Origin of the sequence: Bacillus sp. RSS_NA_20 (genome assembly GCF_020165915.1) — a bacterium.
GTDB classification, from domain to species: Bacteria; Bacillota; Bacilli; order Bacillales; family Bacillaceae; genus Bacillus; species Bacillus altitudinis.
On the sequence record NZ_JAIUKW010000005.1, the window covers coordinates 1035496 to 1149019 of the forward strand.

Sequence of the window (113524 nt, forward strand, 5' to 3'; positions counted from 1 at the left end):
ATTATGACCTTAGAACGAGAATGCTGTTCGAGCCGTGAGGCCGTCTATATGACCATTAAAAAAATGCAAGAAGAGGAAAAACACATTCTAGGCGCTTCTGCTATGATGCAAATCATGGAGAAAATCAACCAGGTAGAACAAAATTCTAAAGCACTTGAAGTCGTTAAACTCATTCAGCAATTAAATGAAAAAGTCATTATATTCACTGAATACCGTGCGACACAAATTTATTTACAATGGTTTCTCCAGCAAAACGGCATCAGTTCGGTTCCTTTTCGAGGCGGGTTTAAACGGAGTAAAAAAGACTGGATGAAAGATTTATTTAGAGAGCGGGCGCAAGTGCTCATCGCGACAGAAGCAGGCGGCGAGGGGATCAACCTTCAGTTTTGCAACCAAATCATCAACTACGACCTTCCGTGGAACCCAATGCGCTTGGAACAAAGAATTGGACGTATTCACCGGCTCGGTCAAGAGCGGGATGTCCACATTTACAATATGGCAACCAGCGGGACAGTCGAAGAACATATTTTAAAACTTTTATATGAAAAAATTCAGCTGTTTGAAAACGTCATTGGCGATCTAGATGATATTTTAACCCGAATTGATATCCAAGATGCTGAAACAGAATTGCATCAAATTCTCTTCCAGCACGAGTCTGACGTAGACATGAAAAAGAAATTAACCCAATTTGCTTCCTATTTAACAGAAGCACAAACACCGCTTTTAGAAGAAAGACAGCAAGGTTCATAAAGGAGAGTTGACCAATGGAGCAGCGCGAGATTCACACATTTCTTCTCCGTTTCTTTCAGGCAAATCAATGCGACATACTTGAAGAAAGTGCAGGGCACCTGACCGTACAGCTGACAATCGAAATGGATAAATTGATCATGAACCGTCCTTTTTATTGGCATTGGCTTGAAAAAACGGGAGGCGTACCTGAGCCGCGGCAATTGACTTTGATCACCGATCAAAAAAAAGCTGATGACTCGGTCGAAGGAGAATTTGTCCACTTCGGCTCCCCTCGTTTATTCCAAATATTCGAGGCTGTGAAACAGCAAGGCCGTTTTATTCGGCTGTACGAAAAAGTCAGACCGCTCACAAACAGCCAGATCGCACTGGAGCCGTGGCTTGGTCTCAATGTCAAAATATCCTATCTGGCAGACCGTAAAAAAGATAAACTGCTGTCTCTTGGACTTCATCTAATACGCGGAGAAGTCATCGAACAATTTCAAGAGAAGCTAGAAGCACGTGAGCTGTCGTCTCAAATTCCTGATTATTGCTTCACAATGAGTACGATGATTAAGCCAGAGAGCGGCGTCAAACGGCTTTACAGCCTGATGGAACGTTATGCCAATGAAGAGCCGGATGATTGGGCAGTAAGAGCTGTTCAAAAGTGGAAAGAAGACTCGGAACTTTTAAACCAATTTTATGAAGGGACTTCAGACACATCTGTAGAATATGAAATAGAAAGACAAGCACTTAAAACTTTATACGAACCAAAAATCAGTCTTACGATTGAAAATGGCGGACTTTTTTACTTACAGCAAAAAAGAGGAGGCTGACTTAGCGAGTCTCCCTCCCTTTCAAGTGATATCAAATTTTCGATCAATCAAAAGCAACGTTTGTCTGTTTGTATTGGGCGGAAACATGACGCAAGCAATCTATGAGGTCTTATCACCTGTGTTTTTCCATTTCATGCGTTAAGTGCCTGAAATACACGATTCAGTATTTTAGGAGGGTATTTGTATGGAAAAGAAAACGAAGTTATTAGACAGTGAATGGGTTCAATTATTACGCGAAGCGCGCAAAGCAGGACTAACAGTAGAAGAAGTCCGTCATTTTCTCAAATCACGCGAAAAGTCCTCTGAGTCTCCCCCTATGGCAAGAAGTCATTCTATCAAACCTTTCTGAATGTGCTATAATATCGAAAGGAAGGTGATGACATTGATTGGCCAGCGTATTAAACAATACCGCAATGAAAAAGGCTACTCACTATCAGAACTGGCCGAAAAGGCTGGGGTAGCGAAGTCTTATTTAAGTTCAATAGAAAGAAACTTGCAAACAAACCCCTCCATTCAATTTCTTGAAAAAGTCTCCGCTGTTCTGGACGTCTCGGTTCATACACTGTTAAACGAAAATGATGAAACCGAATACGATGGTCAATTAGATAGTGAATGGGAAAAACTAGTTCGAGATGCAATGACATCAGGGGTTTCGAAAAAGCAATTTCGTGAATTTTTAGATTATCAAATCTGGAAAAAAAAGCAAGAAGAGGAGTAATGCGCATATTTTAGCGCATACTCCTCCAATTGCTATGCAGATCTTGTTATCAGTCTAAAGACTGACTTTATTTTTTATCTTCGCTGTGTGCTTTTTCGTTTTCTTTCACGTAGCCTTTTTCATCCGTATGCTTTTTTGGATTGATCGTTAAACCATTCCACTGAGTCGCTTCGAAGGAAAGATCAACTTGAATCGCATCGCCTTGGTATTTATTTTGGATATAGTTACCCGCTTTATCCTTCGTCTGGTCATTGACAAATTCAATGATCATTTCCATTTTATCGTAATCAAACGGATTCTTTGGAATGCCGTCATACTCTGGAGCTGTTGATCCATCAACGGTGGCAACATTAATTTTACCACTTTCATGTAAAAACTTCTCATCGACGGCATGACGAAGCTTTTCAAATGCGGTCTGATCCTGCTTTGACGTTAATAGATGCAGGTCAAGCAGGTTTGCATGGTCTAAAATAATATTTTTCGGGTATCCATTCCCACCTTCGGCTCCAACCGTTAGAACACTCACCTGAAATTGGCTGAGGAATTCTTCAGCTGTATTCTTCCCGCCATTTTTCGCTGATGTTCCATCTTGAAACTGGCTATAATCAAGACTCATCAGGACTTGATTAATTGCAAGAGACCCTTTATTTTCAAAATTAAATTCCTTCTTTATACGGTCACCGGGTTTTATGTTCGCAAGGTTGATGGCGCCGGAATTCTCTTTTGCAGATAGATTCAGCTCTCCTGTAGAGTAGACCGCGTTTGCCGTCTCGACATCATTAAATGCAGCCCACGTTCCCCCTCCAATTAAAGCAAGACCTAATGCTCCTGATAAAACACCTAAACGAATTGATTTTTTCATTGCCATGATTGAACCCCCTAATAAATTGTTTTATTGAAACCTGATTTAGGTTACAAACGAAAATTTATGCTTGTTCCTCTGACATATGTAACTCAGCCGTATGTCTTCTATGTTTGGCAACACCAACAAAATGAATGGTTGAATAAACAAGCAGCATCACCCCTGGAATAATGAGCAAAAGAGCGGTCCCAGCAGAAGTTCCTGCATACGAAAGAAGCTTTCCTGCATAAGGAATGTTCACGCCCGTATACTGCGCAGTCACTTGATTCGCTTTGACGAGCGTGCCGTCTTGATACATATTGTGGTCTCCTTTTGTCTCAAAGGCTTTATTTACTCCTTTTCCTTTCACCCCAACAATGCGGTGAGTCACAAAGGATTGGTCTTGCTTCGTTTGAAACGTAATAATATCCCCTTTTTTGAGTGTTTCAGGTGAGGTGACATGTTTCACGACAATCAATGAACCAGTCGAAAATTCAGGTTCCATTGATCCAGATAATACTTGCTTGAACTCATAACCAAAAATCTGAGGATCTCCTCCTGTTGTTCTTGATGACAACACGACAATAATACACACAATCATCATCGTGAAGACCAGCGCGTAAAGAATACTCCCAGACATTTTCATCCACTTTTTCATACCTTTCTCCCCTTTGCATATCATGTTTCATTCAAAAGCCTAGTCCCCTTTAGGACACCTTTTCTTGACAATTCGAAAGCTGCATATGTTGAGACGTAAAGAATGGCTTTTCAGAACCACCAAACCCTTTAGGATAATAGATTTTAAACAAATAGATTCCATTTGTTTTTGCTTTAACTGACGTGACAGTCGTCGTTTCTTCTGATGAGAGGGACTGTATAGCACCTTTTTCAATAACATGGCCATCTTGTAATGGCACCTGAACACTCTCTACTTTATGTAGTTCCCACTTCCATTCAGAGTGTGCGATGGGTTGTCCAATATTTTTTAGTGACATGCTCAGCTTTTGAGGCGCACAGACTGTCCCCTCAATAATCTTTTGATCGATCAGTTTCAAATGGCTTCTATCCCATTTCTTCGGCTGGCAATGCTGATCTGTCTCTTCGAAATTTTCACATGTTTTCATGACAAAATTCGAATGCTCAACATCGTTAAAAGAAGCGTTAGTAGACGTAATAAAAAAAGAAGTGAAAATCAAACAAATAGCACAAAATAGTACAAAGAGCGGCTGTTTCATTGAATCTTTCAACTCCTTGAACAATTGTTCTTTAAAAAGAACGATTACACTCAGTATAAGGAATTACCTATAAAATCCAAAACGTCAAATTAGTCCATTTTGTTCTTAAACAAGAACATTACCGAGAAAATTCTTCCATTTTCTCATTCTTTCGCCATATTCAATATTTTTTTCTGTGACATTTGTACTTCTTAAAAATTTACATAAAAGTGCAGGATTTGGTCAGGATAATAATTGGTGAGGTGATGTTAGTTGAAATATGGAAGAATCATGATCATGCTCAGTTTACTGTTAAGCCCTTTGATCCAAAGCGCCCATCTAGCTGAGGCAAAAGGAATCATTGCTGCCGCAGATCAATGGGAAACAAGGGCAGTCAAAGAAGCAAAAAAACGGTATCCGTTAGCACATGTTTTATTCAAACAAAAAGTGTGGGATCGGCACCGGGAGAAAGAATCTGTGAAGCAATATCATATTACGTTGAAAGATCAGGCCAAAGAATTTGGGGTATATGTCACCATTTCCTATAACCCTTACTCGAACAAGGTCAATAAAGTCATTGTTGTGGAAGAATACAGCTAAAATGGCATGAAAAAAACCGCCTGCTGGCGGCTTTTTACTTTTGTCGATGACGTTGACGTTTTTTTAGCATCATTGAGAAGCCAAAAGGCAGAACACCAAATAAACGCTGAGAAAATGGTGGTTTTGTCTCCATTTTTTCCTGTTTATGTTCTTTCCGCTCGTCACGTGGTGTATTCATATATTTAATAATTTCCTGCGTCATATATTTTACATAATCATTTGTCTTCATCGAACACTCACCTCTTCTTCCTTAAAGTGTTACCAAGAAGAGTACCGTTTTATACGCTCGCTAATAAGTGCTGATCCATTGATTGATTTCTCCTGTCTCCTTATTCATCTCTAGTTCCCGCTCATCAGTTACACCACCCTTTGTCTCGATGTTAACCAAGAGGCGGACTAGCTTTTTTCTGTCATCGCACCCAATTCGCTTCAACGTCACTCGGCCTTCTTCTGTGACAATTGGGCTCAATGGCTGATCACAAATACGATTTAATTTGTTTGCAGCTTCATTTAGTCCCATTCGAAATAACTGCTGTTTTTGATAAAAAGAAATCGTGAGCTCTGCACTTTTCAACTCTTTTTGAAACCCAATGGTCATCGAGCCTAGAATCAATAAAAATAAAAGTATGACAGCAAGTACGTGGGGATAAATAAACCCGTCTTCTCTTTTCACGTTTTAGGAATCACTCCTTTGTAAGTGAAAAAAACAGCTTCATGTACTTGACCAAATACATCTGTGACTTGGAGAGTGGTGGTTTGCTCTTTTGTTCCTACATAGAATTGTTTCACCTTTTGTAATAAAGGGAGATGACCTGCCTGATCCGTTCGTTTACGAAGCATCTCTTGATACGGCTCAATCGTCACCACTCGCCCTTGACTTGAAGTATACTCCAGAGCTGTTCCATTTTTCACCGCTCTTACAGCGACAGCACAATTTAGATCCTCCTCTAATTGCAGGACCGTTTGTTTCCACTCCATTTCCGAAAATTTGTTGATTTCTGCAAACGGATGAGCTTTTTCAACAATTGATAAAAGCAGCATGCAGCCAAAAGAAAGCAGCAAAAATAGCTGCAATTGCCATATTGCTTGAGCGAGTGTAAAGCCTTGTTCATCGCTCCAAATGTCGAAAGCAAATCGTCTTCTTTTTTTGTACTTTGTATGAAACACATCCCTTCTCCTGACCCCAAATGAATTCATATGTGATCTCGCCTCGTTTCTTTGTACTTGATTCATTTTGACCTTCTATAAAAGCTTTATTCATATACTCATGTAAGATTTGATAAGCTTCAAGTTTAGCCCTTAATTCTTCTTTCCCAATTGTCAGTTTTTCAAAGGATGGCACGAGCACAAGAGCAGCAAATAGAAAGAGGTGGCAAGAAAAGAGCATCTCAAACGTACTAAATCCTTTATTGTTGCTGAACATGAATCCGCCCGCTCCCTAAGTAAATCGTGAGTTTATATATTTGACTGCCAAATTGAACAATGAGAGAACCGCCGCTATTTGGATGTCCGTTTTTATTAAAGTGAAGGCCTTTTTGAAATGTGGATTGCTTGATGGTGCCTTTTTTATGTGGATTAGAAGCAATGATCTGCTCACTATTCTGCTCGATGACTTGATAAGATACATTGGGCGGGTGAAACTCAACAGTTACTCGTGTTTTTTTAATAAATGCAGTATAAGATGCCAATTGAAGATCTTGTTTTAGCAAGTTCACTTGCTTTTTTGCTTCAGCACTTTCTAATACATTGGGCACTTTTCCACCTATTATCGATAATAAGATAGAGAAAATCATGACGATCAAGAGCTGCTCAATGAGTGTAAATCCTTTCTCCTGGAAAAGCGATTTATTCATTTTTCACATCGCCGTTTTGAATGAAAATTGCTTTTCCATTTGGACAAGTTAATCCTTTTTTGACATAGCCTTCTTTTTCTAATTCAGCTAAAGATGGCGTCTTGCCGTCATGCTCTAATTCATATGCCATTACCTGTGTACTCACCATTGATTTCAGCCCTTCACAGCCCTTTGCTTGAATGCTTTGATGATGCCGAGTGATATTTGGAATGGTGATCAATAAAAGAATGGAGATCACAAGCATAACAATTAACATTTCTAACAGTGTAAATCCTTTATCATTCATGCTTTAGTCCTCCTTTTCACACTTGTTCCATTAGTTGATACATTGGTAAAAGAATAGATAAATACACAATGAGTATAAGAAATGCTGTTAAGCCATAGATGACAGGCTGCAGCCATGAAACCCATTTTTCAATTTTCAATTCTGCATTCTCTAAAAGAAATTGACTATATGTGTACATTTCTCTTGCTAGCATCCCACTTGCTTCCCCATGCTTAATGACAGCCGCAAAATGCCTTTCGAAAAAAGGAGACCGGCTTATTTGATGTTCCATACTCTCACCTTTTCTTAACTCTCCTATCATTTGTTCAGACATTTCTTGAAGGAAGGGTAAATAGGTCTGCTGTTTAAAAGCTTGCAAACTTTCGTAAATCGATAACCCAGCTTGAAGAAGTCCGCTTAGTTGAAGGGAAAAAAGATACGTATGCGTCAGCTGCACCCCTTTAAATACCACCGGCAGCCTGCTGATGACTTTTAGTTTCTCAAGGGTCGATTTTTTCTTAAAAAAGAGCTCATAATATCCAAAAAGACAGATACATATACAACCGATCATGAGCAGCAAAGCGTGTAGGAATTGGAAGAGGCCAAACATTCCTTGAATCAGCCATGACATGCTTGTATTCATAGATGAATATAATAAAGAAAATTGAGGGACGATCATTTGCTGAACAATGATGAGCACAACAAAAACCGTAAACATAAGAAAAATCGGATATCGTAACATACGCTTGAATGTGTCTACCTGCATGATTTTTTTCTCTAAAAACCGGGCGCTTTGTTCAAGAGCTCGCGCTAGGCTGCCATGTTTCTCTGAAAAACAAAGAATAGCGACGGCTTCCCGCTGAAAATGAAGTCGCTCAAGTACAACGTAAAAAGGCTCCCCTTCAAGCAGCCACTGAATGCCTGGCGTTAATCGCTGTTGCTGTTTTTTTGATAATTGAATATTCACCATCGTTAATGCCTCAACCAATGTATATCCGGCTTGAATCAATTGAGCCAGTTTCGATAAGAATTCAGCTTGTTCTTTTTTAGACCAGGCTTTAGAGGTTCGCTTCTTCATAAACCCAGCGATGATATGTGCTTTTTGATAAATAGCCGAGTGCCACTCCTTTCCGAATTAATCTTTGCAGTGTTTCGTATGACGAATGAGCGTACTCTCCTTTTGCCTCTTTGATACACTCACCAAGCTCCTTTCCGTAAAGCAATTCAAATACATTTGTTCGTCTGACTGACCGATTTAGTTTGCAATAAAGCTCACACGTTTCGCCGCAAAATGGACATGCGAGTTCGATTAACCGCTGAGCAGCAATGGCAACCATTGTTTGTTCGAGTTCATTCATCGTCACACCAAATTCGAGCATTCGATAAAGAGCTCCTTTTGCATTCTTTGCGTGCAGTGTGCTCATGACTAAATGACCTGTCAAAGCTGCTCTAATAGCTGTTCTCGCTGTTTCCGCATCTCTTATTTCTCCAAGCACAATCATATCTGGATCATGTCTTAAAATAGCGCGTAAACCTGCCGCATACGTGATACCAGCTTTTTCATTTACTTGAACCTGCAGCACTTCTTCATTTCTTGTTTCCACAGGATCTTCAAGGGTAATAATATTTCGATTAAAATGTTTTTTGGCAAACTGGATCAATGAATAAAGTGTTGTCGTTTTCCCTGAATTTGTTGGTCCTGTAAATAAAATGAGCCCATGCGAATGATTCAGAAACGATAATAATCTCGTTGAAGCTTTCGGGAACAGTGACAAATACTTTGTTTTAGGCACATGATCCTGCGGTAAAATCCGAATCACTAGACTTTCATCATTTACAGTTGGTAGTGTAGAGAGCCGAACAAACACTTGACCACGTCTTAGCATCACAGCCAATGATCCATTTTGTGGTCTCCTTCTTTCACCAATATCCATAGAAGATAAAAATTTGAAATGAGCAATGAGCCGCTCTCCGCTCTTTTTGTCAATGATCCGCTGCTGAATGAGGTCAGCGTCTACACGAAAAGAGACTGAAGCTTCCTTTTCTCTCGGAACAATATGCACATCAGATGCTCTCATTCGGCACGCCTCTTCTAACAGCTCTTGCCCCAAATATTCAATACCATACAAGTGGTTCACTCCTTTCAGTGACCATATTGTATGATGGCGTAACGTGCCTGACAAAAGCGTATTTCATGATTTTCATGACTGAAAAAGGTTAAAAATGTTCAATTTGAGGTGTATTTCATCTATAAATAACAGAAGGACATATCAAAAAATTTGACTTTTACAACAACGGGTTCTGTTCAGAGGAAAAAATAAAAAAGAAGTGCTATCGGCACCTCTTTTTGATGATTATTTCATTTGGTTCTTTCATTCTGGATGATCTGTTACAAGGTGTCTCCAAATTTAATCCTCCTTAATAGATTACTGATTTGAAGATAAAGAATATCATTTCGTGTCTGATTTATGGGTAAAAAAAGAGACCAAATCTGTATGCGAATTGGTCATCTCATTCATATGCTCATTATATTGTTTCTCCTTGTCAATGGACCCGTTACTTTTACTAGTAACATTTTTTGGTTCACGTTGCTTCTTGCTGCTGCTCTTCAAAGATACGAAATCCTCTTTTTTCTAAAGCTTTTGCAAGGCTGTGTTCAGTATTTACTTTTGAGAAATCAATACCGAGTTTCACTACAGTTTGAGCGATTTCTGGGCGAATGCCTGATATAATCGTCTCAATTCCAAGCAGCTTCGCACTATCGACCACTTTAAACAACTGATAAGCAACCATCGTATCAACAACGGGAACGCCAGATATATCAATAAATAAATGGGTTAGACGCAGTCTAGATGCCTGTTCTAGTACTGATTCCAAAATGATTTTCGCCCGGTACGTATCAATTTCACCAATCAGCGGCAAAATACCGATCTCTTTTGAAACTGGAATAACAGGCGCACTAAGCTCTTGAATCATTTCTCTTTGTGCATTAAGCTGATTGATTGTCACGCGGTCATACTCTTCTGATAAACGTGCAATCATGTCATCAAATGTGGCGTGAAAATGCTGATTCCAATCGCACACATCTTTGAGTGTCACTTCAAGCTCCGTTTGTTGTGTAAAGGTCTCAATTCTGGAACAAAAAATGTGGCGGAACACCTTAAATTGTCCGATGATTTCATATAAAGGTACTTCATGAACAGCTCGATCGCGGGCAATATCAACTGACCACTTTTTTAGATGGTCTTCTACTTTATCTGATAGCGTGACTAACGTTGCTGCAATCGTTTGAATAAATGCTGTGTTTTGTTCTTTCAGCTTCTTTTCTGTCTCCTCTGAAGCATGTTTGGAATATAATGAGCCTTCTTCTGTTCTTGTTTTCAGCCATTCTTCGGTCATGACAGGGGCTTCTTTAAGAATAAATTCATATAATTGCTCAGATTTTTCATTTTTCATTTCTGTCGTTCGCTCCTTTTTCACTTACAACTAGTGACAACCAACTTTTTATGTATAAATGACCGCAGATGGTGAACAATAGCATTACACGTTTCATATTGGGCTATAGCCAAGTGGTAAGGCAATGGACTTTGACTCCGTGATCGTTGGTTCGAACCCAGCTAGCCCAGTTCAGCACAAAAACGAAGACGGCTGAAACATCATTCAGCTGATCTTCGTTTTTGATTAGGAAACCGATTGATGAATCGCTTTCTTTTTTGAAATTTTCATGAGTTCCCCTGGATTATAGCCGACCACTAATTTATTTCCATCAATGATAATAGGTCTCCGGAGCAGCTTTGGTTTTTCAATGAGAAGCTGAAGTACCTCATTTACTTTTAAATCATTAATATTTAAATTTAAGCTTTTAAAAGCTTGGCTTCGAGTAGCTAAAATTTCATCCATTCCTTCTGTTGTTAAGGACAGGATTTTTTTCAATTCGTCTAGTGTTGGCGTTTCTCTGAAAAGGTGACGCTCTTTAAAATCAATTTGATTCGCCTTTAACCAATGTTTTGTTTTGCGGCAAGACGTGCAGCTTGGGTATGAATAAAAAGTAATGTCACTCATTAGTCTTCCTCCTTAGGTCGTTAACCTTTTCTCTTATGGACTAAGTACCCTCATGCATTTAGGCATAAACACTTTTTCATCACTTTTTCAAAAAAATTTTTTCTAACGAAAGAATGAATGTTCACACGTTGTCAAAAATGTAAATGTTTACATAACAAGTGATCATCAGCTATAATATGAATCAAAGGGGTTTTTTAAGGGGAGGGAAAGAAATGAATCGCATGTTCCGCGTTCTTGGGTTTTGGACGGGTATTTTTGCTGTCATGTTCTATTTAGGACATATGAAAGATGCATCCTTGCTGTTCTTCGGTCAAACCGTTCTTTTTGTATTTTTATCCTACTTGAATTTATCCGAAAGAATGTATATTTACATTTTCGGAGCGTACTTGACGATTTTCTTTGCCGGATTTACATATTATTCGATTTTCATCATGGTTCCCGGTACCGGACATTAATAGAAAAAAGCATCTCTTTTGAAAGAGATGCTTTTTTCGTGCGTGCTATTATAAAGAAAACCCATTGATAAACGGATTTTGCTCCTGTTCTGTAAGCACAGTTGTTTCCTCGCCATGTCCACTTAACACAAGAGTTGATTCTGGCAATGACAACAATTTGTCATGTATCGATTGAAGCAACACGTCTTGATTACCGCCCGTTAAATCAGTTCTCCCGATACCGCCTTGGAATAAAGTATCACCAGAAATGACAAATCCCTCTTCCGCTGAATAGTAAGACACACTGCCAGGTGAATGACCTGGTGTGTGGAACATTTCTAATGTAAACGATCCAATTTGAAGAGGTCCTTCTGACGTAATCAATTGTTCAGCTTCTTTGACCGTAATTCCGTTACCAATTAGTCGAGCTGAACCGTTTAGCTGAGCATTTGTCAGCCATTCTTTTTCCTTTTCATGGACATAAAGCGGAATTCCCCATTCTTGACGCACCTCATCTGCTGCACCAATATGATCAAAATGGGCATGTGTCAATAAGACAGCAAGTGGTTTCAGCTGTTTTTCTTTCACATAAGAAATTAGCTTTTGCGCTTCGCCGCCTGGATCAAAAATTAAACATTCTCCCTGTTCATTTTTCCAAATATATGCGTTCGCTTGCACATAGCCTAGCGGCATTCTTCTCCAATTCATTTTCATCACCTACTACTTTTTTCATTCTTTTTTATTATGAAGGCTATTCAATAAAAATTCAAACAATCGTCAACTTGAATGTACTCGACAAGCTTTATGAAAACGGTTAAAATGAAAAGAAAGGAAATCAAGGGGATTGATGACAAAGGGGGACTTTCATATGATGCTCGTCATTATTTTTGGTCTAGTCACGATTTTAGCCGCTCTCGGCATCTATCGCTCACTCAAAAAAGTGAACGTACTGGCCATTGCTTTCGCTGGCGCCACATTTTTGGTTTTTGGATGGTTTACCGTCATGACCATCATCTATAGCGGTTATCCAACTGCACATTAAAAGCCTGCAATAAGCAGGCTTTCAGATTGTTGACAAAGGGCTAAAATGAACTTGATTTTAACCCTTTGTCTTCTTTTTAGCGTGATAGAAAACCTTTGCAGTCTAGGAAGGACGAGTACTGGCGCGGAGCGAATTTGATATTCGTGAGCACCAGCACGCAGGACTGACAAAGAATGCGAGGGTTTGTCTACACGCTAAAAGCCTGCAATAAGCAGGCTTTTTCTATTGATTCAAATGTTTATTCACGCTTTCTAATTTGCTTGAAAGGGTGGTCGTTTGATCTCTTCTGTCATCTATGCGGATATTGGTTGCTACTCGGTGTAAACCCTTTTCAAATGGAGCTTCATGAATACGCTGAATGACCTCAAATAAAACGGATAGCTCCCCTTCAATTAAAGTATTCATTGGTGTGAGCTGATATTTGATTTTCCCTTCTTGTTGAAAGCCCTCTAACAGTCTTTGTACGTCTGCTACATATGCACTCACGCTTGGTGTCTCAGTGCCTATTGGAATGATGGTGACATCTGCTATCGCCATGGTTCTTGCTCCTTTCAATGACATACTATTTCTTTCTCGTTCTCATTGTAACCCATCGTGATTCAAAAATGCCATGATCATGTGGCGTTTAAGCTTGGTTTGTCCCGTTCTATCGTCAAATCTGCTCTCTCTACCTTCCCAATATTTGTGAAAAGGAGCAAGCATATACCTGAAATAGCCTCTATCAGTCCTCCTGCTGCAATGACATAACCTGAACCGAATAACGTCGCCATATAACCACCAATGAGAGCGCCTAACGGTATCATTAAATACGAGATCATGTTAATAATCGCATACACTTGCGGCTGATCCTCCGCTTTTACTGACAATTGAATCATCGTATGTTCAGGTACATTGACTGCACTGATGGCTGCACCTAAGGCAAATGCAGATATAAACACAAGTGGTAATAAAGCATTCATCCCTGTAATGAAAAATGCAATTCCATCAACGATCCCTGCCCCGATAAACAACAGACCGTATCGATTCACTTTCACCTTTGTTAAAACGAATCCCATCAAAAATGCACCTAATGCCGTGGTCACTTTGATGAATGAATATACTACTGGTCCACTATGTAAATCTTCTGTTAAATAAATAACCGACAATGCCTCCCACGGTGCCGCAGCAAAATTGGAGCAGACACAAAAAATGGCTAATGGAAACAAAATATGATGACTTTTCACAAGTGAAAATCCTCTTATTAATCGTTTTCCGTATGATAATCCTTTTTTTCCTTTATCCATGATCGCTTCCGTTTTATATGTAATCAGCAAAACCAGCAAAGCAGACATGAGGTAAAGAGGAATAATGACAAGCATTGTATATCCTACCCCTACAAATGCAATCATGACACCACAAATCGTCACAGTCACAAGCCTGACCACATGACTGGCTGATTGAATGGTTGCATTCGCCTTTTGTATCACATCTTCATGCACAAGCTTTGGAATAATGGACACCGAAGCTGGTTCATAGGAACCACCAGTCGCTGAATGCAGCAACATACCGCCAATGATGAGTGCCAAAGGAGAAAAATCATAAAAGTAACTCACCACAATCACAAGTATAATCGCCGCCCGAGTTAAATCAGCAAAGCACATCCAAAATTTCAATTGATGCGGCTTCATCATTGGGGTAATAAACGGCCCAATAATGGCTTGAGGGACAAAACTAACGGCAATAAAAAATGCTGTTCCAATTGCTCCTTTTCCCCCTAGCACTAAAAGCCACAAAATGGTGTTAAAAGATAAACTATCAGCAGTAATTTTACACATTTTAGAAACAAATAGATAAGTAAAATTCCGTTTCCACAGGCTTTGAGCATTCAATCATCGACATCTCCCTAATTCATATCCTTTTTTTTACAACCACTCTTTCACAATAGCTTACAGGGATGCTCTCGTCAATCACATCAGCACGGTTTTTATTGACCATAAGAAATTGATTGGTTTGAACGTATTAAAAGATTGTTGACAAAGGGCGAAAATGAACTTAATTTTAGCCCTTTGTCTTCTTTTCAGCGTGATAGAAAACCTTTGCAGCCCTAGGAAGGACGAGTACTGGTGCGGAGAGACTTTTACCTTCGTGAGCACCGGCACGCAGGACTGACAAAGAATGCGAGGGTTTGTCTACACGCTGAAAGCACCAATTAGGTGCTTTTAATACTTACATGCTTCCCACAATAACCGCTTTGTTTTTTCATAGATCGAATCAAATTGACTCATAGAAAGCGGGTTCTTTCCTCGCCCAAGTTCCACCGTATAGCCCTCACTTTTACATTGATAAATAAACCAATCTCGATAACCTGCATAGCTATCAAGATATTGAATCGCTTTGTAACCGCTCACCCGTTCTAACCGTTCGACCGTCTCTTTTGAAATGGCCGGTTCGTGGCCAAGAAACCCCCAGTATATCTCTTCTCCTTGTGTATGAAGGGCAATTAGCCGGTCAAAGCGTTTTCGTAAGGCGAGATGTGCCATTGCTTTCGCTTCTGGTTCTGTTAACGGCTGATGCCCTGGGAAATCCCTATAAGACGGTGCCTTCGGCTTATTACGATAATATTCGATTTCCCAATAGGCAGGAAATTGATTGTTTAAATCAATTCCTCGAATATTCGCCTTCCATTCTCGATAATCGGAAAATCCACCATTTAGCGGTGCGAACTCCTCACGGCGCAGCCCTAAAGATTCTGGACCATTGCGAACCAAATCAACACCGTCTGGATTTACCATCGGGACAATAGACAAAGCAGTGGTCTGCAATATACGAACCGCTTCGTGATGTCTTGCTTGCACTGGGTCCGAGGCCGCTAAACAAAGTGATTTAAGCCATTTTAATAAAACGGAGGTCGTGATCCATTCATTTGCATGAAAAGAGGCATTAACATGTATGGAATGTAAATGTTGTACAGGCTCCGTACGGATTTCATAAATGGGCGTATCAAGCACTGATTGACCAATCACACTCAACTGAAGAAAAGGAAAAACAGCTTTCAAATATTGAAGCTCTCGTTCTAAGTGAGCGCTATCATATTCAAATGTTCCGCTGATCCAATCATCTGATTGCTGGAGCCGATAAGGCGCAATGAAGCTTTGCACATCACCTACCGATTGAAATGAATGGCTCCCCTCTGGAAGTCTATACCCCGGTAAAAGGAGGTGCTCCGTATTTGACTGATTGGACAAACGGAAAGCTTCTTTCCCTATACCAAGCTGCTTTGCCACATCCTCCTTCCTTGCCTCATCCAGATGCCATTCAATTGTGCCAAACGACTTTTTCATTTACATCCCTCCCCTCTCACACTATATGAACCAGTAAGTAAAAAAAGAAAACCTCTGCATGTAAATAGCAGAGGTTTTCTTTTAAATTAAGACGCCTTTTTTAGCTCAGTGTCATCTTCTTTTTTAGATGGTGAATGGTCCGAGTTGTTTCGGTCATAAAATCTAAGGAGATCTCCATAGATAATTTGATCAGAGAATTGAAGCTCTTGTTTTGCCTTTTCTTCATAAGACTGACAACCAGACTCATCTTCTCTCGGCTCACCCGTTTCTTTGTTGTAGCACACACCAGCTGTGAAAACACTGTCCTTCGTAATAAAACTTCCATCTCGAAGCACTGTGAAGTCATTTGTATCTTTTGATAATAGGTCATGACCAAATTGAATTTGCTTACTTGTATCGATTCCTAGAAGGTTCATGACTGTTGGACGGATATCCACTTGGCCGCCAACTGTATCAATCTCTTTTGGATGTTTATCCGTGATACCAGGAATGTGTACAACAAATGGTACTTTTTGAAGCTGAACTTCTTCAAAAGGTGTAATGTCTTTGTTTAAGAATTGTCCCATTGCTTCGTTATGGTTTTCAGAAATTCCGTAGTGATCACCATATAACACAAAAATGGAGTTATCGTATAACCCTGCTTCCTTCATTTTTTTAAAGAAAAGCTTTAGTGCCTCATCTTGATAACGCACTGTAGGGAAGTATTTGTTCAACGTTTTGCTCTTTGAGTCATATTCATCAATGAGCTTATCTTCTTCATCTAAGTCAAATGGAAAATGGTTCGTTAATGTAATCAATCTCGTATAAAACGGTTGCGGGATCGTTTTCATTAAATCCACTGACTGCTCAAAAAACGGACCATCTTTTAGTCCCCAGCCAACTGAATTTTCTTCATTTACATCGAATGATTTAATATCAAAAAATTTGTCGTAGCCAAAGCTGTCATAGATCAGATCACGGTTCCAGAAACTTTTGTTATTCGCATGAATAACAGAAGAATGATAGCCTTCCTCTTTTAACAACTCAGGTGCGGCTTTGAACTCGTTGCTTGGATTTGTGAAAAATACAGCTCCTCTTCCAAGCGGATAGAGTGAATTATCAACAATAAACTCGGAGTCGGATGTTTTCCCTTGACCCGTTTGATGATAGAAATTACTGAAATTGTAGCTTTTCTTGATCAATTTGTTTAAGAACGGCGTGATCTCTTTCCCATTCAATTTTTCATTGATCACAAAGCTCTGGGTAGACTCAAGCGATACTAGAATGACATTTCGTCCTTTTGCTTGACCAAACGTCTTTTCATTACGGTCTGTTTGATTTGCGCTTACATAGTTTTCAATTTCAGTTAAGCTATTGCTGTCGGCAAGTGCTCGCTGAGCGGATTGCTTCGATTGCAGAACCCCATCATAAATATGGAAGTTATATAAGCTGATGTTTTTCACTAGCATCTCTCGGTCAAATGAACGAGTTAACAGCTCTGGTCTTTCTGTTTCAGCCAAACCAAGGTTAAAAAAGAAAGTGGCTGCCACAAATAAATAATAAGCTGCACGTCCCTTACGTGAAATCGTTACATCTGTTCTAAAGGAAGGCTGTTTTTTATAGAGCCAAATTAAAATGATGATATCAACAAACATCAGAAAATCAACTGGTTCAATTAAAGAGGTAATACTTGACCCGAGGTCACCCATATTGTTTGTTTGAAATAGGACGGGGATGGTTAGAAAATCACTGTAGAATCGATAAAATACAATGTTAGCTAACAAAATAAATGTCAGAACAAAACTCGTCACAATGATATATCGATTGCGATTTTTTTCTTTAAAGAATAAACCGATACCGAAGATAAACAAGAGAAAGCTAAGCGGATTAATAAACAGGATAAATTCCTGCATGAAATTTTCAATTTTGATATTAAAACTAGATTTATAGATAACATAGGTTTTCACCCACATTAACAAAGTCGCAATCAGTAAAAATGAAATCGCCTTTAATCTTTTCTTTCGCATTGTAACCTCCTTATGCTAAAAACGCACTCAGGTTAGGGACATCCCCAATTATTGGTGCTTCTTCAAAAATAACTAAAGTATATCTTATCCTGTCTATGATGGAAAATCAATGTCTTTTTCCCCATGACAAACTTATGAATATGCTAATCATTCAATTTCATGCCTATCTATCGCTGATTTTAATAAAAATGACATCATTATGACATTTTTGTTCAAGACAGCCACTTGTTTTTTGCCATCCATGCACCGCCGATCACGCCTGCATCGTTTCCTAGTGAGGCAATTACCACTTCAACATCCTCAGCACATGGCGGGAAGGCATGATGTTTGACGACACGCTCTACTTTACTGCGAAGAAGCTCGCCCGCTTTAGATACACCCCCGCCAATGACGATTTTTGTTGGGTTTAAGGCACTAGCCAGATTCGCAAGGACAAGACCAAGATGGGTTGTCACTTCATCTACGACACGCATCCCCAGTTCGTCTCCGTTTTCTGCTGCCTCAAATACATCCTTTGCAGACAGCGAAGTAAGTGAGCCAAGTGATGATGTATGGCTCTTTGTTTGTAATGAATCCTTTGCGATTCGGACGATACCTGTGGCAGACGCAATGGTTTCAATACAGCCTGTTCTCCCGCAGTTACATGGTGCTCCTTGAAATGGAACGGCACAAATATGACCAATTTCTCCACCAGCACCTGTTTCGCCTTGAACCACTTCTCCATTGACAATAATACCGCCGCCAACCCCTGTGCCCAGTGTAACCATCAGGATGTTTTTGGCGCCATCACCTGCACCCTTCCACATTTCACCGAGTGCAGCAATGTTCGCATCATTTTCGATGACAGATGGAAGTCCTGTCTCTGCCTCTAAATGGTCTTTTAAGGGATAGTTTGTCCAGCCCAGATTCGTTGTTTTATAGACAATTCCGGATACTTTACCCACTGGTCCCGGTGCCCCCATACCAATCCCAATTAGGGCTGATTTCGGCATGCTGATCTCAACTAGTTTATGGTCAATTGACTTGGCAATGTCGACTGTAATTGTCTGCCCAGATTTATCCGTAGGAATCTCCCACTTATGCTGAATTTCACCATAAAGATTAATAAACGCAAGCTTAATTGTCGTACCGCCAAGATCAACTCCTACAAACCAATCCCCTGTCATATGTCCTCCACCTTCACATTGTTTTTCGATTTAATTTGGCTAGTTCCATTTGAAGGATGGTCATTGCGTTTGACCATTCAGTTCGATCGATGATGCCCGATGTGTACATTTCCTTCAATTCATCTGCCATAAATTCTAATTCCACTTCACGATCTCCGAAATACACGTAATTTCCAAATCTCATGAGCAGCTGCTGTACATCATATAACGTTTTCATTATTTTCACCATTTCTCTAAATCAACAGATAGGATAAGCGTATTCATAAATGCGCTTTCAGTCAAGTCATTCAACGTGTTTGAGTGTTTTCAATATATTGTTTCAACTTTAAAAATCGGTCATTTTGCGGATCTTGTTTTAATGCTTTTTCGATGAAGTCGTCTGCTTCCGCTGTCTCGCCTTTTTCTACATACAACAACGATAAGTGATACAATTTATTCGGCTCATTTGGATCTTTTTCAAGCGACTTTTGCAAATACTCAATGGCCTTGTCAAGATGTCCAAGCTGCGCTTCGGAAAGCGCATATATATGAAGTGCTTCAGCTGAGGCATCCTTTTGCTTTACAAATTCCTCTAGACGCTGACTTGCTTCGCTATAGTTCTTTTCATCAAATAAACTCGCTGCCTCGCTAGTTGCCGCAGCTTCTTTTTGATCGTCTGAATGAAACCCTGTATACAATCCAAAGCCGCCAATAAGGAGGAGAAGAAAACTAGCAAGAAGCATTTTGACAGGCTGAAACTGTTTAGGAAGACGGACCGCTAAAGCGGCTAAAAATCCCCCAGCGAGCCCCCCAAGATGCCCTGCATTATCAATCCCTGATACAGTGAAACCTATCCCTAAATTGATGAGGATAATCACGATAATATTTGTCCCCATCGTACGAAAGAAGAGCTTCCGGTTAGAGATCGCTAAATATAGCAATGCGCCTAAACAGCCAAAGATCGCACCTGATGCTCCTGCTGCGATGGCTGTATTAAACACAAAGCTCGCTATGGAGCCAAAGATGCCGGAAATCAAATAAATCAGCAAAAATCTTCCTGAACCATAAATTCTCTCAACAGCCGCCCCAACGGACCAAAGAGCAAATGTATTAAAGAGTAAATGCGTCAAACCAATGTGTAAAAACATAGGTGTCACAAAACGCCACCATTCACCCTCTAGTATCAGCACATTATTCTTCGCACCAAATGCTGTTAAAGTGGCTGTATTGGTACTTCCACCAGATAATTCGAGTAAAAGAAACATCACCACTTGAACTGCGATTAACAAGTAGGTAAAAATCGGTCTGCCATTTTGAAAAACAGCCCGTTCTCGTTCACGCTGCTTTTCCTGATCTTGAAATGCCTGAAGCACGTTCATTTTAAGCTGCATCACATCTTCGGCTGTATCTGCCTTCGCCTCTTCTACATCAATCGAGAGTGATGTATTCAGCCATTTTTGCAGCTCGTGTCCATCGTTTTGAAGGGTTTCTTCATTCAGTAAAACAGGTGTCACCGTCACCTTTTGCTGTTTTTGCGGTTGACCGTTTATGTCTTCCCAATCATCTACTGGATGATCAGCTGTAAATTGTAGCTGCAGGAGATGAAGAGAACGTTTACGCATGGCTTCTCTTAATTGATTCATCCGAAAGGCCTGCTCTTCCATATCTCGAACGATCTCCTGTCTAAAATTCACATCTCTTCTATATAGACGGATGAGATCATATCCTGAGTTTCGTGGTGCTTCAAAAAAGATTTCATCTTCTGGGTACGGACTTTGAATCATCTCGTATCCTTTTTGTCTTAGTTCATCAACAACTCGCCAAAATAGACTATCTATGACATTCATTCATTCGCGCTCCATTTTTTACATTATTATAGCAAGAATCGTACTTATCCGCATTTCTAAACAAAAAAAATCCCGGCGTTTGCGGGATTAGAATGCTTGGCGAATAAATTTCGTCCGAAAATATGGGATTTTCATCAGCCATTTAATAAAAAGGTGACGCACTTGATTTTGACCTAAAATCAAATTCATCAGCCGATAACGGTTTTGCACGAGTACGAATGCAAACAGTGTGAACACAATGCTCCAAATCATTTTATTCATCATATTCCCTCCTATGTTGGTATCGTGGCTTAAATAGGATTTGTTTATGCATGAACCATCGTTTTTATCACTTTGAATGGTTCCTTTCATTAGCCAGCCTTCACAATCTAATCCCCTGTTCTTTTGATTGAATATAAAAAACCTCTTCACCCTCTGATTGATAACAGGAAACATCAAATTGATGAAGATCCACTAAATCCTTGAACGTATGAGGTAGCTTACAATTCGCCTCTAACTTTTCCATCTTATGAGGGAAGTAATTGTCGTTCGGATTTGGCGTATGAACATATACGGCGTCTAAACCAGGGTCATGTTCGTGAATACAAATCCATGTTTGGTATGGCTTTTTAAATGCTTCAAGCTGCTTTAGCAGCCTATTGTATAAAGCGATATGAGCTTTTATATGCTCTCTTCTTATTTTTAAGCTATTTTCCCCAACTCCAGAAAAATCAAGGTGCGTATGCCAAAAATAAAACCATGAATCATGATCGAGTATTAGGTCACAAGTATTCACTTCCTCCCACACATTGCGGAAGTATCTTTTCTTTCCACGAAATTTTTTCAAAACGAACCTCCTATCAGCTAAAATGCCATGACTCTAATGAAACGCCAAAAAGCCCGTTCAATGGGCAAGCAGCGGACTTTTACTTTTGATATAACAGACCTTTTTCACTGACAATCATAGACACCGATATGTCATGCGCTTCAGCCGGCACATACTCGATTTGCTGTAATGACAGACAAAGGGCAATGGTTACACCGTGATAGTCCGCTAAGTAGCGGTCATAATAGCCGCCCCCAAATCCAATACGGTAGCCTTGTTGATCGAAGCATACCCCAGGAACAATGATCAAATCGATTTCTTCTTTATGTACAGCAGCCGACACCTGAGGGTCTGGCTCTGTTAGCCCAAAGTAGCGGGATATCATCTTCGTTTCCGGTGTATATTCATAAAACGTCATCTCTTTTGTTTCCGGGAAACAGGTCGGTACACATACTGTTTTCCCCTCCTGCCATGCTTTTTCAATCAGAGGCATTGTCGGTATCTCTTTTCCTCTAGACATAGTGAGCGCAATCGTATTTGCATGTTTCCATGCTGGCAGCTGAAACAAGTGCTCATGAAGGAAAGCGGTGCTTCGCTCGAATTCCTTAGCACTCATCTGATCAAGCTTAGCTAATGTTTGAAGACGAAGCTCTTTTTTCACACAGATCATCTCCCATCATAAAAAAACAGCAGGAAAATTCCCTGCTGCTTACTTTGTTTCACGATGTAAAGTTTGTTTTTTATCACGTGAGCAATACTTTTTGAATTCAACGCGATCTGGATTGTTTCGCTTATTCTTTTTAGTAATATAGTTACGCTCACCGCATTCAGTGCAAGCTAGAGTAATATTTACGCGCATGTTTTTCCCTCCAAACTAAAATCAATTCACATTCAGACCTAACTATAATACCACTTCTAGCTAAGGAATGCTAGAATGTTTTTTCACCAATTTCATTTTTCAATGCATTCCCCCCGCATCCTGATCCATATTGTCTGGTCATGTGATGAAAAATCGCCTTCTCCCCTATAAAAACACGTTCTTTGTCGTACTGTATACATGAGAACCCCCTCTTTGTTCCACAGCTTTTTTTCATCTGATCCGTCTTCTTTTATTTTAACAGCGGGTAAGGTTTTCATACTTGGTTTCCCTATAAAAAGAAAAATGATGAAAAAAAGGTGATTTTTTCAGCAATTCCTTTTGAAACTAGCTTTTTTATGGTATAAAAAAGAAGGGTCGAAAACTGTCTGAAACAATCATGAGAGCCTTTTTTGGCTTTCAGCATTAAAATATGAATAAAAGGTGATGAAACATGGAAATTGCAATTATCGGATTGCTTGTTGTCAGTATTGTACTGATCGCATTCTCATATTTTCAAAGAGAGCCGATTAAAGAAGTCGAACAGGAACTTGAAACACTTCAACTATCTGCAATGCAAGAAATCTATAAACTGAAAAAGAAAATGAAGGTTCTTGAAGAAGAATTGCTTGAAACAAACATCGTTGTCCGCAAGCATTCAGAAATTGATCCATCTATTGCAAGACAAATCATTTCAAAGCATCAAAATGGCATGTCTCCTGAGGCGATTGCGCGCGCTGAGCATGTATCTGTAGAAGATGTGAACATGATCATTAAAGACAACGAGAGGGTGCTTGTATGACGAAAAAAAGCATCCAAACGTTTGCAGCAGGTATGATTCTTGCAACTGGTGTTCTGGCGATCGTCTTTTTCCTTACTGGAAAAGATGAAGCGGCAGCTGATTCTACAACAAAAGAAACCCTCGCAGCAAAAGTGACAGACACTGACGTGAAAAATTACTTAGACTCTAAAAAAGAAGTCTCCGTCAGCCGTGAAACATATCAACAACTTCTTGATTATAAAGAAAAAGCGCTGAAAGCAAATGAAGACGGCGATTCTCAGAACGATAAACAAACAACGGACAAGCCAAAAGGCAAAACGGTTAAATTCGTGATTAAAAACGGTATGAGCACAAGTGATGTTTCAGACATGCTTGAAAAGGACGGAATCATCAACTCGTCTAAAGATTTTAATGATTACGTGATAGACGCAGGCTACCATAAAGAAATTCGTGCCGGCAAATTCAATTTAAAAACAGGTATGACATTCAAACAAATTGTCAAAGCCTTAACAAAATAACATCAAAAAACCCCCTGGCGGCATTGACCTCCAGGGGGTTTTTGATTATCCAAATCGTCCTGATATATAATCATTTGTTCTTTGATCATTTGGCTCTGAAAACATCACATTCGTATCATTGACCTCAACAAGCTCGCCCATCAAAAAGAACGCTGTTCGGTCTGATACCCTTGCCGCTTGCTGCATATTATGCGTCACAATGGCAATCGTATATTTCTCTTTTAGTTTCATGATTAATTCTTCAATCTTTAATGTTGAAACAGGATCAAGCGCAGATGTTGGTTCATCCATTAATAGAATATCCGGGCTTGTGGCAATGGCTCTTGCGATACAAAGACGCTGCTGCTGACCACCAGAAAGACCTAATGCAGGCGCACTTAATCGATCTTTCACTTCATCCCAAAGGGCAACATCACGAAGCGCTTTTTCAGCGATTTCTTTCAATTGCTGCTTGCTCTTCACCCCGTGAATTCTTGGCCCGTAGACGACATTATCAAAGATAGATTGAGGGAATGGGTTTCCTTTTTGAAAGACCATCCCGACGTTTTTACGCAGTTCCACTAGATCGACACGGCCTTTTAAAATATTGTCACCGTTATACATCATATCCCCCGTGATTTTCACACCTGGCACTGTTTTGACCATGAGATTTAAGGTCTTTATAAATGTTGACTTTCCGCAGCCGGACGGACCGATAATCGCTGTGACCTCATGCTCTTTAATGTCTAAATCAATATGCTTCAGTGCGTGATGTTGTCCGTACCAAAGGTTCATATCATTCACACGAAACACTTCTTTTTTGGCTGTTTCAGTTGCTACTGCATTCATCAAAATCCACCCGCCTTATCCGAATCGACCATTAATATAGTCTTCTGTTTTTTGCTGCGCAGGACGTGTAAAGATACGTTCAGTCGCATCGTATTCCACTAGATCACCGTTCAGGAAAAAGGCTGTATGATCAGATACACGTAACGCTTGCTGCATATTGTGTGTGACAATGACAATCGAATAATCATGTTTTAATTCCGATAATAGCTCTTCAATTTTTGCATTTGAGATCGGGTCTAAGGCAGAAGCCGGTTCATCTAATAAAAGCACGCTAGGTTTCATCGCAAGGGTACGTGCAATACAGAGACGCTGCTGCTGGCCACCTGATAATGATAAAGCAGAGCGGTGCAAGCGATCTTTGACCTCATCCCATAGCGCTGCCTTTGTTAAGCTTTCTTCTACCGCATCATCAAGCACTGATTTCCTTTTTTCACCCGCATATTTTAGCGCATGCGTAATGTTGTTGTAGATGGATTTAGGAAATGGATTTGGCTTTTGGAAGACCATCCCGATTTCTCTTCTTAAATTCACCACATTAATACGGTCATCCAAAATATTTAACCCTTCGTACATGATCGCCCCTTCACTTCGTGCACTTGGAATTAGGTCGTTCATGCGGTTAATGCTGCGTAAAAAAGTCGATTTTCCGCACCCTGATGGGCCGATTAATGCAGTAATTGCATTTTTTTCAATTTCAAATGAAATTTGATTGACTGCTCTTTTTTCACCATAATAAATACTTAAATCCTGCACCTGTAGAATCTGTTCCGCTTGAAGTGGAGCCTTTTTTGCTGCAATCTCTTTTTTTTCTGCTAGCATTTGAACCATTTCCCCTTCACACCTCTCACTATTTATTTTGACGTAAGCTTCTTATGAATAAATGAACCAAGCCATCTAGCTGCTAAGTTGAATACTAATACAGAGAGCACAAGTACGGCTGATGCACCATTTGCAATGGCCTCTGCATCTGGAATAATCCCCTGTGTATTGACGTTCCATATATGAACGGCTAATGTTTCTGCCGGTCTAAAAATATTCAGTGGTGACGTATCGGAGAAAGGACTCCAGTTTGTAAAATCAAGACGCGGTGTTGAAAGACCTGCTGTGAAAAGAAGAGCAGCCGCCTCACCGAAAACTCTTCCCGATGCTAAAATCGCTCCGGTAATAATGGATGGAATCGCACCTGGGATCAGAACCGTCTTCACTGTATGCCACTTTGTCACACCGAGCGCAAGCGATGCTTCCTTTTGATCCTTCGGTACAGATCGAAGTGCATCTTCTGTCACCCTGACCATCACTGGCAGGTTAAAGACAGTCAGCGCAAGGGCTCCTCCGATGATCGTATAGCCCCATCCTGTTAAATTAACAAACATCAGCAAACCAAACATACCGATGACGATCGATGGCAGAGACGATAACACTTCAATACATGTACGAATAAAATCAGTCACTTTGTTTTGAGGTGCATATTCTGCCATGTACACCCCGCCGCCCACGCCAAGAGGCACGGTAAACAGCATTGTAATAAATAGAATGTAAAACGAGTTAAACAGCTGATCCCTAATACCGCCGCCAGAGCCAATCGCACTTGAGCGTGTAGTCAAAAAGTCAAAATTTAATTCTTTGGCACCGTTGAAGATGATATAAGAAAACAAGCCAACAAGTATCGCCGTAATAATGGCGGCACATAATCCAAAAACAATTGTGGCAAAACGATCGGTCATTTTGCTATTCATTAAATCTTCCTCCTAGATGACAAGTATCTGATAATGAGTATGAACATAAATGATACAACTAGAAGGACAAGTCCCATTGACCAAAGTGTATTGTTTTCAACACTTCCATACGTTGTATGTCCCATGTTTAACGTAATAATGGTTGTTAATGTACCAGCTGTGTCCATAATACTTTCTGGTAGATTACGCGTGTTTCCAATGACCATCTGAACGGCAAGGGCTTCTCCAAATGCTCTTGCCATTCCAAGCACGACCGCTGTCATTAATGTCGGAAGCGCTGCCGGTACAAGAACACGTCTGATCGTTTGCCATCTTGTTGCGCCTAATGCATACGATCCCTCACGTAAACTTTTTGGAAGTGAAGCCATTGCATCAGTTGCAATGGATGTAACAGTCGGCAAAATCATAATAGATAGGACAATCGTTCCTGCTAGAACACTGTGCCCTGAACCGCTTGACTTAAAGTGTCCAATAAACGGCACCAATACTGTAAGACCTATGAATCCGTAAACAACGGATGGAATCCCTACAAGCAATTCAATCACTGGCTGGAGAATTTTCCGTCCCCATGCAGGTGCAATTTCTGTCATGAAGATCGCTCCTGCGATGCCTAGCGGTGCTGCTATGAGTGCTGATAGAAGCGTGACAGCGATTGAACCAAAGATAAACGGAAATGCGCCGTATTGCGGATTTTCCGCTGTAGGGTTCCAATTGATACTGGTTAAGAACTCAATTGGGCTTACACCATTTACGATGAAAGATTGTAAACCCTTAATGCCAAGGAAGATTGTGATGGCAATTGATACAGCAATCATTAAGAATGCGCAAAATTTCACCAAAATACTTCCTCTTACTTCATCCATTTGCCTATTTTTTTTCGAGCTGATCAGTCGATCGCTCGCTTCTGTATGTTCTATCTGTTTCATCTTTTTCTACACTCCTATGAATGTCATAAAAGGAAAAGTGAAAAGCTCCACTTTTCCTTCATCATCAATTCAAGACCTTTTACTTATCTGTTTGTTTGCCTGTTGCGTCTCTTTCTACTTTCATATTAGAGACTGAGATGTAGCCTTGGTCTTTAACGATTTCTTTTTGTACTTCGTCACTCATCAAGTAATCTAAAAATTGTTTTGCTAAACCGTCTGGCTCACCTTTTGTATAAGAGTGCTCGTATGCCCAAATTGTATATTTACCGCTTTCTACATTGCTTTCTTCTGGTTTCACACCATCAATGCTAAGCGGTGTAATTTTGTCATCTGTTAAATAAGAGAATGCTAGGTACCCAATCGCACCTGGTGTTTCTGCAATCAACTTTTTCACTGTGTTTGAAGAATCCTCTGTGATTCCTTCTGCAGGTGTCGCGCCGTCAAGTGCATATTTCACAAATGTTGCACGAGTTCCTGATGAGTCTGGTCTGTTCACAAGTGTGATTTTTTGGTCTTTCCCGCCAAGCTCTTTCCAGTTTTTGATTTTACCAGTGAAGATTTTTTTCAATTCGTCCTTTGTGATGTCTTTGACACCAACTTCAGGGTTAACAGCTGCCGCCATTCCAACAACTGCTACTTTGTGGTCTTTTAAAGCTTTTGCGTCGATTCCGTCTTTCTCTTCTGCGAATACATCTGAGTTCCCAATTTGTACAGATCCTTCTGATACTTGAGAAAGTCCTGTTCCTGAACCGCCGGCTTGTACTTGAATATCGGCTTTTGGATGTTTATCCATGAATTTTTCTGCTGCCGCAAGAACTAAAGGCTGCATCGCAGATGATCCTGAGATGGTAATGGAACCTGATGCCTCATCTTTGTTTGAAGCATTTCCTTTACTGTCTTTTGAATCTCCGCTTGAGCTGCTGTTTCCGCATGCTGTGACGAATGCTAACAATGCGATAGTAAGGAAAGTAAGCAGCCATAATTTGTTCTTTTTCATTTCAAGAATACCCCCTGAATAATTTGTCCTACGAGTAATACATTAAAGGTTCTTTATTAATTTCGTTTAAATGGAATGTTAAGGTTTTGTAAATGTCGAAGATTTGTAGAGAAATTGCGGGGTTTTTTATGATTTTTGTCAATTTATATCGAAAAGTTTGAAGAAAATATAAAAAAACGCCCACAAAAAGTGAGCGTTTTTACCTAGAATAGGTCTAGTTATTTGTTTCTGCTTCATTTTCAATTTTGTTTTTGTTCTTCGCTTGTGTATCATTGCTTTCCTGTTTTGATTTCAGTTCAAAGTACTTGTCTAATACTTGTTCACCAATATCATTTGTAATCGGATAGCGCTGGTTGTAATCTTGATACACCCAAGGCACGACAACTGAAATCGCTACTTCTGGATTATCAGCAGGCGCATACGCAACAAGTGTTGTGTTATACGTCGGTGTGCCGCGTTTGCTTTTAATCGGGCCGTCATAGAATGATTGAGCGGTCCCTGTTTTGCCAGCTGGATTGTATTTTTTGTTGCCAAAGTTCGAATATGCTGTCCCTCTTGGGTTCTGCATCACAAGCTTGAATCCTTGCTGTACGCGTTTGATCTCATCACTTGTCATATCGAGCTTATTCAGTACATCCGGCTTGACGGACTCTGTTACAGCCCCAATGCCTCTTTGCGGATCTGGCTCTCTCACTTCTTTTACGAGCTGAGGACGTAAACGATAGCCGCCATTGGCAATCGTTGAAACGTATTGCGCCATTTGCAGCGGTGTAAACGTGTCATATTGTCCAATCGCATAGTCAAGTAAAAGACCGGATTGTGTAGACGTTCCACGATAGCCAGTTGCTTCGTTTGGCAGGTCAATACCTGTCTCCACTCCAAGACCAAATTTACTAAAATTGTAACGGAACGTATCAAACGCCTTTGTATCAATTGGGAGCGGCTGATTCTTACGATATTCCCCTTTCCCAATTGCAATCGCTGTTTTAAACATATACACGTTTGATGAACGTTCTAGTGCGGTTAAATCATTAATGAGTCCCATATTTTGATAGGATTTTTTCGGCGGTGACTGAGCGATATAGAGCGGTTCATCGTATTGGGTGCTTCCAATGTGAAGGACGCCTGTTTTATAACCTGTCAGTACCGTTGCCCCTTTTACTGCTGATCCCATCGCATATGATGATGTCATCGTTCCTAGTGCATAGTCATCAAATTTGTATGTCCCATTCTTATTGGTAATCTGTTTACCCGCAATCGAGAGCACTTCCCCATTTCTCGGGTCCATCATGACAACAAACGCACGATCAAGAAGTTCTGTGCCGCCTCTTTGCTTCGCACTTTTCAAGTTCTTTTCGATGATTTTTTCCACCGCTTTTTGCAGCTGAATATCAATCGTCAGCACAAGGTCTTTTCCGCTCTTTCCTTCTGTTAACACTTTAGAGCTTGTGACATTGCCTTCTTTATCCGTTGTACTTTGTTCTTTTTCTTTTTGACCTTGCAGGACATCTTCATATTGATATTCAAGATAGCTTTTTCCTACACGATCATTTCGGCTGTAGCCGAGTGATAGATAATGTTCAAGCAGTGACGACGGAAGACCTTCATCACTTGAAGACACACTGCCGAGCATACTGCGGAGCAGTCCTTTATAAGGATAGCTGCGTGACCAGTCTGTTGTGACATCTACACCTGGCAGCTCGTCCAAATGCTCAGAGACGTAAGCAATTTCACTTGGTTTAACATCTTCGTTTTTAATGAATTGAGGCGTAAGTGCATAGCCTGCATCCATTTGTCTTTTAATCGCAAGCACTTGCAAATCTTTTTTCGTCAGTTGATTTAATTCCTTGTCTGTGATGCGTTTTAGCTGGAGCTCGTATAGTTTATCATCAGAGACCTTTTCGTCACCCTTTAAATCGGCTTCTTTTTGAACAAGCTTTTTCGCTTCATTCGGATGGGTTAAGATCCAGAAATCTTTTTTATCACGATCTGTGATTTTCTTCGTACTTACATGAATCATATCTGCTAATTTTGTTGCCACTTTGAGCCGCTCTTCTTGTGAAGTCGTCGAGGTTCTCGTATATGTAATGGCATTTAGCGCTTTATTGCTGACAATCGTGTTATAGTTTCGATCATAAATTTTTCCGCGCGGAGCAGATGAGCTGACATTTACGTCTTCTTGTTTTTCTGCCTGCTTTTTATAATCTTCTCCATTCACAATCTGCACAAAACCGAGTCTGACCACAACACCGGTAAAAATAATAAACGCAGCTAAAAATAATAAATTCAGCCGGATCGGAAGTGTTTTGCGCCCTTCCTTCGCGTCTTTTTTGTTTTTCTTGTTTCTCATCACATCACCTTTTCTATCAAGAAAGAAATGGCACCCCTTTTTGTGTATAAAAGGTGCCATCATCATTTTAGCGGTTTTTCTATCATTTATCTAGAAATTTGATGTTCCATTGGTAAGAAATTTTACCTTTCTCCCTTCATAAGGTTCGTTTGAGAAACAGGCTTTTGACCGTCAGCCTCTTCTATATCAGCTGTTTTCTCTTTTAAATGAATGTCCTTTACAAAATAATAAATAAGGGTGTGCCCCGCTCCGAGTACGACAAGTGAAGCAGGAATCCCAAGCCGATCGCCCAGTAAGGTGACAGATAAAAGAAAAAAGACAATCGAACAAATACGCCCGGCATTTAAAAATAGTTCTCTGACGACAATATATTCAATTCGGGCTTTCCTTGCATATCTGGCATGACCGATGACATCGTAAGTTAAAGAGACATACGGAACAAGCAGAAGCGGGTAGCCGATCGCAATGGCTACAGCGTACATAAGCAGTGATACATAGGACAAGTGAAAGACGATTAAAAATAAAGCGCCGTATAAAATAAGCCCGCCAAACATAATCGCTTTTTTACGCCATTTTTTCTTAATCAAACGGGTAGCAAAAAAATAGGCGAAAAAGGCAACACCTGAATTGACTAGACCAAATGTGCCTAAAGCAAGCTCACTGTTTGTTGCAATAAACACAAAGACACTGATTAAAAAGACAAACACGCCTTCACGGAGCCCCTGAAAAAAGTGAGCAGTTGTGATCTTACGCCAATTCTCGTCCGCATGGCGCTCTTTCCAAATTTGCTTAATGATAAATTTTCCTTTTGATTGTCTCCTCTTGAGGAAAAAACTCATCACAACCGCTAGTGAAAACAAAAAAAGCGATAAAGTGAAAATCACTGTATAGCCTGTATCATCCGTTAATTGAGAAATCACAATTCCTGCAATGAGCGGCCCAATCATACCAGCTGTAGAGGTAAGCACTCCTAAAAATCCATTAAAGAAATCCCTTGTTTCAGGTTCAGTGATCTCAAAAGTGAGCACGTTAAAGGCAAGCCAGTAAAAACCATAGCCGATTCCAAGCACACTGCCTAATAACACGAGCCGAGCTGCCGCTTGCTCTCCTGCCATGAGAACAATTAAGTAAAAAGCGGCTAAGAAGATGACACCGAAACGAAGGACAAATGCACGATCTATTTTTTTAGCGAGCCGACCAGCAAATAAAAAGGTAATGGGCTGAAGGACAACGATCGCCAAGTTATAAATCGCAAGGTCTGTAAATCGCCCAGACTGTTTCCATAAATACACGTTCACAAACGTATTCGAAAGCGCAATCGCAAGTGCGTATAATCCGCCAATCGTGAGGAGGAGCAATAAATCTCTTGTGACATCCATGTCCCCGAACATTTTCTTTAATCTGCTCATATCATTCATTCTCCTTTTCTACACAATAGTCTGTCTCATCAAAAGGCAGATATGTAAAAAAAGGAGGGAAAATATAAAAAGACCCGCTCTCAGAGAGAAGCAGGTCTTTTCAAATCAAATCATTTATTTAGCTTCGCTGTAAAGGCGAGCCACTTCATCCCAGTTCACAACATTCCAGAATGCTGAAATGTAATCAGGACGACGGTTTTGGTAGTTTAGGTAGTAAGCATGCTCCCAAACGTCTAGTCCTAGGATTGGTGTTTTTCCTTCAGTTAAAGGAGAATCTTGGTTTGGTGTGCTTGTGATTTCAAGTTTGCCATTGTTCACAACAAGCCATGCCCAACCAGAACCAAAGCGTCCTGCAGCTGCTGCAGCGAAATCAGATTTGAATTTTTCAAATCCGCCTAATTCTTTTTCGATCGCATCTGCAAGTTCACCAGTTGGTGCGCCGCCACCGTTTGGTGAAAGAAGCGTCCAGAATAATGAGTGGTTCGCATGTCCTCCGCCATTGTTACGTACAGCTGTACGAATGTTTTCAGGCACAGAGTTCAAGTTAGCCACTAGCTCTTCAATTGATTGATCTTCAAGAGCTGATACACCTTCGATTGCTTTGTTTAAGTTTGTTACATAAGTGTTGTGGTGTTTTGTGTGGTGAATCGTCATTGTTTCCTTGTCGATATGTGGTTCTAATGCATCGTAAGCATATGGTAATTCTGGAAGTTTAAAAGCCATGGTTAAATTCCTCCTTAGAAATGTATGTACTGAAATGCTTCCTTAGTAAGCAAGCAATTCACCCTAATCAAAGAGTATCAAAAGAAACGGCTTGTTTCAACGTTATTGCTCATGATCTGAAACATTTCAGTGTTTATTTTGTATTTAACCCTTCAGAAAGAGTGTTAAACACCGATTTTCCATTTAGCGAAGCACATAAAACAAAAAGAGTCCCAGCATCAGTGCTTGAATCAACCCTTTTGCAAATACGCCTGACACAAAACCAATTAATGAGCCAAGCCCAACTTTCACACTTGTCTTCAGATCTTTTTGATGAACGAGCAGCTCTGCGATGACACTGCCGATAAATGGACCAATGATAATTCCAGCAATCGGAATCACAAAAGGACCGGCTAAAAGCCCAATGGTACTTCCCCAAATGGCCGCCCGGCTGCCGCCAAAGCGTTTCACCCCAATCAGATTGGAGACATAATCTGCGGCAAATAACACAGCTGTAAACATGGCTTGAATGAGCCAAAAGGTGAGCGTCAATTTCTCAAAGCTAAAAAAGAGCCCATATAAAATAAACCCAAGAACCATGAAAACCACACTAGGAATGATTGGATAGACAAGTCCCACAAACGCAATGATAAATGCACAGCCGATCAAAATCCAATACAGCACGTCCAATCCGCTGCCGCCTCCTTTTTATATGCTGTATACATTATGCCTCATTCCTTCTATCTTAACCAGTAATGAAGGCCGTACTTGTACTGGATGGATAGACATTGATACAATGTGAGAAATAGAAAAGAATGTAGGAAGTGAATCGGTTGAACGTATTTAGTTTATTGTTAAAAGGAATTTATTCACCAAAAGATATTGCCAGAGCACGTTTTACTGGGATTGGAAAGGCCATTTTATTCATCTTTATCCTTTCGATCATCGCAGCTGTCCCCCAGGGCTATCATATGAGCCAAGAGATTTCAAATGCGATGTCAGGATTTCAACATGTGATTAAAAAAGATTTACCCGACTTTTCCATTGAAAAAGGAACGCTTCAAGCGGATCAAAGCACACCGATCGAAAAAGAAGAAAATGGCATCACGATTATCTTTGATCCCGCTGAAAAAATAAAATCAAGTGAGCTTGAATCAAAACAAACAGCCATTGCGTTATTGAAAGAAAAAGCAGTGATTGCCATTGACGGACAAATGACAGATATTCCATACCAGCTGCTTGGCGGAACACTCACAAAAGATGAACTTGCCAGCGTCACAAACCAGAATCAAGCGATCATTATCCCTGTCATTTGTGTCCTGCTGTACCTATCTACTGCTGCTCTCATGTTCATCAGCGCAACATTCCTAGCCATGCTTGGCACATTTATTAAACGAATGCAGCAAAAAGAGCTGTCCTTTCAAATGCTTTGGAAGCTCTCTTCCTATTCACTCACATTAACAACCGTCTTTTTCGCCATCATGAGTGCATTAAACACGCCGGTTGCGAACTCATTTTTATTAAATTGGGTGATTAACTTTATTTTCTTATATCTTGTCGTTAAAGAAATACCTGCAAAAAAATAAGCTCCCTCATTTTGAGGAGCTTTCAGATTGTTGACAAAGGGCTAAAATATTGTTGATTTTAGCCCTTTGTCTTCTTTTCAGCGTGATAGAAAACCTTTGCAGTCTAGGAAGGACAGCTACTTTTACGGAGCGAATTTGTCATTCGTGAGTACCAGCGCACAGGACTGACAAAGAATGCGTGGGTTTGTCTACACGCTGTAAGCTCCCTCATTTCGGGGAGCTTTTTTATTTGTTTTGACCCTATGACTCATCTGGATGGATGATCGCAAACAAATAGTGATCCTCCCACTTATCATTGATCTTTACTTTTTTACGATGAAGTCCCTCATTTTCAAACCCTGTCTTCTCAAGCACACGAATGGAACCAATGTTAGATGGTTTTACGCCAGCTTCAATACGGTGAAGGTACAGTTCATAAAAGGCATAATCGATAATCAAACGAATCGCCTCTGTCACATACCCCTTCCCGCCTTGCTTTTCATCAAGTACATATCCAAGCAAAGCCCCTTGAATCGGTCCTCTTTCAACAGAATGGAGTGAGATCGTTCCAATTAATGCATCTGTTTCATTTAAGAAAATACCGTGCATATAGGCTTCATCTTTTGCACGCCTTTGCATACTACGGTTAATCCGTTCCTTTTGACGAGGTACAGTAAAAAAATCATCCTGAACCAAAGGTGTAAATTGCTGAAAATAGGTGCGATTCTCTCGTTCAAGTGTTAATAGAGCTTCTGCATCACTTTCTGTTAGTGTTCTTACATATATATTCTGACTGATTTTCTTCATATACTCTCCCCCTTTTTTTATTTTATCATAATAAAGAAAGCGCTTTGGCTTATCAAAAATTTTTCCGATTACAAGTCATAATAGAACTCACTAGAACCACCCTTCCTAGCTTTCTCACTCTTTTTGTTCTATCAACTCAGGGACAAACATACACTGAAGTAAACTCTTAAAAGCGGTGAGTAAAATGCGGCGAATTATTTTTTTACTAGTCAGTTTGTTTGTCCTCTTTATTATCTTTTTTGATTTAAAAAATGGAACGATCCCCGTTCAGGAAGGCCCTGCTGTTCCCGCCAGCGCCTTTCAAACAGCTGAAAAACAGGCATATAAAACTGTCACTGTTAAACAAGGACAAACCGTCGTCTCTATCGTACATACAAGTAAACCATTAGATGAAGTGATCGAAGACTTTGAAGCACTGAATCAAGGCGTCAAAGCGAACGAAATTCGGGCAGGCAGCACATACAAGTTTCCGGTCTATAAGAGATAAAACGTTAATTCCTTGTCATTCATACGAAGAGACTGTTACAATATGAGATGTAAAACACGTCGTACACTGCAAACGAATTGCATGTACACTAAGGAGCGATTGACAAGTGAGTGAAGTCACACATCGTACAAAAACGCGTCCCGTCAAAGTGGGACCTTTAACTATAGGTGGAAACAATGAAGTCGTCATTCAAAGTATGGCGACAACCAAAACACATGATGTCGAAGCGACAGTAGCTGAAATTAAACGTTTAGAAGAAGCTGGCTGTCAAATCGTGCGTGTCGCATGCCCAGATGAGCGTGCAGCAAATGCGATTGCGGACATTAAAAAACAAATCAACATTCCCCTTGTTGTCGACATTCATTTTGACTACAAGCTTGCACTGAAAGCCATTGAAGCAGGTGCAGACAAAATTCGTATCAACCCAGGAAACATCGGAAGAAGAGAAAAAGTCGAAGCTGTTGTGAAAGCGGCAAAAGAAAAAGGTATTCCAATTCGTATTGGGGTAAACGCCGGTTCACTCGAGAAAAAGATTCTTGATAAATACGGCTATCCAACAGCAGATGGTATGGTTGAAAGTGCACTGCATCACATTAAAATTTTAGAAGACCTAGACTTTCATGACATCATTGTCAGTATGAAAGCATCTGATGTAAACCTTGCGATTGAGGCATACGAAAAAGCAGCAAAAGCCTTTGATTATCCTCTTCATCTTGGGATTACAGAATCAGGTACGTTATTTGCAGGTACGGTCAAAAGTGCTGCTGGTCTTGGCGCAATCTTGAATATGGGGATTGGTAACACACTCCGTATTTCATTAAGTGCTGACCCGGTCGAAGAGGTCAAAGTGGCACGTGAATTATTAAAATCATTTGGCCTTGCATCAAATGCAGCCACACTCATCTCTTGTCCAACTTGTGGACGAATTGAAATTGACCTCATTAGCATTGCAAATGAAGTCGAAGAATATATTTCTAAAATTAAAGCACCAATTAAAGTAGCTGTTCTCGGATGTGCTGTAAACGGTCCGGGTGAAGCGCGTGAAGCTGATATCGGCATCGCTGGTGCTAGAGGTGAAGGCCTCTTATTCCGCAAAGGTGAAATTGTTCGGAAAGTACCAGAAGAAACAATGGTCGAAGAACTGAAAAAAGAAATCGATAAAATCGCTGAAGAACATTATGCAAAAATGGAAGCTGAAAAAGCAAAACAAGCGAACGCATAACAAAGAACGCCTGACATCACTGTCAGGCGTTTTTCTGTTCCTGTCCTGTTAAAAGAACGGGGTGATAAAGATGCCGAGGATGACGGAAACGATTCCGATCCCGATTGACCATGCGCCAAGCGCATGTGCTCCTTTTCTTCTTGCAATATAACCAACGACGATTGCCGCTACGCCTAATAGCACCGGCAAGACAAATAGTGAGATAATCGCAATCGCGAGTGCTGTATAGCCTATCCCCTTACTGCCTGAATCGTCACCTACATGGTCACGTTCTCTTCTGTCTTCACGATCTCTTGATGCTTGATATGGCTCTGCAATTTCAGCAGCTGTTTCCTCTAAATAGCCATCATCATTACTAAAGTGTGTGTCGATTTCACGATCATTTCTTCTGAAATCTTCGTCTCTTTCCATGATCAATTCCCCCTTTTGGTTAATAGAAAGGAGCTTTTTTAGTATGAGCAAAAATGTCTGTTTCATGTTTGCTAAAACTTGCTGGAATTGTGAATTGATTATGTTACACTTTAAGAGGATAAATATGAGGAGTGTGGGCATGTTACGTTTAGGAATTGATATCGATGGCACAGTCACGGCGCAGGACACCTTTGTCCCCTACTTAAATGAGTCGTTTCAATGTGACATCACACTAGATGATATGACGGAATATGATTTGACGAAGCTTTTAAAGATTTCAAATGAAGAATTTTGGGGCTGGATGAATGAGTATGAGCCTCTTATTTATAAACAGGCAAAGCCTGCCGAGGGTGCAAAAGAAATCCTCAATCAAATGAAACATCATCATCAATTGATTTATATCACAGCCAGAAGGCAGCATCACTCAGACATCACCTACAAATGGTTTGAGGAGAATCATGTCCATTATGACGATATCGAGCTTGTTGGCGGACATCATAAGGTGGCAGCTGTTCAAAAACATAAGATCGATGTGTTTTTTGAAGATCACCATGGTAATGCCACAATGATTGCAAAAGAAGCTGACATTCCAGTGATTCTGTTTAACTCACCGTATAATCAAATGCCAATTGATGAACGGATCATTCGCGTGAATAACTGGCAAGAAGCATCCCAATGGATCAAACAGTATGAAAAGCGTCTGCAAACTGCTTACTAAAACAGATCAAAAGCCGATACGTTTTTAATGTATCGGCTTTTTGATTGTACGATGATGTCCTTCTTTTATTAAAAAATGATAAAGTGCACCCATCATACCTGCCTGATTGAAGTAATAGCACGTTTCCAGTGTCACCTGTATGTTTTTCCATGCATGCAAAGTATGTAAATGTTTCTCAATGTTTGGAATCAAATCGGGCCTTGCACTCACGCCCCCGCCAATGAGGATTTTCTCTGGATTGAGAACTGTTGCCACATTGTAAATGCCAATTGCGATTCGCTTGTACCACTGATCGATCATCTTCTCAATGGCCGGATCTTGCTTGGCTTTTTCAAAGATTTCTTGACCGTCGATTTGCTGACTTTGTGGAATTCCTTGCTGCTCTTTGTAGCTTCGTATCAATCCAGCTGTCGAAGCACTGCTGTTGAGTGTCGTAAACTGACCGTTTTCTGTTTCTGTCAGCATCATGCCAAATTCACCGCCGCGAAAAGAGGCACCGCGAACAAGCTCTCCGCCAGCAAAAATACCGCCGCCGACACCAGTCCCAAGCGTCATACATATAAAGCTGTCACACTCTTTCGCATGACCACTAAATTTTTCAGCCAGAGCTGCACAGTTCGCATCATTTTCTACTTCTACACGAAGTGATGTTTTTTCTTCCAAAAGCGTTTTGACATTTTGGCCATTTAAAGCAATAATCGCTCCTGCAAATTCCGTATAACCCGTTTGACTGTCAACAAACCCCGGAAGACTCATCGCAATCCCTTTGATATCCCAAGTCCTTTGATACTCTTTCACCACGTTCTCCATGTCCTCTAAAAACGGCTCAAGCTGCCTGCAGTTTGTTTCGTAGTCGCCGCTCGTGATCAGCTCACCATGTCGATCCATGACCCCATGCTTTGTTTTTGTCCCGCCTACATCGAATACGATATAATACGCCACTTTTGACCCTCCCCCTATTTCTAAAGACTCAAATCTGCTTCTATAGATGATCTGTTGTTCTCATTTTAATGAAACAGCTATCCTTTGTAAAACGTTTTCAACATGACAAAACAAAAAGCCAGCCCATCGGCTGGCTTCTTTCATGAATGAACTTCCTTCGGTTCGCAAGAAGGACACGTTCCGTAAATTTCAAATTTATGTCCGCTAATGTGATAATCCTCTAGATCAGCATCAAGCTTGTCCATAGGGCAAGCGTCGATTTCCTTTGTTTTACCGCATGTCAAACAAATAAAGTGGTGATGATGATGGGAAAACGAACATTTAAAACGAAACAGTTTCTCCCCTGATAATTCCGTTGTCTCTAATATCCCAAGATCTTCATATAAAGACAGGTTTCGATAAATCGTATCAAAACTAAGCCCTGGGTAATCTTCACTTAATGCTGTTAATACATTTTTAGCGGTCAAGTATTTATCAGAATCAGAAAACAATTGAAGCATATCTTCACGTTTGCTTGTATATTTATAGCCTTTTTCCTTTAATAAATCAAGCGCTTCTTGTACGTTCATGATGATTCCCCCTTCTGAATTTCCCAATACTAATACACCCGATTAAAATCAAAATAGACAGCATCACAATGGTTCCACCCGGCGCTAAATCAAGATAATAACTTAAAATCAAGCCGACCATAACAGACAATTCCCCAAATAAGATGGAAAGGAAAATCGCCTGTTTAAACCCTTTGGCAATCCGAATACTTGCCGCAACAGGCAGTGTCATGAGTGCGGACACTAGGAGTGTACCAACAATACGCATCGATGCTGCGATGACAAGTGCAACAACTAAAATAAAAATAAAATGAATCCACTTAGCTGAAATACCAGAAGCCTTCGCATGTTCTTCATCAAAAGAAAGCAAAAACAATTCTTTATACAAGAGCACAACCACTAATACAACGACAAGTGAGATCCCAACAATAATCCAAAGATCGAGCCTTGAAACCGCACTGACACTTCCGAACAAATAGCTGAACAAATCTGTATTAAAACCATTTGCAAGTGAAATGAAAATAACAGAGATCCCAATACCACCCGATAAAATAATGGGAATTGCCAGCTCCTGATAATGTTTATACACAGAGCGCAGACGTTCAATAAACAACGAGCCAGCCACAGAAAAAGCCATTCCTAAGTAAAGCGGGCTAACCCCTGTCAAAAGTCCAAACTTTTTATCAAGGAATAAACTTGCCGCTATCCCAGCAAGTGATACGTGACTAAGCGCATCTGCGATGAGAGAGAGCCTTCTCACGACAATAAATACACCAAGTAAGGGCGCAATAAAGCCGATCAGCATACCTGCGATAAACGCATTTTGTAAAAATTCATAATGAAAAAATGGAAATAGCATTATTCATGTCCCCCATGATGGTGATGATCGTGATGAATCACTTGAATGTCATGCCCGTAAAACTGAGAAAGCGCCTGATCATCCATCGAATCAAACGTTTCCGCATCTCCATGAAAATGAAGTGTCTGATTTAAACAAGCCACATGCGTGACTTTGTCAGAAACGGTTCCTACATCATGTGTAACGAGAATTAAAGACATTCCTTTTTCTTTGTTCAATGTTTCTAACAGCTGATAAAAGCCTTCTACTGTTCTTTGGTCTACACCCACAGTCGGCTCATCTAAAATAAGCAGCTTCGGCTGACTGACGAGTGCACGGGCAATAAATGTACGCTGCTGCTGCCCGCCTGAAAGCTCACCAATGTTTTGGTGTTTTAAGTCCTGTATGCCAACTGAGCGGATGGCCTCATCTACTTGAAGCTTATCCTGCTTACTCATGCGTTTGAATAAACCAATCTTCGCCGTTAAACCACTTGCCACGACCTCGTATACAGAAGCAGGAAAACCTGTATTAAAGCTATTCGCCTTTTGAGAAACAAATCCAATTTGATCCCAGTCTTTAAATTTTTGAGCAGGTGTGCCAAAGAGCTTCAATTCTCCCTGCTGTGGTTTAATCAAGCCAAGCAGGCATTTTAATAAGGTTGTTTTACCAGATCCATTCGGTCCAACAAGTGCTAGAAAGTTTCCTTCCTCTACTGTTAAATGAATGTGATCGATGACATTTCGCTGTCCATATGAATACGAAATGTCCTTCATTTCAATAATTGGCTTTGCCATAAATCTTTCCACCTTTAATCCAATATAAAAAGAATGATTACGATTTATACAACAAAAAGAAAATGGCTTTTGCCATTTTCTTTGTCCATACATACATTTCATTATATAAAAGAAAGATAAAAAAGTAAAATAAAAGCTAATGAATGGCTGTTTTGAATTTACCGCCTTTTGTTTCATGCGTATCCATAATCGTAATAAAGGCTTGACCATCAATTTCAAACACAATAGATTTCAGCTTCGTAATTTCAAGTCTTGTCACGACGGCGTAAATGACATCTTTTTCTTCATCGGTATAACCGCCTTTTCCTCTAAGCTTGGTCGTTCCCCTGCCGAGACGATGAAGAATCGCATCTGAAATTTCATCATAATAATCCGAAACGATAATGACAGCTTTTGTTTCATCTAGTCCTTGAATGACAGCATCAATTGTTTTCATTGCCAAATAATATGTCATGACAGAATACATAGCTTGCTCCGGTCCGAAGACAAAGCCCGCCCAAATAAAAATGAACACATTGACGATCATGACAAACTCACCGACGGAGAAAGGAATTTTTTTCGTCAGAAGAATTCCTAAGATTTCCGTTCCGTCCATTGAGCCTCCATTCCGTATCACAAGCCCAACGCCAAACCCGAGTAACAGCCCCCCAAATACAGTAGCTAAAATCGGCTGCGTCGTAAATGCCTCTACATGATGAAGTGAAGATTCAATCACGGCCAAGCTGACAATCCCAATCACAGTGGAAACCAAAAAGGTTTTCCCAATATGTTTGTATCCTGATATCATAAATGGAATATTTAAAATGACAACAATCGTCGCGAAATTAATGAATGGGTTATCCGTAAAAAGATAATCCAAAATAAGCGAAATACCGATGATGCCTCCATCAATAATATTGTTTGGCACTAAAAATAATTCAATGCTGACTGCTGCACATGCAGCTCCTACTAGAATCAGAAAAATTCTCAAAATAAAATGAGGCACTGATTCCTTTTTATGCTGTTTACTATTTGCCATACGTTCTCCCTTCTACACATGTTTAGTTTTCAATGAACATTTTATTCACTTTACTATTTTATCATTTCACAGAGTAAAATAAAATTTTTTGCACATTTTCCGTTTTCGCCCATACATTGATACAGAGGGGAGGAATGGAATTGATTTTAATTCAAAAAATTGTGTTACAGCGTCTGAATCAGATCACAGCAAATGACTTGTTAAGGTATGCGAAACAGTACGGGGTCAGTTTAACATCCAATCAGGCTGCTGAGGTCGCCAAACTCATGAATGGGAAAAACGTCAATATTTTTAATGATGCAGAGCGCAACCGGCTGCTTAAGCAAGTGGAAGCGATTACGTCTAAACAGACAGCACAGACCGTCAATGATCTGTTTAATCAATTCACAAATTAGGCAAAAAAGGGCCGCATTTAGCGGCACCTCATCACATTGCATGCACTTTTTATTGACCCGTAATCTTATCTAGTAAACCTTCATCAAATTGCTTTTCTTTCAGCATCGCAATTTCGAATTTGTAAGGTGGTTTCTTGTTCTTTTTATCTTCACCTACATAAGGCGTTTCTAGAATCTTCGGCACATCTTGAAGCTGTGGATGATGAACGATATAGCTCAGGGCATCAAAACCAATTTCTCCAAAACCGATATTTTCATGTCGGTCTTTTCTTGCGCCTTGTACATTTTTACTATCATTAATATGAAGAACTTTGATTCGGTCGATCCCGACAATTCGATCAAATTCTTCTAATACTCCATCAAAATCACTCACAATGGGATAACCTGCATCGTGCGTGTGACACGTATCAAAGCAAACAGAAAGTGCTTCGTTATGTGTCACACCGTCAATAATTTGGGCAAGCTCTTCAAAGCTTCTTCCGCACTCTGATCCTTTTCCCGCCATTGTTTCCAGCGCAATTTGAACCTCCTGCCCCTTCACAATGACTTCATTGAGACCTTCAATGATTTTTTGAATTCCAGCATCTGCACCTGCTCCGACATGCGCACCTGGATGAAGAACAATTTGTCTTGCACCTAGCGCTTCTGTACGCTCTATCTCAGAGCGAAGGAAGTCCACTCCAAGCTCAAATGTCGCTGGATTCACTGTGTTCCCAATATTGATAATATACGGTGCATGAACGACGATATCTGTCATACCATGCTCTTTCATATGCGCTTGTCCAGCTTCAATATTGAGATCTTCAATTTTTTTACGGCGCGTATTTTGCGGTGCACCTGTATAAATCATAAAAGTATTTGAACCATAAGAGGCAGCTTCCTCACTCGCTGCAAGAAGCATATGTTTTCCGCTCATGGATACATGTGATCCAATCTTCAACAATGTGTCCCCCTACTTTCCGTTACGCTTTGACTTTCTACGTTCTTGTCTTTTGATCTTATCCATCTCACGTGTCATTTTCTTTTTATATCCAGGTTTGACGGCTTTCGGTTTTCTGACAAGGCGTTTTGCTTTTTCTTCAATTTCATTTGGTGCTTTTTTACGTCTTTGACGCTTCAAACGATCATCTGCATCTCGCCATTCGCCATGAACAATTGTTTTGTTTTCAAACACAACACCCATTTTTTCAATTTGAACGAGTGCATCCTCATCAGCGAGATCATAAATGGTCATTGCAATGCCAGATGAACCAGCGCGAGCCGTTCTTCCCACACGGTGAACATAAAAATCAAGATCGGATGGGAGCTCATAGTTAATCACGTGGCTGACGCCCTTAATATCAATCCCGCGGGCAGCAAGATCAGATGCCACAATATATGTGAACTCCAAATCTTCAATTTGTTTCATCACTTTTTTACGTTCACGAGGCGTTAAACCGCCATGAAGCACCCCAATTTTCATTCCTTTTTCCTGTAGGAATGAGGCAATTTCATCAACAGTTGATTTTGTATTGGCAAAGATGATCCCTAAATAAGGCTGTACATTCGTCACCATTTCATGAAGTAATTTTAATTTATCACGTTGTTTAGATGGAACTAAAATATGCTGAATGTTTTCAGCCGTAATTCGTTTCGGTTCAACATGTGCATATTTCGGATTATCCATATATTTTTTGAGGAAAGGTTTTAATTTTTCTGGAATAGTTGCTGAGAACACGAGCATTTGCAACTGTTCTGGCATTTGTGAACCAATACGATCCACATCTTCTAAAAAGCCCATATCTAGCATAAGGTCTGCTTCATCAATGACAAGAGATGTTGCTTTGTACACATTCAGCGCTTGCTCATGAATAAGATCAGCAATACGTCCAGGAGTGCCGACCACTAAGTGCGGCTGATTCTTTAGCTTTTGAATGGATTTCTGCTTGTCCGTTCCGCCAATGTAAAGCTTTGCCTTGATTTCTTCTTCTGGAGGCGTATTTTTTAAGATCGTTTGTGCTTCTTTAAAAATTTGATTCGCTAATTCTCGTGTTGGTGCAGTAATGACCACTTGTACTTGCTCTTTGCTTGGATCAATTGAATGAATAAGCGGCAATAAATACGCATGGGTTTTCCCTGTCCCTGTTTGTGACTGTCCAATCACGCTTTCACCTTTTAAAACAGCAGGGATAATTCTTTTTTGAATATCAGTCGGCTCATAAAAGCCCAGTTCATGAATAGCATCTATAATAAAAGACTTTAATTCATATGTCGTAAATTTCGTTTCTTTCATGTTTTCACTCCTTAAGGCAATGCCTTTTTGCTCATCTCCTCATTATAGCTGATTTTCAGCAAAAAAACCATGTCCGCTTTTCTCACAGGAAACCAAATGATACTTCCCTGCATAACCTATGAAGAGAAAGAGAATGCAGTAAGGGAGGTACAAGTATGTTAGGGCAAAGGCCTATGGGCGATTTTCAGCCGCATCGTCCCTCACGCCGGCACCTTGGAAATGGCGGTCAGCCCGGGATTTTTCAACGGAGACAGCAGGCTCCGATCGAACAGCCTTTTCAAGGGCAAGGCAACCAATTTCAACAAATGATGCCTCGCTCTCCGTCTGTACAAGGCGGCGGTCTACGCGGGATGGGTAGCATTCCTGGAGGCGAAAGCCGAGCACTAGGCGGCGGCGCCGGAATTAAGGGCATGCTGGCAAAATTTCTTCCTGGAGCTGGAGGAGCAGGGATCTCTGGAGCTGGAGGTGGTGCGGGATTACAAGGAATCCAGAGCTTCGCAAACCCTGCGAACCTTTCAAGCATGTTAGGAAATGTTCAAAAAGTACTCGGAATGGCGCAGCAATTCACGCCTATGATTCAGCAATACGGTCCTTTAGTCAGAAATTTGCCTGCCATGATTAAACTCTATAGCCAGCTTGGCAGTGCGGATGATGATGAAACAAATACGAATGATGCAGACGAAGAACCAAAAGAAATCACTGCAGAAACAGACGTTCCGCACGAACAAGCAGCACCGGTTGATGATGAAATAGAAGAAGGAAAAGAAGAAGAACCAGAGGACATCCTTGTCAAAAAAACCACTGTACACACATCAGCTGCTCCTGAAGCAAAACCGAAAAAAAGATCGGGCAGTTCCATTCCGAAACTATATGTCTAGTGATCTTTTAAAGGCGAAGTGTTTCCCATGTATAACAATCTTTGATATATGCGCTTACTTTGGCTATAATGAAGGAAGAGAATGATCAAAAGCCGTTTTTCACGGCTTTTTATATTGTTCTTCTCTAGCAGCACTTCCCTACAGGAGGACGAATAAATGAATGTAATTAAAATTTCGCCGCGTGGCTATTGCTATGGCGTTGTAGATGCAATGGTCATTGCTAAAAATGCCGCACTTGATAAAAACTTGCCACGCCCAATTTATATATTAGGTATGATTGTGCACAACAAACATGTCACAGATGCCTTCGAAGAAGATGGAATTTACACACTGGACGGACCAAACCGTCTAGATATTTTAAAACAGGTTGAAAGTGGAACAGTGATTTTCACCGCTCACGGCGTATCTCCTGAAGTCCGTCAAATTGCAGAAGAAAAAGGCCTTGTCGCCATTGATGCGACCTGTCCAGATGTCACGAAAACACATGAACTCATTTCAGAAAAAACAGCTGATGGATATGACATTATTTATATCGGGAAAAAGGGGCACCCTGAGCCAGAAGGAGCCGTCGGTGTTGCACCTGACAAAGTGCACCTTGTCGAAACAGAAGCTGATATTAAAGCGCTCGATCTAACGTCAGATAAACTACTCATCACCAATCAGACGACAATGTCTCAGTGGGATGTTCATGATCTGATGGAGCTCATTAAAGAAAGATATCCTCACGTCGAGTACCATCAAGAAATCTGCCTTGCGACACAGGTACGTCAGGAAGCTGTGTCACAGCAAGCAGGCCAAGCCGATCTGACCATTGTGGTCGGCGATCCAAAAAGCAATAACTCAAATCGTCTGGCGCAAGTGTCAATGGAGATTGCAGGAACGCAGGCTTACCGAATTGGTGATCTCAGTGAACTAAAGCTTGAATGGCTCCAAGGGGTTAAAACAGTTGCCGTTACTGCAGGTGCTTCCACACCAACACCTATTACAAAAGAAGTCATTCGTTTCTTAGAAAACTACGAACCTGATGATGAATCAACATGGAAAATTGAACGGACGGTTCCTCTTTCTAAGATATTACCTCGCGTGAAAACAAAGAAATAAAAAAACGTCAGAGCTGCTATGCTCTGACGTTTTTGTTTACACAAATTGAAACGGGTTTGTGTTTGATTCTGATACAAAGAATTGCACATCATATTTTTTATCTGTACATAGCGATTCTAGCTTTGTCTTTACGCCCTCTTTCATGATCTTTTCTGCGTAATGACCCGGGTCCACTACATTCAGTCCGAGCATCATGGCATCGTGAGCGACATGGAAATAAAGGTCGCCAGTCACGTACACATCTGCACCCATTCTTTTCGCTTGATGGATATATTTATTTCCGTCTCCTCCAAGCACAGCTACTTTTTTCACGACCGCTTCCTGATTTCCTACAAAACGCGCTCCATTCACATCTAACTTCGTTTTCACAAATTGAGTGAAGTCTTTAAGTGTCATAGGTTCTTTTAATTCACCAATACGCCCAAGGCCTTTTTGAATAGGAGGAAGATCTGTCGTGTGTACACTGTAAGCCACTTCTTCATAAGGGTGTGCTTTGATCATTTCACGAATCACTTGTTTTTCAATACTTGCTGGGAAAATGGTTTCGATTCGTACTTCTTTCACAAATTCCAATTTACCCGTCTCACCAATAAATGGCACAGCTTCTTCTGATGGCAGAAAACTGCCTGTCCCTTCATTTGAAAAAGCGCAATGACTGTAGTTGCCAATATGGCCAGCTCCCGCATTTCCTAAAGCCGTCCTGATGGCCTCTTCAAATTCCACTGGGACATACAAAGCTAGCTGCTTAATTGGATCTTCGTATGTTGGAACTAGCACTTTTGTTTCCCCGAGCTCTAAAGCATCTGCAAGCAAGTCATTGACTCCTCCATCAGCCACATCCAGGTTTGTATGTGCTACATACACCGCAATATCATGTTTGATGCATTTCTCAATGATCCGTCCTGCCGGCTGATCTGTCGCCACATGTTTTAATGGACGGAAAATTGGCGGATGGTGGGCAATAATGAGATCCACCTTCCGCTCAATTGCCTCATCTACCACATTTTCTAATACATCTAAGGTGATCATGACATTGGTCACTTTTTTATTTAGCGTTCCAATCTGGAGCCCAATTTTATCACCTTCCACCGCATATGCCTTTGGTGAAAATTGCTCAAATAATTGGATGATTTCATGCCCGTTCACTGTTTTAGCCAACAGTCAAAACCTCCTTTAGCATTTTTATTTTCGCATTCAGCTCTTTCAGACGTTCTTTGTTCTCTTCCGTCGGCGCTGCTTGTTGAATCTGGCCTTCTATATGCTCCATGTGCTGAAGCTCGTTCATCCATTTGCGCCGGAAGACATCTTTTTGCTCTTTGGCAAGAAACGGACCAACGAGCATGCCTGTTTCAATCGACATGCCTTCATAAGCTTTATCTTTGTCTCCTGTTTCGGCAATGATGATTTCGTATATTTTGCCATCCTCTTCTAAAATCACTTCATCCATCAGTTCATACCCCTCTTGATAGAGCCATAAACGAATATGGTGAGCATGAATATTAGGCTGAAGAATAAGCCGCTCCTGCCCTGTGAGCTTGTGTTTACCTTCATTTAGAATGCTTGCAATAAGTGCTCCGCCCATCCCTGCAATCGTGACAGCATTTACCTCGCCTTTTTCAATCACTTCAAGGCCATTTCCTTTTCTGACTGAAATTTGCTCATCTAATTCAAGCCTATGTACTTGCTGCTTCGCAGATTGAAGCGGTCCATCAGTAATTTCACCAGCAATGGCTTTCAATGCTTTATGATGTAATATCGCATAACATGGCAAATAGGCATGATCTGAGCCGATATCAGCAAAGACCGCCTCTTTTGGTAAAAAGTCTGCGACTCTTTTTAATCGTTTTGACAAATTCATTTCATTCATCCATATCACTACTTTTCTTTAATGTTCATACTTGTCTATCTTATATAAATTATGGACTTTTTAAAAGTCGTTTTCAAATGAAAAAAGCTCTTCTGATGAAAAAGAGCTTTTTGCGCTTTATTATTTAATTTTGGATACCCATTCTGACATTTCATCGAGCTTTTCATTCGGAATTAGCCCGCCCGGCATCCCATTTCCGCCTTCTTGAATTTTCTTCTTGATGTCTGCTACTTCAAGCTTGTCGCCAACACCTTTTAATGCAGGACCTGCGCCACCTTCGTAGTTTTCCCCATGACAGCTAATACAGTTCTGCTTATACAATTCTTCCGGCGTTGCATTTGCGGTCTCTTCTTGCTTTTGCTCTTTGCCCCCAGAGGCAATTTTGTCTTCATCTTTCAGCCCCTTCATTGATAAGAAAAAAGTGAGTCCAATACCTAAAATGGCAATCAATAAGAATGGTATAAGTGGATTCCGTTTCATTTCTTTCATCCTCCCCTTTGTGAAAAACCCCTTTGAGACTATGCAAACAATTCTAATTCTACTTTAATTTTACAAAAAGTAAACGAATTATGATACAAAACTTTGGTCAAGTTCACAGATTAGACAAAAATGATTCAAAATGAGAAAAGAAGCCTTCAGCACATTTAGATGTATTTTTTATACATCTTTTCTCTAAGAACGTTGCAAATTCATTTGTTATTCAGTAAAATATAATCAGATCAAAAAAGCGTTTTCATTTTGATGAAGAAAGAACGGATCTCTCTCAAGATCCGTCCGGTTTCTATTCTAAGAAGTCTTTTAATCGTTTACTTCTGCTTGGGTGTCTTAATTTACGAAGAGCTTTCGCTTCAATTTGGCGAATACGCTCTCTTGTTACGCCAAACACCTTTCCTACCTCTTCTAATGTGCGTGTTCTTCCGTCATCTAGTCCGAAACGCAGTCTCAGCACATTTTCTTCACGGTCCGTTAGCGTATCTAATACATCTTCAAGCTGCTCTTTTAAGAGCTCATAGGCAGCATGGTCTGATGGAGAAGTCGCCTCTTGGTCTTCGATAAAATCACCAAGATGCGAGTCATCTTCCTCACCAATAGGTGTTTCTAAAGATACTGGCTCTTGCGCAATTTTAAGAATTTCTCTTACTTTCTCTGGTGTTAAATCCATGTCTTCCGCAATTTCTTCTGGCGTTGGTTCTCTACCTAGATCTTGTAGAAGCTGTCTTTGAACACGGATTAATTTATTAATGGTTTCCACCATATGAACCGGGATCCGGATTGTTCTCGCCTGATCGGCAATCGCACGTGTGATCGCCTGTCTAATCCACCATGTCGCATATGTTGAGAATTTGTATCCTTTGCGGTAATCAAACTTCTCAACCGCCTTCATGAGCCCCATGTTTCCTTCTTGAATCAAGTCAAGGAACAGCATACCACGACCAACATAACGTTTCGCAATGCTGACAACGAGACGAAGGTTCGCTTCCGCTAATCTTCTTTTTGATTCCTCATCGCCTTCTTCAATCTTTTGAGCATACGTAATCTCTTCTTTAGCAGATAGCAAATTGACGCGCCCGATCTCTTTTAAGTACATACGAACAGGATCATTAATTTTGACACCTGGTGGTACGCTTAAATCATTCAGGTCAAATTCCTCTTCTGCCTTAGCCAGCTGCTGAACATTTGGGTCTTCAGTCTCTTCATTTTCACTGATGAGTTCTACACCCTGTTCGCCTAAGTATTCATAGTATTCATCCATCTGGTCTGATTCAATTTCAAAGCTAGACATACGCTCTGCAATTTCTTCGTATGTTAAAACGCCCCGTTTTTTACCCGTTTCAGTGAGCTTATCTCTCACCTGTTCAAAGGTTAATTCAGTTTCAGTTTCGTGGGCTTGTTTATCAGCCATTATGGATCCCTCCTTCCAAAGCTTGCAACGAATTCTAAAGTAACTTGCGATTTGCTTCTGCTCTGCCTTTCTCTCTCTATCAAACAGAATGAGCAAATAGGAATAAAATAAATAATGATGAAGGCAAGATGCTTGCGGTCTTATGCTCCTCCCATTAAAGGATTCATTGCCAGCCGTAAGTCTTGTCATAAATAGTAGACGTATTACTTCAGCGAACGGTTCAACTGAATAATTTCTTTTGCAAGTGTTGCCGCTTTGAAGAAATCTTTTTGCCTCTCCGCCTCTGCACGTTCTAGTTCTTTTTCCTTTATCATTGACAAATTCCGATGATTCAACACTTTTTTTACATAATCACTTAATTCAGCTTCACTTAGTTCGTCTCCAACTTGAATCATGAATATATCCGTCAGGAGCTGATTGATCACATCATCTTCTATACGGTTCATCAGATGCTGCGGGGTCGGCTCCTTGCCTTCTTCATACAATGCATAAATGTATGTTGCCAGCGCTCTGTGCGAATCTATATTAAATTCAAACCCTATCCTATCAAGCACTTTTCGGATCACGTCATCATTTTTCAACATATGTGCAAGGAGCATTCGCTCTGCGTTTTCATATGCCGGCCTTAGACGTTTTCGTCTTACCTGTGTTGACAGATGTGCACGCCGCTTTTCAAGCCCATTTTCTTCTTGCGAGCTCTTGGCCTCTTGGCGCTGCTGCTTTTCAAAAAGCTCCAATTGCTCCTTTAATGAGTCAAGTGAAATGGAGAACTCCCCGGCCAGCTGCTTCATGTAAATCTCTTGTTCCAAGGAACCGTTTAATCGGCTGATTTCTCGGAGAACCTGCTTCATGTAAGTCAGGCGGTCTCCTTCGTCAGACAAATTCTTTCCTCTTCGGAAAAAATTCATCTTAAATGTCATTAATGTCACACTTGCATCTATGATGTCATTCCTAAATTTCTCGCCGCCATATTTACGAATGTAATCATCTGGATCAAGTCCATCTGGTATCATGGCAACGCGAACTTTACATCCTCTTTTTCCAAGCAAATCTGATGCTTTCATGGTCGCTTCATACCCGGCCGTGTCAGAGTCATAACATAAAATGATCTCTTCTACGTTCCGCCTAAGAAGCTTTACGTGCTCTTCTGTTAAAGACGTACCCATTGTTGCAACACTTTCGCCAACACCACTTGTGACAGCCGAGATGACGTCAGCAAATCCTTCGAAAAGGACTGCACGTTCGCGTTTTCTAATATGCATACGAGCGTCATGAAAGTGATAAAGCAGCTTACTTTTATGAAAAAGTGGCGTTTCAGGACTATTCATATACTTTGGCTGCTGATCACCAAGTGATCTTCCAGAAAAAGCGACAACCGTCCCGTGATGATCATGAATCGGAAACATGACACGATCTCTAAAGCGGTCAAAAAAACCTGTGCCGTTTTCTCGTTGAATCAAAAGACCAGCCTTCTCCATCATCGCAGGATCAAACCCTCGTTTTTCTAAAAACTTGGTCACGAAATCCCACGAGTCGAGAGCATATCCGATCTCAAACTTGGCAATTGTTTCATCCGTAAAGCCCCTGGACCTTAAATAATCGAGTGCGTTTTGACCTTCCTTTGTATTTACCAGCAAATGGTGGTAAAATTTCTTAAGAAGCTCATGCGCCTCAATCATTTTATGATCTGCTGTATCCTCTTGCTGTGAGGAACTGATCTGCGCATTCGCTACATGATCCGGCAAATCAATATGGTACTTATCAGCAACATGTGAAACGGCTTCAATAAATGAGTAGCCTTCCATTTGTCTGAGGAACGAAAATACATTACCTCCTGCACCACAGCCAAAACAATGGAAGATTTGCTTATCTGCTGAAACAGAGAATGAAGGAGTATTTTCACCATGGAATGGACAAAGACCGAAGTAATTCCGACCTTGTTTTCTAAGCTGTACGTATTCTCCAATCACTTCGACAATGTCTGCGTTTTTTTGGATTTGCTCCAAAAGTTCATCTGGTATACGTTTGCTCATCCTAATAACACTCCGTCGTACATTATTCGCCTTTTAATTCAAAAATCCTTCATGATTCGACAGGATTTTTTGTAGTTGGGCAATAAATCGCTTTTTATCCTCTTCTAAAAGCTTTTTGGGACCTTTTCCGTATACACCTTTTCTTCGCTGTTTACTGGAAACATGCCTGCGTTCCAAATCAAAATCAATTGTTTCGTTTGTGTACATTCGTCCTCTTTCAGACAGAACAATGACTTGTCTTGGAAGCAGTAAGGAGGCCAGACCAATATCCTGGGTGACGACAACATCGTGCTTGACAGCTAAGTTCGCAATGACTAAATCTGCTGCTTCCTTATGTGTATCAACAAACCGCCAATCTTCAAGTGGTGATCGTTTGGTTTGAAAATGCTCATATGAAGCAATGAAAGTCACAGGTACTTGAAATTGAGATGCGACAGAAAGGATTTCGTCTTTTACAGGACAAGCATCTGCATCGACATAAATCGTCCTTTCTTTTTTACGTTCATTCAGGTGACTAATTCTCCATCCCTCCACCTTATTCCTGCTTTAGAGAAGCAAAAAGACCATACTTTTCCCCCATAAAGCGATCAACAGTAAAACTCATTTTGTCGAAAAGTTATGTTCAGAATCACTTGACTTCTGCCAATATTAGTTTATTCGTTCTTGACTTAACTTAAACCTAAAATCAATCATTTTATCACAATTTTTTATTATAATACAAATGCAGCAAATATGCTATTGTTTTTGTTTACCCGTTTCCCACCATAGGAAAAACCCAGGAGGAGCATCCTGAGTTTATTCGGAACCTCTTTTGGTCAGCATTTGATGAATGACATTTGCTGTCTCCTCAACTGCTTTATTCGATACATCAACAACTTGACAGTTAATTCGGTCAACCACTTTTTCAAAATATTCTAGTTCCTCTTTAATCCGCTCGATATTCGCATAAATGGCACGGTCATTTAAACCGAGTGATTTTAAACGTTCTTTACGGATATGATTTAGTTTGTCTGGACTAATTTTCAGGCCGATGCATTTTTTTGGATCAACTGAGAATAACTCCTCTGGCGGATCAACTTCAGGAACAATCGGAACGTTTGCTACCTTCAAGCGTTTATGTGCTAAGTATTGAGAAAGTGGTGTCTTAGACGTACGTGATACACCAATCAGCACAATATCAGCCTTTAGAATACCTCTTGGGTCCCGGCCATCATCATATTTCACAGCGAACTCAATGGCTTCTACCTTTTTAAAATAGTCCTCATCTAATTGACGTACACGACCTGGCTCATGTTTCGCTTCATTTCCATATGCCGTCTCCATTTTATCAATAAGTGGACCGATAATGTCATAGTACACGACGCCATTGGCTTCTGCTTCTTCTATTAAGAATTGGCGCATTTCTGGCACAACAAGAGTAAAGCAGACGATCCCATTATCTGCTTTCGCCAGTGAAATGACTTCTTTAATCGTACCAACATCCTCTACATATGGGATTCTTCTAATATTTGAATGGTCGGATGAGCCGCCATCAAATTGGCTAAGTGCCGCTTTGACCACGAGCTCTGCCGTTTCTCCTACTGAATCTGATACAACAAAAATTACGCGATTACTCATAACATCCCCTCGCAGTCTTCTGTAATTAGATAATTTCGTTCTCTGATAAGCTAACAAGTATTTTCGTCATGTTTGTTTTCGTAATTCTGCCGACCACTTCAAAGCCTTTATCCGTATCTTTTATAACAGGAAGTGCATCTATTTGCTTTTCAATCAAGTGCTTGGCCACATCCATAATAAAATCTTCTTTGCGGCAAACGGTAATGTTCGGCATTCTTGTCATAATAATATGGACAGGTATAGATGGAAGCTCTTGTTTCCCAATACTTGCTCGAAGGAGGTCTTTTCTTGATAACACGCCTGTTAAAATAGAGTGATCGTCCACAACGAATAATGTGCCCACATCCTCTAAAAACATCGTACAAATCGCATCATAAACCGAAACATTCTCGTGTATCACGACCGGAATGGACTGAAAATCTTTCACTTGAAGTTTTTTCAGCTTATCTGCCAGAAGCTGCGTGCCTGTTTTGCCTGTAAAAAAGTAGCCGACCCTTGGCCTTGCTTCTAAAAAGCCAGACATCGTTAAAATGGCTAAATCCGGTCTGAGGGTAGCCCTTGTTAAGTTCAGCCGATCGGCGATATGCTCTCCAGTGATCGGACCATTCTCTTTGACAATCTGTAAAATCTGCTCTTGCCGTTTATTTAACTCGATTGTACTCACCACCTTTAAATAGAGAGAGCGAATCCTTACTTTATGTATATCAATTTCATAACTCATCATATTATAGCGCATCTTCGTCCGAATGAAACAAAAATCCACTCAAAAACCGTGAATTAAATGAGTAAAAAACGATTGCCCTTCGAAAAAGGCAACCGTTCTTAGGTATTTATTTTACAATTAAATTGTTCATATTCGCAAATGATTGAATGACTTTTGCAAGTTTGACCATTTGTGCCAAACGATTTTGTTTCAGTTTTTCATCATCGGCATGAACCATGGTATGGTCGAAATAATGAACAATTGGTGCCTTTAACGTATCTAACGCTTCAAGTGCTGAATGGTACTGTCCACTTGCCATATGCTCGTTGACGGCTTTTTCCGCTTGCTGATACGCTTCAAATAGCTTTTGTTCGTGTTCATTTTCAAACAGTTCAGGCTGAATCTGTGCGTCTTCCCCTTTTTTACTGATTGAAATGACGCGGCCTAGTGCCTCAGCCGTTTCTTTGAAACTTTCCTGTTTCACGCTCTCCTCAAGAACAGCCGCTTTTTTCACAACCGCATATGGTTCAATATTTTCAACATCAAGGACTGCTTCCACCACGTCATGACGGATATGTTCTGCTTGGAGAACATATTTCAAACGGTGTGTTAAAAATTCAATGAGAGCCGCTTCATGTTTTGTCTCTACTTGAGCTAGTGCTAAAAGCTCTTTAAATGAAAGATTCCATTGGCGGTCAAGCAGGATTTGAACGATACCGCTCGCTTGTCTTCTTAATCCATAAGGATCTTGAGAGCCCGTTGGAATGACATCAATTGAGAAGAATGAACAAATAGAATCTAGCTTATCCGCCACTGCAACAATCGCCCCAATAAGTGTTGACGGCGCATCGTCACCAGCAAAGCGCGGCATGTAGTGCTCGTTGATACTCTTTGCCACTTCTTCATGCTCGCCAAGTGCTCTAGCATATTTTTCACCCATGATTCCTTGCAGTTCTGGGAATTCATAGACCATCTGAGTCACAAGGTCAAATTTAGAAATACTGGCTGCTCTTGCAGCGCGTTTAGACGTTTCTTCATCTGCACCCACATGACTAGCAAGGCGAACGGCAATGTCTGTTACTCTTTTCAGCTTGTCGCCAATCGTGCCAAGTTTCTCATGGAATACGACTTTATCAAGCTTTTGAATGTTGTCTTCAATGACGAGTTTTTCGTCTTCTTTATAGAAAAATGCCGCATCTGATAAACGTGCACGAAGGACCTTTTCGTTCCCTCTTGCCACATTTTCAAGTGCCTCACTGTTTCCATTTCTGACCGTAATAAAGTGCGGCAGTAATTCCCCTTGTTCATTTTTCACAGGGAAATAACGCTGATGCTCTTTCATTGTCGTAACAAGCACTTCTTCCGGTAGCGCAAGAAATTCTTCTTCAAAAGAACCAAATAGAACGGTTGGATATTCAACGAGATCGTTCACTTCTTCTAGAAGCTCGGGATCAACTGGAATGACCCAGCCTTTTTCGGAAGAAAGGGCATGTAATTGCTCAGTAATTAATTGTTTTCTTTTATCTGAATCTACAATGACAAATTGATCTCTTAATGTTTGCTCATAAGAAGCTGGTGTGTCAATGCTGGCTGTTGTCCCTAGGAAACGATGTCCTCTAGTCTCCCGTCCGCTTTTCACTCCTGCAATTTCGACAGGAATGATCTCTTGACCAAATAAACAAACAATCCATTTAATTGGACGGATATAGCGTAAATCCTCGCTTCCCCATCTCATGTTCTTTGGAAAACTCAATGAAGCGGCAATGTCCCTCAATGCTGGAAGAAGGTCTTTGACTTGCTTACCTTCTTGAAACTTTTGGACATGGACATAATCCACACCTTTGATGTCTTTGAAATACAGATCATCAGTTGAAGCGCCTTGTCCGCGGGCAAAACCTTCGGCAGCTTTTGTCCAATTGCCTTCAGGATCTTGAGCAATCTTTTTAGCCGGTCCTTTTGCTTCTTCTTTGATGTCCTCTTGTTTTTCTGCAACACCTTTGACGAGTACAGCTAGACGTCTTGGTGAATTAAATAAAGCAACGTCTTCGAATGAAATATTTTGCGCTACGAACCAAGCTTTTACTTTGTCACCTAGTTGCTTTGTGCTTTCTGGCATGAAACGAGCCGGCATCTCTTCTAAGCCGATTTCAAGTAATACATCTTGTTTATTCATGAGAAGCCGCCTCCTCTTTTAGCATAGGGAATCCTAGTTTTTCTCGTTCTTCGTAATATGTTTTGGCTACTTTTCTCGCTAACTGACGTACTCTTCCGATATAACCTGTTCGCTCAGTCACAGAAATCGCGCCTTTGGCATCAAGCAGGTTAAATGTGTGAGAACATTTGAGTACATAATCATATGCCGGGTGAACAAGCCCTTTGTCCATTTGGCTATGTGCTTCTTTTTCATATGTTGTAAATAAATCGAACAGCATATCCGTATTAGATGTTTCAAACGTATACACAGAATGCTCGTATTCAGCCATTAAGAATAAATCTCTTACAGTAAAGCCATCTGTCCATTCAAGGTCAAATACATTTTCTTTGTCCTGGATGTAAGAAGCAAGACGCTCAATTCCGTATGTGATTTCAACAGAAACTGGCTTACATTCTAAACCGCCGACTTGCTGGAAATACGTAAATTGCGTAATTTCCATTCCATCAAGCCAAACTTCCCAGCCAAGTCCTGCGCAGCCAAGAGATGGGTTTTCCCAGTTGTCTTCAACAAAACGAATATCATGTTTCAGCGGGTCAATGCCAAGCGCCTTCAATGATTCTAGATACAGTTCTTGAATATTGTCAGGTGATGGCTTAATGATCACTTGAAATTGATGATGTTGATACAATCTGTTTGGGTTTTCTCCATATCTGCCGTCAGCCGGGCGTCTTGAAGGTTCTACATAAGCTACCTTCCATGGCTCTGGCCCAATGCTTCTGAGGAACGTGTATGGACTCATCGTTCCAGCACCTTTTTCTGTGTCATATGCCTGCATTAATACGCAGCCTTCATTTGACCAATGCTTTTGCAGTGTCAAAATCATGTCTTGAATATTCAATGATCGCACCTCCATCTTTTTTACACCATCCGCTATGTATGGCGGTGGGGCCTAGAACCTTTTTGCAAAACACAAAAACTCCCGTCTCTATGCTCACAAGGTTCCTTGCAAACATAGGGACGAGAGTTTTTCCCGCGGTTCCACCCTATTTGCTGGTGTCGTAGCACCCAGCCGCTTTGTTTTACGTTGCTCAAGAATGCCTTTCGTTACGTGTCCATCCTTAGCTCACACCGTCCTAAGGTCGCTTTTATGGCTGATACGTAAGTACTTCTTTCTGTCAATGCAACATATTTGATCTTAGATGATCTTACAAAAAGTCACGAGAGATGTCAACTTTTGTTTTCACCGTCCATTAGCTTTTTCATGGATTCCATTTGATTCATGAATTTTTTTGATTTTAAATAAAGACCTGAATACTCTTCATAATAATGATCGAGCACTTGACGAATTTCTTGTTTCGTTTGTGGTTTCACGTCAACCTGACCAAGCCTTGATAAATCAAAATAATGAAACAAACGGAGCAGTCTTGCTGCTGCTGGGGATAAGGGCAGTTTATATGGATCTTTAGAAAAGCATTGCCTACAGATGAATCCGTTATCTCTAATTGAGAAATGGAACTGCCCTTCTTTTTGACCGCAGTGTACACATTGGTCCAGTTCAGGCTTCAACCCCATCACTGACAGCATTTTGACCTCTACGATAAATAAAATAATATCAGCATCTGTGCCTTCATTGAGATGGCGTAAAGATTGAAGAAGAAGTTCAAACAAGTAAGGGTTTGGCTTCTTTTCTTCTGTTCCTTTATCAAGTAATTCTGTCATATATGCGGCATATGCGGTCAGAAATAAATCTTCCCGAATGGTTCGCATGCTTTCCATCATTTCACCTTGCTGGAGCGTTCCAAGTCCTGTTGATGATTGGATCAGGAAGGTTCCGTATAAAAACGGCTGGCTTATGGCTGACAGGCGGCTGTTCGATTTCTTAGCGCCTCTTGCCATCACACCAATTTTCCCATGTTCTCTAGTGAGCAGCGTGACAATTTTGTTTGTTTCGCCATAATCTGTTGTTCTAAGGACGATTCCTTCACTTTTAATGAGCATTTGTCTACACTCCGAGCATTGGAGGGGGTCAAGAATTATAAGATTGGAAAATCAAGTCGTGCTATTTCTTCTTCAAGTACATCGGGTCTTTCCAGGTTCTCCTTTTCTAACTCTTTGAAAAGCAGATACGTGTCAACGCTTCCTGTTTGTGAAAATACGTTCCATGTAAAATTCAACATAAAAACCCCACCTTTCTTTATTAGAAGCAGCAACGCTACATCCAACATATTAATTTTATCTTGACCAGGCTACCTCCATTTCATGATAAACAATTTTTACTAATCGAACCGCACCATTGTCAGATCTACTAACAACTGTATCGGTTTTTAATATTCGTCTTCTCTAAATCCGAAATCACGAAGATGTGTGGATTTATTACGCCAGTCCTTCTGCACTTTTACCCAAAGCTCTAAATACACCTTTGAGCCTAAAAGTGATTCAATGTCTCTGCGCGCTTTTTGTCCCACTTCTTTTAATAAGCTGCCGCGCTTACCAATCACAATCCCTTTTTGTGAATCACGTTCTACGACGATGGTCGCTGCAACATGAATCTTGCCGTTTTCATCTGGCTTGATCGATTCAATCGCAACCGCAATACTGTGAGGGATCTCTTCTCTCGTTAAATGCAGCACTTTTTCACGAATTAATTCAGAAATAATAAATCGCTCTGGGTGATCTGTTACTTGATCTGCCGGATAAAATTGAGGGCCTTCTGGAAGATAACCTTCAATTTGCTGAAGAAGCGTATCAATGTTGTTGCCTTCAAGTGCTGAAATTGGCACAATTTCCTTAAATGGGTAACGTGTACGGTATTCATCAATTAAAAGGAACAGTTCATCCGGATGAATTTGGTCAATTTTATTGACGACAAGGAACACCGGTGTCGATGTTTGCTTTAGTCGTTCAATGATGAATTCATCACCTTTTCCATAGCCTTCCTGTGCGTTGATCATAAACAAGATCAGGTCGACTTCCTTGAGTGTATTTTGAGCCACCCTCATCATAAAATCGCCAAGTTTGTGCTTCGGTTTATGAATTCCTGGTGTATCGATAAAAATCGTTTGTGACGTGTTCGTTGTCAGAACACCTTGCACTTTGTTTCGAGTCGTTTGGGGCTTATCACTCATAATCGCAATCTTTTGTCCAATTACACGATTAAGAAAGGTCGATTTCCCTACATTTGGTCTTCCAATAATTGATACAAATCCTGATTTGAAGCTTTCGTTAGTCATTTAAATCCTCCGGTGAAAATGCGCCTGGCAATAGTTCGTTTACTGTCGTTTCGTATATATGACCTTTTAAGTTCGTTAGAATCACTGGCATATCAGGTGCACATAGCTCTGAAATGACCTGTCTGCATGCGCCGCATGGTGAAACAGGCCGATCTGTATCAGCCACTACTGCAAGCATTTGAAAAGATGTGATGCCCTCTGAGTACGCTTTAAAAAGTGCTGTTCTTTCCGCACAATTACACATACCATATGCTGCATTTTCAATATTGCAGCCGCCATACACTTTTCCGTCATGCGATAATAATGCTGCACCGACTTTGAATTTAGAATAGGGTACATATGCAAAATCTCTTGCTTTGACTGCTTCTGAAATCAACTCTTGTTTGTTCATTCTAGTTCCCACTTTCAGAAGAAATGGTACCACTGTCACATTTATATTTTACATAATTCACGTGACATTTTCACGCCCATTTCTAAAAATGTTAATAAATAGTAATATTGTTCTATTGCATGATCTTCGGTAAGAAGATGATCAACCCAATCATAACCGAAATGGCGGCGTAAACGCAAACAGCGCCTGCTGCCGCGTCCTTCGCTCTCTCAGCAAGAGGATGCTTCTCTTCTGTGAAAAGATCTACTGTATGTTCAATCGCTGTATTCACAAGTTCTAACGCAAACATCCCGCCACATAAAAGCAGAATGATCATCCATTCAACCGGATGAATGTGAAACCAAAAGCCGCAAATCACCACGATGATGGCTGCGACTGTGTGAAACCGAAAATTCCGTTCATTCAAGAAAGTTCGCCATATTCCTCTAAATGCATAATAAAAACTCCGAAAAAAACGGACAAGCGGCGTTCGCTTCTTACGATGATCTCGAAAGGCCATAATCATCCAAAATTTTTGTCTGTTTGGCGAACATTTCTTTTTCATCTTCTTCTGTCATATGATCATAACCAAGCAAATGAAGAAAACCATGAATCGTTAAAAATCCTAGCTCTCTCATGAAGGAATGTCCATATTCCTCTGCTTGCTCTTTCGTACGATCAACACTAATGATAATGTCACCAAGTACAGGCGGAATGTCATCAGCTCCAATGATTTCAATTTCCCCTTCGCCTTCTTCCTCAAGGGCAAATGAAATTACATCTGTTGGTGCATCTTTTCCTCGGTATTCTTTATTAATTTGATGAATTTCTTCATTTGAAACGATCGACACTGATACTTCCGCTTGATCTTTTACCTCAAGGGCATCCGCAGCAAATTGAAGAAGCTTTTCCACTTCTTCAAGCTGCTCTTTCGTTACTTGTCCTGTTTCATCTATTAAATCGATTAACAATGTCATTTACTTCACCTTCTGCTTCGGGGCATCTGGATATTCAATCCGAGAATGGAAAATCCCCTTTAATGTTGTACAAATTGTTTGGCTAATAATATTTAATTCTTTAAATGTCAGATCACATTCACTAAATTGTCCATCCTGCATCTTATCTGAAATAATGCCTTTCACAAGCTTTTCAATCCGCTCAGGGTTTGGATTATGCATCGAACGAACCGCCGCTTCCACGCTGTCAGCTACAGAAATAATGGCCGCTTCTTTCGATTGTGGTTTTGGACCAGGATAACGAAATTCTTCTTCTGTCACCTGATCATCCCGTTCTTTTGCCTTATAGTAAAAGAACTTCAGAAGGGACTTTCCGTGATGCTGTTCTGCAATATCCACAAGTTCCTCTGGAAACTTCTTTTCTCTCAGCATTTCAGCACCATCTGTCGTATGGGCAATAATAATATTCTTGCTCAGCTGAGGAGAAAGCTTGTCGTGTGGATTATCAATGTTCATTTGGTTTTCGATAAAGTATTGTGGTCTTTTCGTTTTTCCAATGTCATGATAATAAGCTCCAACCCTTGCTAACAATCCATTTGCACCAACTGCTTCACATGCAGCATCCGCTAAATTCGCCACCATGACACTATGATGATATGTACCTGGTGTCTCTGTTAAGATCTTTTTCAGCAGCGGATGATTCGGGTTCGATAATTCAATAAGCTTCATGGTCGAAAGAATGCCAAACATGCTCTCAAAGACTGGCATTAACCCAATAACCAAAATAGCCGATGCAAACCCTGACACAATCGCCATGATGAGGTTCACACCTATTTCAAGCCCTGATGGAGAAGAATTTTGAATCAGCGTAATGGAAAGCACAACAAGTACATTCACCAAAGCTACCCAAAGCCCCGCCTGCAAAATTTTCGATCTCGCATTATGTTTTCTCAAAAATAAAATTCCCGCCATCCCGCTTATTAGATAATAAGCACAGATGACATAGTTAAAGACGCCTGTTACTCCTTGATTAAACATCATACTGCCGCAAAGGGCAAATACAAGGCCGGAGAAGATCGCCAGCCGCTCATTGATCAGCAGCTTAATCAGCATCGTGCCAAGTGCCACAGGCACGACGTAGCCGATGGTTGTATATTTGGTTTCCTGGAAGAGACTGAATACTTCCATGATGATTAAAATAATGGTGAAAATAAGCGAGTACAGCAGTAACGATTTATTCTTATGGACGAGCGACTTTTTCCTCGATTCCAGTGAGTGGACAATCGCCGCTAAGAAGAGACCAATTAAGATGATAAGACCGCTTACAGGCTTAAACAAATTGGAGCTGTTTAAAAGGCCGGTCAGTTCTAATTTGCGATACACTTCGCGGTCAATGAGCTCTCCTTCTTCCACTAAAATTTGCCCTTGCTTAATTTGAACCGGCTGGATATTATCAGCTGCTTCTTGTCTTTTCTTCTCTGTTGCAACCGGGTCAAATACATAGTTTGGAATAATCGCAAATTCACCAATTTCTTTCGCTGCATTTAAATATTTTGACGGAATCGAATTGTTTTCAAGCTCTGCTTTCACTTGTTTCTTTTCATCTTGCAGCTTAGAAGCTGTGATTTCTTTACCCATGAGCGAATTGACCACTGTGATGATGGAGTCCTTTGTAAAAGAAAGGTTTTCGTCGCTTGCTTGGAGCAGTGCTTTAATCGATTGATCCGAAACAGCTTCCTGCATATCGGTTGTGAGTTTCTCTTTTACACGCTTCACCATCTCTTGATCTGTTGGCGGGTTCTCTTTGTCATCAGCTGCTGCTTTCTTCTCTTCTTTAATGGCTTCAAAGAGGGATGAAATGAGGTCAACACGATTATCAGAATACGCTTTTTTGAGTGTATATTGGTCTTCCACTTGATCCGTTGCTTCTTGTTTCTTTTCTTCTGTTGCTTCTTGGTCATCAACGGTAGACGGAGAATAGATGGTCTGTTCGCTCACTGAAAACAAATCTAGGTCGAGCGATTCAGGCTTTACATGGAAGAAGAGCACCACAAACAGGATGGCCGCTAAACCAGCGTATAGCAGTACGTTTAAATAGCGTGAGCGCTCCATTTTCTGAGGTTCTTTTTTAGACAGCAGCCTTTTGCGCTTACTGCCTTTCTGATTCTTTCTCAAGGAAAGTACCTCCTTTTTTACTTTAAACCACGATCGAAACAAAATGACCCGATTAAGGCGATCGGGTCACTCAGTTCATTTTTGCTTTTCGTATGCTCCAATGATCTTCGCCACAAGCGGGTGTCTGACCACATCTGTCTGGTCTAATTCAATGAATGAGATACCCTTGATCTCTGCAAGCATGTCCTTTGCAGCCGCAAGACCTGACTGCATACCTTTAGGCAGATCAATTTGTGTAATATCTCCTGTAATGACCATTTTAGAACCAAAGCCTAGTCTCGTCAAAAACATTTTCATTTGAGCTGGCGTTGTATTCTGCGCTTCATCTAAAATCACAAATGCATCATCAAGCGTCCGCCCTCTCATATAGGCAAGAGGGGCAATTTCAATCACTCCGCGCTCAATTAAACGTTCCGTATGATCACTACCAAGCACATCGTGCAAAGCATCATATAGCGGTCTTAAATAAGGATCGACTTTTTCTTTTAAATCTCCTGGCAAAAAGCCAAGACTTTCTCCTGCTTCAACAGCTGGCCTTGTCAGGATAATACGTTTGACATGTCCATTTTTCAGGGCATGTACGGCGTTGACCACTGCCAAATACGTTTTACCTGTACCAGCAGGTCCAATCCCAAAGACCAGATCATCTTTTTTCATTGCCGCAGCATATTCACGCTGGCCGATCGTTTTGACTCTGATCGACTTGCCTTTGGCATTTTTCGTAATTTCATCTTCATACATATTTTCAAAATAATTGAGCTTGTCTTTTTGCGCCATTTTAATGGCATAGACGACATCCCGCTCAGAAATCTCAATTCCTTTACGAATGAGATGTAAGAGAGATGTAATCAAACGGCTCACAGTATCTCTTGATGCTTCCTGACCAGAAACATACACTTTCTCTCCACGTGTGATAATGGAGACATTCAGCTCGTTTTCCATCAGTTTCAGATAAGCATCTTGATTGCCAAATAAAGCAATGGCTTCGTTTGGGCTATCCAATTTTTGTTGAATCTCAAGTAAATGTTCTGTCATTCTCTAGTCTCCCTGAACAATAGGTGTTGGTTGAACAATATCTTCTATTACTTGGTAAAGGATGATTAACTTAACTTTACCATTCCCTGTTGTCTCGTGCAAAACTTTTTCACTTTTCACCTCACCTGTTTGACCTAGCTTTTCTTCTAATTCTTTTTTACCCATTTTAATCCCTGCTTGAACCGCTTCTTTATTTGTGTATTCTCGATTTATTTTTTCACTTTCTCGTGTGATTTCCTTTTCATAGGAGAACGGCAGCTGCATATTCAAAAAATGAAGCGGGTGAACTTCTGTTTCTGTTTTCGGCTGCTGAAAATCATCTTTTTTAAAGGAAAATCCCCAAAATGGGATGGAGCCTCCAAATAAGGAGAGCTTGTGCTTTGTCTTCATTTTACCCGTAAAGACATCAAAAGATGTTCGGAGAGGGACAGAAACTTCAGATCGGTACCATGTTTCACCATAGATTTTCGCTTTGGCTCCGACCGTTTTTTTCTGATCTTCACTCCCAATTAAACCTGAGACGAGCATCTGCCCTTTTTTCACATGTTCATCGACCTGGGCAAGCGGTTCCCCCTTTTCTACATACATTCTCGTGATGACCGCCTTTTTCTTGGCAACGATGTGCTGAGGACTCGTATATTTCTCCTTTTCAGGTTCATTTTTTTCGACCACTTTCATTTGAAACGTCGTTCCGTTCAGTTCAACTCCGACCCATGTAATGCTCTGAATATTGGTCGTCAATGACTTTTGTATTTTTTCAGGTGTCCCCATGAGAAACTGAAAACGCCCTTTTTGTACCCCTATTTCGTCCAGATGCTTTCTCATTTGGTGTTCTGTTTCTGGATTCGCACCTTTAATCTCAATTTTCCACACCATATTTGAAAGAGCCAATATCGTCACTAGGAAAAAAGCCATCCCGAGGGTGAATCCAATATTTCTTCTCGACCAAAGAAGAAGAAACGGGAACCCTTTCTTTTGATGAAACGAACATTTCACCTCATGATGTCTGCGCACTTTTCTAAAGGCATGTACATCTGAGAGGCGAATAAATAAGCGCACGCTGTCTTGACGGCGGCTCACTTGAAAAATTGTGATCCCCTGTCTCGTGCACTCATTGATTAGCCGCTCAATACCGCTTCCTCTTATCTCCACTTCCACTCTGCCAATAAAATAGGAAAACCATTTGTTTTTCACGTTTCTCCCCTCCGTCAGTTAAGAATCAATATAACGGACCTCATCGATTTTCCCCTCTAATAAGATCTCTTCTGGCAAAATCGTTTTAATCACAAAGTCTTTTCCTGAAATAATGCACTGTCCTTGCTTGAGCATCAGCCTTACCTCTTGATCACTGAAAAGTAAAAGCCCTTTATGGTTCTCTATGTAAATATGGAGTCTGCCAACCATCGTAATACGGGGAAGATCCATCATCACGTCCGGAGGGATTTCAAGTGTTCTTGTCAGCCATGCTTTAAGTTGATTTTTTCTTTTTCCCATTCAATAAGAACCCCTTCCCACCTCATGTGTATGAGATCAAACTGAAAGATGGTGAGACTGATGAGAAAGCCTCTATATCATCCTATTCCTCAGCGGTTCATATCATGCTAATGAATCCCGTAAAACAGCCGTTTCATCATTTTGACTAAGAAAAATCTCCATTACGCAACAAAAAAGCCCCCTTAAGGATGAGGGGGCTTACTTCTTTATCTTTTATATGGTCGTTTCATCGTTCGATGTGGCTTTTTCGCACGAGGCTCTCCAAATACTTCACCAAGGATCATCCCTTGAACGACCGTATCTTGGTTGAGCTTCTCAATCATTTTCGGCTTCATTCCAGCAGATGCTGCCTTTGGCCTTGTAAGTTCTCTTTCAAGCGATTGAAACTCTTTATTCAGCTCGCTTTTTCTTTCTTCCATTTCGGCAAGTGTAGCTGTATAACGATCCTGTAAGGACTGTGAACCTTGTTTCTTCATCCCGCCATGATCATGTACATCGCCAAAATCGTCGAGCTGGTCCGTCACGACTGGATCTGGACTTGTTTGTTTTGTTTGCTTTTGCGGCACTGGTTTACGTTGAGGAGCCGGTTTGCTTTGCTGGTTCTTTTGTTCGTTCTCCTCTTGTTTGCCGATTTTCCCAAAGACCGCAGAGATAATACCGATGATAATCGCTATTAGTAACGGATTTTCAAATAGAATGTCCAATGGGCTCCCTCCTTAAAGCGTGAGAGGATGCTTATTTGTTTTCATTATCAGATGGACCTTTTGTCATTTTGCCAAATGAATCTCTCATATCCGTATCAGCATCGATATTCTTAATGTTCATGTAGTCCATAACTCCAATATTACCTTCACGTAGTGCTTCGGCCATTGCAAGTGGTACTTCAGCCTCTGCTTCTACTACTTTCGCGCGCATTTCTTCAACTCTCGCACGCATTTCTTGTTCTTGTGCAACAGCCATCGCGCGGCGTTCTTCTGCTTTCGCCTGTGCAATGTTTTTGTCGGCTTCTGCTTGGTCTGTCTGCAGGATCGCCCCGATATTCTTACCGATATCAACATCTGCGATATCAATCGAGAGAATTTCAAATGCTGTACCTGAATCTAATCCTTTACCAAGAACCGTTTGAGAAATCATATCAGGATTTTCAAGAACCTTTTTATGATTATCTGATGAACCGATTGTCGAAACAATCCCTTCACCTACACGAGCAATGATCGTTTCTTCCCCTGCACCACCGACAAGTCTGTCAATGTTTGCACGAACTGTAATACGTGCTTTTGCTTTTACTTCAATCCCGTCCATCGCAACACCTGAGATAAATGGTGTTTCAATGACTTTAGGGTTTACACTCATTTGGACAGCTTCAAGTACGTCACGGCCTGCTAGGTCGATTGCCGCACAGCGAGCAAAGTTCAATTCGATATTCGCACGCTGAGCTGCGATCAGTGCGTTGACCACTCGGTCTACGTTACCACCTGCAAGATAGTGGCTTTCTAATTGGTTAATTGTCGCATCAAGACCTGCTTTATGCGCTTTGATGAGCGGGTTGACCACTCGGTTTGGAATCACTCGGCGAAGCCTCATTCCTACAAGTGTAAAAATGCTCACTCTTACGCCAGCCGCTAGGGCAGAAATCCACAGCATCACCGGTACAAAGGTGAAGAAGATCGATAGAACGATCAAACCTGCTGCGATAATCACAAATAATAGTAAAGTAGATGGATCCATTTTATTCCTCCTATAAAATCAGTATATCTATACTTTCCTCACGACAATGCGTGAGCCTTCCGCTTTCACAATTTTTACTTGTTCATCCTTATCGATAAAAGCACCTTCTGACACAACATCAATGCGCTCGTCTCCGAATACAATCGTACCAGATGGACGAAGTGCTGTTGCTGTCACTGCGATTTGTCCTACAAGATCATCTCTTGTTTCATTTGAGACATAACCACTTTCTTTATTGGTTGAATCGGTTAAAATGAACTTTTTAAAAAATTTCATACGTTTCCCCAACACCTTTGTCAATAAAATAACTGCTATGATTGAAACAGCAGTGGCAATCAAGATGGAAATCGCCATTTCTGTAAAGCTTCCAGCTGCTAAAAATAAGCTGACAACAACACAGATTAGTCCAATGACACCCACGATTCCCCCTGGCAAAAATAATTCCAGAATGATCAACACAATCCCTGCCAAAAACAGGAACAATGTCTCATATCCTGCAAAACCTGCCACGAGATGACCATAAAAGAATAGAAGAAGCGCTGTGACTCCCATGGTGCCTGGGACCCCAAACCCGGGAGAATATAATTCAACAATTAACCCTAAGCTCGCGATGGATAAAAGGATAGGAATGACGATCGGATGCGTGAGAAAACGCGCAACCTTTTCAGCAAAGCTCACTTCATCGTATTGAACAGAAGCATCTGCTAAGTTCAGCTTCTGAAGCAAGTCATCCATATTTTTCGCTTCTCCTTCTGCATAACCGAACTGAAGTGCCCGATCTGTGTTAAAGGTCAGCAATTCTCCTTTTGGTGCACCAGCTTCTTTTGCGTCTATATCTACATCTGCCATCGCAAGAGCATATTTTGGATCACGCCCCTGCTTTTCAGCAGCGTCACTCATTTCAGCAAGCCATAGAGATTCAGATTTTTGATCGGCAGCGTTGCCTTCACCATCAATGATCGCAGCAGCCCCCATCTTTCCGTTTGGGGTCATATAAATTTGATCGGCATTTAAGGCAATGAATGCCCCGGCTGAAAGCGCTCTATGATTCACAAACGCTGTCACTGGGATATCGGATGCACGAATGGTATCGGCTATTTCAAGCGCCGCATCGACTGCACCACCTGGTGTATTGATGTCGAGAATGATGTGCTTCGCACGTTCCGACTTTGCCTGCTCAAATGATCGTTCAATGAATTTAGAAAGTCCTTTTTCTACTGTATCTTCAATTGGGATAACATGAACTTTCTGATCTGCTGATTTCGCGGTCAATTGAACCCCTAATAACAAGCATATTATAAAACAACTGAAGAGAGCAATAGAAATTTTCATTTTTTTCATCTATTTGGTGATCCCCCCTCTCTTTCTTTCATTTTACCGTTCCTTTACATACGTTACAAATGTATCATAGGTTTCATTTTTATATGACAGGTTTATGGAGGCATAAAAAAAGTACCCTTCTAACATGAGAAGGATACTTTTTTATTGAGACAGTTGCTCGCTGACAAGTCTGTTAATCACAGCACCATCAGCTTTACCTTTTACTTTTGGCATAATAGCGCTCATCACTTTACCCATATCAGCTTTCGATGAAGCACCGGTTTCGGCGATTGTTTCTTTCACAACCGCCTGCAGTTCTTCTTCAGAAAGCTGTTCAGGTAAATAAACGTCTAAAATGTCAATCTCTTTTTGAACTTTATCTACTAAATCTAAGCGATTAGCTTTCGAAAATTCATGGAGGGAGTCTTTACGTTGCTTAATCTCGCGGGAAAGGACGGTTAGTTCCTCATCTCCGGTCAAACTGTCTTTCTTAAGCTTTATTGCTTCATTTTGCAGTGAAGCCTTTACCATACGAATGACAATAAGCTTGTCTTTCTCTCGGTTTTTCATAAAAAGCTTCATATCAGAATTTAATTGCTCAAGAAGACTCATAAAATCCACCCTCTTTAGAATTTACGTTTTCTAGCAGCTTCAGACTTTTTCTTACGCTTTACGCTAGGCTTTTCATAAAATTCACGCTTTCTTGCTTCTTGCAATGTTCCAGTTTTGGATACACTGCGTTTAAAGCGACGAAGAGCATCTTCAAGCGATTCGTTTTTTCTAACGACCGTTTTTGACATTCTCTTTCCCTCCCTCCGAATACACCAATCGACTGCATTAAAAAAAGATATACATGCAAAACATGTACCTAGACATTATAATATAAGCCTAGGTTGAGGTCAACTAAGTGATTTGGAAATATATTTTCGTCATGAGCAGGTAGACAAGTCCATATATTCATTGGTAAGAGGAGGACTTTTCTATGATGGCGATCATTTATTTTTGTGCACTTATTTTCATTTTTTTATGGGCAATGGGTTTGCTTAGGAAAGGATTAATGGCGCTCACGTCGTCTCGTATTGAGAAATCACTTCTTCTCTTTACAGATCATCCAGTCAAAGCATTCTTGGTCAGTATTGTGTTTACAGGGGTTCTTCAAAGCAGTTCGGCGTTTATGGTCATCGTTATCGGCTTTGTGAGTACAGGCATTCTCACGTTTAAAAAATCCATACCCATGATTCTTGGAACGAATATCGGCTCAACATTTACGACAGAATTTATTGCCATTAAGATGGACGTGTTTATGTGGGTTCTGATTGCAGCTGGTCTTTTATGTATCATTTTGGGCAGGAAGTCTTTTCGATATGCAGGAAAAAGTTTATTTGGGCTTGGCATGATCTTTTTTTGTATTCAAGGTTTTTCAAAAATTGCAGGTATGATGACCAGTCAGCCAGAGACACTGCGTTTCCTTGAAATGATGCAGCACTCCGATTGGACAGCTCTTCTCTCTGGTACGGTGCTCACGGCGATTGTTCATTCAAGTTCTGTATGTATCGGTATTTTGATGGGATTTATGAATGAAGGGACTGTCGCTCTAAAAGAAGGCATCAGCTTTGTTTTAGGATCCAATATCGGAACATGTATTACTGCCGTGATGGCTGCTATCTCTGGCGGTTATGCAGCCCGCCAAACCGCGTATGCACACGTCGTGTTTAATGTTCTAGGTGTTCTTTTATGTCTTCCTTTTCTCGCCTTTATCACAGAGTTTGTTGCGCTTTTAGCAAGCTCTCCTGCCCAGCAGATTGCGCACTTTAGTCTGCTGTTTAATGTTGCAAGTTCTCTCCTCTTTTTCCCGTTCATCCGCCCTTTTCACGCCTTGATTTTGTTCCTTCTTCCGAATCGGTCAACATAAAAGAAACCGGCTTGCCTAATGGCTGCCGGTTTTTCATTCATTATGAGGTCATTCTCACTTGATCCGTCTGCACGTCATCACTTATACGGACGAATTGTCCTTCGTTATATGGATAACCTGCTTTCGTAATCTTCACTTTTACCAAACGGCCGATCATGTCTTCTGTTCCTTCAAATACAACCTTCATGTAGTTATCAGTATATCCTACATACAGATTGTGCGTTCCGTCTTGTTCTTTGAAGGATTCTTCTGGAATAATCTCTAAGACATCGCCTTCATATGCCGATGCATATTCTTTCGCAAGCTGATCAGAAAGAGCGATTAGACGGTGAACGCGTTCGTTTTTCACATTCTCATCTACTTGATCTTCCATTCTTGCAGCAGGCGTACCTGTCCGTTTGCTGTAAGGGAACACATGGAGCTCAGAGAATTGATGGTCTTTGACAAAATTGTATGTTTCCATAAATTCTTCTTCTGTTTCTCCAGGGAATCCAACGATCACATCTGAAGTGACAGCAAGACCTGGCAATGCTTTTTTGAGCTTCGTTAAACGCTCTGCAAAGAATTCCATTGTGTATTTACGGCGCATTCTTTTCAGTACAGTATTAGAGCCAGATTGAAGCGGAATGTGCAAGTGTCTCACAATTTTATCTGACTGATCGAGCACTTCAATCACTTCGTCTGTAATTTGACTTGCTTCAATGGATGAAATGCGGATTCGTTTTAATCCCGCCACACGTTCATCTAATTCTTTCAGAAGCTTAGCAAAGTTATAATCCTTTAAATCTTCACCGTATCCACCTGTATGAATACCTGTTAATACAATTTCTTTGTAGCCGGCATCGACAAGCTGCTGCGCTTGATTGATGACTTCTTCTGGATCGCGAGAACGCAGTAATCCGCGAGCCCAAGGGATAATGCAGAATGTACAGAAATTGTTACAGCCTTCTTGGATTTTTAATGAAGCACGTGTTCTGTCAGTAAACGCAGGAACATCTAGTTCTTCAAAGACCCGTGCTTTCATGATATTGCCAACTCCGTTGATCGGCTGTCTTTCTCTTCTGTATTCTTCAATATAACCAAGCAGTTTATGTCTGTCTTGTGTGCCAACCACAATATCAACACCAGGAATCGCCATGATTTCTGCCGGAGATGTTTGTGCGTAACAGCCTGTTACACAAATGACACCATCCGGATTATGACGAATGGCTCTTCTAATGACTTGGCGGCTTTTTTTATCGCCTGTATTGGTGACGGTACATGTATTAATGACATATACGTCTGCTTTTGATTCATAATCTTTTCTTTCATAGCCAGCTTCTTTAAACAGCTGCCAGATGGCTTCTGTTTCGTAGTGATTGACCTTACAGCCAAGTGTATGGAACGCTACTGTTCCCATCATGATTCACCTCTTAATAACTCTGTTTGATAAGATATAGCAGAAAGCGCGTAAAGAGGAGCTGTTTCTGTTCTTAAAATGCGTGGTCCAAGCCCGCAAATGACTGCACCATGCGCTTCAAGTTCTTCAATTTCCTTTTCTGCTAAACCGCCTTCTGGACCAAAAACCACTAATAAGGTTTGTCCGCCCTTCATCTGTTGGAGCACCGTTTGAAACCGGCTTTGCTCGCCTTCTTTCGATGATTCTTCGTATGCAACGACACATTTATCGAATTCACCGGCCAGTTGAATCAGCTCTTTAAATGTTGATACTGGATGAACATGCGGAATGATATTCCGGTAAGACTGCTCGGCAGCTTCTTTCGCAATTTTTTCCCAGCGATCTCGTTTTTTCAATGACTTTTTTTGGTCAAGTTTTGTAATCGAACGAGCCGCTTGAAACGGAATAAAAGCACTTGCGCCAAGCTCGGTGCCTTTTTGAATAATCCATTCAAGCTTATCCCCTTTTGGCAGACCGCTTGCAATCGTCACCTTGATCGGAAGTTCTCGATTCTGATTCGTCCAGCCTTCCAAGTGACAAATCACTTCTTCCTTTGTTATTGTATCAATTTTACTGAGCGCTTCAAAGCCGTCTGTCGTTAAGCAAAGAATGTCCTCTCCTGCTTTCATCCGCATGACGTTTGCAAGGTGATGAACATCTTCACCCTTTATGACGATGTTTCCCTTTTCCGTCACTTCTTCTTTTGTGAGGTCGATAAAATATCGTTGCATACGTGTCCTGACACCTACTCGCTTTATTTTTTCGCTATTATGCTGACCCAATCTTCCATTGACAGCACTTCAACAATCTCAAAACCGGCTTCTTCTAAAGCCGTTTTGACTTGTAATTTCTTTTGTCCGATAATGCCTGATGTAATAAAGTAACCGTCTTTCTTCAATAGATCATACGCTTGATCTGTAAAGCGCATGATGACCTCTGCAAGGATATTGGCCACAATCACATCGCGTTCACCTGAAATCCCATCAAGTAAATTATTTTGTTTTACCGTTACTTGCTCGCTCACACCATTTAATTCGATGTTCTGCTTTGCACTTTCCACTGCAACGGTGTCGAGATCAAATGCATGAATGTCTTTTGCACCGAGCATTGCAGCGGCAACACTTAAAATGCCAGATCCTGTTCCAACGTCAATCACCGTGTCGTTTTCCTTCACATAGCGCTCAAGCGCCTGAATGCAAAGAACCGTTGTTGGATGTGTACCGGTTCCAAATGCCATTCCAGGGTCCATTTCGATGATCAATTCATCAGAATGAACAGGTGTGTACTCTTCCCATGTTGGGACGATGGTAAATTTCTCAGAGATTTTCACAGGATGATAATATTTCTTCCATGCAGTAGCCCATTCTTCTTCGTTTACTTCACAAATTGACAGTGTATTTCGTCCAAGGTCAATATCATATAGAAGAAGATTGTTGATGGCTTCTTTGATCTCATCTACCGTTTCCATCAAAAAGCTATTCATCGGAAGGTAGGCTTTGACGATAACCCCTTCCTCAGGATAATCATTCGGATCGAGCTGGTAGATCTCACCGTATACATTTTCACGTTCCTTGACTAAATCAAGCGGGTCCTCAATCACGACACCACTTGCACCTGCTTCATGCAAAATATTGGTGATCGGTTCCACCGCTTCATTTGTTGTATGGACGCTAATTTCTGACCACTTCAATACTACCAACTCCTTATCCGTCTTACTCGCCTTTAAATGCGCGTTTCACCTTATCGAAAAAGCTCATTTCTTGTTCGTCCGGTTTATTTCCGCTCACTTCAGCAAATTTTCTAATGATATCTTTTTGATTTTCAGTTAAATTCGTCGGTGTTACGACGCGTACAACGATATGCTGATCGCCTTGACCATAACCGCGTACATTTTTTACACCTTTTCCTTTGAGTCTAAACTTCGTACCCGTTTGTGTGCCCGCAGGAACTTTTAATTTGACTTTCCCATGTAATGTCGGCACTTCAATTTCATCACCTAGTGCAGCCTGCGCAAAGGTAAGCGGCATTTCGCAGTAGATGTCGTCTCCATCTCGTTCGAAGAATTCATGCGCCCTCACATGGAAAACAACAAATAAATCGCCTGGAGGTCCTCCATTTACACCTGGTTCACCTTGACCAGATACTCTAAGCTGCTGACCATCGTCCACACCTGCTGGGATCGTCACATTGATTTTCTTACGCTTACGCACTTTACCAGATCCACCACATGTTGAACACTTATGCTCAATTTGTTTACCAGTTCCGCTACAGTAGTTACATACTCTGCGGTTGACTACTTTACCAAATGGCGTGGATTGCTCGACATTTAGTTGACCTGATCCGCCGCAATGTGAGCATGTCTTTGCCTGTGTTCCAGGTTTTGCACCTGATCCATGACACGTTTCACATGATTCCTCGCGGGGAATCTCGATCGTTGCTTCTTTCCCAAATGCCGCTTCTTCAAATGAAAGGGTCATTGTATATTGAAGGTCCGCTCCTTGACGTGGTGCATTTGGATCTCTTCTTCTGGCTCCGCCGCCAAAAATACTAGAGAAGATGTCATCAAAGCCGCCGAAGCCGCCAAAGTCTCCTCCACCGCCAAATCCGCCGCCACCAAATCCTTGGTTTGGATCGGTGTGACCGAACTGGTCATAATGTGAACGTTTTTGATCGTCAGAAAGGGTTTCATAGGCTTCTTTTACTTCTTTGAATTTATCATCTGAGCCAGCTTCTTTATTAATATCAGGGTGATACTTTTTTGAAAGCTTGCGGTATGCCTTTTTGATTTCGTCCTTTGAGGCGCTCTTACTCACGCCAAGCACTTCATAGTAATCACGCTTACTCATCTCTTCACACTCCCGATTTTCTCACATAAATACGATTGTATCATTTTAAATTGATCTTTTTCAATTCCTTTTCATCGTTGAAAAGAAAAAAGTCAAAGCCAAGAGATCCTGACTTTGACTTTCTGACGAGTACGTTTCAGCAGTCTTTTTCAAAAGTAAAGGTGATTATTTTTTCTCTTGATCGTCGTTTACTTCTTCGTATTCTGCATCCACTACATTGTCATCTGCTTTTTGAGCACCTTCAGCGCCGCCTTCTTGCTGAGCTTGTGCTTGTTTTGCAGCTTCTTCATAGAGCTTTGTCGTTAATTCTTGAACGATTGTTTGTAGCTCATCTTTTTTCGCTTTGATGTCTTCAAGCTCGCCTTTTTCGATCGCAGCTTTTAGCGCATCTTTTGCATCATTCGCTTTTTTCACTTGCTCTTCATCGATTTTGCCTTCAAGATCTTTTAATGTTTTTTCTGTTGTAAACACTAATTGATCTGCTTCATTGCGCACTTCGATTTCTTCTTTTTTCTTTGCATCTGCTTCAGCATTTTCTTCTGCTTCTTTGACCATTTTTTCGATCTCATCATCAGAAAGACCTGAAGAAGATTTGATTGTGATATTTTGCTCTTTGCCTGTACCCATATCTTTCGCACGTACGTTGACAATACCGTTTTTATCGATATCAAAAGATACTTCGATTTGTGGTACGCCGCGTGGTGCTGGCGGGATATCAGTCAATTGGAAACGACCTAATGTTTTGTTGTCTGCTGCCATTGGACGCTCACCTTGTAAGACGTGAATGTCTACAGCAGTTTGGTTGTCAGCAGCCGTTGAGAATACTTGAGATTTACTTGTTGGAATGGTTGTATTACGTTCAATCAGCTTTGTGAATACGCCGCCCATTGTTTCAATTCCTAAAGAAAGTGGTGTGACGTCAAGAAGAACAACGTCTTTGACATCTCCTGTGATAACTCCACCTTGAATTGCCGCACCAAGTGCAACCACTTCATCAGGGTTTACGCCTTTATGAGGCTCTTTACCTGTTTCTTTTTTGATTGCTTCTTGTACTGCAGGAATACGAGTTGATCCACCAACAAGGATAACTTTATCAATCTCGCTAGCAGATAGACCAGCATCTTTCAGTGATTGACGTACAGGTGTCATTGTACGCTCTACAAGGTCTGCAGAAAGCTCTTCGAATTTAGCACGCGTTAGCGTTAATTCTAGGTGAAGAGGACCTGCATCTCCAGCTGTGATAAATGGCAGTGAGATTTGTGTAGAAGATACACCAGAAAGATCTTTTTTCGCTTTTTCAGCAGCATCTTTTAAACGCTGAAGCGCCATTTTATCTTTAGAAAGATCAATGCCGTTTTCTTTTTTGAACTCAGCCACTAGATGATCGATGATGACTTGGTCAAAATCGTCTCCACCTAGACGGTTGTCCCCAGCAGTTGAGCGTACTTCAAAGACGCCGTCTCCAAGCTCAAGGACTGATACGTCAAATGTACCGCCACCAAGGTCATATACAAGGATCGTTTGATCTTCATCTGTTTTATCTAAACCATAAGCAAGTGCAGCTGCTGTTGGTTCGTTGATGATACGTTCTACTTCAAGACCAGCAATTTTACCAGCATCTTTTGTTGCTTGGCGCTCTGCATCGTTGAAGTAAGCAGGAACTGTAATAACTGCTTTTGTTACTTCTTCGCCAAGATAAGCTTCAGCGTAAGATTTAAGGTGTTGAAGGATGATTGCAGAGATTTCCTGCGGCGTGTAGTTCTTGCCCTCAACTTCTACTTTATAATCTGTACCCATATGTCTTTTAACAGACATGATGGTGTTCGGGTTTGTAATTGATTGACGTTTCGCTACTTCACCTACTTGGCGCTCTCCATTTTTAAAAGCGACAACAGATGGTGTTGTACGTGCTCCTTCAGCGTTTGCAATAACTTTTGGCTCGCCGCCTTCGAGTACTGCAACACATGAGTTTGTTGTTCCTAAGTCAATACCAATGATTTTACTCATATTCGATGACCTCCCATTATGTAGTTATTGATTTACTTTTACCATTGATGGACGAATAACTCGGTCTTTGAGTTTATAGCCCTTTTGCAATTCTTCTACAACGATGTTTGAATCGTAGTTTTCATCTTCAACTTGCATGACGGCTTGATGAAGGTTTGGATCGAACTCTTTGCCGACAGCTTCAATTGGTTCAACGCCTTCATTTTTCAACGCTTCTACCAGCTGGCGGTAAACCATTTGCATACCTTCTAACAAACTTTTCGTCTGCTCATTGTCTGGATCGATTCCAAGCGCTCTTTCAAAGTTGTCGAGAGCTGGGAGAAGGTCGCTGACAACATGTTGAGAACGATATTTTTGCACGGTCTCCACTTCAGTTCGAGCACGGCGTTTATAGTTTTCAAAATCTGCTTGAACACGCAGAATTTTGTTTTCTTTTTCATCTAGAAGCTGCTGCAATTCATCAATCTTCTCTTGGAAGGCAGACTGTTCATCGTGCTTTACTTCCTCAGTTTCTGCTTGAACTGCTTCTTCTTGTGCTTCAACCTCTGCTGCTTGCTCAGGTGTCTGTTTTTCTTCTGACATTGTGTTCACCTCCCTCAAAAGATTCAATTATACGAAGGGGCTGTGCCCCCACCTTTTATCACCCTACTCATCATACAAATTGGAAAGTGCGTTTGACAAGTCTTTTGATACATGATGCAAAAGACTAACGACTCGCCCGTAATCCATACGGGTTGGACCAATGACAGCGATGGAGCCGAGTGATTTTTGATCAATCGCATAAGTTGCTGTGATTAAACTGCAGTTCTCCATTGCTTCCAAATTGTTTTCTGAACCGATTTTAATGGTGATTCCTTGCTGATTTGGATGAAACAGCTGCATGACATCATTCTTTTGTTCAATCAGCATCATGAGTGAACGAATACGGTCAATGTCATGAAACTCTGGCTGGTTCAACATATTAATCTTCCCGCCAAAGAAAAGTTTTGATTCATTTTGTGTTGAAGTGAATGTGTTACCAAGCGCATCTAAAATATGATCATAGTCTTTTAAATGCGTGCGAAGGAGCATCACTACTTCTTTATACATCCTGTCCTTCAGCTGATCCATCGGGACTCCGGCTAAGCGGCTGTTTAAAATATTCATCAGCTTCTCAATATCGGAGACATCAAGATGCTCAGAGAAGGTAATGGTTTTGTTTTCAACATGCCCGCTGTCTGTAATCATAATCGCTACTGCTTTATTAGGCTGGACGGGGACAAGCTGAATTTGCTTCAATCGATTTTCACTTAGCTTTGGACCAAGGACAATCGATGTGTAGTTTGTGAGATCTGATAAAATTTCCGCCGATTTTTGAACTGTTTTTTCCAGCTCAAAAATTTTCTCCTGAAATACTGACTGGATGAGCACAAGCTCTTTAGATGACAGTTTTCGCGGAGAGAGCAAATGATCTACATAATAACGATATCCTTTTTCGGAAGGAATTCTTCCTGATGAAGAATGGGTCTTTTCAATAAAACCGAGTTCCTCCAAATCAGCCATTTCGTTTCTAATCGTCGCAGAGCTGAATGTAATGTCTTCTTTTTTGGAAAGAGTCCTTGATCCAACTGGCTGCGCCGAACGAATAAAGTCATTAATAATGACTTGTAGAATCAAAAGCTGACGATTTGTTAACATCATCATCACCCCTGTTAGCACTCTCTTTCAACGAGTGCTAATTGTATAAACAAAATTACCAAACTCAAATTAAAATGTCAATTATAACTCACCGAGAAACGCTTGAAATACTTCATTTCCTAACAATTTTCCTTTTCTTGTTAAACGAATGCCAATCTCATCCTGTTCAATGAGACCTTTTTCTGCTAATTCTTCAAGAACGGCGGGAAAGAGTGCTTCTGGTGATGCTTCAAATTTCGCTTGAAAGTGAGCACTTTTCACGCCTTCAATTTTCCGCAAACCTAAGAACATTTCTTCTTCGATCTGTTCTGCTTTTGTCACCTGATGCGTTTCCTTATATGGAAACCCTGTTTGTTCAATGAGCTCTAAGTAATGCTTCACTGGTCCAGCGTTCACATTACGGACGCCATCTACATACCCGTGCGCTCCAGCTCCAAAACCAAAGTAATCTTCGTTGCTCCAATAGGTGAGGTTATGCTGGCTTTCAAAACCTGGTTTGGCGTAATTGCTAATCTCATATTGTTTGAGTCCATGCCGTTCCATTTCATCCATGACGAGCTCATACATTTCAGCCTCACGTTCTTGCGGTGGTAAATGCAGTTTCCCTTTTTGCATTAAATTGTAAAAAACCGTCTTCGGCTCGACAATCAGCGAATAAACCGAATAATGCTCTGCACCTAATGAAAAAGCGGTCTCTAGTGAATGCATGACATGATGCTTCTCTTGATGAGGCAAACCAAACATAAGATCAAGACTAATGTTGTCAAACCCAACTGCTCTTGCTCGCTCGAAAGATGTGAGAACATCTTTCTTTTGATGAACCCGTCCGATTTTTTTGAGCAGGTCATCTTCAAATGTTTGAACACCAAAGCTGAGCCGATTAACGCCTGCTGATTTTAAGACATTCAATTTCTCAAGCGATAGTTCGTCTGGGTTTGCTTCTACTGCAAACTCGATTAAGTTTTTGGTTGGTTTTAATACGCGGTGAATGCTGTCCATAAGCTGATCTAACTGGCTGGTTGTGAGTGATGTCGGGGTTCCCCCGCCAATAAAGATCGTCTTTAATTCTTCCTCCCCTTTTTGATCGATCGTGTGCTGCATTTCTTTTTCAAGAGCGGCTAAGTATTCATCGACCGGCTGGGTTTTAATGAAAAATTTATTGAAATCACAATAGTGACAAATGTGCTCACAAAATGGAATATGAATGTATGCTGCTTTCAATTATTGACACCTTCTTTACAGGTAAAGAGCCGCAGTTTATCGCTGCGGCCTCTTCGTTTGTTTTCGACTATAAACGTCAAGGCGAGCATTGTAAAGCAGGTTGCCTTGAGGATGTTATTTTTTCGGTGTGCTGTCGTCCATTTTCAGCACGGCCATAAATGCTTCTTGTGGGACTTCTACAGAACCCACTTGCTTCATGCGCTTTTTCCCTTCTTTTTGCTTCTCAAGAAGCTTTCTTTTCCGGGAAATATCTCCACCATAACACTTCGCTAGTACGTTCTTGCGCATTGCTTTAATGGTAGACCGTGCAACAATTTTTTGACCGATCGCTGCCTGAACTGGTACTTCAAAGTGCTGGCGCGGAATCAGTTCTTTCAGCTTTTCTACAATGATCTTTCCGCGTTCATACGCATAATCGCGGTGAACAATAAAGGAAAGTGCATCGATTTTTTCGCCATTGAGCATGATATCCATTTTCACTAGAGTGGATGGGCGATAGCCGATCAGCTCGTAATCAAAGGATGCATACCCTTTTGTATTGGACTTTAATTGATCAAAGAATTCGTATACGATCTCTGCCAGAGGAATTTCGTACACAATGCTCACGCGGTTTGCATCAAGATATTGCATATCAATGAAATTGCCGCGCTTTCCTTGGCAAAGCTCCATCACAGAACCAACATAATCATTTGGCACCATCATTGTTGCCTTCACGTATGGCTCTTCAATTCGCTCAATCTTTTGCGGATCAGGCAAATTGGATGGGTTATCTACAACAATTTTTTCTCCGTCTGTCATATACACATCGTAAATAACACTTGGCGCTGTCGTAATGAGGTCGATTTTAAATTCACGTTCAATCCGTTCTTGGATGATTTCCATATGAAGCATGCCAAGGAAGCCGCAGCGGAAGCCGAAGCCAAGTGCTTGGGATGTCTCTGCCTCATATTGAAGTGAAGAATCATTTAATTCAAGCTTTTCTAACGCTTCACGCAAGTCGTTATATTTCGCTGTGTCAATTGGATAAAGGCCGCAGTACACCATTGGGTTCAGCTTTCTATATCCAGGCAGAGCTTCTTTCGCAGGGTTTACCGCACTTGTGATCGTATCCCCTACTCGTGTATCACCAACGTTTTTAATGGCAGCTGTTAAATAGCCAACATCTCCAACAGTGAGTTCGTCTGTTGGCATTGCTTTCGGTGTAAATACGCCAACTTCAAGCACTTCAAATTCTTTGCCTGTCGCCATCATCTTAATTTTTTGACCCGGTTTTACGGTTCCTTCGACAATTCGTATGTAAGCAATGACGCCACGATACGCATCGTAGAGAGAATCAAAAATGAGGGCTTGAAGTGGTGCTTCTGGATCTCCAGCTGGTGCCGGCACCTTTTCGACGATTTGTTCTAAAATATCCTCGATCCCAATGCCCGCCTTAGCAGAGGTGAGAACAGCTTCAGATGCATCCAACCCGATGACATCTTCAATTTCTTGTCTTACACGTTCAGGCTCTGCACTCGGCAGATCAATTTTGTTAATGATCGGCAGGATTTCTAAGTTGTTATCAAGAGCTAAATAAACGTTCGCAAGTGTCTGTGCTTCAATGCCTTGTGCTGCATCCACCACAAGAATTGCACCTTCACAGGCAGCTAGGCTTCGAGATACCTCATAGGTGAAGTCGACATGCCCTGGTGTATCAATCAGGTGCATAATATATTCTTCTCCATCCTTCGCCTGATATTTCAGCTGGACAGAGTTTAATTTGATCGTAATGCCGCGTTCACGCTCTAAGTCCATGGAATCAAGTAATTGTTCTTTCATTTCTCGTTGCGTAATCGCCGCTGTTTTTTCCAAAATACGGTCAGCCAATGTGGATTTCCCATGGTCAATATGGGCGATAATGGAGAAATTTCGAATTCTTGATTGCCGTTCTAATCGTTTTTCTTTATCTGTCACAATCTATCACTCCTACTATAAAACGCGGGTTGCGCTAGGTTAGATTATATCAATAGGGCTGTAAAGATTCAATCGAAATCAAGAAAAGCCGCTCATCGGTTAGCGGCTTTTGCGAAAAGGTGTGATATCTTATGAAATAACATCCAACATGATGCTTACAACAGTTTATTTACCATTCACCCAATCATAAAGTGTACGGGCTGCATGCGTCATACCATCTGATAATGCTTTTCCGGCCTTAGAGAAGGCATTAAAGCTCTCCATTTCTTCTAGCTGCTTTTGTTTTTCTGCTAAGTCTTTTTGTGTGACAGCTGTTCCGAGGATAGAAGCTTCTTTTTCTTGATCATCATTCGTTTGCACAGTGAAGGCCCCTTTTAATTGCGGATCATGATACCCTTTCATTTGCAGCATGCCATTATTGGCTTGCTGCATTCCTAAAAAGACACCGAATAGCAATACGAGCGATAAAATAATGGTTTTTCCGATAAATGAGCCCATGTCCTCCACCACCTTAAGACCGTTTTTTCTCATCCTTTGCTTTGCCGTCTACCTTTTCTGCGTCCCAGAAAATTTCACTGAACACATCAGCTGCTGCATTGGATGCGTTTTTCAGTTCTTCCATATTATTATCCACACCGCCAAATTCTAATAGGAGGGCTTTGTCAGATAAATCTTGATTATAGATTCCATTATCTCCAATTTCTCCTTTGGCAAACACACCGACACTAAGTCCTCTATATTTTTTCTCCATCAAATGGTGGAACTCTGTCGCCAGCTTTAAGTTTTTCTCATAGCTTTGATTCTTCTTCCCTACAACAAACGCGATTCTCGCATATTTCTTGCCTTTGATTTCTACTGTCGTATCTTTCTTTCTTCTTGAATCCCGGTGAATATCGATTAAGTAATCTAGGTCATCATTTTTAGCGAGAGCTTCTTTTACAACCAATCTGGATTCATTATATGATTGAGGATACTTCAACCCTTTTTTCAGCAGTCTTTTTTCAATTTCTGTTTTATCCACTGTGTTGCCGATTCCTTGCTGATCGAGCGCTTTACCAAACATCTCCCCGACAAGGGTGACGTTCACTTTTGAGTGGCGCGCATTGTTTGGGTTTGTTTCTCCTTTTAAAAATGGTAAATATGATTCCGTATTATGTGTGTGATAAATGTATACAGCTTTTCGTTTTCCTGTCGACTGGTCCGGCTCTTTTGCAGGCGTTTTCGGTTCATCTTCATCAAGCTTGTCCAGCTCAGCTAGATTTGCTTCTTTTTCATCTTTGATGACTTCACTTGGAGGCGGCGATTCCATTGGCATATTCGTATAGTCTGTACCTTCACCTGCTAGGATGATTTTTGTATCAAAATGTTCAAAGCCTGGCAGCTCTCTTCCTAGAAAACTGCGGGGGTCTTCTAAATTGATACTTGTGGCAAGTTTGAGTGACAGCCCGGAGAAATGAAATCCTTTTTGATCTTCAGGGACTGCTGAGGCAAAATATTGATTTTCCATCCCCATTAGAGTTGCAAAGAATGCCCCTGACAGCTCATCTGCCACACCATATAATGACGCTTGAGGCCTAAGCTCAGGTTTTAAAGACGTCAAAGCCCCTGACATGACAAACACAACCACCAGAGAGACAATAAACAAAAAAATACTCTTCACTACTTTTGTTCCATTAATCGCAACGACCAACTGTCGAGGACGGCGAGGTCTTTTTTTCATGATTTACTCCCTCCAGCACGCTTTCTAGTAATTACACTATGAGCGAGCTAGAGAAAGTAGAACTGATTAATGATTATAGGAACCCATGTTGTCTTGAGAGATTTTTTGATGAAGTGCTGTATTTAACCCATTGGCGAGGACGTTCGCCATGTCATCAATGAATGTATCCACTTCCTTCGGTGTGACCATTAGATTTTGTCCAAGCGGTGCAAGCACCTCATGGATCAACTGTCTTTTTTCTTCTTCAGGAAGCGTTCCGACGATTCCTAAAAAGGATTGACGCGTTTCATCATCTGGCAAATCTTCTTCATTCAGCACTTTTTTCTTCCCAAATGTCAGACCTGCTGGTACTAAAGATCGGGAAGGTCTATCATCTTTCAGTTCTCTACCAAAATGCTTTAACACGTAATCAATCGTGTCACTTGCGATCGTCACTGCATCGACCACTGTCGGTACACCAATGGCAATGACTGGAATCCCCAAAGTCTCTTTGCTTAATTCTTTTCGTTTATTTCCGACACCCGATCCTGGATGTATACCTGTATCAGAAATTTGAATTGTCGTATTCACCCGTTCTACTGCACGTGCAGCTAGTGCATCGATGGCGATCACAAAATCTGGTTTAGATCGTTCAATGACACCTTGTATAATGTCACTTGTTTCTATACCAGTCAGTCCCATGACTCCAGGCGATAATGAAGACACTGGGCGATAGCCTTCCTGCACATTCTCAGGCTGTAATTCAAATAAATGGCGTGTCACCAGCAAATTTTCAACTGTGAGCGGCCCTAAAGCATCCGGCGTGACATTCCAGTTTCCGAGTCCTACGACAAGACAGCTCGCATCTGCCTGAATGCCGTGATCTTTTAAAAACTGAGCAAAATGATGGGCAAAAACTTCAACCACTTTTTCTTGCATCTCAGAGTCTTTCTCCCGAATTCCTTGCGCCTCAAGCGTCAAGTATGTCCCTGCCTTTTTTCCAGTCAGCTCTTCTCCTTCTGTCGTAATCTCCACAGTGCGGATGCGGATGCCGTGCTCTTCCTTCTCCTTCTCAACAATTCCTTGAATACCGTCCTTTTTGACCACATTCGGATCGTTCTCTTGTTCTAGTATCTCTTTTGTTTCAACGGCCAAATCGGTCCGGATTTGATAAGCGCTTAAATCGAGTTTCTGTTTCTTCATGAAAAGGCTCCTTCCATCAAGTAATTAACAGTAGTCTTTCCATCTCTTTCAAGAAACATTCGAGCGCTTCATCAATGAAAAATACTTTACATTTATATTGCATTCTAAAGGTGTGTTTGATAGAATACAATTTGTTCTATTGTGAAGATTTAACCTTAAGACAATTGTGTTTAGGTTGTATCTTAGGAGGTGAAACACATGCCAAATATTAAATCAGCGATCAAACGTACAAAAACGAATAACGAACGCCGTGCACACAACGCAACAATCAAGTCTGCGATGCGTACTGCGATTAAACAAGTTGAAGTTTCTGTAGCTAACAACGATGCTGAGCAAGCAAAAGCTGCTCTTTCTTCTGCTGCAAAACGCATTGACAAAGCCGTTAAAACTGGTCTTGTACACAAAAACGCAGCTGCGCGTTACAAATCAAGACTTGCGAAACAAGTAAACGGACTTTCTGCATAATGATTGCAACGCCTCAGTGATGAGGCACCTGTTTAACTGTACGTCCGTCCTGAACGGCTCAGCCATAAGGACAGACTGGCAATTATACATCTAAACAAAAACGACCCTCTTTTGAGAAGGTCGTTTTTTTATGTTCAAGCCCCTAATAACCGAAGCAGGAACAATTCTAATAATAGCTGCTTGTCCTTTTTACCCGTTTTCATTTCATAATCAATCGTGGAGAGCTCTTTGACGATGTACTTTAGCTCTTCTTCTGAAAACAGTCTTGCTTGATCCATCGCGAGTTTGACCCGGAATGGGTGAACTTTCAGGTTTGACGCAATTTGTTTTTGCCCGTATCCCTGTTGAGCAAAGTACTTTGTCTGCAATATCAACCGAAATTGATTTGAAATGAGTGCCAATATTTTAATGGGTTCCTCATTTTGCTTTAGGAGATCATAAAACATTTGCATCGCTTCAGACCGGCGCCTGTTCACGATTTGGTTAATCAGTTCGAAAATATTCTGCTCCAAACTTCGTGCAACGAGCTGATTGACATCCGCCAGCTCAATTTCCTCTCGCTGCCCAATATATGTACTTAGCTTTCGAACCTCTTGAAAAAGTGAGGACAGGCTCCCGCCACATAACATGACAAGCTGTTCTGCCGCTTCAGCCGAGATTGTTTTTCCTTCTGTTTTCACCAGCGTGATGGTGAAATCTGTTGTTTCTTTCGGATTTAACTCTTTCGCCTCAACTACAGCCGCTTTCTTTTTTAACAACTTGGTGATTTTCTTACGTTCGTCCAGTTTTTCATATGGGGCCAATAACACGAGAATCGTGTAGGGTGCTGGCTTTTCTAAATAAGCTTCTAACACAGAAAGCTGATGCTCGATCTTTTCTTTTTTCTTTTCTGCAGTGAGGAAATAAGGGTTCTTGATCACAACGAGACGCCGCTCTCCCATAAACGGAAATGTTTCTGCGTCCGTCACAGCCTGCTCAAGCGGCACCTCTTCCATATCGAAGACAGAGTAATTAAAATCCTTTGTTTCTTCGTCGACGACAGCTTGTCTCAATTTTGCAGCTGTCTCTTGAAGTAAATACGTTTCTTTTCCATATAAGCAATAAACGGGATGGATATCCCCTTTTTTTAAATTGTTCCATACTTCAAAGACCATTCGCTTAAATCCCTCTCTTTCACTTCCTCCTCTATCCTAAAGTGTGTAGAGACATTAGTAAAGAGGAAGCTGAAAGTGCCGCCTCCTCATTTATAGTAAACGTCTCACGTAAGCTCCCGGGTCAGCTTACAGTCAGACGATATTCACAAAATGATCATGAAAATGGAAAACGGTTACTTTACCTTCTAGCAATTCCAAATGAGTTCAAGTATACTAAAAATAGCCAGGAGGGATGAAAATGAATGAATTTGAAAAGAATGTTCAAAGCAAGCGGAATGATGTGACCGACTCAGCTGTTGGTTTTATCGTCACATTCGGATTTTTCGCCTCAATGTTTATTTTGGCAACAGTGATACACCTCGTTGGATCTTAACTACATGAATGCAAGATGACTGCCGTTTTGGCAGTTTTTTTATTGATTTTGTAAGATATCATATGGAGGATGAGCGTAAAATGTTCCATCCTCTTCAAGAAATTCATAGGTCACACTTCCATCAATATCTGTACGATACACCTTTGTTTGATGATCATTTAATTTTTTCAAAACTTCTTGATGAGGATGGTGATATCGATTTCGTTCACCTACTGAAATCAGTGCATATGACGGGTTCAAATGCTGAAGCCATTCTTCACTTGTTGATCCTTTACTCCCGTGATGCCCAACCTTCAAGACATCCGCTCGTAGCTCAGGGTAAGCTTGAATGATGTCTCGTTCCCCTTCTTGTTCAAGATCCCCAGTCAGCATAAAACGCTTTCCGCCAAGCGTAAAGGTGAGGACCAGTGAATCATTATTTTTACTCGTCACCTGGTCACTTGCGGGATGCAGAACGTCAAATTTTTGTCCTCCAATTCTCAGCTGATCCCCTCTTTCTAACTCATCTATAGGAATCCTTTGATCAGCCGCTTCCTTTAAAAGCTGCGCATCCTCTGGATTTCGAGCAAAGCCTTTTGGGATTGCAAGGCGTTTGACTTTATTTCGCTTTATTAACCGCATCGCTTCTCCCATATGATCTTGATCTGCATGGGTAAGGATGAGGACATCAAGTTTTGCTATGCCTTTAGAATGCAGAAATGGAATAAGCGTTTGATCCCCAATTGTAGATACTTTACGTCTTTTTTTCCATGGCTCTTCTTCAAAAGAAAGTCTGCCTCCTGTATCGACTAATATATGCCCGGTTCGATAAGGTAGCTGAATAAACAAACTATCCCCTTGTCCTACATCTAACATCGTGACCTCTCCTTTTTGAAGAAAATTCGGCGTGAAATAGTGTACAGACAGCACACAAACGAGAATCAAAATCGGCACAAGATAAGATTTGATAGAAGTTTTACATTCCATCACAATGAATAGAAAAACAATGGAGGAAACCTCTAGGAGCACATGCCACCATGTCGATTTCATAAAAATGAGAGTAAGACTATCGTAAGCAGCCATGTGTGCAGACAATTGATGACTAAACTGGATCACCCAATCAAGCAGCTGAAACAGTGTTTGTCCAAGCGGAAGATAAATGATAGATAAAAGAAAAAAGAATAAGGACAGAGGCATGACAACCATTGTATAAAAAGGAACAAACATCATATTTAAAGGAACACTCAGCAAGGAAAATTGTTGAAAATAATATAAAAGAACAGGAAGCGAAGCAAGCTGTGCAATCAAGGAAATGAGGAATAACTGCATCACCGAACTTTTTGCTTTTGATAAAATACTAGTGGATAGCAAAATAAATAAGGTCACCACAAATGACAGTTGAAAACCGACATCAAATATATAAAGTGGTTGAATGGCTAATAAAAGCAAGAACGCTGCACTTAACACGACCGCAGAAGGCTGTTTCATTTCTTTTGGCAGACTTGTGATGACTAAATAAATTCCAGCCATGAGACAGGCTCTTAACACAGACGGTGCAGCACCTGTTAAACAAGCATAAACCGGCAAAAAGGATAATAAAAGAATACGCGCTGTCTCTCTTGTCACGCCAGCACGGAGTAGACACCAAAATAGACAAGCGAGCAATGTTTGAACATGAAGTCCTGAAATGGCTAATAAATGAATGATGCCAAGCATTTGATAATCTCTTAATGTATCAGGGTCTATTAAATCACGATCGCCAAAAATAAGTGCCTGCACAATCCCAACAGAATTCTTCGGAACGTGATCTTCTAGAAATTTCAACCCCTTCTGCCTAATAGATGAAAGGTCATGTGAAGGGCTGTCATGTTTCGTGCAGCTTTTCATAGACTGCGTTAAGAAAATAGCATCAATGCCTTTTGTTTTTAGAAATTGATCATATTGAAAGCCATTCGGTATGGTAGCATGTTTAGGTAACCGAACCTCACCTGTCATATGACAGCTCATACCTGGCTCAACATCTTTTAACGCTTCTTTTTCACGCTCCGTTTGAATCGTATAAAATGCCGCTAGTCGACCATTCTCTGATGAAACAGTCGCTGAAAAGCGATTGCCATCTATTTTCGGAATCGTTTCAATCACAACCGAATGAGAAAATACTTTTTCTTGTATGGGATGATCCGTTTCAAAAAACTGATGCACCATAAAAATGAGCATATAGATCGTTCCACACAAACTGACCATTAAAAAGAGCTGGGGTGTTTTTTTCAGCAGACTGAAAAGAAGACATACAAGAAGAAAAAGGAGAAAATACAAATGAAGATGATATGCGGCCAGAGCAATTCCAGCAGCTGCTGAAATCGCCCCGAACGGCAAATACTTAAACATAGGAAGTAAATAATTGATTCGCCTTTTCATGCATTTGACGAATTTCTGTTTCGCTACGTCCTGATTCACTTAGTTTGCCTATTAAATCCGCAACAAAGGCTAATTTTTCTTGGTTTTTTAAGTCAATAATCATCTCATCTAGTTCAACCTGTTCTGTTTGAACTCCGGCTTGTTCGAATAAATCAACAGCATATGGATGATTTTTATAATCCTTCGCATAATACACTGTTCGAATACCTGCTTGAATAATCGCTTTACAGCACTGCAAGCAAGGAAAATGCGTCACATATATTTCAGCATCAGCCGTTGGTGCACCAAATTTGGCACATTGTAAAATAGCGTTCATCTCCGCATGGATTGTACGAACGCAGTGATGATCTATCACATAGCATCCTACATCTGCACAATGCACGTCACCGGCAATGGATCCATTATATCCACCTGCGATGATGCGCTTGTCTCTTACGATCGTTGCCCCAACAGCTAGCCGCTCACAGGTGCTTCGCAAGGCAAGCAAATGGCTTTGAGCCATAAAATATTGATTCCATGAAATTCTCTCCACGAGCTGATCCCTCCAGAATGATGGTTGGTATTAAGTGTACATGCCTTTCTTCTATACCGTCAATTCTACTTGACCGTCAGTTGATTTTTAAGCCGTTCAATGGTCTTCTCTCCAAAACCCGAAATATTCCGTAAATCTTCAATTTGCTGAAATTCTCCATGTTCTTCTCTATACGCAATGATGGCTTCCGCTTTGGCTGGGCCTATTCCGTTAATGGTCTGCAATTCCGCTGCATCAGCTTGATTGACATTCACCCCTTGACTCTGTTCATTTCCCGGCGGCGTATCAGCCGCTGCTGTTTGTCCCTGCTTGTCAGCCTCCCCCTTCTTTCGTACATAAATCATCATACTATCCTCTAATTTTGCTGCTTGATTGATGTCAACTGTATCTGCCTTGCTCGTAAAACCACCTGCTCTTTTAATGGCTTCTTCAACTCTGTCCTCAGCCATAAATGCATAAACGCCCGGCTTCCGTACAGCTCCTTTGACCTCTACTACGATGGATGTTGGCTCTTTTTCTGCACTCTCTTGTTTTTCTTCTAATGTGACTTGCGTTTCATGTTGTTCTTTCAATACACTTGGCTCGGCGCTATCTTTCTCTTTTCCTACTAAAAAGCAGAAACAGATGATGACGAGGATAATGATTCCCGCTATCAGATAAAGACTGTATTTTTTCAACGAAATGAGCTGCTTCACTTGTTCACGCTTCTTTCAATCATATTTTCACGCTGCTTCACATACTGTTTAGAAGATAACAGATCCTATGCGTCTAAGGAGGGAGAACGTTTGAATATAGGGTTAATCGGTACAGGAAACATGGGTACCATACTTACTGAGGCATTTATTGAATCAAAAGCAGTCAATCCCTCATCCATCACCATTACAAATCGGACCATCGAAAAAGCGTTCAATATAAAAAAGAATCACCCAGAGGTCGAAGTGACGAAACAGCTTTCAGGAGCTGTAACAGATAAAGATTTCATCTTTGTTTGTGTCAAACCACTTGATATTTATCCGCTTTTAAAAGAGTTGAGCCCACTTTTAAAAGAACAGCAAACCATTGTCATCATTACAAGTCCGGTTCATCCTGAACAGCTTCAAGATATTGTTCCTTGTCAAACAGCCAGACTGATCCCAAGCATCACCAACCGCGCGTTATCAGGCGCATCACTTTTAACATTTGGTTCATCATGCAATGTCACGACAAAAGCAGCGCTCAGACAACTCGCTTCCCGCATTTCAACACCAATCGAAATTCATCATTCAATCACACGGGCAGCCTCAGATATTGTCAGCTGCGGTCCTGCCTTTATTAGCTTTCTTGTTCAGAAAATGATTGAAGCCGCTGTTGAAGAAACGGATATTTCAAAAGAAGAAGCCACCACCTTATCAGAAGATATGCTTGTAGGACTTGGTCGTTTGATTGAAAAAAGGGTGTATACCCTGCCTACACTGCAACAGAAGGTGTGTGTAAAAGGCGGCGTCACCGGCGAGGGCATTAAAGCACTTGAAGCAGGTGTTCAAGATATGTTCCATCAGCTTTTCCAGAACACTCATGACAAGTTCGATGAGGATCTAGAAGCGGTTGCGCATCAATACCCACCGAGTGTGTTTACTGATGATCTCAGAAATTAAACATGTTCGCAACAAGCGAAAAAAGGGTTTTAAAAAAACCATCGTCCATTAAACGATGGTTTTTGGTTTCTTCGCTGAAATAAAATATCTTTCTGCACATTCTTGAGGTGCTTCATTTGTAAAATCAGCGGTCACTTCAATCTGTTCAAAGCCAGCGGACTCAAGGAACGCTGCATATGTCTCAAAAGGAAATGTACGCTGTTCGTGCGTTTCATCATAACGCTCATACACGTCTCCGTCTTTTACAAAAAAGCTTAAATCATGAATGACTGAAAATGGATGATCTCCTTTATCACTCTGCCAAATGTAGCTGATTTCTTCATCTTGATCGGCATAAGTAGAGCCAGGAAATACCTCTTCCATTTTATAAGGGGTATGAACATCAAACAATAAAACCCCACCTGTCTCTAAAAGCTGAAACATGTTTTTAAAGGTTTTTTTGACGTCATTTTCGTTTTTTAGATAATTCAAAGAATCACAGCAAATAACCGCTGCTTGAAAAATTTGTTCAAACCCCTCAAGCTCTCTCATATCTTGATGTAAAAATTGAATAGACTGCTTATGAGCCTGTGCTTTTTGCTGCGCAAATGCCAGCATCTCTTCACTTAGGTCAATTCCTGTGACCATGTGGCCTTTTGCAGCTAACCGAACAGATATCTCTCCAGTTCCACAACCTACATCGATAATCGCACTATTCGGCTTGATATACCGCTGTATCCACTGAACCCATTCATCATAAGGGGCATGTGTCATGAGCTCATCATACACACCTGCAAACCCTTGATAAATCATGAGTTAATGCCAAGCGAAAGCGTTTCTCTCGGCGCATCTCCCCAAAGCTTCTCTAAGTTATAGTATCCTCTTTCCTCTTTGTGGAACACATGAGCAATGACATCTCCTAAATCAATCAAGACCCATCTTGCTTCGTCAAAGCCTTCCATCTTTTTAACTTCGATGCCGCCTTCTTCTGCAAGGTGTTTCACTTCTCTTGCAATGGCCTGTACTTGTTTGTCAGAATTCCCGTGACAAATGAGAAAATAATCTGCAACAAGTGAGATCCCTTGCATATTCAGGGCAATAATGTCCTCTGCCCGTTTATCATCGCACGCTCCTGCTGCGATGTTTAAAATTGATGATGCATCCATCAAAATTCCTCCTTAGTTGTTCTTTTGCACAAGTGAGTTATAAGTAGCAAGTGTATCTGGGAAAACTGGCTGATTCTTTTTCATTAAAAAGCTGACGGTGTTTTTTAAAGATTGAATCAAGGCAAGGTCCAAATCCTGCTCTGCTAACTCTCTTACTTCCTCTACACCAGGAAAATGGCGTCCTGGCTCTATATAGTCGGCGACATAAATAACTTTTTCAAGCAATGTCATGTTCGGTCTGCCGGACGTATGGAATTCAATGGCTGTTAAAATATCTTGGTCGTCAATTCCAACTTCTTTTTTGACCAAATAGGCACCAACTGGGGCATGCCAAAGCTCAGGTGAATATTTAAGCAATAGAGGGTTCATCTGTTCTTGCTGGATGATGCCCTTCATTTCTTCTTTCGGTCTAAATTTAGCATAATCGTGGAAAATAGCTGCGACCTCTGCTTTTTTCACATCTGCACCAAAACGTTCAGCTAATGAAATGGCCGTCTCCATGACCCCAATTGTATGTGTATATCTATGCTCTGTTAACTGCTGTTTGACACAGTTTAAAGCTTCTTCACGATTCATATAAATGATGCTCCTTTATATAACACTCAACCGCTTTCGGAATCAAATAATCAACAGGTTTCCCCTGCTTCATTCGCTGCCTAATCAATGTCGATGATACATCAAAAGCCGGAACATCTGCAAACAAAAGAGGATACGCCGTATTTCCTTCATAACCTGGTCTTTTCATCCCAATAAAGGTGATCACCTGAAGCAAATCATCGATTCTGTGCCATTTTGGCAAATACTCGACCATGTCCGCTCCAATCATAAAAAAGAACTCATCTTCAGGATGGCGCTTCTTTAACAGCTCAACCGTATCTACTGTATAAGATGGGCCCTCCCGCTCCATTTCAATAAGCTCAACTCGAAAATGAGGATTTGTCTGAATCGCTTTTTCCACCATTTTTACGCGGTGATGACTCTCTGCTCGTTTTCGGCCCGTTTTATGAGGGGGCTTGTGATTTGGGATAAACCAAATTTCATCAAGCCCTACTTGGAAACGCACCTCACTTGCCATCAGCAAATGCCCATTATGCGGGGGATCAAACGTACCGCCGAACAATCCTATTTTTTTCATATCATATCCACCTTTACGGCAGCTTAATTTGTTTATTTTCCTTTGATTCCTTATAAAGGACAATCACATTTCCGATCGTTTGAACGAGTTCAGCTTTTGCACCTTTTACAAGTGCTTTTGCAACCTCTGTTTTGTCCTCGTCGCAGTTTTGCAATACGCTGACTTTCAAAAGTTCTCTTGCTTCAAGCGCCTCGGAAATTTGCTTGACCATATTGTCATTTACCCCGCCTTTTCCAACTTGAAAAATAGGTGATAAATGATGTGCTTGCGCACGTAAAAAACGTTTTTGCTTACCTTTTAACATGGTGTTCCTCCTAATTTCTCTATGACAATTGACTTCATTTTTCGGGCGTCAGGTGTAATGCCCGTCCATAGTTCAAAGGCTCTTACCGCCTGACCAACAAACATGCCGACGCCATCGACTGTTTTCAAACCTAACCCGGCTGCTTCACTTAGCAGCTTTGTTTCTATTGGATTATACACAATATCACAAACGACCGCTGTTTTTTTTGCGTTCGCTAAAGAAATGGGGGTTTCTTCAACATTCGGATACATACCAATCGAGGTCGTATGGATGATGACATCATATTCCCCAAGCCGCTCTTCTGCTGTATTTAATGCAATGGCACGAGATGTGATTTTCCCATCGGCACTTTCAATTAAAGCTTCAGCTTTTTCAATGGTGCGGTTGGCGATATCAAAGTGTTTCGGTGCATACTCAGCAATTGTCGTGTAAATCGCTCTTGCTGCTCCACCAGCACCAAGCAGGAGAAATGACAGCTCTGATAACGGCTGATCCAACGCTTCAAGCAATGAATGAAGAAAGCCTTCTCCATCTGTATTGTACCCAACGAGCTGATCTCCTTCGAGCCGCACCGTATTGACGGCACCAAGGCGTTCAGCTGTCACATCAATTTTGTCGAGGTACTTCATGATTTCTACCTTGTGCGGAACAGTGACGTTAATGCCGCTGATTCCTAACGCTTTCATGCCGCTAATCGCATCTTTCAGGTCATCATTTTCTACTTGAAAGCCATGATAATGTCCATCAATTCCAGCATCCTTTAATGCTGCATTATGAATATCCGGAGACATTGAGTGGCCAACAGGGTTACCGATTACTCCGTATAAAGGTTTCAAGGTCTCTCCCCCTCTGAACATTTAAATTAACGAACGTCTCATAAACACGTGCACGCCTTTTGGCGCATACACTTTGATTTGTTTTCCAGCATCATTCGCAGTCACCCAGCCCAATCCTGAAAAGACAATGTCCATTTTTGGCTGATCTATGGTGAAAGTGTGCGGAACGAGCGGCGGGAAATCTTCCATCCCCTCTTTTGATGGCGGTGAAAGCAGCTCACCTGCATGCTTTTCATATAAGTCATCTGCATTCTCCATCTTCGTTCTGTGAATGTTGAGTTCATTTGGCATGTAGCAGACAAAGGATGTTCTGCCGCCTTTTACATAATCAAATCGTGCCAGTCCGCCAAAGTAAAGCGTTTGAGCTTCATTTAACTGGAACGTTCTCGGTTTCAATTCTTTTTTCGGCGTTAAAATCTTTAAGTCATTTTTGCCGACATAGTGCGCCATTTGATGGCGGTTGATGATACCCGGTGTATCGAATAAAGCAGACCCGTCATCAAGCGGGATTTCAATCGCATCAAGTGTTGTCCCTGGGTATTGGGATGTGGTGATCACATTCTCTTCTCCAGACACCTCTTTGATAATGCGATTAATAAATGTTGATTTCCCAACATTTGTACAGCCGACAACATAGACATTTCTGCCCTCACGGTAATGATCAATTGCCTCCATGACCTCAGGCACACCTTGTCCTCTGCTCGCACTGATTAAAAACACATCGATCGGATTGAGCCCATTTTCTTTTGCTTCCCGCTTCATCCATTGAACAAGACGGTCTTTTTTCACGGATTTCGGTAAAATATCTACCTTGTTGCCGACAAGTAAAATGGGATTACCACCAACAATACGGCTCAGTCCATTAATCCAGCTTCCGTTAAAGTCAAAAATATCAACGACCTTGACGATCAGAGAATCAGTCTCGCCAATGCTGTGTAAAATATTTAAAAAGTCGTCTTCTGTTAAAGACACATCCTGAATTTCATTGTAGTTCTTTAACCTAAAACAGCGCTGACAGATCACATCTTCTTTCAATAGAGATGCTGCCGGCGCATATCCTAATTGATCTTTATCTTCCGTCTGAATGGCTACACCGCAGCCAATACAAACAACCTTTTCCATTATTACTCTTCCTCCCACTGAATGTGGCCCTTACGCTTTAAGGCTCCTAAAATTCTGCGTTCAATCTGCCTGTTAAACTTCGTGAAAAATCCGTCCGATGCCGCAACAGGTACAACCAAAATGGTATGGAAGCCATGCCTGTTTCCGCCAAGCACATCTGTCATAAGCTGATCGCCAATGACAACCACATCTTCTTTCTTCAATTGCATATCAGCGACGGCCTTATTAAAGGCTCTTCCCATCGGTTTTCTCGCTTTATAAATAAACGGGATATGAACCGGCTCAGAAAAAAGCTTGACCCTTTTTTCATTATTGTTCGATACAATCGTCACCTGTATCCCTTGATCTTTCATCTCTTGAAACCATTCAATTAAACGCGGGGTCGCACTTGGACGATCCCATTCTACTAGTGTGTTATCTAAATCCGTAATAATTCCTTTTACATTTCGTTCTTTTAGTTTTTGCGGCGAAATGTGGAAAATACTTTTCACAAATTCATCCGGTAAGAAATACTTCTTTAGCACAATTTGCACCCTTTCTTCCATTGGTTTTTCAGCGATTGTGTCGAATCAAATCACAATTTGTCTGTCTATCGAATACAATGAAAAAGTTTTCGACATATGATGAGGACCTTCAACAGGTGTGGATAATTTTACACACATTATCCACCTATATTTCATCACGCTTTCATTCAATTATAAACACTCTACCCACAAGTTATCCACTTAACCATGTGGATAACAGAACGATTGTTCTTGTTTCCCATTCATGGTAGATTAAAGGTACTTCAAAGACATTCGATCAACCTATGATGATATGTCTTTTCCTCAAGTTTTATGCCAACTTTTTCAGGGGAGGTGTTTTTCCCATCATATGGGTTTCTAGTATGAAAAAGCTGTCAGATGATTTACTTATAGAATCGTATTATAAAGCAAATGAAATGAACTTAAATCGCGACTTCATTGAATTAATTGAGACAGAAATGAAAAGACGTTCGCTCGGGCATATGCTCTCTGTTTCCTCTTAATTCCATATATCCAGGAACCATGCCTCCCGAGCACTCTCCTTTTTTAAACTCAGGTGACTGATATTATATCACTTGCGCTATAGGCTTACTACTATTTTCCGTAAAAAACACCCCTTCTGATCAAAGAAGAGGTGTCTTATTTGCAAGGCTGTTCATTCCAAAACCATAACCCTCCACCTACGACCAAAATAACGACAAGGAACACAACAAGAAAAGCGTAACCGATTCCTGCTCCTTGAGCTGGATAAGGTGAACACGCAGGGTAAGGATAAGGACATCCCCACATATCAGTTACCTCCTTCTAGGAAGATATACTGTTAGACTATGCAAGATGGATCGTCTTGTTTAGGCTGATGGCCTGCATTTAAAAATGTTTAATGACATCACGCTCTTTGATTTCGTTATAAATGATTCTTGCCCCTTTTGGTGTCATATGATTGCCAGAAGGGTCAATGAGGCCAGACTGAATCAAGGCGTTGTCACTATCTTCACCCGCTTCTCGGATGAACGCTTTCCAATTGTCGACAAGCGGCACTTGCTGTTTTTCAGCTACTTGTCTTGTGATGTCATTGTATGAGTTTTGCCAAGCTCTCGCCCCGCCTCTCTCAGCAAAATAAGATGACTTATATCTAGAATAATAATACAAGCCCTTTTTGCCTCCTTCCACCACAGGCACGCACGTCATGAGGATCGGGGTAATTCCCTCTTTCCTACTTTCAGAAATGAAGTAGGATAAGTTTTCTTTAAATCGTTTTTTGGTCACACGGGGATGTTTCCCGTCTAGAATCGCCGCATCATTTGTACCGAACATGATGAGGACGTAAGTTGGTTTTTGTTTTAAAATATCCTGCTCAAAGCGAAGCTTCGCATCTTCTGTTGTCTGCCCGCCAATCCCGGCATTCTGTACCTTGATTTGGCCGCGCTCGACGTTTTTCATGAGATTCACCCATTTTTCAGATGTGGGATAATCTCGGAAATCCCAGTTCGATCCTCTTGTGTTACTGTCACCAAATGCAATGACACTTTCCTGCGCCTGCTTCGAGCACCCAGCCGCAACACATATCAGGATGAAAAGGAAAACAAATTTCTTCACAACATTCACCTCCAAAAGCCCTCTTCATATAGTAAACGACAAGACTTTTGGTTTCAATGAATGACTGTTTCTTATTGTAATTGAACCGGCAGATAATCTCTGTCATGGTGCAGCAGTTCGCTCACTTTCACAAACTCATAGCCTCTTTTCTTTAGTTCAGGTACGACTTGTTTCAGCGCTTCTACTGTCTGCTTACGATTTCCTCCGCCATCATGTAAAAGGATGATATCACCGCCCTGAATATTCTCAATAATACGGCTGGCAATTTTGTGAGCACCTGGCCTTGACCAGTCCTTCGGATCTTGCGTAAAGGACCACATTACGACATCGTATCCTTGCTTAGAAAGAATGCGGAATGACTTCATTGTCAAGCGCCCGCCCGGGGGACGAAATAATAAGGGTCCGCCAGGCTGGAGAGAAGCGATATGAGCCGCTGATTCTTTTAATTCTTGCTTGATTTCTTTCGATGACAAAAGGTCAAAATACGTATGGTTCATCGTGTGATTGCCAAGCTCATTTCCTTCGCTCACAATCCGCTCTGCGAGCAGGGGATATGCATGAATACGGCTCCCGATGACAAAAAAGCTGGCATTCACTTCATGCTCTCTCAGTACATCTAGTATTTGATTTGTGTATACCGGATGAGGTCCATCATCAAAGGTTAACGCAATCTTTTTCCGTTCCTCTCTCATGTCCCAAAAGGCTCGTCCCGTTTTTTCTAGGTCGATTCTTTTTAATGTACGCGCCTCTATGTTACCAGGAACAAAAGCGCATATTACCAATATACATAACAAGATATGCAACCCTTTCATCAGACCGCCTCCACAGAACATCATTACACATTAAATTGCCCGCTTTCTGATGAATTCATTCAAGTTTCGTGATCGTCTACGCTTCTTTTTCACATAAAAAAAAGCCGGCCCATCAGGCCCGCTTTTTGTCTCACGTTTGGTTTCTCTCTTCAACTGTCGAACGTTGCTTAGAATTCATACAGACACTCTCCTTCTTGGATTTGATTTTGAGCCCATAGCAATTTTTGATAATACTGGTTGGACTTCTGGTATTGTTGAGAGGTTTCTAAGGCTGTCGCAATTTCTAGTGAGATATCCTCTATATAAGAGTATAGGCTAAGTTTTTCCAAATAATCAATGGTTTTTTGCAGTTGTTCTTCATTGATTTCCTGAACATATAAAGCATCCAGATACTCAAACATATGACAGAACAGCTGGTCTTCATGCTTCTTTGCGGCCAATTTCCCATCCTCTAATATGCGCCTTGCTTCAGTCTGCTCATTTTGTCTAAAAAGCAGCTTTGCCAGTGTATAAAGTGTATGAGGCAGCGTGGGAAGCAGCTCTTTTTTGGCGAGGTCAGCCGATTCGGTTAAATATCGTTCTGCTTCTTCTCGATAACCTAACTCCCCATAACATTTCCCTAAATTATAGAGTGCTGAGCTATAAATGCGCGGGTGATCAATTTCGGATGCGAGTTGTTTCGCCTTTTTCAAGTGAGGCAGTGCTCGATCTTTACGTTTTAAATCTTGATAATTTCCCGAGATGACAAAGAGGCACTGAATAATGCGAATGGAATATGCATCATGCTGATCGTATATTTCAAGCGCTTTTAAAATATGGTGCATGGAGACATGCGTTTGTTTCATTATATAGTAGGCTTCTGCTACTTTAAAATGAAACTCGGCCTGCTCAATATCATCAAATACCATAGACAGCTGTTTTTCTGCCATACGATAATATTTAACAGCCTCCAAATATTCTTTTTGACTAAACTCATGCATGCCACGAAAAAATGCATGGTAATAATGCAGCATATCAGATAACTCATGATTGGAATTTTCGATTTTATCGACAAGGTTAGATACTGAGAAAGGTTGATATTTTGAAGGGTGTATATAGTCGAGCATAATTTGGTGCCGAAAACACATGAGCTGATAATAAATCAGTAAATGCTGGTCCTCTTCCATACGTTCAATTTCCGCTTCTACTTCCGCTTTCAAGATTTCCGCATCTGGAACACTGAACTGCCGTATCATTCGATACCATTCATTAATTTTCATACCGACATGTGAAGAAAGAACCTTCCCCATGTTCCGAAAAAACCCCTTCCTTTTCGGTCTAATATTACATATTTTAGCACGCTTCTAGACCGCCAAGCACCGCAAAGAAACCGCAAACATATGAGAGGTGCAGCAAAAACATACGCACAGAAGCACGTTTCTTTCAAATAAGATGATTTTTTCATCGTACAGACACAGACAATCCTTCCTTCACATACATTTGAGGATATAGGCAGCGGCCTAAACATGGTGGAGGTGAAAATCGTGGCAGGAGTATTTACAGCGATGGGATTGATGGTCAAAGAATTGGTGTTTTTAGTGTCCTATGTCAAAAACAATGCCTTTCCACAACCCCTTTCGGGAGATGATGAAAAAAAATACTTAGCCCTTATGGCAGAGGGCGATGAACACGCAAGAAACATGCTGATTGAACATAACCTTCGGCTCGTCGCCCATATTGTCAAGAAATTTGAAAATACCGGGGAAGACGCTGAAGACCTCATCTCCATCGGAACGATCGGACTCATTAAAGCCATCGAAAGCTATTCCTCTGGAAAAGGAACAAAGCTGGCAACATATGCTGCGCGGTGTATTGAGAACGAAATCCTTATGCATTTACGCGCACTCAAAAAAACAAAAAAGGACGTCTCTCTGCATGACCCCATCGGTCAAGATAAAGAAGGCAACGAAATTTCATTAATTGACGTCTTAAAATCAGAAAATGAAGACGTGATTGATACCATTCAGCTCAACATGGAGCTTGAAAAAGTAAAAGAATATATCGACATTCTCGACGGCCGGGAAAAAGAAGTGATCGTTGGCCGGTTCGGCCTTGATTTAAAGAAAGAAAAAACGCAGCGGGAAATAGCCAAGGAGCTCGGAATATCGCGGAGCTATGTGTCTCGGATAGAGAAACGCGCACTGATGAAGATGTTTCATGAGTTTTACCGGGCGGAAAAGGAGAAACGGAAGCGGGAAAAGGGGAAGTGATTTGAATTTTGTAAAAGAATCCTTCTTGTTAGTGGATAAAAAAACAGACCATATGAGGTCTGTTTTTTATTTTATCTCTAAGCTAATGTCTTTCTGTATTACTTATTAAAAATAGCCGTATTCTATTTAATCGCCTAATGGGAGATCCTCTTTGTTGATTAAATATAACTTGTTATTATCTTGATATTTGCTAGGATAATGACCAATTAGATACTTCGTTAGGATTTTCAGTTCAGCTATATCAATCATTTTTGATTCTATAGCATTTTCCCAAAGTGTGTCCAATGTTTCATCATCTATTATCTCTAGCACTTGCGGAACAAATTTTTTATTTTCTCGTTTATACGCTTGATAAGCTGTATAAGAAACTGCATCTAATACTGAATACCAGCCATATTGTTTTTGTTCATCTTTTTCTTTATTTGCAAACTCCGCTACATCCATATAATCTTCACTATCTATGTAGTTACATAAATCATCTGCACTTAACTCTTTACCAGAAAGCCATTTCCAGCAATCTTCTAGAGCTTTTTCTCCTATGTGGTAACCATCATCTTCTTTATCTATGAATGCATACATTTTTTCGGCTATTGCTAAGCCTAGTGCAACTTTAGCTTCTTCACTAATGTCATTTATAAAATCCATTCTATAGCCTCTTTTCTATTTTTTTATTTTAACGACATTTTCTGTAACACCATTTTTAACATCAAAAGATAAAGTATCTCTTGGGTACGGGACACTTGGATCTCGTTCTGATGTTACTTTTATTTTCAATTCAGGATAGTGATCTGTCAGTTGCTTGAATATTCCTCTTTCCTCACTTGGAACTTGATCAAACAAACCTTTTGTACATTTCCTATCTAAACTCTAAAAAAACACGCCTTCATAATCAAAACCATGTTCATCATACCCTACATGTAAATGCATAGTTTCATCTAAGTTATGTAACTTCTCATATGTACTCACTTTCATCTTGCTCCCTCTAACTTTTCTTATCATACTGAAAATCAATATCCCTCAACTCTACCCATTCAACAAGGTCAGGAACTGTTTTTGTCGTCAAAAAATGGTGAACGATTTGATAAGCTTGATCCCGATTGATGTAGCTACATGACGGCACATACAATGGGGCGCCTGCGACCAAATGCTCGATCGTTTCAATTTTTTCTCCCTTTTTAAAAGGGACCAAAAAATTTGGATATCTCATGATCAAGAACCCATACGGTTCCGTATAAAAGAAAACTAGACTTTCACTTTCCCAATCTTCTTCTATCTCAATGGAAGATTCACCGTTTCCTTGTTTCCAATACTCTTCACCCTCCTGAAAAAAAATTCTTTTCATGAATTCTTCTCCCGGATTTTCTACTGGAGCTCCTGTGGGGCCGTAGTATAAAAACATCCATATCTCTCCTTCATACCTATATCAACTTGTTAACCAACTGTTCTATTTCCTTCAAATTGATAAAAAGCTTGTGAGTCTTCGTTTAATTTTAATAAGTTATATAACTTTGGGTTTAACTTTTGAAAGTTTTGCTTGCTGACCCATTTTACTTCTTCAATATCATGATCTGGATCGAGAATATCTATTTGCCCTCCGGTGATTTCAGCAAAGAAGGTGATTATCAGAGCATGATGCTTTTTGTCTTGAAAGACTGCTTCTCGAACCGAATGAATTTCATTTACTTTGCAAACATACCCTGTCTCTTCATTCACCTCGCGTATCACGGCTTGATGCAGGTGTTCGCCTTTTTCTACAGCCCCACCAGGCAGTTCCCAATATCCCTTTACATTTTTAACTGCTAAAATATTTTCTTCCGCATCGTAAATAATAGCTGATACTACATCTACTCGTTTCAAATATATCTACCTCCTTCGCTCTTTGTTTACATCAATTGTCGAATAAATAGCACGAACTGTTCATTTCAATACATTCATTATACGGTATCCTTGATACATTCAAAAAGAAGCATTCAGCAGATTGGATGCCCCAGCATGTGGATCACCATCATTTTACTGATTGTCCTCATTTGGTTTACTTGGAGTATCGTTTCGTTATTAAGACACATGAAAGAATCAAATGAGAAAAATATACAACTGTTAGAACATCAAAAACCGCAAAAATAAAAACCTCACTCTTTTAGAGAGAGGTTTCTTAGCGTACGCAAGTATTCTTACCGTTTCTCATGAAACAACATATTTCTGATTCGATGAATATAATGCAGCGCAATATGAACGAGACATAAAATAAGCCCGATCATCGCAAGTATATAGATGGGCAGCATCAAACCAGGTACATAGTTAACGATAAAACCCAAACTAAATGCTGTCAGCATATATAGGCTAATCAACCTCATGAATACCATCCGAAGCCCTCCCTTGCTACACTCACTTTAACATGATTTCCCTTTATTTCCATAATATGCTTTAAAAAATGCGAATCTACTAAGATTCGCATCATCATTACGTATTCAATTCACCTTTCTTCTCACGCGCTTCCTTCCACTGCTCAAGCTCAGATACCGTCAATAATTGATATCCCTGTTTTGTGAGTTCTTTGATAATCGTGACGGCTGCGTTTGCTGAGGTGTCATAGATGTCGTGCATTAAGACCGTTTCACCGCTAGATACATGGGCTAGAATGTAGTTCGCGACGTATTGGCTGTTTCGATATTTCCAGTCTTCAGGATCCACATCCCAAAGGGTCACTTTCATGTGAAGAGCTTCGTTGATTTGCCCGTTTGTCCCGCCATATGGCGGTCTAAAATGAGTCGGTGTGAACCCGCTCGCTTTTTCAATGATCTGTTGCGTGTCTTCTACTTGTTTGACCGCTTGTTTTAAAGGAAGTCTTGTGAGCAAAGGGTGGTTATAGGAGTGGTTTCCAATTTCATTTCCACCCTTTCTGATTTCACTTAACATATCGGGATAATACTGAACCCTGCTGCCTAATACAAAAAATGTAGCATGTCCTTTGTTCTCTTTTAATGCTGTTACAATTTTTGAGGTCGTTGATGGATTGGGCCCATCATCAAATGTGAGTGCAATGGCTTTTTGATTCGGATGAAATGTGGATGGTTTTGGCAATTTCACAATCTTTCTTGTTGGAATCGGTTCTTTTTTCTCGTTTTTGTTCAATTCTTTCTTAATATATTCAGGTTTTAATATTCCTTTCAGCAGTGTTTTCTTAATCGCTAACACTTGAGGGCCTTGATGATTTGGAGCGATTTGTCCTCTTGGAAAGTAGAATTCGATATAGCGATCCTTGATGGCAAAATACTGATAATTCTTCGCCACAGGAGACGTTCCCTGTTTGAGCAGCGACTGATTTTCAGCTAGCGTTCGATCTTTTTTTAATTCCTCAAAAGTCATATGAGATAATTTTTGAAGGTTGTCCTTCTTTGATAGAAAGATATCGTTGATTGATAAAAATGTCTGTTTCTTGAAATCAAAGTTCATCACCTTCGTTTGATTGACGCCTTGCTTTCCGCCCTTCACTTCATATGTATTGAATCTGATTGCGACGGTTTGCTTGGCATAATGAATGATCTCATAATCGATGTTTAACTCGTATCGTTTCTCTTCATTGACATCACTCGCTTGACTAAACGATGTTTTAAACTTTTCTAACGCGGTCTCTGCAAATCTTTTGATCTCCTGATCTAGTTTTTCTTGATGAAACAGCGGATAGTTGACAGCATATCTCATGAATTTCCCGTCATTCACAAGTGTGACAATTTCAACTTGTTTGTAGCTCGCATCTTGTTCTACTTTTTTTCTCTCTGTCCCGCTTGCTTGCTGATTATGATAAAATCCAGCGATTCCGATGACAATCGCAAGTCCGCATAGAACAAGAATGACTTTCCCTTTGATTGACACAATGATTCTCCTCTCGTGATGCCGTCCTGTCTAAATGGCGTGTGTTTGTAGGATAGACTTTTCGAAGCCCCTTTTTAGTTTGCAAAAAACACACTTGTCACATTTTCGACATATTTTACGAGAGACATATAAAAAGGGCTTGATTGCTCAGCCCTTATTTTTGCATATACAGTTGGAATAACTTTGTTTCTTCATCAATAGAGCGTGCCTGGTCAAAAGCTGCTCTGACTGTCTTTGAGTTGTTCACCAGCTCATACAGCATGGTGAGAACAAAAATAAATGACGCATTTCCATCAATGTAGTCATCGGGCGCTGTATAGGATATCGCCCCTGTTTCTAAAAAAGCTTCTGCCACCTTTTTTTCGCCTAGTGTACAGCCTGTACATATAATGTGGACTCCATTTAACGAAGCATACCGCTTTATGTCATCCGCATCAAAAGTAGCACCTCTCGGCTCACCCTCTTCGTATACATCTTCTCCTAACTCCGGGATGAGAAACGCTCCTTCTTCCCCGTGAAAGGATAAAAGAATGAAATCCGTCTCGCCTCTATTTCTCCCGGATAATACATCAATCAGGTCATTCGGTCTGCCTATCCAATGCATATCGACTTTTGCACCAAAGTTTTCAAGTGCTGCACGAAGCGCAAACGATTCCAGCTCACTATTTGGTCCGGCTGCCAATGTGATACGCATGACTGGCTGGCTCATTTATATCCCCTCCAAACGATGATAAACATAGCACCATTTTTTCCTCATCTACATAAGCACCATTTATTTTTAGTGCTTTTTCTTCTACCGCATACGACTTAAATCCAACAGACATGTAAAGATGTTTGGCTGGGTCATTTGTTGTGACCACGGTTAAATATATTTGTTCGATATCTTTTCTTTCGCGCGCAAAAGAAAGTACTTTTGTCAGGAGTGCCTTCCCCATTCCTTTTCCGCGCCCATTAGCCGTGACATACATCGCTATCACATTGGCACGGTGCTTTAATTTCTGCAAGGTTTCTTGTATGAGTGTAACCGAGCCGACCAGCTGACCTTGATGAAAGGCACCGAATGTCCACATAGATTGTGTAGAGGCAAAACGAGCCTTATATTTATTCTTCGTATCTAGCTTCTCTTCCTCGTAACTCATAGCAAAACTCTCTGGATTTAATCGGAGTGCTTCTAATCTCAAGTTCGCATATTCTTGAGCATCTTCTGGTGTTAACAATCGAATATTCAGAAAATCGTCTCCATCAGAATGAATTGATACTTCCAATTTTATCTTGAAAGGCGCTTTTGATCAAAGAATATTGGTTCATTTACATATAGCACATTTCTTATAGACTTTTAGGCTCTCTTTCGTTTTTGTGAAAACAAGGTCATTTTGATCATGTTCACTCGATATTTCCTATCCAAAACGATTCTTTTCTCACTTATCTTTTCACTTATTTTATATTAACCTATAACTAATTCATGAAAAAAAAGAAAAAAAAGGATTGATATGAACAAAAACATATCATAAGATAGAATAGTAATAAAAAGACAAAAAAGGGAGGAATTTGATATGACAGAAACAAGAAATGAAATCAAACTACATGTTCTTTTTGGTGCTTTAGCAGTAGGATTCCTTATGCTAGCTCTTTTTTCCTTCTCGCTACAAGTACTGCCAGTTGCTGATCTAGCAAAAGAATTTGGTATTCCAGGCAGTGTTGCCGCTGTGGTTCTTAATGTGGTTGAAGCGGGTGGAGCTGTCACTACAATTGTCTCCATTTTAACTGCTGTAGGTTCAGGCGGTCTTTCTCTTATTGCTGCGGCTGGTAAAGAGACAATTCGTCAATACCTTAAAAACGAAATTAAGAAAAAAGGCCGTAAAGCCGTTATCGCTTGGTAATTTATTTAACGACTCAATAGAAGGAGACTCTGTTCTCCTTCTATTTAAATTTTTGTGCAGGTGAGAAGATGTTATATCCTTTATTATCACTACTTCTATCCATTAGACTGGAGCAGCAGTATTCTAATATCGCTCAGTACGTTATACGAAAAATTCCATTTCTCAAGTCGTTTTCTTCAAAACAGTACATATTTTTTTCTTGTATTCTTGATATCATATTCGGATGCATGATTGTATTCGTGATATCTTCATTTCTTTACTCCCCCGTCTATCAAATAGAATGGGAAAGTGCTTTTGTGATGTTTTTATTTTTATTTTCTATCGTCAAAGGAATTGAATCTTATAGAAGAACTCATCTTCTTCCTTTTAAAGAATTGATACAGCTAGCACCTGTTTCCTCTAGACAACTTTTTCAAACGCTTCTGTTTTCAGAATTGATTTGGCTTGTGTTTACGAGTTTGAGCACTTATTTGATCTATTTTTTGTTTCAATATGATATTGTTCAAACACACGATCTGGCATTCTGGTTAAAACATGTCAATGTGATGCTGACAAGTATCTTCCTATTTATCATCAGCAATAAGATATTCGGTGCTTATATTTATAACATCGTCGTAAAAAAAATCGGGGCCATTCGTGTCCTCTTTTTTGCAAGCATCGCTTTGCTTTTTTTCTTTTTCGGAAGGGTTCTCATATTAAACATCATTTTCCCTTTTTATCACACCTTCCAGCAACTATTTCAATCGATCTCATCGCTTGCAGAGGATTCGTTTTGGATCACTCTTTCAAACAAGCTGATCTCTTTATATCAACATGATCTTCAGCAAATGCATCATGCTTTATTTTCAGATGGCTCTGTTTTTCTACAATTTCAAGCCCTTTTTAATTCACCTATTACATTGATTGTTGTGATACTAGGTAGTGCGCTTGTCATGAGAAGTCCTGTTCGATGGATTCCAACGGAAAAAGATCAAGACCAAAGCTCAAAGCATTTTCGGGATTTATTTTATTGGTACTTTCAAGTACTGCATAAAATTCAGGGTTCGCTGTTTAGACAAAATGCGTTGATTCAAAAAGACATCAAGCTGCTGAAAGAAAAAAGGTGGCTCTTATCTAAAGAATTTTTTAATTATATGTTCATGTCATATGAAGCCTTCTTTTATATTGGTGTTTTTACCGGATTGATCTCGATCATCGATCATCAAGCCTTGCAAATTCAGCTGCTATTCACACTCAATATTATGATACTAGCAAATCAATCTTATGAGATGAGAATGCTGACACCTTCTATTTTTGCTTTAAGTGCTGAAAAAAAGAACATTTGGCTTTACGAGCTTTCTCAAATATCTCTTTTGCAATTTTTCTTATCAAAAATCCAGTTATTTTATTGTTTATTTTCCATACCAGCACTCTGTTTACTATTCATTAATCTATCTATTATGACTGTGTATCAACTGTTTCATGTTCAGATGCTCATTCAACTGGTGGTATTAGGGATTGGCTTTTTCATTTTTCCTTTGATTCAGCTTTACCTGTTTCCATTCACAACGAAATTCAATTTTATTCATGAGCATGAAATAGGGACAACAAATGAGGAATTAGAGATCATCGATAAAGGTCAGGCATTTGCCAGAAACTTTCTTGTGCTGCCTTTTATGTACTATTTAATTTTGACCTCTTTTCTCCCTATATTGCAGCAATCCTCAGGGCTCGTAAACGTGCTGTTCGCTATATATTTTGTGATCGTTTCAGTGATTTGCTGGATATTATGCCGCAAGACCATTTATAAAGGAATTGAGTATGTTGAAAAAAATAAGATATTTTCTATCGGAGAATAGATTGATTCTACGTCTCGGCTATTTTTACGCCGGTGTATTTATTGCAGCTTTGCTCATTGGATGCCTCCTTCCTTATGATCAGATTCCTTATTTAAAAAAGGATGAAGACATGTTTTTTCTCTCTATTTTTTCAAATAATTTACAGGTTGGGCTTGCCATTCTAGGTATCGGGGCTTTTACTGGCGGCATTATGTCTGCTGGCATTCTTTTTTATAATGGCTATATCATCGGAAAACTCATTCAGTTTCTGATAGCCCATCATGAAGTGCCGCAGTTATTCACTGGCCTCATGCCGCATGCTTTTGTTGAGATTCTTGGTTTGATCCTCTTTTCAATCGTCAGTGCTTTTCCATTCATTTATCTTTACCGGTTTATGAAAGGTAAGGCCATTGATGTAAGAAAGCTGACTCGGACTGTGGTTCAGTTAATCTTTTCCGCTGTAGTGCTCTTGTTGATTGCCTCTCTTTTAGAGGAATATGTCAGCCATGTACATCTATCTTAGAAGAAAGGAGAATGTGGTTCTATGGAGCTACTTCTACGCCCTAAACAATTTTTCAATCAACATCAATCGATCAAAACCATTGTAGGTCTTGTCTTACTATCTTTATTTGTTTCGACTGTTTTTTTAACATTTTTTATCATTGATTTGTTAGTAGAGGAGCCTTTATCTGCTGGAAAACAATTAGCCAGCATTGTGTTTATCTTTTTACTGACAATCCCGCTTTATTTCATATTAAATTTTCTCGGTACTGTCGTGACTTCGATTTATATGTACTTTTTTCATAAAACGTTTATTTTGCGCAAAATGTATTTTGTCATCTTGCTTTATAATGCGTTGCTTCTATTAGTGAATAGCGCAGCAATCTATTGTGTGATGGTACTCGATTTAGATCATTATTTTATCTTCATCCAAGCGGTTTCTTTTTTGATCAACTTGTACCTTTTACGCATCCTATATGATGGGATCATTTATTATGCTGAAGGATCAAAAAAAGCCGCCCTTGCGACCGTCATCTTGTATATGCTGGTGACCACTGTTTTTGTTATTGGAGGATTTATCAATGGCTAGTTTGCAAGTGTCTCAGCTATCTTTTCGTTATGAAACAACTGAAGAAAGCTCACCCCTCCTTGATCAAGTATCTCTTCATCTGAAAGAAGGTGATCGTGCTTGTATTATCGGGAAAAACGGCAGCGGTAAATCGACACTTTTAAAGATCATCGCAGGTCTGCTTCCTTCAGTATCCGAAACGGTTTTACTCAACGAACAGCATCATCCTGGGTCAGCTCTTTATAAAGGGTTGGTCGCGTACATCCCAGATAAGCCTTTGGTTTATGATGCGCTGACTGGTATCGAGCATATGAATCTTATACAGTCGCTATGGAAAATGAATCAGTCAGAAAAAGAGGTATACAAAAAGACCTTTCTCTCGCTTTGTGATGCATTTGATTTAACTCATGCACTTAAGATGCCTGTCAAACAATATTCACTAGGTATGAGATATAAGCTTTTCTTTAATTGTATGGCGGCCAGATCACCAGAACTAATCATTCTTGATGAACCTTTTACATCTCTTGATGAGGCATCTCAAATGCAGTCTATTTCTTTATTAAAAGAAGAATTCTCTGATCAATGTGTTTTATTTACAAGCCATCAGCACTACCTTTATTCAGAATTAGGAAATCGTTTTTTCGGGCTTGATCATGGACAACTAAATGAAATAGAGCGTTAAACGTACAAAAGGCATCCCATCACAGGATGCCTCACTTCTTTTTACCATTAAACTACCACTTACAGCGTTTGACCGGGCGGCAGCAAGGATTCTTGATATCACTGCCACAGTCATATTCTTCCACAATATACTCATTTCGAGTAGATTGCGTTACAGGGTAGTAGTTTTCAATTCTTTTGATGTTTTTATTGACGTTTGTGATATGAGTTGGATGAATCTTTCTGATCGTTTGTTCATTTGTTGTCGTGTTGACAATTTGACGTGTAGGGGATACAACCGTTTCAACTTCTCCATGATTCCCTCTGCGAGGCCCAAAGAAAAAATTGTCTAATCGATTCCGGCTCATCTCAACACCCCTTCAAGTTGTCTTTCACTTACACTCTATCGTATGTAAGAGGCGCGATTAGTGATTAGATGCTTGTCTATTTTTGATAAAATCCGCTGGTGATCTAGTAGTCTCATCACCCTTTACAATAGGACAATTTTAACATATTATACAAATGATCTCTTGTGAAGGAAAGGACATTCATTGATGAAGACAAGACATAAACTTTTTTCATTTTTCATCCTGCTCGTCGTAGTTATCACCCTTCCCTTGCTGTCGCCTATGGTTTTTACAAATGCGACTGAAAGAGGAGCGATACGGCATGCCATTTATCAAGAAGGCTACCCTTACCAAAGCTATTTTGCTATTTTGCAAAAAAAGGACGATGTAGACCCTCAATATGGTCAGCTGTATGATGTGTATTGGCAGGCTTGGAAAAGTGAGACGGGAATGACGCCTTCCGTCTGTTATTCAAAAAAGGTAGAAGACCATGAATATAAAGTCAGCTGCGGAACTGCACCGTAACATTTTTCAATAACTTTAAAATAAGAGGTGAACGATTTGATCAACACAACACAAACCATCGAACGAAACAAACTGGACATTGCACTTGAACTGACGCAATTGCATTTGAATCGATATGAAGCAAATCATCCTGATCAGCTGAGTGAAATTTATGCGAAATATTATGCGCTTCTTGAAGTGCTGGACGTATCCTCATCTGATCAATTAATGGATTTACTGCCAGATGAACTGAAACAAATACTTGATTAAAAAAACCATCTATCCACACAGAATAGATGGTTCAGATTGTTGACAAAGGGCTAAAATGAACTTGATTTTAGCCCTTTGTCTTCTTTTCAGCGTGATAGAAAACCTTTGAATTCTAGGAAGGACGAGTACCGGCGCGGAGCGAATTTGACATTCGTGAGCACTGGCACGCAGGACTGACAAAGAATGCGAGGGTTTGTCTACACGCTGAAACCATCTATCCACACAGGATAGATGGTTTCTTTTAGACTCGTGCAGCCATATCGGTTTCGATTTGTTCTAAGCTTCTTCCTTTTGTTTCGACTAATACAAAGCGCGTGAACAACAGGCCAATTAAGCAGATGACCCCAAATGAGGAGAAAATCACGCCAAAGCTGAATTGGTCAGCCAAGATAGGGAAAACAAGGCCAACTGCTAATGATCCCGTCCAGTTAAAGGCAGAGGAAATGCCCGCTCCAATGCCCCTTACAGAAAGTGGGAAAATTTCACCAATAATAATCCATGTGATCGGTGCCCATGAGAAGGCATAGCACAAAATAAAGCAGCAAAGTGAAATCAATGTGACCCAGTTTAATATGCCTTCACTCACTCCGAGCGCACCTAATGCCGCTGGTGCAAAGAAAGACAGGGCCATCCCCGTTCCCCCAACTGTGAGAATCGTTCGGCGGTCGAACCGGTCGACGAATTGTAAAAAGATCACGGTCGTCACAACAAATATGACTCCAACAATGACGGTAAAACCTGCGGCAACTTGCGGAGCAAGACCTACATTTCTTGCGATACTCGTTGCATAATACACAATGGAGTTCGCACCCTGTATTTGCTGGAGTGTCGCCATTCCGACCCCAATAAAGAGAGCCATACGGAATTTCTTTTGAAATAATTCACGAATGCCTGAGCGTTCTTCTTTTGCCACTTCTAAAATTTCTTGCATTTCTGCTTCAATCTCTTCACGTGAGGAACGAAGTGATCCTAATACTTCACGTGCCTTATGAGCCATTCCGTGTTTAATTAAATATCTTGGAGATTCAGGAAGTTTCAGCATGCCAATATAAAGCACGATCGCAAATAAAGCAGCACTTCCCAGCATCCAGCGCCAGCTGTCTGGAATTGGTTCAAACACAAATGCGACGATATAGCTAAGCAATAATCCACTCACAATCATCAGCTGATTCAGGCCGGACAATTTCCCGCGAATTTTGGCCGGAGCGATTTCAGACATGTAAGCAGGCACGAGCGATGAGGCTGTCCCTACAGCTGTTCCTAAGAAAATCCGGGCAATGGTTAATGAGATTTCTTCTGGTGCAATGGCTGAGCCAAGCGCACCGACAAAAAAGATAACCGATGACACCAAAATGAGCTTTCTGCGACCAAACTTATCCCCCATCAGACCGCTTAAAATGGAACCAATGATTGCCCCGCCCATTAGTGAAGAGACGACGATGCCAAGCCATAACGGGCT

Annotated in this window: 135 protein-coding genes and 1 tRNA gene (2 of these 136 running past the window's edge); 31 read left to right on the forward strand and 105 right to left on the reverse strand. The window is 40.7% G+C overall.

Annotation, left to right across the window (positions count from 1 at the left end):
* From LCD32_RS10840 to sinR, 4 genes are all read left to right on the forward strand, one after another.
* Positions 1–750: the 3' portion of a DEAD/DEAH box helicase gene (locus LCD32_RS10840; RefSeq protein ID WP_017357976.1), read on the forward strand. Its footprint begins 921 nt before the window's first position; only the last 750 of its 1671 coding nucleotides appear in the window; its start codon lies beyond the left edge, outside the window; it ends in the stop codon at positions 748–750.
* Positions 751–764: 14 nt separating this feature from the next.
* A complete protein-coding gene (locus tag LCD32_RS10845) occupies positions 765–1562 on the forward strand; it encodes a YqhG family protein (RefSeq protein WP_035702783.1) in 798 nt (265 codons plus the stop codon).
* Positions 1563–1746: 184 nt separating this feature from the next.
* On the forward strand, positions 1747–1911 hold the full coding sequence (locus LCD32_RS10850; protein WP_008342197.1) for an anti-repressor SinI family protein: 165 nt from the start codon (positions 1747–1749) through the stop codon (positions 1909–1911).
* Positions 1912–1944: 33 nt separating this feature from the next.
* Positions 1945–2280 (forward strand): transcriptional regulator SinR, encoded by a 336-nt coding sequence (gene sinR, locus LCD32_RS10855; protein ID WP_017357978.1) that lies wholly within the window; start codon positions 1945–1947, stop codon positions 2278–2280.
* A gap of 67 nt (positions 2281–2347) precedes the next feature.
* Here sinR and tasA read toward each other — a convergent pair whose 3' ends face one another.
* Genes tasA through tapA form a run of 3 tightly spaced genes read right to left on the reverse strand, consistent with a single transcriptional unit; the run spans position 2348 to position 4356 of the window.
* Complete coding sequence (gene tasA, locus LCD32_RS10860) at positions 2348–3148, reverse strand: biofilm matrix protein TasA (RefSeq protein ID WP_008342195.1); 801 nt, start codon at positions 3146–3148, stop codon at positions 2348–2350.
* A 58-nt stretch (positions 3149–3206) separates the two neighbouring features.
* Positions 3207–3779, reverse strand: a complete 573-nt coding sequence (gene sipW, locus LCD32_RS10865) for a signal peptidase I SipW (RefSeq protein ID WP_224563753.1) — start codon at positions 3777–3779, stop codon at positions 3207–3209.
* Positions 3780–3828: 49 nt separating this feature from the next.
* Positions 3829–4356: an amyloid fiber anchoring/assembly protein TapA gene (tapA, locus tag LCD32_RS10870; RefSeq protein ID WP_060781187.1), complete on the reverse strand. Its 528-nt coding sequence runs from the start codon at positions 4354–4356 to the stop codon at positions 3829–3831.
* 252 nt (positions 4357–4608) lie between these two features.
* Between tapA and LCD32_RS10875 the strand changes: the two genes are divergently transcribed.
* The gene (locus LCD32_RS10875; RefSeq protein ID WP_025207617.1) at positions 4609–4935 is read left to right on the forward strand and encodes a DUF3889 domain-containing protein; all 327 of its coding nucleotides are present in this window, start codon (positions 4609–4611) and stop codon (positions 4933–4935) included.
* 34 nt (positions 4936–4969) lie between these two features.
* Here the strand turns inward: LCD32_RS10875 and LCD32_RS10880 are convergent, their stop codons facing one another.
* From LCD32_RS10880 to LCD32_RS10920, 9 genes are all read right to left on the reverse strand, one after another.
* The gene (locus LCD32_RS10880) at positions 4970–5164 is read right to left on the reverse strand and encodes a YqzE family protein (protein WP_008342191.1); all 195 of its coding nucleotides are present in this window, start codon (positions 5162–5164) and stop codon (positions 4970–4972) included.
* Positions 5165–5224: 60 nt separating this feature from the next.
* Complete coding sequence (locus LCD32_RS10885; RefSeq protein WP_024718845.1) at positions 5225–5608, reverse strand: competence type IV pilus minor pilin ComGG; 384 nt, start codon at positions 5606–5608, stop codon at positions 5225–5227.
* Positions 5605–6102 carry a competence type IV pilus minor pilin ComGF gene (gene comGF, locus LCD32_RS10890; RefSeq protein WP_046343974.1) on the reverse strand — a complete coding sequence of 166 codons (498 nt, stop codon included), beginning with the start codon at positions 6100–6102 and terminating at the stop codon, positions 5605–5607. The genes LCD32_RS10885 and comGF overlap by 4 nt, the downstream gene beginning before the upstream one ends.
* Positions 6044–6358 (reverse strand): competence type IV pilus minor pilin ComGE, encoded by a 315-nt coding sequence (comGE, locus tag LCD32_RS10895; RefSeq protein WP_007501227.1) that lies wholly within the window; start codon positions 6356–6358, stop codon positions 6044–6046. The genes comGF and comGE overlap by 59 nt, the downstream gene beginning before the upstream one ends.
* The gene (comGD, locus tag LCD32_RS10900) at positions 6342–6788 is read right to left on the reverse strand and encodes a competence type IV pilus minor pilin ComGD (RefSeq protein WP_017357985.1); all 447 of its coding nucleotides are present in this window, start codon (positions 6786–6788) and stop codon (positions 6342–6344) included. The genes comGE and comGD overlap by 17 nt, the downstream gene beginning before the upstream one ends.
* The gene (gene comGC, locus LCD32_RS10905; protein WP_008342186.1) at positions 6781–7074 is read right to left on the reverse strand and encodes a competence type IV pilus major pilin ComGC; all 294 of its coding nucleotides are present in this window, start codon (positions 7072–7074) and stop codon (positions 6781–6783) included. Before comGC ends, comGD begins: the two co-directional genes overlap by 8 nt.
* 16 nt (positions 7075–7090) lie before the next feature.
* Positions 7091–8131, reverse strand: coding sequence for a competence type IV pilus assembly protein ComGB (gene comGB / locus LCD32_RS10910; RefSeq protein WP_060781189.1), 1041 nt, complete (start codon positions 8129–8131; stop codon positions 7091–7093).
* Positions 8112–9182, reverse strand: a complete 1071-nt coding sequence (gene comGA, locus LCD32_RS10915) for a competence type IV pilus ATPase ComGA (protein ID WP_058214148.1) — start codon at positions 9180–9182, stop codon at positions 8112–8114. Before comGA ends, comGB begins: the two co-directional genes overlap by 20 nt.
* Positions 9183–9636: 454 nt before the next feature.
* Positions 9637–10509: an STAS domain-containing protein gene (locus LCD32_RS10920; protein ID WP_035390819.1), complete on the reverse strand. Its 873-nt coding sequence runs from the start codon at positions 10507–10509 to the stop codon at positions 9637–9639.
* 99 nt (positions 10510–10608) lie between these two features.
* Between LCD32_RS10920 and LCD32_RS10925 the strand changes: the two genes are divergently transcribed.
* Positions 10609–10679 (forward strand) — tRNA-Gln (locus tag LCD32_RS10925).
* A 55-nt stretch (positions 10680–10734) separates the two neighbouring features.
* Here the strand turns inward: LCD32_RS10925 and LCD32_RS10930 are convergent.
* A complete protein-coding gene (locus LCD32_RS10930) occupies positions 10735–11115 on the reverse strand; it encodes a Spx/MgsR family RNA polymerase-binding regulatory protein (protein ID WP_007501232.1) in 381 nt (126 codons plus the stop codon).
* 212 nt (positions 11116–11327) lie between these two features.
* On the opposite strand from LCD32_RS10930, the gene LCD32_RS10935 reads away from it, so the two are divergent.
* Positions 11328–11570 (forward strand): DUF2626 domain-containing protein, encoded by a 243-nt coding sequence (locus LCD32_RS10935; RefSeq protein WP_003217440.1) that lies wholly within the window; start codon positions 11328–11330, stop codon positions 11568–11570.
* Positions 11571–11618: 48 nt separating this feature from the next.
* Here the strand turns inward: LCD32_RS10935 and LCD32_RS10940 are convergent, their stop codons facing one another.
* Positions 11619–12257, reverse strand: a complete 639-nt coding sequence (locus LCD32_RS10940) for an MBL fold metallo-hydrolase (RefSeq protein ID WP_017357989.1) — start codon at positions 12255–12257, stop codon at positions 11619–11621.
* A gap of 160 nt (positions 12258–12417) precedes the next feature.
* Between LCD32_RS10940 and LCD32_RS10945 the strand changes: the two genes are divergently transcribed.
* Positions 12418–12591 carry a DUF2759 domain-containing protein gene (locus LCD32_RS10945; RefSeq protein ID WP_003217333.1) on the forward strand — a complete coding sequence of 58 codons (174 nt, stop codon included), beginning with the start codon at positions 12418–12420 and terminating at the stop codon, positions 12589–12591.
* Positions 12592–12813: 222 nt separating this feature from the next.
* On the opposite strand, the gene LCD32_RS10950 is transcribed toward LCD32_RS10945, so the two are convergent.
* The 11 genes from LCD32_RS10950 to rpmG all read right to left on the reverse strand — a co-directional run bounded on the left by LCD32_RS10950 (position 12814) and on the right by rpmG (position 22573).
* Entirely contained in the window at positions 12814–13128 is a 315-nt protein-coding gene (locus tag LCD32_RS10950; protein ID WP_017367597.1) for an MTH1187 family thiamine-binding protein, read from the reverse strand.
* A 77-nt stretch (positions 13129–13205) separates the two neighbouring features.
* Complete coding sequence (locus LCD32_RS10955; RefSeq protein WP_039170371.1) at positions 13206–14459, reverse strand: MFS transporter; 1254 nt, start codon at positions 14457–14459, stop codon at positions 13206–13208.
* Between the two features lie 330 nt (positions 14460–14789).
* A complete protein-coding gene (locus LCD32_RS10960) occupies positions 14790–15911 on the reverse strand; it encodes a M14 family metallocarboxypeptidase (RefSeq protein WP_224563757.1) in 1122 nt (373 codons plus the stop codon).
* An 86-nt stretch (positions 15912–15997) separates the two neighbouring features.
* On the reverse strand, positions 15998–17917 hold the full coding sequence (locus LCD32_RS10965; protein WP_025207626.1) for an LTA synthase family protein: 1920 nt from the start codon (positions 17915–17917) through the stop codon (positions 15998–16000).
* A 212-nt stretch (positions 17918–18129) separates the two neighbouring features.
* On the reverse strand, positions 18130–19083 hold the full coding sequence (locus LCD32_RS10970) for an ROK family glucokinase (RefSeq protein ID WP_224563760.1): 954 nt from the start codon (positions 19081–19083) through the stop codon (positions 18130–18132).
* Between the two features lie 13 nt (positions 19084–19096).
* Positions 19097–19300: a YqgQ family protein gene (locus tag LCD32_RS10975; protein WP_008342322.1), complete on the reverse strand. Its 204-nt coding sequence runs from the start codon at positions 19298–19300 to the stop codon at positions 19097–19099.
* Between the two features lie 70 nt (positions 19301–19370).
* A complete protein-coding gene (locus LCD32_RS10980; RefSeq protein WP_224563764.1) occupies positions 19371–20909 on the reverse strand; it encodes a rhomboid family protein in 1539 nt (512 codons plus the stop codon).
* Between the two features lie 87 nt (positions 20910–20996).
* Entirely contained in the window at positions 20997–21170 is a 174-nt protein-coding gene (locus tag LCD32_RS10985) for a hypothetical protein (RefSeq protein ID WP_165378921.1), read from the reverse strand.
* 100 nt (positions 21171–21270) lie between these two features.
* Positions 21271–21735, reverse strand: coding sequence for a hypothetical protein (locus LCD32_RS10990; RefSeq protein WP_007501250.1), 465 nt, complete (start codon positions 21733–21735; stop codon positions 21271–21273).
* A 79-nt stretch (positions 21736–21814) separates the two neighbouring features.
* Positions 21815–22375, reverse strand: a complete 561-nt coding sequence (locus LCD32_RS10995) for a 5-formyltetrahydrofolate cyclo-ligase (RefSeq protein WP_035702759.1) — start codon at positions 22373–22375, stop codon at positions 21815–21817.
* Positions 22376–22423: 48 nt separating this feature from the next.
* Positions 22424–22573: a 50S ribosomal protein L33 gene (gene rpmG / locus LCD32_RS11000; RefSeq protein WP_008360061.1), complete on the reverse strand. Its 150-nt coding sequence runs from the start codon at positions 22571–22573 to the stop codon at positions 22424–22426.
* Between the two features lie 451 nt (positions 22574–23024).
* Here rpmG and LCD32_RS11005 point away from each other — a divergent pair, with 451 nt between their 5' ends.
* Together LCD32_RS11005 and LCD32_RS11010 are read left to right on the forward strand one after the other, a co-directional pair.
* The gene (locus LCD32_RS11005) at positions 23025–23372 is read left to right on the forward strand and encodes a hypothetical protein (protein ID WP_003217285.1); all 348 of its coding nucleotides are present in this window, start codon (positions 23025–23027) and stop codon (positions 23370–23372) included.
* The gene (locus tag LCD32_RS11010) at positions 23369–23869 is read left to right on the forward strand and encodes an endolytic transglycosylase MltG (RefSeq protein ID WP_008342335.1); all 501 of its coding nucleotides are present in this window, start codon (positions 23369–23371) and stop codon (positions 23867–23869) included. Before LCD32_RS11005 ends, LCD32_RS11010 begins: the two co-directional genes overlap by 4 nt.
* A gap of 45 nt (positions 23870–23914) precedes the next feature.
* Here LCD32_RS11010 and pstB (LCD32_RS11015) read toward each other — a convergent pair whose 3' ends face one another.
* From pstB (LCD32_RS11015) to LCD32_RS11055, 9 genes are all read right to left on the reverse strand, one after another.
* Positions 23915–24697 carry a phosphate ABC transporter ATP-binding protein PstB gene (gene pstB / locus LCD32_RS11015; RefSeq protein WP_017367606.1) on the reverse strand — a complete coding sequence of 261 codons (783 nt, stop codon included), beginning with the start codon at positions 24695–24697 and terminating at the stop codon, positions 23915–23917.
* Positions 24698–24712: 15 nt separating this feature from the next.
* On the reverse strand, positions 24713–25525 hold the full coding sequence (gene pstB, locus LCD32_RS11020) for a phosphate ABC transporter ATP-binding protein PstB (RefSeq protein ID WP_060781194.1): 813 nt from the start codon (positions 25523–25525) through the stop codon (positions 24713–24715).
* A 23-nt stretch (positions 25526–25548) separates the two neighbouring features.
* Positions 25549–26433: a phosphate ABC transporter permease PstA gene (gene pstA / locus LCD32_RS11025; RefSeq protein WP_007501259.1), complete on the reverse strand. Its 885-nt coding sequence runs from the start codon at positions 26431–26433 to the stop codon at positions 25549–25551.
* Positions 26433–27359, reverse strand: a complete 927-nt coding sequence (gene pstC / locus LCD32_RS11030; protein WP_017357999.1) for a phosphate ABC transporter permease subunit PstC — start codon at positions 27357–27359, stop codon at positions 26433–26435. Before pstC ends, pstA begins: the two co-directional genes overlap by 1 nt.
* Before the next feature lie 79 nt (positions 27360–27438).
* The gene (locus LCD32_RS11035) at positions 27439–28356 is read right to left on the reverse strand and encodes a phosphate ABC transporter substrate-binding protein (RefSeq protein WP_007501261.1); all 918 of its coding nucleotides are present in this window, start codon (positions 28354–28356) and stop codon (positions 27439–27441) included.
* Between the two features lie 214 nt (positions 28357–28570).
* On the reverse strand, positions 28571–30706 hold the full coding sequence (locus LCD32_RS11040) for a peptidoglycan D,D-transpeptidase FtsI family protein (RefSeq protein WP_035702956.1): 2136 nt from the start codon (positions 30704–30706) through the stop codon (positions 28571–28573).
* 122 nt (positions 30707–30828) lie between these two features.
* Positions 30829–32115: an MFS transporter gene (locus tag LCD32_RS11045; RefSeq protein ID WP_008342348.1), complete on the reverse strand. Its 1287-nt coding sequence runs from the start codon at positions 32113–32115 to the stop codon at positions 30829–30831.
* A gap of 123 nt (positions 32116–32238) precedes the next feature.
* On the reverse strand, positions 32239–32847 hold the full coding sequence (sodA, locus tag LCD32_RS11050) for a superoxide dismutase SodA (protein ID WP_007501264.1): 609 nt from the start codon (positions 32845–32847) through the stop codon (positions 32239–32241).
* Between the two features lie 183 nt (positions 32848–33030).
* Complete coding sequence (locus LCD32_RS11055; RefSeq protein ID WP_224563767.1) at positions 33031–33516, reverse strand: DUF456 domain-containing protein; 486 nt, start codon at positions 33514–33516, stop codon at positions 33031–33033.
* 143 nt (positions 33517–33659) lie between these two features.
* Between LCD32_RS11055 and LCD32_RS11060 the strand changes: the two genes are divergently transcribed.
* Positions 33660–34412 (forward strand): DUF1189 domain-containing protein, encoded by a 753-nt coding sequence (locus LCD32_RS11060; protein WP_178930333.1) that lies wholly within the window; start codon positions 33660–33662, stop codon positions 34410–34412.
* Between the two features lie 240 nt (positions 34413–34652).
* On the opposite strand, the gene LCD32_RS11065 is transcribed toward LCD32_RS11060, so the two are convergent.
* On the reverse strand, positions 34653–35198 hold the full coding sequence (locus LCD32_RS11065) for a GNAT family N-acetyltransferase (RefSeq protein WP_224563773.1): 546 nt from the start codon (positions 35196–35198) through the stop codon (positions 34653–34655).
* Between the two features lie 184 nt (positions 35199–35382).
* Here LCD32_RS11065 and LCD32_RS11070 point away from each other — a divergent pair, with 184 nt between their 5' ends.
* Together LCD32_RS11070 and ispG are read left to right on the forward strand one after the other, a co-directional pair.
* Positions 35383–35685, forward strand: coding sequence for a hypothetical protein (locus tag LCD32_RS11070; RefSeq protein ID WP_007501268.1), 303 nt, complete (start codon positions 35383–35385; stop codon positions 35683–35685).
* 106 nt (positions 35686–35791) lie between these two features.
* A complete protein-coding gene (gene ispG, locus LCD32_RS11075) occupies positions 35792–36907 on the forward strand; it encodes a flavodoxin-dependent (E)-4-hydroxy-3-methylbut-2-enyl-diphosphate synthase (RefSeq protein ID WP_008342357.1) in 1116 nt (371 codons plus the stop codon).
* A 48-nt stretch (positions 36908–36955) separates the two neighbouring features.
* Here the strand turns inward: ispG and LCD32_RS11080 are convergent, their stop codons facing one another.
* Positions 36956–37318: a DUF308 domain-containing protein gene (locus LCD32_RS11080; RefSeq protein ID WP_008342359.1), complete on the reverse strand. Its 363-nt coding sequence runs from the start codon at positions 37316–37318 to the stop codon at positions 36956–36958.
* Between the two features lie 139 nt (positions 37319–37457).
* Between LCD32_RS11080 and LCD32_RS11085 the strand changes: the two genes are divergently transcribed.
* Positions 37458–38036: a 5' nucleotidase, NT5C type gene (locus LCD32_RS11085; protein ID WP_025207634.1), complete on the forward strand. Its 579-nt coding sequence runs from the start codon at positions 37458–37460 to the stop codon at positions 38034–38036.
* A 24-nt stretch (positions 38037–38060) separates the two neighbouring features.
* On the opposite strand, the gene LCD32_RS11090 is transcribed toward LCD32_RS11085, so the two are convergent.
* The 5 genes from LCD32_RS11090 to LCD32_RS11110 all read right to left on the reverse strand — a co-directional run bounded on the left by LCD32_RS11090 (position 38061) and on the right by LCD32_RS11110 (position 42179).
* Entirely contained in the window at positions 38061–38978 is a 918-nt protein-coding gene (locus tag LCD32_RS11090) for an ROK family protein (RefSeq protein WP_025207635.1), read from the reverse strand.
* A gap of 140 nt (positions 38979–39118) precedes the next feature.
* Complete coding sequence (locus tag LCD32_RS11095) at positions 39119–39547, reverse strand: Fur family transcriptional regulator (RefSeq protein WP_003217433.1); 429 nt, start codon at positions 39545–39547, stop codon at positions 39119–39121.
* A complete protein-coding gene (locus LCD32_RS11100; RefSeq protein ID WP_007501274.1) occupies positions 39525–40385 on the reverse strand; it encodes a metal ABC transporter permease in 861 nt (286 codons plus the stop codon). The genes LCD32_RS11095 and LCD32_RS11100 overlap by 23 nt, the downstream gene beginning before the upstream one ends.
* Entirely contained in the window at positions 40385–41161 is a 777-nt protein-coding gene (locus tag LCD32_RS11105) for a metal ABC transporter ATP-binding protein (RefSeq protein ID WP_008342368.1), read from the reverse strand. The genes LCD32_RS11100 and LCD32_RS11105 overlap by 1 nt, the downstream gene beginning before the upstream one ends.
* Positions 41162–41297: 136 nt before the next feature.
* Positions 41298–42179, reverse strand: a complete 882-nt coding sequence (locus LCD32_RS11110; protein ID WP_017367617.1) for a YitT family protein — start codon at positions 42177–42179, stop codon at positions 41298–41300.
* A 140-nt stretch (positions 42180–42319) separates the two neighbouring features.
* Here LCD32_RS11110 and LCD32_RS11115 point away from each other — a divergent pair, with 140 nt between their 5' ends.
* On the forward strand, positions 42320–42574 hold the full coding sequence (locus tag LCD32_RS11115; protein WP_008342377.1) for a DUF2624 domain-containing protein: 255 nt from the start codon (positions 42320–42322) through the stop codon (positions 42572–42574).
* A 49-nt stretch (positions 42575–42623) separates the two neighbouring features.
* Here LCD32_RS11115 and LCD32_RS11120 read toward each other — a convergent pair whose 3' ends face one another.
* Together LCD32_RS11120 and LCD32_RS11125 are read right to left on the reverse strand one after the other, a co-directional pair.
* Positions 42624–43517, reverse strand: coding sequence for a deoxyribonuclease IV (locus LCD32_RS11120; protein ID WP_017358005.1), 894 nt, complete (start codon positions 43515–43517; stop codon positions 42624–42626).
* A 9-nt stretch (positions 43518–43526) separates the two neighbouring features.
* Positions 43527–44846 carry a DEAD/DEAH box helicase gene (locus tag LCD32_RS11125; RefSeq protein WP_024718822.1) on the reverse strand — a complete coding sequence of 440 codons (1320 nt, stop codon included), beginning with the start codon at positions 44844–44846 and terminating at the stop codon, positions 43527–43529.
* Between the two features lie 155 nt (positions 44847–45001).
* Between LCD32_RS11125 and vrrA the strand changes: the two genes are divergently transcribed.
* Entirely contained in the window at positions 45002–45724 is a 723-nt protein-coding gene (vrrA, locus tag LCD32_RS11130; RefSeq protein WP_035702754.1) for a VrrA/YqfQ family protein, read from the forward strand.
* 156 nt (positions 45725–45880) lie between these two features.
* Complete coding sequence (locus LCD32_RS11135) at positions 45881–46825, forward strand: 4-hydroxy-3-methylbut-2-enyl diphosphate reductase (protein WP_035702752.1); 945 nt, start codon at positions 45881–45883, stop codon at positions 46823–46825.
* Between the two features lie 36 nt (positions 46826–46861).
* Here LCD32_RS11135 and LCD32_RS11140 read toward each other — a convergent pair whose 3' ends face one another.
* The 25 genes from LCD32_RS11140 to rpsU form a co-directional block, all read right to left on the reverse strand.
* Complete coding sequence (locus LCD32_RS11140) at positions 46862–47983, reverse strand: Nif3-like dinuclear metal center hexameric protein (protein ID WP_035702746.1); 1122 nt, start codon at positions 47981–47983, stop codon at positions 46862–46864.
* Entirely contained in the window at positions 47976–48692 is a 717-nt protein-coding gene (locus LCD32_RS11145; protein WP_035702742.1) for a tRNA (adenine(22)-N(1))-methyltransferase, read from the reverse strand. The genes LCD32_RS11140 and LCD32_RS11145 overlap by 8 nt, the downstream gene beginning before the upstream one ends.
* Positions 48693–48812: 120 nt before the next feature.
* Positions 48813–49172, reverse strand: coding sequence for a cytochrome c550 (gene cccA, locus LCD32_RS11150; RefSeq protein ID WP_008342390.1), 360 nt, complete (start codon positions 49170–49172; stop codon positions 48813–48815).
* Between the two features lie 301 nt (positions 49173–49473).
* Positions 49474–50595 (reverse strand): RNA polymerase sigma factor RpoD, encoded by a 1122-nt coding sequence (gene rpoD, locus LCD32_RS11155; protein ID WP_008342392.1) that lies wholly within the window; start codon positions 50593–50595, stop codon positions 49474–49476.
* Between the two features lie 203 nt (positions 50596–50798).
* A complete protein-coding gene (gene dnaG / locus LCD32_RS11160) occupies positions 50799–52628 on the reverse strand; it encodes a DNA primase (RefSeq protein WP_008342393.1) in 1830 nt (609 codons plus the stop codon).
* Between the two features lie 33 nt (positions 52629–52661).
* Positions 52662–53162, reverse strand: coding sequence for a YaiI/YqxD family protein (locus LCD32_RS11165; protein WP_035702740.1), 501 nt, complete (start codon positions 53160–53162; stop codon positions 52662–52664).
* Positions 53163–53423: 261 nt separating this feature from the next.
* The gene (locus LCD32_RS11170) at positions 53424–54245 is read right to left on the reverse strand and encodes a pyruvate, water dikinase regulatory protein (RefSeq protein WP_008342399.1); all 822 of its coding nucleotides are present in this window, start codon (positions 54243–54245) and stop codon (positions 53424–53426) included.
* A 25-nt stretch (positions 54246–54270) separates the two neighbouring features.
* Entirely contained in the window at positions 54271–54909 is a 639-nt protein-coding gene (locus tag LCD32_RS11175; RefSeq protein WP_024423017.1) for a helix-turn-helix transcriptional regulator, read from the reverse strand.
* Positions 54910–55075: 166 nt separating this feature from the next.
* Positions 55076–57121: a glycine--tRNA ligase subunit beta gene (gene glyS, locus LCD32_RS11180; RefSeq protein WP_224563776.1), complete on the reverse strand. Its 2046-nt coding sequence runs from the start codon at positions 57119–57121 to the stop codon at positions 55076–55078.
* Positions 57114–58001: a glycine--tRNA ligase subunit alpha gene (gene glyQ / locus LCD32_RS11185; protein WP_003217487.1), complete on the reverse strand. Its 888-nt coding sequence runs from the start codon at positions 57999–58001 to the stop codon at positions 57114–57116. Before glyQ ends, glyS begins: the two co-directional genes overlap by 8 nt.
* A 329-nt stretch (positions 58002–58330) precedes the next feature.
* Positions 58331–59101 (reverse strand): DNA repair protein RecO, encoded by a 771-nt coding sequence (recO, locus tag LCD32_RS11190; protein WP_007501304.1) that lies wholly within the window; start codon positions 59099–59101, stop codon positions 58331–58333.
* Positions 59102–59136: 35 nt separating this feature from the next.
* Positions 59137–59280, reverse strand: a complete 144-nt coding sequence (locus LCD32_RS11195) for a YqzL family protein (RefSeq protein ID WP_008342408.1) — start codon at positions 59278–59280, stop codon at positions 59137–59139.
* Positions 59281–59427: 147 nt separating this feature from the next.
* Positions 59428–60333 (reverse strand): GTPase Era, encoded by a 906-nt coding sequence (gene era / locus LCD32_RS11200; protein WP_224563787.1) that lies wholly within the window; start codon positions 60331–60333, stop codon positions 59428–59430.
* On the reverse strand, positions 60326–60724 hold the full coding sequence (locus LCD32_RS11205) for a cytidine deaminase (protein ID WP_008342410.1): 399 nt from the start codon (positions 60722–60724) through the stop codon (positions 60326–60328). Before LCD32_RS11205 ends, era begins: the two co-directional genes overlap by 8 nt.
* 112 nt (positions 60725–60836) lie before the next feature.
* A complete protein-coding gene (locus LCD32_RS11210) occupies positions 60837–61223 on the reverse strand; it encodes a diacylglycerol kinase family protein (protein ID WP_008342413.1) in 387 nt (128 codons plus the stop codon).
* On the reverse strand, positions 61201–61680 hold the full coding sequence (ybeY, locus tag LCD32_RS11215; protein WP_017358013.1) for an rRNA maturation RNase YbeY: 480 nt from the start codon (positions 61678–61680) through the stop codon (positions 61201–61203). Before ybeY ends, LCD32_RS11210 begins: the two co-directional genes overlap by 23 nt.
* On the reverse strand, positions 61681–63795 hold the full coding sequence (locus tag LCD32_RS11220) for an HD family phosphohydrolase (protein WP_370529233.1): 2115 nt from the start codon (positions 63793–63795) through the stop codon (positions 61681–61683).
* Positions 63796–63909: 114 nt separating this feature from the next.
* Positions 63910–64869, reverse strand: coding sequence for a PhoH family protein (locus LCD32_RS11225; protein WP_008342419.1), 960 nt, complete (start codon positions 64867–64869; stop codon positions 63910–63912).
* Between the two features lie 3 nt (positions 64870–64872).
* Complete coding sequence (gene yqfD, locus LCD32_RS11230) at positions 64873–66063, reverse strand: sporulation protein YqfD (RefSeq protein WP_017358015.1); 1191 nt, start codon at positions 66061–66063, stop codon at positions 64873–64875.
* 18 nt (positions 66064–66081) lie between these two features.
* Positions 66082–66363: a sporulation protein YqfC gene (yqfC, locus tag LCD32_RS11235; RefSeq protein WP_003217398.1), complete on the reverse strand. Its 282-nt coding sequence runs from the start codon at positions 66361–66363 to the stop codon at positions 66082–66084.
* A 206-nt stretch (positions 66364–66569) separates the two neighbouring features.
* Positions 66570–67067 carry a hypothetical protein gene (locus LCD32_RS11240; protein ID WP_035702737.1) on the reverse strand — a complete coding sequence of 166 codons (498 nt, stop codon included), beginning with the start codon at positions 67065–67067 and terminating at the stop codon, positions 66570–66572.
* Between the two features lie 31 nt (positions 67068–67098).
* Complete coding sequence (gene floA / locus LCD32_RS11245; protein WP_007501317.1) at positions 67099–68091, reverse strand: flotillin-like protein FloA; 993 nt, start codon at positions 68089–68091, stop codon at positions 67099–67101.
* Positions 68092–68118: 27 nt separating this feature from the next.
* Positions 68119–69432, reverse strand: a complete 1314-nt coding sequence (locus LCD32_RS11250) for an NfeD family protein (protein ID WP_007501318.1) — start codon at positions 69430–69432, stop codon at positions 68119–68121.
* Between the two features lie 141 nt (positions 69433–69573).
* On the reverse strand, positions 69574–70023 hold the full coding sequence (locus LCD32_RS11255; protein WP_007501319.1) for a GatB/YqeY domain-containing protein: 450 nt from the start codon (positions 70021–70023) through the stop codon (positions 69574–69576).
* Between the two features lie 14 nt (positions 70024–70037).
* Positions 70038–70211 (reverse strand): 30S ribosomal protein S21, encoded by a 174-nt coding sequence (gene rpsU, locus LCD32_RS11260; protein ID WP_003152957.1) that lies wholly within the window; start codon positions 70209–70211, stop codon positions 70038–70040.
* Between the two features lie 182 nt (positions 70212–70393).
* On the opposite strand from rpsU, the gene LCD32_RS11265 reads away from it, so the two are divergent.
* Entirely contained in the window at positions 70394–71323 is a 930-nt protein-coding gene (locus LCD32_RS11265; protein ID WP_024718813.1) for a Na/Pi symporter, read from the forward strand.
* 40 nt (positions 71324–71363) lie between these two features.
* On the opposite strand, the gene mtaB is transcribed toward LCD32_RS11265, so the two are convergent.
* The 12 genes from mtaB to gpr all read right to left on the reverse strand — a co-directional run bounded on the left by mtaB (position 71364) and on the right by gpr (position 85367).
* Positions 71364–72722 carry a tRNA (N(6)-L-threonylcarbamoyladenosine(37)-C(2))-methylthiotransferase MtaB gene (mtaB, locus tag LCD32_RS11270; protein ID WP_017367626.1) on the reverse strand — a complete coding sequence of 453 codons (1359 nt, stop codon included), beginning with the start codon at positions 72720–72722 and terminating at the stop codon, positions 71364–71366.
* Positions 72722–73492, reverse strand: a complete 771-nt coding sequence (locus LCD32_RS11275; protein WP_039964037.1) for a 16S rRNA (uracil(1498)-N(3))-methyltransferase — start codon at positions 73490–73492, stop codon at positions 72722–72724. The genes mtaB and LCD32_RS11275 overlap by 1 nt, the downstream gene beginning before the upstream one ends.
* 23 nt (positions 73493–73515) lie before the next feature.
* Positions 73516–74451: a 50S ribosomal protein L11 methyltransferase gene (prmA, locus tag LCD32_RS11280; protein ID WP_017358022.1), complete on the reverse strand. Its 936-nt coding sequence runs from the start codon at positions 74449–74451 to the stop codon at positions 73516–73518.
* A gap of 22 nt (positions 74452–74473) precedes the next feature.
* Positions 74474–75607, reverse strand: coding sequence for a molecular chaperone DnaJ (gene dnaJ, locus LCD32_RS11285; RefSeq protein WP_008342467.1), 1134 nt, complete (start codon positions 75605–75607; stop codon positions 74474–74476).
* A 165-nt stretch (positions 75608–75772) separates the two neighbouring features.
* Positions 75773–77614, reverse strand: coding sequence for a molecular chaperone DnaK (gene dnaK / locus LCD32_RS11290; RefSeq protein ID WP_007501326.1), 1842 nt, complete (start codon positions 77612–77614; stop codon positions 75773–75775).
* Positions 77615–77638: 24 nt separating this feature from the next.
* Complete coding sequence (gene grpE, locus LCD32_RS11295; RefSeq protein WP_008342471.1) at positions 77639–78196, reverse strand: nucleotide exchange factor GrpE; 558 nt, start codon at positions 78194–78196, stop codon at positions 77639–77641.
* A gap of 63 nt (positions 78197–78259) precedes the next feature.
* The gene (gene hrcA / locus LCD32_RS11300) at positions 78260–79291 is read right to left on the reverse strand and encodes a heat-inducible transcriptional repressor HrcA (protein WP_008342473.1); all 1032 of its coding nucleotides are present in this window, start codon (positions 79289–79291) and stop codon (positions 78260–78262) included.
* A gap of 81 nt (positions 79292–79372) precedes the next feature.
* The gene (hemW, locus tag LCD32_RS11305; protein ID WP_224563790.1) at positions 79373–80512 is read right to left on the reverse strand and encodes a radical SAM family heme chaperone HemW; all 1140 of its coding nucleotides are present in this window, start codon (positions 80510–80512) and stop codon (positions 79373–79375) included.
* A 114-nt stretch (positions 80513–80626) separates the two neighbouring features.
* A complete protein-coding gene (lepA, locus tag LCD32_RS11310) occupies positions 80627–82465 on the reverse strand; it encodes a translation elongation factor 4 (RefSeq protein ID WP_008342476.1) in 1839 nt (612 codons plus the stop codon).
* A 165-nt stretch (positions 82466–82630) separates the two neighbouring features.
* On the reverse strand, positions 82631–82963 hold the full coding sequence (locus LCD32_RS11315) for a YqxA family protein (protein WP_017358024.1): 333 nt from the start codon (positions 82961–82963) through the stop codon (positions 82631–82633).
* Between the two features lie 13 nt (positions 82964–82976).
* Complete coding sequence (locus tag LCD32_RS11320) at positions 82977–84185, reverse strand: stage II sporulation protein P (RefSeq protein WP_017367632.1); 1209 nt, start codon at positions 84183–84185, stop codon at positions 82977–82979.
* Between the two features lie 66 nt (positions 84186–84251).
* Positions 84252–85367, reverse strand: coding sequence for a GPR endopeptidase (gpr, locus tag LCD32_RS11325; protein ID WP_008342483.1), 1116 nt, complete (start codon positions 85365–85367; stop codon positions 84252–84254).
* A gap of 198 nt (positions 85368–85565) precedes the next feature.
* Between gpr and rpsT the strand changes: the two genes are divergently transcribed.
* Positions 85566–85832, forward strand: coding sequence for a 30S ribosomal protein S20 (gene rpsT / locus LCD32_RS11330; RefSeq protein WP_008342485.1), 267 nt, complete (start codon positions 85566–85568; stop codon positions 85830–85832).
* Positions 85833–85966: 134 nt separating this feature from the next.
* Here the strand turns inward: rpsT and holA are convergent, their stop codons facing one another.
* A complete protein-coding gene (holA, locus tag LCD32_RS11335; RefSeq protein ID WP_017358025.1) occupies positions 85967–86986 on the reverse strand; it encodes a DNA polymerase III subunit delta in 1020 nt (339 codons plus the stop codon).
* Between the two features lie 238 nt (positions 86987–87224).
* On the opposite strand from holA, the gene LCD32_RS11340 reads away from it, so the two are divergent.
* Entirely contained in the window at positions 87225–87359 is a 135-nt protein-coding gene (locus tag LCD32_RS11340) for a YqzM family protein (RefSeq protein ID WP_008342491.1), read from the forward strand.
* A 39-nt stretch (positions 87360–87398) separates the two neighbouring features.
* On the opposite strand, the gene LCD32_RS11345 is transcribed toward LCD32_RS11340, so the two are convergent.
* The 3 genes from LCD32_RS11345 to LCD32_RS11355 form a co-directional block, all read right to left on the reverse strand.
* Entirely contained in the window at positions 87399–89726 is a 2328-nt protein-coding gene (locus LCD32_RS11345; RefSeq protein ID WP_035702731.1) for a DNA internalization-related competence protein ComEC/Rec2, read from the reverse strand.
* Positions 89719–90288, reverse strand: coding sequence for a ComE operon protein 2 (locus LCD32_RS11350; RefSeq protein ID WP_008342495.1), 570 nt, complete (start codon positions 90286–90288; stop codon positions 89719–89721). The genes LCD32_RS11345 and LCD32_RS11350 overlap by 8 nt, the downstream gene beginning before the upstream one ends.
* Positions 90289–90353: 65 nt before the next feature.
* Positions 90354–90983, reverse strand: coding sequence for a helix-hairpin-helix domain-containing protein (locus LCD32_RS11355; RefSeq protein ID WP_017358027.1), 630 nt, complete (start codon positions 90981–90983; stop codon positions 90354–90356).
* A gap of 90 nt (positions 90984–91073) precedes the next feature.
* Between LCD32_RS11355 and comER the strand changes: the two genes are divergently transcribed.
* Positions 91074–91922 carry a late competence protein ComER gene (gene comER, locus LCD32_RS11360; protein WP_019743211.1) on the forward strand — a complete coding sequence of 283 codons (849 nt, stop codon included), beginning with the start codon at positions 91074–91076 and terminating at the stop codon, positions 91920–91922.
* Between the two features lie 48 nt (positions 91923–91970).
* Here comER and LCD32_RS11365 read toward each other — a convergent pair whose 3' ends face one another.
* The 8 genes from LCD32_RS11365 to LCD32_RS11400 are packed head-to-tail and all read right to left on the reverse strand — an operon-like array spanning position 91971 to position 96988.
* The gene (locus LCD32_RS11365; RefSeq protein ID WP_019743210.1) at positions 91971–92714 is read right to left on the reverse strand and encodes a class I SAM-dependent DNA methyltransferase; all 744 of its coding nucleotides are present in this window, start codon (positions 92712–92714) and stop codon (positions 91971–91973) included.
* Positions 92711–93067 (reverse strand): ribosome silencing factor, encoded by a 357-nt coding sequence (gene rsfS / locus LCD32_RS11370; RefSeq protein WP_008342502.1) that lies wholly within the window; start codon positions 93065–93067, stop codon positions 92711–92713. Before rsfS ends, LCD32_RS11365 begins: the two co-directional genes overlap by 4 nt.
* A gap of 12 nt (positions 93068–93079) precedes the next feature.
* Positions 93080–93643 carry a bis(5'-nucleosyl)-tetraphosphatase (symmetrical) YqeK gene (gene yqeK, locus LCD32_RS11375; RefSeq protein WP_017358029.1) on the reverse strand — a complete coding sequence of 188 codons (564 nt, stop codon included), beginning with the start codon at positions 93641–93643 and terminating at the stop codon, positions 93080–93082.
* A complete protein-coding gene (locus tag LCD32_RS11380) occupies positions 93633–94202 on the reverse strand; it encodes a nicotinate-nucleotide adenylyltransferase (protein ID WP_224563796.1) in 570 nt (189 codons plus the stop codon). Before LCD32_RS11380 ends, yqeK begins: the two co-directional genes overlap by 11 nt.
* A 13-nt stretch (positions 94203–94215) precedes the next feature.
* Positions 94216–94506: a ribosome assembly RNA-binding protein YhbY gene (yhbY, locus tag LCD32_RS11385; protein ID WP_008342507.1), complete on the reverse strand. Its 291-nt coding sequence runs from the start codon at positions 94504–94506 to the stop codon at positions 94216–94218.
* A complete protein-coding gene (gene aroE, locus LCD32_RS11390; RefSeq protein ID WP_025207652.1) occupies positions 94500–95342 on the reverse strand; it encodes a shikimate dehydrogenase in 843 nt (280 codons plus the stop codon). The genes yhbY and aroE overlap by 7 nt, the downstream gene beginning before the upstream one ends.
* 21 nt (positions 95343–95363) lie before the next feature.
* Positions 95364–96464 (reverse strand): ribosome biogenesis GTPase YqeH, encoded by a 1101-nt coding sequence (gene yqeH / locus LCD32_RS11395; RefSeq protein ID WP_007501357.1) that lies wholly within the window; start codon positions 96462–96464, stop codon positions 95364–95366.
* Between the two features lie 2 nt (positions 96465–96466).
* Positions 96467–96988: a YqeG family HAD IIIA-type phosphatase gene (locus tag LCD32_RS11400; RefSeq protein ID WP_206113966.1), complete on the reverse strand. Its 522-nt coding sequence runs from the start codon at positions 96986–96988 to the stop codon at positions 96467–96469.
* 362 nt (positions 96989–97350) lie between these two features.
* On the opposite strand from LCD32_RS11400, the gene LCD32_RS11405 reads away from it, so the two are divergent.
* A complete protein-coding gene (locus LCD32_RS11405) occupies positions 97351–97491 on the forward strand; it encodes a sporulation histidine kinase inhibitor Sda (RefSeq protein ID WP_003217327.1) in 141 nt (46 codons plus the stop codon).
* Positions 97492–97627: 136 nt separating this feature from the next.
* Here LCD32_RS11405 and LCD32_RS11410 read toward each other — a convergent pair whose 3' ends face one another.
* The 4 genes from LCD32_RS11410 to LCD32_RS11425 form a co-directional block, all read right to left on the reverse strand.
* Positions 97628–97777: a hypothetical protein gene (locus LCD32_RS11410; protein WP_003217499.1), complete on the reverse strand. Its 150-nt coding sequence runs from the start codon at positions 97775–97777 to the stop codon at positions 97628–97630.
* Between the two features lie 78 nt (positions 97778–97855).
* The gene (locus LCD32_RS11415; RefSeq protein ID WP_224563799.1) at positions 97856–98584 is read right to left on the reverse strand and encodes an SGNH/GDSL hydrolase family protein; all 729 of its coding nucleotides are present in this window, start codon (positions 98582–98584) and stop codon (positions 97856–97858) included.
* A gap of 71 nt (positions 98585–98655) precedes the next feature.
* Positions 98656–99396, reverse strand: a complete 741-nt coding sequence (locus tag LCD32_RS11420) for a polysaccharide deacetylase family protein (RefSeq protein ID WP_017358034.1) — start codon at positions 99394–99396, stop codon at positions 98656–98658.
* Between the two features lie 167 nt (positions 99397–99563).
* A complete protein-coding gene (locus LCD32_RS11425; RefSeq protein ID WP_007501361.1) occupies positions 99564–100685 on the reverse strand; it encodes a tetratricopeptide repeat protein in 1122 nt (373 codons plus the stop codon).
* Between the two features lie 231 nt (positions 100686–100916).
* Here LCD32_RS11425 and sigK point away from each other — a divergent pair, with 231 nt between their 5' ends.
* Complete coding sequence (gene sigK, locus LCD32_RS11430) at positions 100917–101645, forward strand: RNA polymerase sporulation sigma factor SigK (RefSeq protein ID WP_058014952.1); 729 nt, start codon at positions 100917–100919, stop codon at positions 101643–101645.
* Positions 101646–101771: 126 nt separating this feature from the next.
* Here the strand turns inward: sigK and LCD32_RS11435 are convergent, their stop codons facing one another.
* The 3 genes from LCD32_RS11435 to LCD32_RS11445 all read right to left on the reverse strand — a co-directional run bounded on the left by LCD32_RS11435 (position 101772) and on the right by LCD32_RS11445 (position 103502).
* Positions 101772–102290: an Imm6 family immunity protein gene (locus tag LCD32_RS11435; protein WP_224563802.1), complete on the reverse strand. Its 519-nt coding sequence runs from the start codon at positions 102288–102290 to the stop codon at positions 101772–101774.
* A gap of 337 nt (positions 102291–102627) precedes the next feature.
* A complete protein-coding gene (locus tag LCD32_RS11440) occupies positions 102628–103044 on the reverse strand; it encodes an Imm1 family immunity protein (RefSeq protein WP_181891355.1) in 417 nt (138 codons plus the stop codon).
* A gap of 32 nt (positions 103045–103076) precedes the next feature.
* On the reverse strand, positions 103077–103502 hold the full coding sequence (locus tag LCD32_RS11445) for an NUDIX hydrolase (RefSeq protein WP_224563805.1): 426 nt from the start codon (positions 103500–103502) through the stop codon (positions 103077–103079).
* A 135-nt stretch (positions 103503–103637) separates the two neighbouring features.
* Between LCD32_RS11445 and LCD32_RS19260 the strand changes: the two genes are divergently transcribed.
* On the forward strand, positions 103638–103769 hold the full coding sequence (locus LCD32_RS19260) for a hypothetical protein (protein ID WP_263485752.1): 132 nt from the start codon (positions 103638–103640) through the stop codon (positions 103767–103769).
* Between the two features lie 47 nt (positions 103770–103816).
* Here the strand turns inward: LCD32_RS19260 and LCD32_RS11450 are convergent, their stop codons facing one another.
* The 4 genes from LCD32_RS11450 to LCD32_RS11465 form a co-directional block, all read right to left on the reverse strand.
* Positions 103817–104008 (reverse strand): hypothetical protein, encoded by a 192-nt coding sequence (locus LCD32_RS11450; RefSeq protein WP_017367648.1) that lies wholly within the window; start codon positions 104006–104008, stop codon positions 103817–103819.
* Positions 104009–104105: 97 nt separating this feature from the next.
* Entirely contained in the window at positions 104106–105518 is a 1413-nt protein-coding gene (locus LCD32_RS11455) for a polysaccharide deacetylase family protein (protein ID WP_224563807.1), read from the reverse strand.
* 154 nt (positions 105519–105672) lie between these two features.
* Positions 105673–106227, reverse strand: a complete 555-nt coding sequence (locus tag LCD32_RS11460) for a hypothetical protein (protein WP_060781210.1) — start codon at positions 106225–106227, stop codon at positions 105673–105675.
* Positions 106181–106699, reverse strand: a complete 519-nt coding sequence (locus tag LCD32_RS11465; RefSeq protein ID WP_263485753.1) for a GNAT family N-acetyltransferase — start codon at positions 106697–106699, stop codon at positions 106181–106183. Before LCD32_RS11465 ends, LCD32_RS11460 begins: the two co-directional genes overlap by 47 nt.
* Positions 106700–107071: 372 nt before the next feature.
* Between LCD32_RS11465 and LCD32_RS11470 the strand changes: the two genes are divergently transcribed.
* From LCD32_RS11470 to LCD32_RS11490, 5 genes are all read left to right on the forward strand, one after another.
* Entirely contained in the window at positions 107072–107398 is a 327-nt protein-coding gene (locus LCD32_RS11470) for an uberolysin/carnocyclin family circular bacteriocin (protein WP_017358050.1), read from the forward strand.
* Positions 107399–107697: 299 nt separating this feature from the next.
* Positions 107698–109236, forward strand: coding sequence for a hypothetical protein (locus LCD32_RS11475; protein ID WP_224563812.1), 1539 nt, complete (start codon positions 107698–107700; stop codon positions 109234–109236).
* A gap of 1 nt (position 109237) precedes the next feature.
* Positions 109238–109738, forward strand: a complete 501-nt coding sequence (locus LCD32_RS11480) for a stage II sporulation protein M (RefSeq protein ID WP_019743196.1) — start codon at positions 109238–109240, stop codon at positions 109736–109738.
* Between the two features lie 21 nt (positions 109739–109759).
* Positions 109760–110305: a hypothetical protein gene (locus LCD32_RS11485; protein WP_035390894.1), complete on the forward strand. Its 546-nt coding sequence runs from the start codon at positions 109760–109762 to the stop codon at positions 110303–110305.
* Positions 110298–110966: an ABC transporter ATP-binding protein gene (locus LCD32_RS11490; RefSeq protein WP_060781212.1), complete on the forward strand. Its 669-nt coding sequence runs from the start codon at positions 110298–110300 to the stop codon at positions 110964–110966. The genes LCD32_RS11485 and LCD32_RS11490 overlap by 8 nt, the downstream gene beginning before the upstream one ends.
* Positions 110967–111018: 52 nt before the next feature.
* Here LCD32_RS11490 and LCD32_RS11495 read toward each other — a convergent pair whose 3' ends face one another.
* Positions 111019–111312, reverse strand: a complete 294-nt coding sequence (locus LCD32_RS11495; RefSeq protein WP_008342559.1) for a CotD family spore coat protein — start codon at positions 111310–111312, stop codon at positions 111019–111021.
* 186 nt (positions 111313–111498) lie between these two features.
* Between LCD32_RS11495 and LCD32_RS11500 the strand changes: the two genes are divergently transcribed.
* Together LCD32_RS11500 and LCD32_RS11505 are read left to right on the forward strand one after the other, a co-directional pair.
* Complete coding sequence (locus LCD32_RS11500; RefSeq protein ID WP_048003119.1) at positions 111499–111816, forward strand: hypothetical protein; 318 nt, start codon at positions 111499–111501, stop codon at positions 111814–111816.
* A gap of 27 nt (positions 111817–111843) precedes the next feature.
* Positions 111844–112065: a hypothetical protein gene (locus tag LCD32_RS11505; RefSeq protein WP_224558471.1), complete on the forward strand. Its 222-nt coding sequence runs from the start codon at positions 111844–111846 to the stop codon at positions 112063–112065.
* A 241-nt stretch (positions 112066–112306) separates the two neighbouring features.
* On the opposite strand, the gene LCD32_RS11510 is transcribed toward LCD32_RS11505, so the two are convergent.
* Positions 112307–113524, reverse strand: the 3' portion of a protein-coding gene (locus LCD32_RS11510; RefSeq protein ID WP_017367658.1) for a sugar porter family MFS transporter. It continues 123 nt past the right edge of the window; the window shows 1218 of its 1341 coding nt (coding positions 124–1341); the start codon falls outside the window, past its right edge; its stop codon occupies positions 112307–112309.

Excerpts from the sequence above, each read along its gene's own strand:
- LCD32_RS10845 (WP_035702783.1), top strand. The coding sequence starts at position 765 with ATGGAGCAGCGCGAGATTCACACATTTCTTCTCCGTTTCTTTCAGGCA.
- LCD32_RS10850 (WP_008342197.1), top strand. The coding sequence starts at position 1,747 with ATGGAAAAGAAAACGAAGTTATTAGACAGTGAATGGGTTCAATTATTA.
- tasA (WP_008342195.1), bottom strand. The coding sequence starts at position 3,148 with ATGGCAATGAAAAAATCAATTCGTTTAGGTGTTTTATCAGGAGCATTA.
- sipW (WP_224563753.1), bottom strand. The coding sequence starts at position 3,779 with ATGAAAAAGTGGATGAAAATGTCTGGGAGTATTCTTTACGCGCTGGTC.
- tapA (WP_060781187.1), bottom strand. The coding sequence starts at position 4,356 with ATGAAACAGCCGCTCTTTGTACTATTTTGTGCTATTTGTTTGATTTTC.
- LCD32_RS10880 (WP_008342191.1), bottom strand. The coding sequence starts at position 5,164 with ATGAAGACAAATGATTATGTAAAATATATGACGCAGGAAATTATTAAA.
- comGE (WP_007501227.1), bottom strand. The coding sequence starts at position 6,358 with ATGTTCAGCAACAATAAAGGATTTAGTACGTTTGAGATGCTCTTTTCT.
- comGD (WP_017357985.1), bottom strand. The coding sequence starts at position 6,788 with ATGAATAAATCGCTTTTCCAGGAGAAAGGATTTACACTCATTGAGCAG.
- comGC (WP_008342186.1), bottom strand. The coding sequence starts at position 7,074 with ATGAATGATAAAGGATTTACACTGTTAGAAATGTTAATTGTTATGCTT.
- comGB (WP_060781189.1), bottom strand. The coding sequence starts at position 8,131 with ATGAAGAAGCGAACCTCTAAAGCCTGGTCTAAAAAAGAACAAGCTGAA.
- LCD32_RS10920 (WP_035390819.1), bottom strand. The coding sequence starts at position 10,509 with ATGAAAAATGAAAAATCTGAGCAATTATATGAATTTATTCTTAAAGAA.
- LCD32_RS10930 (WP_007501232.1), bottom strand. The coding sequence starts at position 11,115 with ATGAGTGACATTACTTTTTATTCATACCCAAGCTGCACGTCTTGCCGC.
- LCD32_RS10935 (WP_003217440.1), top strand. The coding sequence starts at position 11,328 with ATGAATCGCATGTTCCGCGTTCTTGGGTTTTGGACGGGTATTTTTGCT.
- LCD32_RS10940 (WP_017357989.1), bottom strand. The coding sequence starts at position 12,257 with ATGAATTGGAGAAGAATGCCGCTAGGCTATGTGCAAGCGAACGCATAT.
- LCD32_RS10945 (WP_003217333.1), top strand. The coding sequence starts at position 12,418 with ATGATGCTCGTCATTATTTTTGGTCTAGTCACGATTTTAGCCGCTCTC.
- LCD32_RS10950 (WP_017367597.1), bottom strand. The coding sequence starts at position 13,128 with ATGGCGATAGCAGATGTCACCATCATTCCAATAGGCACTGAGACACCA.
- LCD32_RS10960 (WP_224563757.1), bottom strand. The coding sequence starts at position 15,911 with ATGAAAAAGTCGTTTGGCACAATTGAATGGCATCTGGATGAGGCAAGG.
- LCD32_RS10965 (WP_025207626.1), bottom strand. The coding sequence starts at position 17,917 with ATGCGAAAGAAAAGATTAAAGGCGATTTCATTTTTACTGATTGCGACT.
- LCD32_RS10970 (WP_224563760.1), bottom strand. The coding sequence starts at position 19,083 with ATGACAGGGGATTGGTTTGTAGGAGTTGATCTTGGCGGTACGACAATT.
- LCD32_RS10975 (WP_008342322.1), bottom strand. The coding sequence starts at position 19,300 with ATGAAAACGTTATATGATGTACAGCAGCTGCTCATGAGATTTGGAAAT.
- LCD32_RS10980 (WP_224563764.1), bottom strand. The coding sequence starts at position 20,909 with ATGAATGTCATAGATAGTCTATTTTGGCGAGTTGTTGATGAACTAAGA.
- LCD32_RS10985 (WP_165378921.1), bottom strand. The coding sequence starts at position 21,170 with ATGAATAAAATGATTTGGAGCATTGTGTTCACACTGTTTGCATTCGTA.
- rpmG (WP_008360061.1), bottom strand. The coding sequence starts at position 22,573 with ATGCGCGTAAATATTACTCTAGCTTGCACTGAATGCGGTGAGCGTAAC.
- LCD32_RS11005 (WP_003217285.1), top strand. The coding sequence starts at position 23,025 with ATGGAAATTGCAATTATCGGATTGCTTGTTGTCAGTATTGTACTGATC.
- LCD32_RS11010 (WP_008342335.1), top strand. The coding sequence starts at position 23,369 with ATGACGAAAAAAAGCATCCAAACGTTTGCAGCAGGTATGATTCTTGCA.
- pstB (WP_017367606.1), bottom strand. The coding sequence starts at position 24,697 with ATGAATGCAGTAGCAACTGAAACAGCCAAAAAAGAAGTGTTTCGTGTG.
- pstB (WP_060781194.1), bottom strand. The coding sequence starts at position 25,525 with ATGGTTCAAATGCTAGCAGAAAAAAAAGAGATTGCAGCAAAAAAGGCT.
- pstA (WP_007501259.1), bottom strand. The coding sequence starts at position 26,433 with ATGAATAGCAAAATGACCGATCGTTTTGCCACAATTGTTTTTGGATTA.
- pstC (WP_017357999.1), bottom strand. The coding sequence starts at position 27,359 with ATGAAACAGATAGAACATACAGAAGCGAGCGATCGACTGATCAGCTCG.
- LCD32_RS11035 (WP_007501261.1), bottom strand. The coding sequence starts at position 28,356 with ATGAAAAAGAACAAATTATGGCTGCTTACTTTCCTTACTATCGCATTG.
- LCD32_RS11040 (WP_035702956.1), bottom strand. The coding sequence starts at position 30,706 with ATGAGAAACAAGAAAAACAAAAAAGACGCGAAGGAAGGGCGCAAAACA.
- LCD32_RS11045 (WP_008342348.1), bottom strand. The coding sequence starts at position 32,115 with ATGAGCAGATTAAAGAAAATGTTCGGGGACATGGATGTCACAAGAGAT.
- sodA (WP_007501264.1), bottom strand. The coding sequence starts at position 32,847 with ATGGCTTTTAAACTTCCAGAATTACCATATGCTTACGATGCATTAGAA.
- LCD32_RS11065 (WP_224563773.1), bottom strand. The coding sequence starts at position 35,198 with ATGAAGAAAATCAGTCAGAATATATATGTAAGAACACTAACAGAAAGT.
- LCD32_RS11070 (WP_007501268.1), top strand. The coding sequence starts at position 35,383 with ATGCGGCGAATTATTTTTTTACTAGTCAGTTTGTTTGTCCTCTTTATT.
- LCD32_RS11080 (WP_008342359.1), bottom strand. The coding sequence starts at position 37,318 with ATGGAAAGAGACGAAGATTTCAGAAGAAATGATCGTGAAATCGACACA.
- LCD32_RS11085 (WP_025207634.1), top strand. The coding sequence starts at position 37,458 with ATGTTACGTTTAGGAATTGATATCGATGGCACAGTCACGGCGCAGGAC.
- LCD32_RS11095 (WP_003217433.1), bottom strand. The coding sequence starts at position 39,547 with ATGAACGTACAAGAAGCGCTTGATTTATTAAAGGAAAAAGGCTATAAA.
- LCD32_RS11100 (WP_007501274.1), bottom strand. The coding sequence starts at position 40,385 with ATGCTATTTCCATTTTTTCATTATGAATTTTTACAAAATGCGTTTATC.
- LCD32_RS11105 (WP_008342368.1), bottom strand. The coding sequence starts at position 41,161 with ATGGCAAAGCCAATTATTGAAATGAAGGACATTTCGTATTCATATGGA.
- LCD32_RS11110 (WP_017367617.1), bottom strand. The coding sequence starts at position 42,179 with ATGGCAAATAGTAAACAGCATAAAAAGGAATCAGTGCCTCATTTTATT.
- LCD32_RS11125 (WP_024718822.1), bottom strand. The coding sequence starts at position 44,846 with ATGAAAGAAACGAAATTTACGACATATGAATTAAAGTCTTTTATTATA.
- vrrA (WP_035702754.1), top strand. The coding sequence starts at position 45,002 with ATGTTAGGGCAAAGGCCTATGGGCGATTTTCAGCCGCATCGTCCCTCA.
- LCD32_RS11135 (WP_035702752.1), top strand. The coding sequence starts at position 45,881 with ATGAATGTAATTAAAATTTCGCCGCGTGGCTATTGCTATGGCGTTGTA.
- LCD32_RS11145 (WP_035702742.1), bottom strand. The coding sequence starts at position 48,692 with ATGAATGAAATGAATTTGTCAAAACGATTAAAAAGAGTCGCAGACTTT.
- cccA (WP_008342390.1), bottom strand. The coding sequence starts at position 49,172 with ATGAAACGGAATCCACTTATACCATTCTTATTGATTGCCATTTTAGGT.
- rpoD (WP_008342392.1), bottom strand. The coding sequence starts at position 50,595 with ATGGCTGATAAACAAGCCCACGAAACTGAAACTGAATTAACCTTTGAA.
- dnaG (WP_008342393.1), bottom strand. The coding sequence starts at position 52,628 with ATGAGCAAACGTATACCAGATGAACTTTTGGAGCAAATCCAAAAAAAC.
- LCD32_RS11170 (WP_008342399.1), bottom strand. The coding sequence starts at position 54,245 with ATGAGTAATCGCGTAATTTTTGTTGTATCAGATTCAGTAGGAGAAACG.
- glyS (WP_224563776.1), bottom strand. The coding sequence starts at position 57,121 with ATGAATAAACAAGATGTATTACTTGAAATCGGCTTAGAAGAGATGCCG.
- recO (WP_007501304.1), bottom strand. The coding sequence starts at position 59,101 with ATGCTCATTAAAAGTGAAGGAATCGTCCTTAGAACAACAGATTATGGC.
- LCD32_RS11195 (WP_008342408.1), bottom strand. The coding sequence starts at position 59,280 with ATGTTGAATTTTACATGGAACGTATTTTCACAAACAGGAAGCGTTGAC.
- era (WP_224563787.1), bottom strand. The coding sequence starts at position 60,333 with ATGACTAACGAAAGCTTCAAATCAGGATTTGTATCAATTATTGGAAGA.
- LCD32_RS11205 (WP_008342410.1), bottom strand. The coding sequence starts at position 60,724 with ATGAACAAACAAGAGTTGATTTCAGAAGCAGTCAAAGCAAGAGATTTT.
- LCD32_RS11210 (WP_008342413.1), bottom strand. The coding sequence starts at position 61,223 with ATGGCCTTTCGAGATCATCGTAAGAAGCGAACGCCGCTTGTCCGTTTT.
- ybeY (WP_017358013.1), bottom strand. The coding sequence starts at position 61,680 with ATGACATTGTTAATCGATTTAATAGATGAAACAGGACAAGTAACGAAA.
- LCD32_RS11225 (WP_008342419.1), bottom strand. The coding sequence starts at position 64,869 with ATGACAGAACATTTACTTGAGATTCAACAAAAATTGGATAGCCCAAAC.
- yqfC (WP_003217398.1), bottom strand. The coding sequence starts at position 66,363 with ATGGGAAAAAGAAAAAATCAACTTAAAGCATGGCTGACAAGAACACTT.
- floA (WP_007501317.1), bottom strand. The coding sequence starts at position 68,091 with ATGGATCCATCTACTTTACTATTATTTGTGATTATCGCAGCAGGTTTG.
- LCD32_RS11250 (WP_007501318.1), bottom strand. The coding sequence starts at position 69,432 with ATGAAAAAAATGAAAATTTCTATTGCTCTCTTCAGTTGTTTTATAATA.
- LCD32_RS11255 (WP_007501319.1), bottom strand. The coding sequence starts at position 70,023 with ATGAGTCTTCTTGAGCAATTAAATTCTGATATGAAGCTTTTTATGAAA.
- rpsU (WP_003152957.1), bottom strand. The coding sequence starts at position 70,211 with ATGTCAAAAACGGTCGTTAGAAAAAACGAATCGCTTGAAGATGCTCTT.
- LCD32_RS11265 (WP_024718813.1), top strand. The coding sequence starts at position 70,394 with ATGATGGCGATCATTTATTTTTGTGCACTTATTTTCATTTTTTTATGG.
- mtaB (WP_017367626.1), bottom strand. The coding sequence starts at position 72,722 with ATGGGAACAGTAGCGTTCCATACACTTGGCTGTAAGGTCAATCACTAC.
- LCD32_RS11275 (WP_039964037.1), bottom strand. The coding sequence starts at position 73,492 with ATGCAACGATATTTTATCGACCTCACAAAAGAAGAAGTGACGGAAAAG.
- dnaJ (WP_008342467.1), bottom strand. The coding sequence starts at position 75,607 with ATGAGTAAGCGTGATTACTATGAAGTGCTTGGCGTGAGTAAGAGCGCC.
- dnaK (WP_007501326.1), bottom strand. The coding sequence starts at position 77,614 with ATGAGTAAAATCATTGGTATTGACTTAGGAACAACAAACTCATGTGTT.
- grpE (WP_008342471.1), bottom strand. The coding sequence starts at position 78,196 with ATGTCAGAAGAAAAACAGACACCTGAGCAAGCAGCAGAGGTTGAAGCA.
- hrcA (WP_008342473.1), bottom strand. The coding sequence starts at position 79,291 with ATGTTAACAAATCGTCAGCTTTTGATTCTACAAGTCATTATTAATGAC.
- LCD32_RS11315 (WP_017358024.1), bottom strand. The coding sequence starts at position 82,963 with ATGGGCTCATTTATCGGAAAAACCATTATTTTATCGCTCGTATTGCTA.
- LCD32_RS11320 (WP_017367632.1), bottom strand. The coding sequence starts at position 84,185 with ATGAAAAAAAGACCTCGCCGTCCTCGACAGTTGGTCGTTGCGATTAAT.
- gpr (WP_008342483.1), bottom strand. The coding sequence starts at position 85,367 with ATGAAGAAACAGAAACTCGATTTAAGCGCTTATCAAATCCGGACCGAT.
- rpsT (WP_008342485.1), top strand. The coding sequence starts at position 85,566 with ATGCCAAATATTAAATCAGCGATCAAACGTACAAAAACGAATAACGAA.
- holA (WP_017358025.1), bottom strand. The coding sequence starts at position 86,986 with ATGGTCTTTGAAGTATGGAACAATTTAAAAAAAGGGGATATCCATCCC.
- LCD32_RS11340 (WP_008342491.1), top strand. The coding sequence starts at position 87,225 with ATGAATGAATTTGAAAAGAATGTTCAAAGCAAGCGGAATGATGTGACC.
- LCD32_RS11345 (WP_035702731.1), bottom strand. The coding sequence starts at position 89,726 with ATGTTTAAGTATTTGCCGTTCGGGGCGATTTCAGCAGCTGCTGGAATT.
- LCD32_RS11365 (WP_019743210.1), bottom strand. The coding sequence starts at position 92,714 with ATGATTTATCAAGGGTTTGCAGGTGTGTATGATGAGCTCATGACACAT.
- rsfS (WP_008342502.1), bottom strand. The coding sequence starts at position 93,067 with ATGGATGCATCATCAATTTTAAACATCGCAGCAGGAGCGTGCGATGAT.
- yqeK (WP_017358029.1), bottom strand. The coding sequence starts at position 93,643 with ATGAATCGTGAAGAAGCTTTAAACTGTGTCAAACAGCAGTTAACAGAG.
- LCD32_RS11380 (WP_224563796.1), bottom strand. The coding sequence starts at position 94,202 with ATGAAAAAAATAGGATTGTTCGGCGGTACGTTTGATCCCCCGCATAAT.
- yhbY (WP_008342507.1), bottom strand. The coding sequence starts at position 94,506 with ATGTTAAAAGGTAAGCAAAAACGTTTTTTACGTGCGCAAGCACATCAT.
- yqeH (WP_007501357.1), bottom strand. The coding sequence starts at position 96,464 with ATGGAAAAGGTTGTTTGTATTGGCTGCGGTGTAGCCATTCAGACGGAA.
- LCD32_RS11405 (WP_003217327.1), top strand. The coding sequence starts at position 97,351 with ATGAAAAAGCTGTCAGATGATTTACTTATAGAATCGTATTATAAAGCA.
- LCD32_RS11410 (WP_003217499.1), bottom strand. The coding sequence starts at position 97,777 with ATGTGGGGATGTCCTTATCCTTACCCTGCGTGTTCACCTTATCCAGCT.
- LCD32_RS11420 (WP_017358034.1), bottom strand. The coding sequence starts at position 99,396 with ATGAAAGGGTTGCATATCTTGTTATGTATATTGGTAATATGCGCTTTT.
- LCD32_RS11425 (WP_007501361.1), bottom strand. The coding sequence starts at position 100,685 with ATGGGGAAGGTTCTTTCTTCACATGTCGGTATGAAAATTAATGAATGG.
- LCD32_RS11435 (WP_224563802.1), bottom strand. The coding sequence starts at position 102,290 with ATGGATTTTATAAATGACATTAGTGAAGAAGCTAAAGTTGCACTAGGC.
- LCD32_RS11440 (WP_181891355.1), bottom strand. The coding sequence starts at position 103,044 with ATGTTTTTATACTACGGCCCCACAGGAGCTCCAGTAGAAAATCCGGGA.
- LCD32_RS19260 (WP_263485752.1), top strand. The coding sequence starts at position 103,638 with ATGTGGATCACCATCATTTTACTGATTGTCCTCATTTGGTTTACTTGG.
- LCD32_RS11450 (WP_017367648.1), bottom strand. The coding sequence starts at position 104,008 with ATGGTATTCATGAGGTTGATTAGCCTATATATGCTGACAGCATTTAGT.
- LCD32_RS11460 (WP_060781210.1), bottom strand. The coding sequence starts at position 106,227 with ATGAGCCAGCCAGTCATGCGTATCACATTGGCAGCCGGACCAAATAGT.
- LCD32_RS11470 (WP_017358050.1), top strand. The coding sequence starts at position 107,072 with ATGACAGAAACAAGAAATGAAATCAAACTACATGTTCTTTTTGGTGCT.
- LCD32_RS11475 (WP_224563812.1), top strand. The coding sequence starts at position 107,698 with ATGTTTTTATTTTTATTTTCTATCGTCAAAGGAATTGAATCTTATAGA.
- LCD32_RS11485 (WP_035390894.1), top strand. The coding sequence starts at position 109,760 with ATGGAGCTACTTCTACGCCCTAAACAATTTTTCAATCAACATCAATCG.
- LCD32_RS11490 (WP_060781212.1), top strand. The coding sequence starts at position 110,298 with ATGGCTAGTTTGCAAGTGTCTCAGCTATCTTTTCGTTATGAAACAACT.
- LCD32_RS11495 (WP_008342559.1), bottom strand. The coding sequence starts at position 111,312 with ATGAGCCGGAATCGATTAGACAATTTTTTCTTTGGGCCTCGCAGAGGG.
- LCD32_RS11500 (WP_048003119.1), top strand. The coding sequence starts at position 111,499 with ATGAAGACAAGACATAAACTTTTTTCATTTTTCATCCTGCTCGTCGTA.